Raw genomic sequence first — 111,752 nt, 5'->3', positions numbered from 1 at the left:
GCGGCTTCTTCTACCTGATGAACATGCTCGCCCAGGAGCGCCTGACCAACGCCTGCGGCGCGGTGGCCGGGGCCGAGGCGGCGTTGCAGGCGACCATCGACTACGTGAAGGAGCGCCAGGCCTTCGGCCGGCCGGTGGCGCACTTCCAGAACACCCGCTTCAAGCTCGCCGAAATGCGTACCCAGATCGACGTGGCGCAGGTCTTCACCGACCGCTGCGTGATGGACCACAACCAGAAGAAGCTGTCCCCCGAGGTCGCCGCCGAAGCCAAGCTGTTCACCACCGAGCTGCTGGGCAAGGTGGTCGACGAAGGCGTGCAACTGCATGGCGGCTGGGGCTACATGTGGGAGTATCCGATCTGCAGGATGTACGCCAACGCCCGCATCCAGCGGATCTTCGCCGGTACCTCGGAGATCATGAAAGAGATCATCAGCCGCGGCATGAAGCTCTGACGCCACGGCCATGTCGCGCCGCGCGGCGGGTGGATAGGCTGCTCGGCAGGCGATCCCGACCAATGCCCGGCGACCCAGAGGAGGGAGCATGAAAGGCCCGTTGTCATCGTTGAAAGTGCTGGATTTCTCGACCCTGTTGCCGGGGCCGTTCGCCTCGCTGCTGCTGGCCGACATGGGGGCGGACGTGCTGCGCGTGGAGTCGCCCGGGCGCATGGACCTGGTGCGGGTGCTGCCGCCGCACGTCGACGGCACCTCGGCCAGCCATGCCTACCTGAACCGCAACAAGCGTTCCATCGGCCTCGACCTGAAGCGGCAGGGCGCGCGCGAGGTGGTGCTGGAGCTGGTACGCGAATACGACATCGTCCTCGAACAGTTCCGTCCGGGGGTGATGGACAAGCTCGGCGTCGGCTACGAGGCGCTGAAGGCGGCGAACCCGCGGCTGATCTACGTGGCCATCACCGGCTACGGCCAGACCGGGCCGTACTGCGAGCGCGCCGGGCATGACATCAACTACCTGGCGCTGGCCGGCGTCGCCAGCTACACCGGGCGCCGCGAGCGTGGCCCGTTGCCGCTGGGGGTGCAACTGGCGGACCTCGCCGGCGGTTCGTTGCATGGCGTGATGGGCCTGCTGGCGGCGGTCATCCACCGGCAGCAGACCGGCGAGGGGCAGTTCGTCGACATCAGCATGACCGACTGCGCCTTCAGCCTGAACGGCATGGCCGGTGCAGGCTATCTCGCGGCCGGGGTCGAGCCGGAGATGGAGGCGCTGGCGCTGAACGGCGGCAGCTTCTACGACTACTACCGCACCCGCGATGGCCGCTGGTTCTCGGTGGGCAGCCTGGAACCGCAGTTCATGCAGCAGTTCTGCGCCGCCATCGGCCGCCCGGAACTGGCCGCCCGCGGCCTGTCGCCGAAGCCGGAAGAGCAGCGGGCGCTGAAGCGCGAGATCGAGATGGAGTTCGAGAAACGCGACTTCGCCGAATGGCAGGCGGTGTTCGCCGCCCTGGATGCCTGCGTGGAGCCGCTGCTGCCGCTCTCCGAGGCGCTGGAACACCCGCAGTTGCAGGCGCGCGGGCTGGTCGCCCGGGTGCCGCTGGCGGACGGCGGCAGCCAGGCGCAGATGGCCTGTCCGATCAAGTTTTCCGCCGGCCTGCCGGCGCCTCGCCACATCGGCGCGGCGCTCGGCGCCGACACCGTGGCGGTGCTCGAAGGCCTGGGCTACTCCGCCGAACGGATCGCCGAGCTGAAGGCGGCCGGGGCCATCGCCTGAATCACTCGCGGAGCACTTCGCCGGTGAACACCAGGGTCGCCTTGCAGCGCCGGCAGTAGTAGCGGCGCCCCTTGGCCACCAGGGTGTGGCGTTGCGGGGAGAACGGGAAGTCGTTGTGCTCCGGGCAATGGCAGCGGTACAGGTAGCGGGTGGTGGCGCGGCGCTTGACCGCGTAGGTGTGGCAGCGGTCCGGCGGCAGGCCGTAGATGCCGCGCATGATCAACTGCCACTCCTCGCCGTGGGGGCGGATGCGCGGGCCGAACAACTGGTGCGCGATCAGGTGCGCGACTTCGTGGGCCACGGTCTGTTCCAGGAAGTGCTCGCGGTTCTCGCGGTACAGCTGGGGATTGAAGCGCAGCAGGTTCTCGTCGAGATGGGCGACCCCGGCTTTCTGGCCGCGCAGGCGGAAGCTGACGGTCGGGCGGGGGAAGCTGCGTTGGAAGAAGTGTTCGGCCTGCCGATAGCAGGCCTCGACGCGGGCGTTGAGGTGTTCGGGCATTCGGGAAGACTCCAGCAGCGGGCGATTATGCCGGAGACAGGAGGGCGGGCGCAGGCGTCGGGACGACCGCTCGTCCGGGGTGCAGGATCAGGCAAGCGCGGCGGCGGGCAAGAAAAAACCGGGCGGCGGTTGCCCGCGGCCCGGTCGTACGATGCGTTCGCTGGACGTCAGCTGGTGTATTCCGGGCCGACCCCGCTGCCCCAGAGGATCACCGACAGGGCGATCATCGCCACCAGCACCACCAGGCCCACCGCCAGCACCGAGCTGGAGAACAGGAAGCCTTCGTCCTTGTGGATGTTCATGAAGGTGGGAATCCCCACGTAGAGCAAGTAGACCGTGTAGCTGATCGCCGCCACCCCGACGATCATTCCCAGCCAGAGGTGCGGATACAGCGCCGCCAGCCCGGCGATGAACAGCGGCGTGGCGTTGTAGGCGGCGAACACGATGCACTGGGTCAGGCTCGGGTTGGCGTCGTAGGTCCGCGCCATCCAGTGGATGAACGCGCCCATCACCGCCACCCCGGCGAGCATCGCCAGGTAGGTGAGGACCGTCATCTGCAACGCGCTGGCCTGGGTCAACTTGACCGGATCGCCGCCGCCGACCACCCAGCCGACCTGGGTCGTGCCGATATAGGCGGAAATCGCCGGAATGGCAGCCAGGATCAGGATGTGGGTCAGGTACATGTGGCTGATGCTTTCTTCTTCGCCACGGATTTCCTGCCATTCCTGATCGGGATGGGTGAAGAGCCCCCATACATGATGGATCATGCCGTTTCCTCCTCGTTCTTATGTGGTCGCCCCCCAGCGAAGCGCCGGGCGCGCATGGACAGCGCCACCCGGTGCTCGGCCGACCTATGCGACCTTATGTCGCAGTATAGGAACGGCCCGAGCCCGCGTCGCTCGCGGGTTTAGAGCAAATCGAAGCTTCACGGCCGGCTGTAATAGCGTTGCAGTATTTCCATCGCCTTGTTGATCGATTGCAGGCGCGCAGTGCTGCCGCCGCGGTCGGGATGGTGCTGGCTGACCAGTTGCCGGTAGCGCAGCTTGATGGCGGGATAGTCGACCGCGCCCTCCAGCTCGAACAGGGCGAGGGCGGCAGCCTTCTCCTCGCTGCCCTGCATGCGCGTCCAGAAACTCTGCAGCAGCCGCTCGACGTCGGCCTCGCTGGTCTCCCCCAGGTGACGCAGGTCGAGGTAGTAGTCGCGCAGCGGATCGCCCTGTTCCAGCGCCTGCGTGCCATCCACGTAAGGATGCAGGCGCAGGCTCAGCGGGCTGATCTCCAGGTGCGCCTCGCGCTCGGCCCAGAGGTGGTCGCGCAGGTGGTAGAGCGCGTTGAACAGGAGGAAATGGGTGCGGAACAGCACCAGCTTGTCGGCCAGTTCGCGATGGGGGATATGCGTCGAATGGCGGGCCTTCAGCAGCTGGATCAACTGGTATTCGGAAAGCCCCTCGGGATGCTCGCGCAGCAGGCAGAGGATCTGCCCGGCGAGGTCGAGGCGGTGGTCGAGGTCGGGAGTCATGGGACAAGACTAGCATCGGGCGTCGGGAGGGGCTGGGGTCGGCGTCGCTTTGTGCGTAAAATAGCCAGCTTTTCTCCTCGAACACCCGGATTCCAGAGCACCATGGGCACCCTTTCGGTCAATCAGAACAAACTGCAGAAGCGCCTGCGCCGCCTGGCCGGCGAGGCCATCACCGACTTCAACATGATCGAGGATGGCGACAAGGTCATGGTCTGCCTGTCCGGCGGCAAGGACAGCTACACCATGCTCGACATCCTGCTCTACCTGCAGAAGGTCGCGCCGATCCGCTTCGAGATCGTCGCGGTGAACATGGACCAGAAGCAGCCCGGTTTTCCCGAGCACGTCCTGCCGGAGTACCTGAAGTCGATCGGCGTGGAGTACCACATCGTCGAGAAGGACACCTACTCGGTGGTCAAGGAGAAGATCCCGGAAGGCAAGACCACCTGCTCGCTGTGCTCGCGCCTGCGCCGTGGCACGCTGTACACCTTCGCCGACGAGATCGGCGCGACCAAGATGGCCCTCGGTCACCATCGCGACGACATCCTCGAGACCTTCTTCCTCAACATGTTCTACGGCGGCACCCTGAAGGCCATGCCGCCGAAGCTGCTGGCCGACGACGGGCGCAACGTGGTGATCCGGCCGCTGGCCTATTGCAGCGAGAAGGACATCGAGGCCTATTCCCAGCTCAAGGAGTTCCCGATCATCCCCTGCAACCTCTGCGGTTCGCAGGAGAACCTGCAGCGCCAGGTGGTCAAGGAAATGCTGTTGGAATGGGAACGCAAATCGCCGGGGCGTACCGAGATCATGTTCCGCGCCCTGCAGAACGTGGTGCCGTCGCAACTGGCCGACCGCAACCTGTTCGACTTCGCCAACCTGCGCATCGACGAGAACGCCACGCCGCGCTTCCTCGACGTGATGAACCTCTGAGCCGCGCCGCGGGTCAGTTCTTCTCTCCGGTCTGCAAGGATTCCCGATGCGCGACTACGCCTGGATGTACGAATACTGCCTGAACCGCTTCGGCTCCAGGGAGGCGCTGGAAGCGCGCCTGCCGCAGCCGAAGAGCGCCGCCGAGCTGCGCGCGGTGGGTGACGACCGCTACCTGTCGCTGATCAGCCTGCGGATCTTCCGCGCCGGCCTCAAGCACAGCCTGGTGGACGCCAAGTGGCCAGCCTTCGAGGAAGTGTTCTTCGGCTTCGATCCGCAGAAGGTCGTGCTCATGAGCGCCGAGCATCTCGAGCGGCTGATGCAGGACGCCCGCCTGATCCGCCACCTGGGCAAGCTCAAGAGCGTGCCGCGCAATGCGCAGATGGTGCTCGACCTGGCCCGCGAGCATGGCAGCTTCGGCAACTTCCTCGCGGATTGGCCGGAAACCGACATCGTCGGCCTGTGGAAGCTGCTGTCCAAGCGCGGCAACCAGCTCGGCGGCTTGTCGGCGCCGCGTTTCCTGCGGATGGCCGGCAAGGACACCTTCATTCCCAGCGACGACATGGTCGCCGCGCTGAAGGCCCAGGAAATCATCGACAAGCCGCCCACCAGCCTCAAGGACCTAGCGGCCGTCCAGGGAGCCTTCAACCAGTGGCGCGAGGAGAGCGGCCGGCCGCTGTGCCAGCTGTCGGTGATGCTGGCACATACGGTCAATCATTGAGCTAGAGGCTCAGCCGACCGCTGCCGATCATCCACAGCGCCGCCAGCGCGAGGACCAGCACCAGCGCCGCGACGCTGCCTTCGGCGCGATTGCCGAACGCCGGCAGGCCGCGCTGGCGACGGGCATGCAGGAAGAAGCCCAGGCCTGGCGCGTAGAGGATCATCGACAGCAGCAGGTATTTCAGCCCGGCGGCGTAGATCAGCCAGACCCCGTAGAGCGTCCCCAACAGCGCCAGCGCCAGCATCGCGCCCGAGTGTGGGCGGCGCGCCACCAGCTTCAGGCAGAAGCCGGCGCAGAGCAGGTAGGGGATCAGCGCCATCGAGGTGGCCAACTGGATCAGCGCGTTGTAGCCCGAGGCGTTGAGGAAGGCCACCAGCAGCAGCGCAGAGATCAGCGTGCTGGTCAGCCACAGTGCCGGCGCCGGGGTTTCCACCGTATTGGTGCGGCCGAACAGTGCCGGCGCGGTGTGCGTTGGGCCACGGCTGGCCAGGTAGAGCATTTCCACCGCGAGCATGGTCCAGGCCAGCAGCGCGCCGCCGACCGAGACGATCAGCCCGACGTTGATCAGCGTGGCGCCCCAGGGGCCCACCGCCGCGGCCATCACCTGGGCCATCGAGGGGTTCTTCATCTGCGCCAGTTCGTGCTGCGGCACCACGCCCAGCGACAGCACCGAGACGCAGACCAGCAACAGCAGGGTGACCACGAAGCCGAGCAGGGTTGCGCGGCTGACATCGGCCGCGTGCCGCGCGTGGCTGGCATAGACCGTGGCGCTCTCGATGCCGAGGAATACCCAGACGGTGTAGAGCATGGTGGTTTCCACCTGGCGGGTGACGCTGCCCAGGGCCGGGCTGCCCCAGAAGTCCAGGTGAAAGGTCTCGATGCGGAAGGCCAGGGCTACGCAGAGGATGAACAGGGCGATCGGCACCACCTTGGCGAGGGTCACGATGGCGTTGGTGATCGCCGCGTTGTGCACGCCGTGGAGGACGAAGGCATGCATCAGCCAGAGCACCGTCAATTCGCCGAGCAGCGCCGGCCAGGTGGTTCCGTCGCCGAAGAAGGCCAGCGCGCCGAACGAGCCGAGGGCGCTGAACAGCACCACCAGGTAGCCGGCGTTGCCGACCCAGGCGGAAATCCAGTAGCCCCAGGCGGCATTGAACCCCAGGTATTCGCCGAAGCCTTCGCGGGCGTAGCCGTAGACGCCGTCGTCCAGTTCGGGGCGGGTGGTCGACAGCCACTGGAATATCCGCGTCAGGGTCAGCATGCCGACGAAGGTGATCGCCCAGGCGATCAGGATCGCGCCGGCGCCTGCGCCTTCGGCCATGTTCTGCGGCAGGCTGAAGATGCCGCTGCCGATGATGCCGCCCACCACCAGCGCGGTCAGCGCCGGCAGCCCCAGTTTTCCCTTGTCCGAATCGGCCATGTGGCACCTCCGAAACTGCATCCGGTATGTCGCGCCCGGCGCAGGCGGAGCCTGCGCCGGGGTGCGACGGCGGGAGGCGGCGGGTCGGTCCGCCGCGGCATGGTTCAGAAGCGCAGCGACATGCAACTGACGCCGCCGTCGATCTTGCGATATTCGGAGGTGTCCACCTCGATCACCCGGTAGCCGAGGCGGGCGATCTTCTCGCGGGTCCGGGGATAGCCGGCGGGCATGATCACCCTTTCGTTGACCCAGATGCAGTTGGCGGCGTAGGACTCCTCTTCGGGGATCTCGATGATGTTGAAGTCCTGGAACTCCGGCTTGCTGACGAACTCGCCGGCGGCCAGCAGGTTGTTGTGTTCCAGGTAGGCGAGCCCGGTCTTCAGGTGCAGGACCTTTTCCAGGCGCACCACCGAGCCGCTGAGGCCATGTTTCTCCAGGATCGCGATCATCTGCCGGGCGCCCTCGGCGTTGGTGCGGGCCGATTCGCCGATGTAGAAGTGGTCGCCGACCATCATGATGTCGCCGGCTTCCACCGTGCCGGGTGCCTCGATGCGCTCGACCTTGCCCGGATAGAAGCGCTGCACGGTTTCCTCGATGATCTCGGTCTCGCCGCGCCGCGATTCGGCGCCGGGGCGGGTGATGATGGCGCAGCGCGAGGTGCAGAGCACCGGGTCCTCGACGAACACCGAGTCGGGGAAGCGTTCGTCCGGCGGCAGCAGGGTGATGTCCACGTCGCAGGTCTGCAAGGCGCGGATGTAGGCGTTGTGCTGCTCCAGGGCCTTGGCGTAGTCCGGCTTGCCGAGGTGGCTGGAGGTCAGGCCGTCGACCAGGCTGCGGGCGGGCGTGCGAGCGATGATGTGCTTGAACATGACGATTTTCCTCGTGTGGGGACGACGAGGTCGTTGCAAGCCACGCGCCAGCCAACGCCCGGGAATTGCCTTGGAAATCCTTGATAAATCGGAGGATTTTCCTGGTTTTCCGAGGGCTTGGTTGATCCACGCCAAGGATGCTCGGTCGCGCTGCGTCGAAGATGGGACAACTGACGAGATTTCGACATCCGGGAAACCGAGGGGGAGAGCATGGCGCTTGTCGAGGAGCCGACGATTTCCACGCGAAGCGGTGAACTGGCCTGGTTGGTGGACTGCCTGGCGCCGATTTTCGACGGCCTGCGGCAACCGGTCACGGTGGTCGACCCCTCCGGTCGCTTCGTCTACTACAACCGTGCCAGCGGCCTGCTCGATGGTCTCGACCCGCAGCGGGCGTTGGGTATGCACCTGTTGCAGAGCGCTCCCTGGCTGGCGGCCGAGCAAAGCACGCTGTTGCGTTGCCTGGCCGAAGGGCGGCCGTCGATCGATACGCTGCAGGCCTACGTGGGGGCCGGCGGCGAGCTGTTGCAGTATCGCCACCGGGCGATCCCGCTGCGCGGGCGCGACGGTTGCCTGCTCGGCGCGATGGAACTCGGCGAAGTCGTCGCCGAGACCGAAGAGGCCGCAGGCCTGGCGGATTGCCCGAACATCCTGAGCGTGGCGCCGAGCCTGCTGCGGCAGTTGCAGCGCCTGGACGTTTTCGCCGCCACCGACCTGCCGCTGCTGATCCATGGCGAGACCGGCACCGGCAAGGAACTGTTCGCCCGTCGCGCCCATGCCCTGAGCCCGCGACGCAGCGGTCCGATGATCAGCCTGAACTGCGCAGCGATTCCCGAGACGCTGCTGGAAAGTACCCTGTTCGGCACCACCCGCGGCGCTTTCACCGGCGCCGAGAACCGCAAGGGCATGTTCGCCCTGGCCCAGGGCGGCAGCTTGTTCCTCGACGAGATCAATTCCATGCCGATGGCCATGCAGAGCAAGCTGCTGCGGGTCCTGCAGGACGGCAGCTACCTGCCTCTGGGCAGCCTGAGCCCGCAGCGGGCCGATGTGCGCCTGATCGCGGCGAGCAACCAGCCGCCGCGCCAGGCGATCGCCGAGGGACGCCTGCGCGAGGACCTGTACTACCGTCTGGACGTGGGCAGCCTGTGCATCCCGCCGCTGCGCGAGCGCCCCGGCGATGTGGAACTGCTGGCACGGGCGTTCGTCCGTCGCGATGCGCGCAGCCTCAACCCGCGTGTCACCGCTCTTGGCGAGCGGGCGCTGGCGCAGTTGCTGGCCTGCGACTGGCCGGGCAACGTCCGGCAACTGGAAAACGTGATCCGGCGCAGCCTGTTGCTGCACGGGGAGGGCGGCGCACTGCTGGATGAGGTGGCGTTCGCCGACGACGGCGCCGAGGCCGTGGGCGGCGAGGCCGCGCTCTCGATGAACAGCGCGGCGGTCGGAGGCCTGCGCGAGGCGCTGGCGCAACAGGAGCGCAACCTGATAGAAGACGCCTTGCGCCAGGCGCGCGGCAATCTCTCCCGGGCCGCCGCCCGGTTGCGGATTCCGCGCACGACCCTGCTCGGGCGCATGCGCCGGCTCGGCTTGCCGGCTTCCCTCGATCCGCCAGCCTGACAGGAGCCAACCATGGACAGCCACAGCCCGATCGCCACCGTCGCCCAGGCCCTGCGGCGCGCCGAACGCATCCTGGTCATCACCGGCGCCGGCCTCTCCGCGGACTCCGGTATGCCCACCTATCGCGGCCTCGGCGGTCTCTACAACGGTCGCACGGAAGAGGGCCTGCCGATCGAGGCGGCACTTTCCGGACCGATGCTGCGGCGCGATCCGGCGCTGTGCTGGAAGTACCTCGCGGAACTTGGCAAGGCTTGCCTGGCGGCCCGACCCAACGCCGGCCACGAAGCCATCGCCGAGTTGCAGAAGCACAAGCCGGAATGCTGGGTGCTGACCCAGAACATCGACGGCTTCCATCGCCAGGCCGGCTCGCCGGCCGAGCGGCTGATCGAGATCCATGGCGAACTGGCGCCGCTCTACTGCCAGTCCTGCGGTGCCGAGAGCGGCGGCCTGGAGGAGCATCTGCACGGCCAGTTGCCGCCGCGCTGCGCCGCTTGCGGTGGGGTGCTGCGGCCGCCGGTGGTGCTGTTCGAGGAAATGTTGCCGGAAGAGGCGATCGATACCCTGTACCGCGAATTGCGCAAAGGCTTCGATGCGGTGCTGGTGGTGGGAACCACCGCGAGCTTCCCCTATATCGTCGAACCGGTGCTGCGCACGCGGCAGGCGGGAGGCTTCACCGCGGAGGTGAATCCTGGCGTGACCGACCTCAGCGAGCGGGTCGATGTGAAAATGACAGGACGAGCCTTAGACATCATGCCGCAGGTGGTAAGTCACATTTATCGATAAAAAACTTGCATAGGATTGATCGAGAAGGCAAATTAGCCCGCTAGTAAAACTAATGAGACACGGTCGTGCCCATGCTTAAACGCTTAGCACCCCTCGTGCCCATGAGTTTCGTTCTGCTGCTGGCCGCTTGCGCCAGCCATTCGCCGGAGCCGCAGGTCGCCAAAGAGCCGACCGCAGCCAAGAGCAGCATCGACGTCGAACGCGACGCGATCGCTTGGCAGGATGTTGAGGACGAAGGGGCGGACAATTCATCGGCTGGTACGCCTGCGCTGGCGTCCAGCATCCTCGAGCGCGCTTTCGAACTGATCGGTACGCCGTACCGTTTCGGCGGTACGACGGCGAAAGGCTTCGATTGCAGCGGCTTCGTCGGCTACCTGTTCCGCGAGGAGGCCGGCATCAAGCTGCCGCGCTCCACCCGCGAACTCATCGATATGGACGTACCGCTGGTCTCCAAGGACGAGCTGCAGCCCGGCGACCTGCTGTTCTTCAACAACCGTGGCCGTGGTCGCGTCAGCCACGCCGGCATCTACATCGGCGATGGCCAGTTCATCCATTCCGCCAGCCGTCGCGGCGGCGGGGTGCGGGTGGACAGCCTGGACTCCAGCTACTGGAGCCTGAGCTACATGGAAGCCAAGCGGGTGCTCGAACCCGGCTACAAGGATGCCCTGACGAGCAAGCGCTAAACTTAAAGTTTTACTTTAAGTATTGCGTTTAACTCCTTGTCGTAGCAAAGTGGAAGCATTCCTCACCAGGAAGGCTTCCACTATGCATGCACTGGCCCGATTCTCGATCCTCGCCTTTGCTGCGCTGCTTACCGCCTGCGCCAGCAAAGCGCCGCCCCCCGCGCCCGCCAAACAGGTCGTATTCCGTCCGGCGACGAATTTCTCGCCCGCCGCCGACGATGTGCTGTTCCGTGCCCTCGGCCTGGTCGGCACGCCCTACCGCTGGGGCGGCAACACGCCCGATTCGGGCTTCGATTGCAGCGGCCTGATCAACTTCGTCTACCGCGACATGACCGGCATCAAGCTGCCGCGCTCGACCCGCGAGATGATTTCCATGCGCGCGCCCAGCGTGCCGGTGCAGGCCCTGCAGACCGGCGACCTGGTGTTCTTCGCCACCTCCGGTGGTCGCACCGTGAGCCATGCCGGCATCTACGTCGGCGAGGGTCGCTTCGTGCATGCGCCGCGCACCGGCGGCACGGTGCGCCTGGACAGCCTGCAGAACAGCTACTGGCAACGCGCGTACCTGGACGCCAAGCGCGTGCTGGTCGCGCCGTCGCCGTTGGCGCGGGTGCCCTGAGGCGGGGAGGTCCGGGCCGATGACCACCCGCACCCTCAACCTCGACGACAACCTCTACCGCTACCTGCTGGACGTTTCGCTGCGGGAAACCCCGCTGATGACCCGCCTGCGCGAGGAAACCGCGAAGCTGCCCAACGCACGCTGGCAGATCGCCCCCGAGCAGGGCCAGTTCATCGCCTTGCTGCTGACCCTGATCGGCGCGCGGCGGGCGCTGGAGGTCGGCACCTTCACCGGCTACAGCGCCCTGTGCATGGCTACCGCCCTTGGCGAGCAGGGGCGTCTTACCTGTTGCGACCTGCCCGGCGACTACCACCTGACTGCGCGCCGCTACTGGCGCGAAGCCGCTGTCGAGGAGCGCATCGAGCTACGCCTCGGGCCCGCCCTGGAAACCCTGCGTGCGTTGCTCGCCGAAGGCCTGGCCGGGCAATTCGACCTGGCCTTCATCGACGCCGACAAGGCCAACTACCCCGAATACCTGGAGGCCGCGCTGGCGCTGGTGCGCCAGGGTGGGCTGGTGCTTTTCGACAACGTGCTGTGGAGCGGCCGGGTGCTCGAAGCGCAGCCGAAGAGTGCGGATACCCGCGGCATCCAGCAGCTCAACCTGGCGCTGAAGAACGACGCGCGGGTGGACTACTCGCTGCTGCCGATCGGCGACGGGCTGAGCGTCTGTCGCAAGCGCTGAGCGAGGCTCAGCGTACGCCCCACGGCGGGCTGCCCAGGGCCTGCTGGAGAAACTGGACGAACAGCTTCACCTTCGGCGAGAGGGTTGCCGCTCGCGAATACATGGCGTAGATCAGGTCGTCCAGCGGCCGCTCCTGCGGCAGGGCCTCGACCAGCCGGCCGGCGGCCAGGTCCTCGGCGGCGATGAACAGCGGCAGCATCGCCAGGCCCAGGCCACGCACCGCGGCGTCGCGCATGGTCTGGCCGTTGTTGGTGTTGAAGCGTCCGCGCGGGGTGATCATCCGCGCCGGCTCGCCGGCCACCCGCGGCTCGAAGCTCCATAGCTGCGACGGGGTGTTGTGGCTGTAGCCGATGCAGGGATGGCAGAGGATGTCTTCGATGCGTTGCAGCGGGCCGTGCCGTTCCAGGTATTCCGGGCTGCAACACACTACCCGGCGGCTGGTGCCCAGTTGGCGGGCGATCAGCGAGCTGTCCTGCAGGCGGGTGATGCGGATCGCCAGGTCGTAGCCTTCCTTCTCGAAGTCGACGATCCGGTCGTCCAGTTGCAGGACCACTTCCAGGCGCGGGTTGCGCGCCATGAATTCCATCACCAGCGGCCCCAGCCAGAGCGTGCCGAAGCTCATCGGCGCCATCACCCGCAATTCCCCGCACAGGTCGTTCTCGCGCAGGGCCACGCTTTCCGCGGCGTTGTTCAGGTCCTGCAGCGAGGCCTTGGCCGACTTGTAGAAGAAGCCGCCGGCCTCGGTCGGCTCGACGTTGCGCGTCGAGCGGTAGAGCAGGCGCACGCCGAGGTGGCGCTCCAGGTCGCTGACGCGTTTGCTGATCACGGACTTGGACAGGCTCATGCGTTCGGCGGCGGCGCTGATGCTGCCCAGCTCGACCACGTTGAGGAAGGCCTGTATGTCTTCAAGGCGCAGGCTCATGGCGAATCTCGAAACAATCGGGAGGCAGACTGTCGCATGCGGGAGAACTCCTGGTAAGGGGATGCGCGCGTCGCACGTACGGGAAAGACAATGGCAGGGCAAGCGTAGCGCGCCCGGGGAATGGCATTGTTCTCGTATCGAGAACACCGTTTTCGCATTTTACCGGGCAGTAAATCGCTGTCGCTGTCACTACTCTTGATGGGCGGCGTGCGCTCCCGAGACCGCCCATGCTTGCCTCCCAGGAGGCGCTTCGTTTCACACCGCGCGGCGACGGACGCCGCCCGAGACCGGAGAAACACCATGTCCTTCACCTACAAGCGACTCGACAAGAACGATGCGGCGGTGCTGTTCGTCGACCACCAGGCAGGCCTGCTCTCCCTGGTCCGCGATTTCAGCCCGGACGAGTTCAAGAACAACGTCCTGGCATTGGCCGACATCGCCAGGTTCTTCAACCTGCCGACCATCCTCACCACCAGCTTCGAGGATGGCCCCAACGGCCCGCTGGTGCCGGAACTCAAGGAAATGTTTCCGCAGGCCCCGTACATCGCCCGCCCCGGCAACATCAACGCCTGGGACAACGAGGACTTCGTCAAGGCGGTCAAGGCCACCGGCAAGAAGCAACTGATCATCGCCGGCGTGGTGACCGATGTCTGCGTAGCCTTCCCGACCCTCTCGGCGCTGGAGGAGGGGTTTGACGTATTCGTCGTCACCGACGCCTCCGGCACCTTCAACCCGGTGGTGCGCGACGCCGCCTGGGCGCGCATGACCGCCGCCGGCGCGCAACTGATGAACTGGTTCAGCGTCGGCTGCGAACTGCACCGCGACTGGCGCAACGACATCGAAGGCTTCGGTGCCATCCTCGGCGGCCACCTGCCGGCGTACGCCAACCTGATCCAGAGCTTCGGCACGAAGAAGTAAGCCGGCTTCGCCGCTGTCCCGGACACAAGGCACTCCGACCATCGGGTGCCTTGTGTCGTTTTCCGTCCAGGTGTTTTCATCGGAACGCCGCTTCGCCGGAACCCGAGGTTCCGGCACGCCCCCCCCATGCACAGGAGAAACCCCATGGCTACCCAGGTCGTCAACGCTTCCCTCGGCACCACCCCTTATCGCGTGACCCTCGGCGACGACAGCCACCAGTGGCTGAGCGACGTGCCGGCCGCCCTCGGCGGTGCCGACAGCGGTCCCTCGCCGCACGAGATCCTGCTCTCGGCGCTGGGCGCCTGCACGGCGATCACCGTGGCGATGTACGCGCAGCGCAAGGAGTGGCCGCTGGAGGGTATCGACGTGCAACTGAACATCGTCGAGGAACGCACCAAGCCGGAGCCCTTCACCCATATCCGCCGCGACATCCGCCTGGCCGGCGATCTCGACGCCGAGCAGCGCCAGCGTCTGCTGGAGATCGCCAATGCCTGCCCGATCCATCGTGTACTCTCCGGAGAGGTCAGCGTCAGCAGCCAGCTACGCGACTGAACCCGCACGCACAACGAGGAGCACGGCATGAGCGACGACATCAAGGTATTGGGCATTTCCGGCAGCCTGCGCAGCGGCTCCTACAACAGCGCGGCGCTGCAGGAGGCGATTGGCCTGGTCCCGCCGGGCATGAGCATCGAGCTGGCGGACATCTCCGGCATCCCGCTGTACAACGAGGACGTCTACGCCCTCGGCTTCCCGCCCGCGGTGGAACGCTTCCGCGAGCAGATCCGCGCGGCGGACGCGCTGCTGTTCGCCACCCCGGAATACAACTATTCGATGGCCGGGGTGCTGAAGAATGCCATCGACTGGGCCTCGCGGCCGCCGGAGCAGCCGTTCTCCGGCAAGCCGGCGGCGATCCTCGGTGCCAGTGCCGGGCGTTTCGGCACCGCGCGGGCGCAGTATCACTTGCGCCAGACGCTGGTGTTCCTCGACGTTCATCCGCTGAACAAGCCGGAAGTGATGATCTCCAGCGCGCAGAACGCCTTCGACGCCCAGGGCCGGTTGCTCGACGACAAGGCGCGCGAGCTGATCCAGCAGCAGTTGCAGGCCCTGCAGCTATGGGTGCGCCGCCTGCGCGGTTGAATGCCTCGTCACCGGAGAGCCTGAACATGAGCAATACCGAAGAGCGTTGCGACCTGTCCTCCTCGCGGGACTGTCCGGAGCGCCGCGAACACCTGCTGCAACGGGTCACCGCGCGTGCCGCGGAAATCGGCGGCGGGATCACCGTCAGTCGGCTGATGCCGTCGCGCCAGCGGCGGATGATCGGTGCCTGGTGCTTCCTCGACCATGCCGGTCCCGCCGAATTCGAACCTGGCGGCGGACTGGCCGTGGGCCCGCACCCGCACATCGGCCTGCAGACCTTTACCTGGATGATCCAGGGCGAGGCGTTGCACCGCGACAGCCTGGGCAACGTCCAGGTGATCCGCCCCGGCCAGGTCAACCTGATGACCGCCGGTCATGGCATCGCCCACACCGAGGAGTCGCTGCCCGACGAGCGCCACGCCCACGCCGCGCAGTTGTGGATCGCGCTGCCCTACGAGCAGCGCGACATCGCCCCGGCCTTCGATCATCATCCCGACCTGCCGCGCTGGCAGGAGCAGGGGGTCACCTTCACCCTGCTGGCCGGTGCGCTGGCCGGGCGACAGGCGCCGTGCCGGCTCTACTCGCCGCTGCTCGGTGCCGACCTGGCCTGCCACGACGCCTCGACCCTGCAACTGACGCTCGACCCGCACTTCGAGTACGGCCTGCTGCCGCTGGAAGGCGGGTTGGAAGTGGGCGGCGAGCATTTCGCGGTGAACGAACTGGCCTACCTGGGCGACGGCCGCGACGGCCTGCAACTGCAACTCGACCCTGGCGCGCGGGTGCTGTTGCTGGGTGGCGCACCGTTCGGTGCGGAGATCTTCATGTGGTGGAACTTCGTCGGCCACAGCAAGGGCGAGATCGCCCGGGCGCAGAAGGCCTGGGAGGAGGGGGATGCCCGCTTCGGCCGGCTCGACGCCCTGGAAGGGCCGCGCTTGAGCGCTCCGCCGATTCCCTGGAAGATCGACGCCGAGTGAGGTCGATGTGCCGCCGGGTGCCCCGGCGGCGTCCTCGAATGCCTGTCGGCGATCGTTGTGGACCTGCGGCCTGGCGATTCGCCGGCAGCGGGAAAACTTTCTGCACCCATCGCCGGTCAGAACTCGCCTATCGCATGCACCGAACAGGAAGTGAGCCACATGCAATTCGAACACCTGGTCCAGGTCAACGACCGGACACTTGTCGACCTGCCGGTCCTCGACCGGCTGCAACTCTGGGAAGGCCTGGTCTGCCGTGCGCGCGAGCCACAGTATTTCGTCGTCGGCCTGGAGCGTTTCGAGATCCTCGTCGATGACGGCGACCGCCTGCACCGGCGCCTGTACCTGCCGGGTCTGGTGGTCGAGGACGAAGTCGTGCTGAAGGCGCCGGACAGTGCCCACTACAGTATCAAGCCGAGCGCCGAGGTGGCCGGCGGCAGCCTCGACATGACCATCGAGGAGCCGGAACCCGGCTCGCTGTTCGTGCGTTTCGCCTACTGCACCCGCTACCTGCAGCCGCTGGGCGACGAACTACCCTACGACGCCTTCGTCAAGCAGGCCTATATCGCCATGGATGTGGAGACCATCGCCACCATCCGCGACCGGTTCGGCGCCAGCGCCGCCAGCGGGAGTTGAGCGTGGAACACGGAAGCAGTTTTCTCCAGTCCGGCGTGGTCTTCCTGATCGCGGCGGTGTTCATGGTGCCGCTGGCCAAGCGCCTGCAACTGGGCGCGGTGCTCGGCTACCTGCTGGCCGGCGTGCTGATCGGTCCCAGCGTGCTGGGCCTGGTGGACAACCCGGAAAGCGTCGCGCAGATCTCCGAGATGGGCGTGGTATTGCTGCTGTTCATCATTGGCCTGGAGCTGTCGCCGCGGCGCCTGTGGGTGATGCGCAAGTCGGTGTTCGGCGTCGGCCTGCTGCAGGTGCTGCTGACCGGCCTGGTGATCGGCACTGTGGCCCTGGTCGGCTTCGACCAGCCGGTGAACAGCGCGGTGGTGCTCGGCCTGGGCCTGGCGCTGTCGTCCACCGCCTTCGGCCTGCAGATCCTCGCCGAGCGCAAGGAACTTACCCAGCCCCATGGCCGCCTGGCCTTCGCCATCCTGCTGTTCCAGGACATCGCGGCGATCCCGCTGATCGCCATGATCCCGCTGCTCAGCGGTGCGCACAGCGACGCCGGCGGCAGCGAACTGACCCAGACCCTCAAGGTGGTCGGCAGCATCGCCGCGGTGGTGGTCGGTGGCCGCTATCTACTGCGCCCGGTGTTCCGCATCGTCGCCCAGACCAAGCTGCAGGACATGTCCACCGCCACCGCGCTGCTGGTGGTGATGGGCACCGCGCTGCTGATGGAGCTGGCCGGCGTGTCCATGGCCCTCGGTGCCTTCCTCGCCGGCCTGCTGCTGGCCGACTCGGAGTACCGCCACGAACTGGAGGCGCAGATCGAGCCGTTCAAGGGCCTGTTGCTCGGCCTGTTCTTCATCAGCGTGGGGATGAGCGCGGACATCAGCCTGCTGCTCAAGTCGCCGTGGATGGTGCTCGGCCTGACCGTGCTGCTGATCGCCCTGAAGGCGCCGGTGCTGTACTTCGTCGGACGCATTTCCGGCGGCCTCGACAAGGCCTCGGCGCTGCGCCTGGGCGTGGTCCTGGCGGCCGGCGGCGAGTTCGCCTTCGTCGTGTTCAAGATGGCCCGCGACCAGGGCCTGTTCCAGAACGACCTGCACAACCTGCTGGTGCTTTCCATCACCCTGTCGATGGCCCTGACCCCGTTGCTGGTACTCGGCCTCGCGCGCCTGCTGGCGAAGGAGCCGGAGGCGACGAAGCCGCCGCCGGAAATGGAACGCATCGACAACGACGACACCCCGCGCGTGGTGATCGCCGGGGTCGGCCGCATGGGCCAGATCGTCGCTCGCGTGCTGCGCGCCCAGCGCGTGCCGTTCATCGCCCTGGACACCTCGGTGGAGACCATCGAGCTGACCCGTACCCTCGGCGCGATCCCGATCTTCTACGGCGACCCGATGCGCCCGGAGATCCTTCGCGCGGCCCAGGTAGAGAAGGCCGAGTTCTTCGTCATCGCCACCGATGACCCGGAGACCAACATCGAGACGGCCAAGCGCGTGCGCAAGCTGTATCCGCACCTGAAGATCATCGCTCGCGCGCGTAACCGCCAGCACGTCCACCTGTTGCTCGACGCCGGGGTCGAGCCGGTGCGCGAGACCTTCTTCTCCAGCCTGGAGATGAGCCGCATGGTGCTCTGCGGCCTGGGTCTGAGCGAGGAACAGGCGGACGCGCGGATCCGTCGTTTCCGCCGGCACGACGAAGAGGTCCTGGCCTCCCAGCACCTGTTCTACAACGACCGCGACGCGCTGATCAAAAGCGCTCGCGAGGCGCGGGTCGAGCTGGAGACGCTGTTCCAGACCGACCAGTTGGAAGACCGTGGCGCGGTAGCGGCGGAGACCCCGGAGAAACCTTCCCGCGCCTCCTAGCGCCCGACCCATGCCGGTACGCCGGCATGGGTGATTCCCCCGCCTGGGTCCATACTTTGCGGATATCGCAGTACGAAGGTTGGGATACCCGCGCGGCATCCCCTCTGTAGGGTGGAGGGCATCAGCCCAGCAGACGGCTGGACGCTTCCGCCGATCGAGGAACCTTATGCCTGTCGAACACCTGGACGTACTCATCGTCGGCGCCGGATTGTCCGGCGTCGGCGCCGCCTACCACCTGATGAAGCATTGCCCCGGCAAGAGCTTCGCCCTGCTCGAAGGGCGCGCGGCGATGGGCGGTACCTGGGACCTGTTCCGCTACCCCGGCATCCGTTCCGACTCGGACATGTTCACCCTCGGCTACAACTTCAAGCCATGGAGCGATCCCAAGGCCATCGCCGACGGTCCGTCGATCCGCCGCTACATCGAGGAGACCGCACGGGAGAACGGCATCGACCGGAAGATCCGCTACCGCCACCGGGTGCTCAGGGCCGACTGGGATTCCGCCAATGCGCGCTGGAACCTCGACGTGCAGCGCGGCGACGAGCCCGAGCCGCTGCGCATGACCGCGCAGTTCCTGCTGATGTGCACCGGCTACTACCGCTACGAGGCCGGCTATACCCCGGAATTCGTCGGTCGCGAGGATTTCGCCGGGCAGGTCGTCCATCCGCAGCTGTGGCCCGAGGACCTCGACTACAGCGGCAAGAAGGTGGTGGTGATCGGTAGCGGCGCGACCGCCGTAACCCTGGTGCCGTCGCTGACCGACAAGGCCGCCCACGTCACCATGCTGCAGCGCTCGCCATCCTACGTGATCACCCTGCCGCAGAAGGACGCGATCTCCAATTTCCTCCGCCGCTTCCTTCCGGAAACCTGGATCTACCGCCAGGCGCGGGCGCGCAACGTGGCCATGCAGATGGTCTTCTTCATGCTCGCCAGGACCTTCCCCGGCCTGGTCCGCAAGGCCCTGCTCAAGCTGGCCAGCCTGCAACTGGGCAAACGCTTCGACATGCGTCACTTCAGCCCGCGCTACAAGCCGTGGGACGAGCGGGTCTGCGCGGTGCCGGACGGCGACCTGTTCAAGGTGCTGCGCAAGGGCAAGGCGTCGGTGGTCACCGAGCACATCGACCGCTTCGTCGAGCGGGGCATTCGCCTGAAGACCGGCGAGGTGCTGGAGGCGGACATCATCGTCACCGCCACCGGCCTCGACCTGGTGATGTTCGGCGGCGCCGAGCTGGCGGTCGACGGCAAGCCGTTCCAGGTCAACCAGAGCATGGGCTATCGCGGCATCATGCTGCGCGACCTGCCGAACCTGGCGGCGGTGGTCGGCTATACCAACGCCAGTTGGACGCTCAAGGCGGACCTCTCCAGCGAATACTTCTGCCGCCTGATCAATCACATGGATGCCACCGGCATGCGCCAGGTGACCGCCCGCGACAGCACCGGCGACGTGCGCGAGGAGCCCTTCCTCAACCTCGACTCCGGCTACATCCAGCGCGCCGCCGAGCGCATGCCCAAGCAGGGCGACCGGATGCCCTGGAAGCTTTACCAGAACTACGTCCTCGACCTGGCGCTGCTGCGCTACGGCAAGGTCGAGGACGGCTACCTGGTGTTCTCCTCGCCGGCGCCGCAGCGGCAAGCCGGCGGCGCGGCGGTGCAGGCCCTGGGCTGAACCCGGTGGGCGTCGCTCAGGCGTTCGCCACGACCTGCCCGTAGGCCTTGCGCCAGGCGTCCAGGCCGCCGGCCAGCGCCCAGGTGCGGGTGAAGCCGGAGGCGTTGAGGCGCTGGGCGAGCATCGCGGCGGAAAGTTCGTGGGGACAGGCGCAATAGATGACGATGCTGGCGTCCCTGAGGTCGCCGGGGAGGTCCTTCAGCGACACGTTCAGCTCCACCGGGATGGCTCCCGGAATGCCGCTCGGCTCGTCTTCGTGATGGGCGCGGACATCGAGGATCACCGGCAATTGCCCCTGTTCGCGAAGGTTTTCCAGTTCCTCCACGCTGATTCGCGGAATCCGCCGGCTGCGCGACAGCAGGCGCTGGCGCTGCCAGAGCTTCCAGGCGATGAAGGCGGCGAAGGCGCCGGCGATCAGCAGCGCGCCGATGGCCGCGTAGTCGCTGAGCAGGGCCAGCAGGTGGTCTACCGCATCGCTGAAGATCACCCCCAGCAGCAGCGCGGAACCGGCCCAGAGTGCCGAGCCGGCGGCGTCGTAGGCGAGGAAGCGGCGCAGGTGGGTGCGGGTCATGCCGGCCAGGGTGGTGGACAACGCACTGGCGCCGGGCAGGAACTTCGACATCAGCAGCGCCCTCGGACCGACCCGCAGGTACATGTTCTGGCTCTGGCGGATGCAACTGTCCTGGGACAGCGAGACCTTGCAGATGCTGCGCAGGAGGAAGCCGCCGTAGCGGCGTCCGGCCAGGTACCAGGCGACGTCCGCCAGCAGGCAGGCGAGCACCACCACCAGCAGGACCACGCCCAGCGGCGCGCCGACGCCCTGCATGGCCAGCGCGCCGGCGACGATCAGCGCCGGGTAGGCGGGGATCGGCAGCCCGGCCTGCTCGCAGAGCACGTTGAGGAACAGCAGGAGCAGCCCGTGGTTCTCCAGCAGGGGTTGCAGTTCACGCATGGCGGAGCCTCTCGAATTCTTCTGCGGGTAGTGTGAGCGCGAAGCGTGAAGCTGGGAAGAACCCAGTCGGCAGGGCCGGAGGCGTTGCGGCGGATAACGCCGCTGCGTCGAGAGAGGCTGGGGCGCAACGAAAGCAGCCCCTCGCCCGTGGGGGCGAGGGGCTGTCGGGTCAGGCCACTTCCACCAGCAGCACTTCGCTGTCTTCCAGGGCGGTGACCTTCAGGGTCGGTTCGTCGCGTACCGCCAGGCCATCGCGGGCCTCGGCGCGCACGCCGTTGACCTCGATGCTGCCGGTGGCCGGCACCAGGTAGGCGCGGCGACCGTTTTCCAGGGCGTACTCGGCGCTCTGGCCGGCCTTCAGGGTCACCGCGGCGACCTCGGCGTCGGCGCGGATGTGCAGCGCTTCGCTGTCCTGCTCGTCGCCGCTGGCGAGAGTGACGAAACGACCGTCGCGCTCGGCCTTCGGGAACGGTTTGGAGCCCCAGCGCGGTTGGTCGCCGCGGCGGTCCGGGATGATCCAGATCTGGAAGATCCGGGTGGTCTCGGCTTCCAGGTTGTACTCCGAATGGACGATGCCGGTACCGGCGCTCATCACCTGCACGTCACCGGCCTCGGTGCGGCCCTTGTTGCCCAGGCTGTCCTGGTGGGTGATCGCGCCTTCGCGGACATAGGTAATGATCTCCATGTCGCGGTGCGGGTGCGGCGGGAAGCCGCTGCCGGCGGCGATCTCGTCATCGTTCCAGACCCGCAGGCGGCCCCAGTCCTCGCGCTCCGGGTCATAGTAGTCGGCGAAGGAAAAATGATGACGCGCGTTCAGCCAGCCGTGGTTGGCATGGCCCAGACGGTCGAAGGGACGACGTTCGATCATGATCGGATCTCCATTGGGCCCGTCGCCGCTCGTTTGCGCGAGGGTGCGGGCGGTTGATGGGGTCATCATCCGTCAGATCATTGCGATAAAAAAGCGCGTATTTTCGGATTTATCTATCTAATTATTAGATTCGATCAGGGCGCGAAGGAAGCGCGGGTCCGCCAGTGCGGCGAGGTGCCCGCCCGGGTATTCCCGCACTCGCGCGTCCAGGCGGTGGGCGAAGGTACGTTGCAGCGGCGGCGGGCTGAGCCGGTCGGCGGCCGCCACCACGTAGGTGACCGGGCAGGCTGGACGAACCTGCGGCGGCGGGTCGATCAGCAATTGCGCGGGTTCGCTGGCGCTGGTCGGCACCTCGGCGCCGAGCAGTTCGAGGAAGCCGGCGCGGTCTTCCAGGCGGACCCGCCCTCCGAGCGGGTCGAGGCGGCATAGCCCGAGGAGATTGTCCTGGCCGCTGTCCTGGTAGCTTTCCAGCGCGCCGCCGCCCTCGCTGACCAGCGCGCTGAACAGGTACAGGTGCGCGGCGCGCTCGCCCAGGCGGGCCGCCAGGCATTGCGCCAGGTAGCCGCCGAAGCTGTGGCCGCAGAGTATCACCCGCTCCTCGCCGGCCAGCGTGGCGGCGGCCTGGTCCAGCCAATGCGCCAGGTCGCATCCGGGCGCGTCGCGCAGATGGTCGCAGCTTCGCCAGCCGGCGCCTTCCACGGACCAGGCGGAGCGGCGCAGGAAAAATCCCGAGACCAGCAGCGCGCCGCTCATCCGCCGGCCCGCTCGGCCTGGCGCAGGCCGACCGCGCCGACCTGCAGCAGCATGATCACCCCGCACAGCGCGGCCAGGCCGAGGTACAGCGCCTGGCTGCCGGCATGGTCGAGCATGATCCCGCCGTACAGCGGTGCCAGCGCGGTGCCGAGGCTGTAGAGATTGGCCGCGCCGAAATAGCTGCCGCGCAAGTCGTCGGGGGTCAGTTGGTCGACCTCCACGCTGAAGGTCGGGAACACGATCAGTTCGCCGAGGCTGAGCACCACCGTGGCCAGCGCCAGGCCGGCGAACAGGGTCACCGGGGTCCAGGCGAAGCCTAGCTGGGCCAGGAGCATGAGCAGCATGCCGAGCATCAGGCGGCCGCCGGTGCCGGTGTTTTCCAGCAGGCGGAGGAGGGGAAACTGGGCGACCACTATGGTCAGCGCGTTGATGGTCACCAGCAGGGCGATGCTGTTGACCACGTCGGGCAGACCGCTGCGGGTGAGGTACTGCACGAGGGTCGAATCGAAGGTGGCGTAGATCAGCGCGGCCAGCATGTTGCACAGCAACAGCAGGGTGAAGGCGCGATGCCGGGCCATGCTCAGGCAGGCTTCGAGGAACCCCGTCGAGGATCGTGGGGCAAGGCTGCGCCGCTTAAGTTCGAGGTGGTGCAGCAGGCGCCAGAGCAGCAGGCCGTAGCAGAAGTAGACCAGCGCGGTGACCAGGAAGGTGCCGGCCTGGGCGGCGACGCCGAGAGTCAGGCCGATCAGCGGGCCGAGGGCGGCGCCGAGGTTGATCAGGAAGTACCGGCAGTAGAGCGCCAGTTCCCGCGAGCGGCGATCCTCGACGCGGTCGCCGATCAGCGCCTTGCAACTGGATTCGAGCAGGGCGCAGCCGATGCTCACCCCGGAGATCGCCAGTCCGTAGGACAGCGGCTGGCCGCTGAAGCCCAGCAACACGAAGGAAAGCCCGCTGAGGCTGGTGCCGAAGAAGATCAGGCGCTTGCGCCCGAAACGGTCCGACAGCCAGCCGGTGTAGATGCCGCTGAGCGCGCCGCAGACGGTCGCCAGCGCCAGCAGCAGGCCGATGGCGCTGGCGGACAGCCGGAACTCGCGCCACAGCAGCAATGCCAGGAACGGCCAGACCATGAAGTAGGCGCCGCGGGTCAGCAGCGTACCGACGAGCATCACGTGGATTTCCGTCGGCAGGGCGCGGAAGCGTTGCATGCTGAAGGTGTTGTCGCTCACGGGCGGGGCTCCTGGGCGAGGGGACGGATGCCGCCGCGCAGGCTGCCGGCGGCTACCTGGTGGAACAGCGGCAGGAAGCTTTCCGGCAGTTCGCGGGTGAACTCGCTGCTCAGCCAGCAGCGCAGCAGGCAGCGGCGCTGCCGCTCGTCGTCGCTGAACTCGGTGCGCGCGTGCAGGGTGGTGTGGTTGTTCACCAGCACCAGCATGCCCTTGCTGAAGTCCAGTTCGGCATAGCCGTCGGCGCGTTCGATCGCCTCGTCCAGGCCGTCGAGCATGCTTCGCACCTGCGGGGCGAGGCTTAGCCCGTGGCGCGTCACCGATTCGTTGAACTTGCGGATATAGCGCAAGACGAAGGTCCGCGGGGTTTCCGTGAGCAGCGGCACCAGCGCGTAGTCGGCGTCGCCTTCGTCGCGCAGGTCGTGGGGGATCGGTTGGCCGAGCAGGGGCAGCCAGGCCGGATTGGCGGCTTCCAGGGTGGCGAGGACGTCGGCCGAGGAACGGATGCGGAAGGCGCCGCCCCGGCGTGCCGGCGACCAGCAGGCGAGCACGGTGAGGTCGGCGCGATCGGAGTGGAAGGCCAGTTCCTGGCTGGTCAGGTGGCCGCGCTGCGGCGCGTCGCGGGCGTCGCGCAGGCCGAGGTCGCGCACTTCCTTGAGGTACTCGCCGTTGCGGTTGATCGCCACGGTGCGTCCCAGCCATTGGCAGAATGCGCGGAACACCCGCTGGAATTCGTCCTCGGCGAGTCCGCGCAGCAGCGCGGAATCGTGCAGCAGCACGCCGCTTCCATGCTCCAGTTCGTGATGCAGGCGCTGGCGCAGGAGAGCCTCCGCGCTATCCGCGGGACGCCGCTCCAGCAGGCGCGCGAACAGCGTTTCCAGGCCGGCGGCGAAAGCGGCCGAAGCGCAGAACACCGCGTTGCCCCGCCAGGGCGCGGGGCGACGATGGATGGTTGTCATAGCGAGGCTCCGTATTCCTGCTGCCAGAGCGACAGGGTGGTGAGGGTGAACAACTGGTCGCCGGGCAGAGCCGCGACGCTCGGTGCATCCAGGCCTTCCAGGCCTAGATCGTGGAGCGCCGGCAGGCGTTCGGCGAGGTGCCGGCGCATTTCCCCGAGGGCCTGCGGCCAACGTTCGAACGGCAGGCGGAAATGCCGTTTCGGCTGTGCCTGCCAGCGTTTCTCGCGCTGCTCCAGGAGCGCCACCAGCGGTGCCTTGGCGGTGTCGCCGACGATCCGCTGGAGGCGCCCGGCGCGCTGCGCCAGGGCGCCATGCAGGTAGGGGGTGCGCGCTTCGATGGTGCGCGACATCAGCAGATGGTCGGCGCGGCGCAGCAGCGGCTCCAGCGAGTAGTGCAGGTCGAACTGGCCGATCGCCGCCTCGAGGCCCTGGCCGAGGGCCTCGTGGGCGAGTTCCTCGATCCGCTCGGCGACCCGTCGGCCCGCCGGTTCCGCCAGCAGCGTGGCCTTGCGCCGGTACTCGCCGAACCAGGCGGCGGCGAAGCGCCGCGGTTCCGGCGCGTCGCGCCGGCGCCAGAGTTCGAGATGGCGCGGGTAGCCCCAGAACAGTTCGTCGGCGCCTTCGCCGAGAAGCACGCAGTGATAGCCCTGCTCGCCGATACCGTCGGCCAGGCGCTGGTACATCAGCAGGCTGGACATCCGTGTCGCCCCGCCGAAGTTGCCGACCGCGCGACGCAGCAGCGGCATGAAGGCTTCCTGGCGCAGCTCGAAGCGTTGCAGCCGAGGGTGTGGCAGCAGGCTTTCCTCGTCGCCTTCCAGGCACAGGTGAAAGCGTTGCAACTGCGGGTCCAGGTAGCTGCCGAGCAGGTTGGAATCGACCCCGCCGCTGACCAGCAGGGCGCAGGGGCGGAAGGTCTGGCGGCAGCGTTCGAGGGTTTCGCCGAGCTGCTCGTCGAGGCTGTCCACCTCGCTGGCCGGGGCGGTGGCCAGCCGCTGGCGCTGGCAGAGGCGCGGACGCTCCTGGGAGAGATCGAAGCGCAACACCTCGCCGGGCAGCAGCAGACGGACCTGCTGGAACAGGGTCTGGCCTTCCAGCGGCACGCCGGCGGCGACCACCTGGGCGATCGCCTCGGCGTCGGCGCGGGCGCCGCCGAGCAGGTGCAGCAGCGCCCGCGGCTCGGAGGCGAAGGCCAGCAGGCCGCGCTCGGGCTGGTAGCTGTAGTACAGCGGCTTGATGCCGAACTCGTCGCGCAGCAGGGTCAATTGCCGGGTCTGCGGGTCCCAGCTGGCGAGGGCGTACATGCCGTCCGGCAGTACCCCGCGCTGCAAGCCGTCGAGCAGCAGGCGGATCTCGCCATGGATTTCGCAGCCGGCCTGGTAGACCTCGCCGTTGTAGGCGACCCGCCGCTGGCCCTCCTGCGGCGGCAGCGGTACCGCCGCGGCGCCGGACATCGGCAGGCGGGTCATGCCGATGGCGCCGTTCGGCAGGGCCGCGATGCCCTCGCCGAACGGGCCGCGATGGGCCAGCAGGCGTAGCGCTCCGGCGAAGCGCGAGACACTGAAACCGGTGCCGACGTAACCGAGGATGCCGCACATCACGAGGCTTCCCGTTGCAGCAGGGCGGCGAGCGCACGGCGGTCGTGCTTGCCGGCGCCGTTCAGCGGCAGGGCCTGGTGCGACAGCACCACGCGCTGTGGCGCGCGGAGGGTGCCGAGCTGCTGCTGGAGCCAGGGCAGGAAGGCGAACTCGACCTGCGGCGCGGTGTGGATCACGGCGACATAGTCTTCGCCATAGAGCGGGCAGTCGACCTTCAGGCAGCAGACGTCGATCACCTCGTCCAGGCCGTTGAGCGCCCTTTCGCATTCATTCAGGTGGAACAGGTTGCCGCCCTTGTTGATGGTGCCGTCGCAACGGCCGAGGACGTGCACGCAGCGGTCCTCGTCGAAGTAGGCGAGGTCCTGGGTATTCAGCCAGCCGTCCTCGAGCACCTGGGCGGTCAGGTCGGGGCGGTTGACGTAGCCGGAGAACAGGCTCGGCGTGCGCACCCACAGGCGCCCGCGTTCGCCGCTGCCCTCCAGCGGGCGGCCGTCGGGGTCGGTCAGCTTGAGTTCCAGGCCGACGGCAGGTCCCACCGAGTTGTCGAACGCATCGCCGCGACGCTTGCCGAAGAGGAAGGCGAAGCCGCACTCGCTGAGGCCGTAGATGTTCGCCAGCGCCGCGTAGTCGCGCTGGAAGGCCGCCTGCAGGTCGGCGTCCAGGCGCGCCGAGCCGGCGACGCAGAGCAGGCGCTGCAACGGCAAGCGGCGCGGCGGCGGGGAGCCTTCCTTGACCATGTGGTTGACCACCGGCGGCACCAGGTAGAGGAAACTGATGCTGAAGCGTTCCACGCATTTCCAGAAGCCTTCGCTGTCGGCCCAGCAGTGCAGCGGCAGGAGCACCGCGCTGCCGCCGTACAGCAGCGGGAAGAGGAAATTGATGCCGAGGATGCCCAGGCCGCTGATCCGGTAGAAGCAACCGGAGCGCGTGTGCTCGCCGATGCCCAGGCAGTCGCGGCCGATGCGGTAGGCATGGAGCATGGCCTGCTGGCTGAGTTCGATGCCTTTCGGCTGACCGGTGGTGCCCGAGGTGAACAGGATCATGTGGCTGTGCGCGGCGCGGTCGAGCCGGCGCGTCGCGCTGCGCTCGAAGTCCAGCGCCAGGCGCAGCCCGGCCAGCGCGCCCTCGAGCGGATGTTCGCTGGCCAGCGCTTCCAGGCGCATCTCGTCGACGATGGCCTGCTTCGCGGCCTCCCCCCACTCGGGATCGATCAGCACCAGATGCTTGCCCGCGCGCATGACCGCATAGATCAGGCAGAGGTTGCGGTAGCTGTTGTCGAGCAGCACGCCGACACTGCGGCAGGCATGCGCGGCGATCTGCTCGGCGAGGGCATCGACCTGGCGGTCGGCGTCGCCCCAGGTGTATTCCAGCGGTCGCTCCGGCTCGCGGGCGTCGATCAGGAACGGCCGCCGCGGGTCGGCGCTGCCGAGATGGCGGAGGGTGCTGTCGAGCGATACGGGTACGGGGAGGCTGCTCATGCCGGCTCCTCAGCGATTCAGCGCGGTGAAGGCGTGGATGTCGAAGTTCACCGCCACCTGCGGCGCGCTCTCGATCTCGCGCACCGCGGCGATGAAGCGGTCGGCGTAGTCTTCGCCGCCTTCCTGCTCGATGTAGCGGGTCACGTAGCTGGTGGAGAGGAAGAACAGCGCGACCTCCTCCGGGCTGAGGAAGATGATGTTGGCGAACACTTCGCGGCGGCAGTCGCGCAGGTGCGGGCAACTGCCCATGATCTCCAGGGTGTCGTCATAGCGGGTCAGGCGCGGATCACGGTGTTTGGCCCACTTGTTCACCAGTTCGTGCTCGATGAAGTCGCGCAGCGGCCCGTAGGCGATCGGGAAGTCGTACTTGTAGGCGCAGAACAGCCCGCCGGGGGTCAGCCAGTCGGCCATGCGCGTCAGCACCTGCTTGCGGTCCATCCAGTAGAAGGAGGTGGCGCTGGTGACCAGGTCGAAGCGGCGTTGCGGCGCGAAGGTTTCCGCCGGCGACACGCTGAAGCGGATCTCCGGGTAGTTCTCGCGGGCCTTGGCGATCAGCGCCTCGCCCAGGTCGCTGCCTTCCACGTAGCGGAACCAGGGTTGCAGGCGGACGGTCGAGACGCCGTTGCCGCAGCCGATGTCCAGCGCCGCTTCGCGTGCCGGGGCGCGTTCGGCGAGGTTGCGGTAGAGCGAATCCGGATAGGCGATCTTGCCGCGGACCACGTTGTAGGCGTCTGCGTGCTTGTCGAACTGCTTCATTGGGTAATCTCCAGTAGGCTCTCGTGGTAATCGCCCTTGTGGACGAAATTGATGTAGGTGCCGCTGCCGCCGAGGTAGCGGTAGCTGTGCTCGACGCCGGCGGGGATGAACACGCTGGCCGGGCTCTGCAAACGGCGCAGTTGGCCGCCGAGCAGGACTTCCACCTCCAGGCCGCGGTAGTCCTCGTCGCTGCCGAGGAACAGGAACACCGAGTCGCAGTTGTGCACGTGGCTGTCGACGTGGCCCGGCCCGCCGTCGCCGACGTCGTGGAACTGGCGGGCGATGAAGTAGAACGGCGAGCCGTCGAGCAGGCGCCGGTCGAGCATGACGAAGCGCTTGCCGGGGCCGTGGCGGTGGTACTTCAGTTCGCTGGCGGATTTCTCGAAAGGCGTGAGGAACAGGGATTGGCGGTGCATCGGCATGTAGCGTTGCAGCGAGACGCGGCCGTTGATCAGTTCCGGATCGAAGGCGCTGTAGGCGTCCTGGTTTTCCTGCATGGCCAACTGGTGCAGGCGGGCGACATGGACGAAGGCGTTCTCGCCGACCACCGGGTGCATCGGTGAACGCTTGATCCGGCTGTGCGCCTCGACCAGCTCGGAGACCGCGAGGACGTTCTTAAGGTTGAAGCGGTCGGCGGCGAACTTGGTGTGCAGCAGGGTCAGCAACTGGAAGGTGTCGGTGATCCCGGCGCGTTCGCCGATCCCGTTGCAGCTCGCCGAGTGCCACTGGACCCCGGCCTGGATCGCCGCCAGGGTATTGCCCAGGGCCAGGCCGCGGTCGTTGTGCACGTGGTACTCGAAGACCACGTCGGGGAACTCGTGGCGCAGCAGCGAGAGCACGTCGAAGGTCTCGTCCGGCAGCAGGATGCCGACGCTGTCGGCGAAGCAGATGCGATCGGCGCCGGCGTCGCGCGCGGTGGCGATCATGCTGACCAGGTCGCTGACCGAGGTGCGCGCGGCGTCTTCCACCGTGGCCCGGACCCGCAGGCCGCGTTCGCGGGCGTAGCGGATCGCGTCGTGGAACAGTTCGAGCACCTCCTCGCGGCTCATGCCCTTGAACTTGGTTTCCAGCGAGATCGCGTTGATCGAGGCGAACAGCCCGACCCACTGCGCACCGGTTTCCAGCACCGCGTCGATATCCTCCCGGCGCGCCCGGGCGTGGGCCAGCACCGGCGTGGAAACGGCCGCCACCACGGCGCGTACCCGCTCGCGTTCGTCCGCGGAAATCCGCGGGTGGCCGCACTCGATCATATCCACCCCCAGCGCCGCGATTTCCCTCGCCAGCTGGACCGACTGCGCGCTGTCGAAGCTGCACTGGCGGGCCTGGCACCCCTCGCGCAGGGTGCAGTCGATGACCCGGATCATCGTCTCGCTCCCGCGTCCGAGGCCGACAGCGTCGCCAGCCGCGGCTCCCTGATGAAGTCGTGGATCTTCGGCGCATGGCCGAACTGGCGGGAGAAACGGGCGAGGAAGGTGACCATCTTCAGCGAGTAGTCGCACAGCTGCGGAAGATAGTGGTCGAGGTTGTCCTCGGTGATTGCCTCGTCCGGGAACACGCTTTTCAGGTTGGAAGCGATCCAGGTTTTCATGCTGTCCTCTCGATTCAGTTGGTGGAATTCGTCGTCGTCGACGAAGACGATCGGCATGCCGATGCGCAGCTGGCCGCTGCGGTTGTTGTGGCTGCCATGTGCGGTGCGGGCGGGCCAGACCAGGACGTCGCCGGCGTCCAGCTCGGCATCCACCAGTTGCTCGCGGGAAATGCCGTTGGCCTGGAGGTCGATGCACTTGAACATCGGGTAGGCGAGGTCGAACTCGTGGGGGAAGATCGTGCGGTCGTCGGGGTAATAGAACATCCCACCGTTGTCGTTCCGCGACGGGGTCAGGGCGACCCAGAAGGTCTGCGCGCTTTCGTAGCGCTTCTCCCATAGCGCGATGTCCTGGTGCAGCGGGATGTAGGACTCGTCGGCGTGGCGCTTGATGAACGCCGCGTGGCGCAGCAGGCGCGGCTTGCGCAGATGGTCGCGGACCAGCGCGTCGAGCCCGGAGCGGGCGAACCAGTCGTCCCAGAAGAGCGGGTCGTGGCGGTGCAGGTTGCGCACCTTCTTCGCCTCGCGGCGCTCGTCGTCGGCGATGTCGAATTCCGGTTCCAGCGCCGGGTCCGGCCGCTGCGCCGCGGCGAGGATCCAGTCCAGCGCCTGTTGGCGCAATTGCGGGGATACCACCTGCCGATAGTGTTTCATTGGACGGACTCCTTGCTGACGGTGTGGACGATGAAATCGATCACCGCCGGGTCCTGCAGGGCCAGGTGGTGCGGACGCTCGCAGGGGAAGGTGTCGAGCCGCTCGATCAGGTCGCACCAGCGTTCGGCGGCCGGGTCGCGGCCGGCGTCGTCCCGGCAGCGCACCCAGCTGGCGCGGGCGAGGCGATGGCGGGGCTGCCAGCGGCCGAACAGCTCGACATTGCGCAGCAGGACCTCTTCGCGCAGTTCGCCAAGCTCGCTCATCAGGGCGATCCATTCGCGCATCTCGGCGCTCAGCCAGCGCTGGTATTGCTCGCTCGGCGGCATTCGCCGCAGGGCCGGCCAGGGCAGGTGGCTGTCGATCATCAGCAGGCGGCTGGCCGGCAACTGGCGGGCCATCTCGTAGCCGACCAGGCCGCCGAAGGAATAGCCGATCAGCCAGTCCGGTTCTTCCGCCAGGCCGTCGAGTACCTGGCTGGCGAGGGCTTCGATGCTGGCGTAGGCATCCAGCCGGTGGTAGTCGACCAGCCGGCAGTCCGTTGCGCCGAGGCGTGCCAGCAGCCCGCGGAAGCAGCTCGGGTGGCCGATGAAGTCAGGCAGCAGGATCAGCATGGGCGTAGCGCCTCGGCCATGGCCGCCGCCAGCGCCAGGGTCCGTTCGCGGCCGAAGCGGCTGGCCAGGCTGGCGTCCCAGCCGCCGTCGTCGCGCCGGACCAGGGTCAGGGTCAGCGGCAGGCGGCTCTTCAGTGTCGGCCGGTGGATGAACCCGGCGCTGCGGAATGGCTGGTCGATGACATTGATCATCACCTGGGCGTCGGCATAGCGCAGCCCGGCCCGTTCGGCGATGGCCTCCGCCGGCAGCAGGCTGTGCTCGAAGGCCTCGAGCCTGTGTCGTTCGAAGGTGTCCTCGGCGGTCGCGGCGTCCAGCAACAGCGGCACCAGGTTCAGCCAGCAACCGGAAACCGCCGTGCCTCGGCGACTGCGCAGGCTGACCGGGGTCAGCGCCAGGACCTTGCCGGTGGCGCCCTGGCTGGCCAGGGCGAGAGCCAGGGCGCAGGCGAGCCGGGTCAGCAGGGCGGCTTCGCCGCCTCCTGGCGTGGCGGCCAAGCGGAAATCCTCGCAATGGCTGGCGCGCTCCGCCCAGGGCAGGCTCGCCAGTTCGCGGAACGCCTCGCCGCGCTCGCTCCAGTAGTCTTCCAGCCTGGTCCTGCGCTCGCGCAGCTGGCGCTCCAGGCGCCATTGCTGCTGGAGGAAGCCGAACTCGGGGGCCGCCGCTTCGGTCGTGGGGGCGGCGTTGAGCACGGCCAGGCGGGCCAGCAGCACGCTGGCGAAGTCGGCGTCGGCGACCAGGTGATGCAGCCAGACGCCCCAGCGCGCACGTCCTCCGCAGCGCCCGTGGAACAGTCGCAGCAGGCCGCGCTCGAACAGGGAATGCGGGCGTTGCAGCAGCGCTGCGATGAGCGTGTTTTCGTCGGCGAAGGGGCCGACTTCCAGCGCCGGGCTCTCCTCGGGCTGCCCGTGGACGACCAGTTCGAAACCTTCCGCGCCGCTGTCCACCTGGCTGTCGAGCAACGGGAACTCTTCGCGCAGGCGCCGTCCCAGGCGCGTCAGGTCGGATGCCGGCACCTCGGCCGGAGCCAGGTAGCAGAGGCCGAAGCGGGTCAGGTCGGCGCCGAGCAGCTCGCTGAAGACCATCCCGCAGGACCAGGGCGCCAGGTCGACGCGCAAGGACTGCGCGACCTCATCCGGCATCGGTTGGTGCCGCAGGCGGTCGCGCTCGGAGGGGGACAGGCGGTGCCAATCGCCGACCACCACCAGGTGCTCGCGGAACCAGTGGTAGCGCACCTCCGCGGAGAGACCGACGTTCATGCCGCGCTCCTCGACAGCACCAGCGGCTGCTCCGGCGTCGCCGCCCGTTCCAGCAGACGCTCCGGCGCCAGGCCGTGGCTGCGCAGGAGACGGCTGAACTGGTCGAGGCGCGAGTTTGCCTGCAAGTCGGCGAGTCCCAGGTTTGCTCCCGCACCCGCCGATTGACAGAGGGCGACCAGTTGCAGGGCGAGCAACGAGTTGCCGCCGCAGAGGAAGAAATCCTGGTCGGCGGCGCCGACCTCGCAACCCAGCAATTCGCTCCACAGCTGCGCGCAGCCGCGTTGGTCGGGATCGAGCGCGCTGGCGCAGCGCTCCAGCGGTTCTTCCAGGCGGCGCAGCAGGGCGGCGCGGTCCAGCTTGCCGTGCGCCGTCAAGGGCAAGGCCTCGACCCGGACGCAGGCATGCGGGCGCTGCCAGGTGGGCAGTTGGCGGAGCAGGGCCTGCGGGCTGGCGTCGGCTTTTCCCGTCCAGGCGCAGAGCAGTTGCTTGACGCCGTTGCGCTCGCGGACCAGCAGGGCGCAGTCGAGGATGCCTGGCTGGCGGCGGAAGCGCTGTTCCAGGGCGGGGAGGTCGAGGCGATAGCCGTTCAGCTTGACCTGGCCATCGCCGCGGCCGATGAAGCGCAGCCGGCCCTGCTCGTCGTAGCGAGCGCGGTCGCCGGTACGGTAGGCACGCAGGAGGCGGCCGCGATAGGGCAACTCGACGAAGCTGGCGCGGGTGCGCGCCGCATCGTTCCGATAACCCTGCGCCAGGCCGGCGCCGAAGGCGACGATCTCCCCGGCCCGGTCGGGCTCGGCGATCTCCTGTCCGTGCTCGTCGAGCAGGAGCACCGCGGTGCCGGCGATGGCCTTGCCGATGGGGATGTCGTCTTCCTCGAGGTCGTCGTCGGTGACGACATGGCAGCAGGTGAAGGTGGTGTTCTCCGTCGGTCCGTAGCCATTCACCAGGTGCAGTCGCGGATGCCGCAGCAGCGCCCGGCGCACGTGCGGCACCGAGAGGATGTCGCCGCCGGTGAGCAACTGGCGAAGGCCGCCGAGACAGTCCGGGTCGAGGTCCACCAGGGTGTTGAACAGCGAGGCGGTGAGCCAGGCGCTGTCGGCTCCGCGCTCGCCGATCAACTGGCGCAGCACGCCCGGGTCGAGGGGGCCGAGGTCGTTCAGCACGCAGCAGCCGCCGTTGAGCAGCGCACCCCAGATCTCCAGGGTCGCCGCATCGAAGGACAGCGGCGAGTTCACCAGGAAGCGCATCTGCGGAGCGAACGCGAGGAACGACTGGCCCAGGCACAGGCGGGTAATGCCGGCGTGGGTGCAGGCGATGGCTTTCGGGCGGCCGGTGGTGCCCGAGGAGAAGTTGATGTAGGCGATCTGGTCCGCCGCGAAGCATGGCCGGGCGACCGAGGCCGGAGCGGCAGGCAGGTGCCTGACCGGGACGCAGGGAAGACCGTTGGCCGGCGTCGGCGTGGTCGAGCAGTCGAGGATCAGGCGGCAGTCGACCTGCCGGCACAACTCTGCATTCCAGGCCGCCGGTTGTTTCAGGTCTATATATAAGTAGTGATGGCCGGATAACAGTATGGCGAGCAGGCAGGTAATGCTTTCCCGAGAATATTCGCCGTACACTCCAAGACAAACTCCCGGCTGCGGATAATGCTCGAGAAGATAGTCTGAAAGTTGTTCGGCGCTATGCAGGAGTTGCCGATAGTCGACACTTCCGAAACGGTCCCTGATGGCTTCGCGATGGGGATGAAGCGCTGCCATTTCGCTGAAGCGGGCCACCACCGTCGGGTGCGCGTACAGGTCGAGCAGGGAGTTCTGGGACATTCTGGCAATCGCCTTTTTTCGAAAAAATGAGTCCATCTGCCGGCTTCTTCGGCTAAATGAAGGATTTTTGGTTTTTCGCGAAGACGGCCACCGAGTCTTCCCGGGCTCTGCCAGTCGTCCGCCGCCCACCGGCTCGCTCACGCGAGCGGCAAGCGTCGAGGCGCCTTGCCCGGAAAAACCGTTATGGAAATACGGAGTGCCGTCGACTCAAGGGCAGTCAACTGCTGCCATGCAGTCTTATCGTCAGGAAAGAGAGAAAAGCGATGAGAATGGATTCACGGTCACGCATTGCACTTCCACCTTGCGTTGGTTTTCCGAAGTGTTTCGCTGTGTGTGTGTTTTTATATGTTTCGTGGGTATTTAAAATAAGATACAAATTTCCCCTCACAACTATGAGAATTGGTAGTTGGCGAAAGGGCGCTATGAGGGGCCTCGAAGCGTGCCGGCTGATGGCTTTTTGCCGAGGCAGGCGGCCGCGGCTACGCCTGCCGGGGGTAGCACGGACAAGTGGTTTCGGGGGGGCTGGCCGCTGCGGCGAGGCGCGGAGGTCCGGCTGGCGCGGCGATCATCACAGAAGATTCTGCGGCGTCATTCATCGTTTGAATGGTTGCTGCCGCAAGCGCGCCCGGCGCCGTCGATGCTGGTCGGCGGTGTCGGGCGCTCGCTGGCGTTGCGTTGGCCAGCCGTCCCGGCCGGGTGCGTCGGCACCGGCCGGAGGTTTTCAGGAGGCGGGCAGCGGCGCACCCTTGGGCCATAGCAGCCAGAGCCGGCCCGGCTGCTTCATGTGTCCGGCGAGTTCGCCGGCGGCGTCGCCGGTGCCCCAGAACAGATCGGCGCGGACCTCGCCGACGATGGCCCCGCCGGTATCCTGGGCCGCCACCGGACGGACCACCGCGCTGCCGTCGTCAGGGCGGGTGGTGGACAGCCACATCAGGCTGCCCAGCGGAATCACCTTGCGGTCGATGGCCACGCTGTAGCCGTCGGTCAGCGGTACGTTCAGCGAGCCGCGCGGACCTTCGTCGCTGTCCGGGCGCAGGCTGAAGAACACGAAGCTGGGATTGCTCGCCAGCAGTTCGGAGACCCGCTGCGGATTGGCCTCGGCCCAGTCGCGGATGCGCTTCATGCTGATCTCTTCCTTCGGCACCAGGCCCTGCTCGACCAGCCAGCGGCCGACCGGCTTGTACGGGTGGCCATTCTGGTCGCCGTAGCCGATCCGCAGTTGCCGGCCGTCTTCCAGCTGGATGCGCCCGGAACCCTGGATCTGCAGGAACTGCAGGTCCATCGGGTCGCCCAGCCAGGCGAGCACCGGCGCGCTGGAGCCGTTGTCGCGGATCGTCGCGGCGTCGTCGTAGGGTTTCAGCACCCGGCCTTCCAGGCGTCCGCGCAGGCGCTTGCCCTTGAGTTCCGGGTAGACGCTTTCCAGCGCGACCACCACCAGGTCGTCCGGTACGCCGTAGACCGGCACCGGGGTTTTTTCGCCCTGGCTCAGGCTGCCGTGGTAGACCGGTTCGTAGTAGCCGGTGATCAGGCCCTGGTCGCCGGTGCTGGAGGAACGCAGGCTATAGACCTGCATCCGCTCCTGGAGGAACGCGCGCACCGCCGTCGGATCGGCGGCGACCGTCGTGGCGCTCGCACAGGGCTCGCCCCATACCGGGTCCTTGGCCAGCCGCGCGCAGGCCGAGCGCCAGGCATTGAAGCCGGCGAGCAGGTCGGCGTCGCTGGTGGCCGGCAGGGCGTCCCAGGGCACGCTGTTGTAGGTGGTGACTTCGGCGGGTTTGGGCGGGGGCTCTTTCTTGCCGTCGTCGCATGCGGTCAGCAGGGCGGCGAAAGGGAGCGCGCAGAGCAGCAGGCGGCGCCAGGGATGGAACGGAAACTTCACGCCAAGGACTTCCTGGTGGTGGATCGAAGCCCGCTAGCTTGGGCAAAGCGCGACGGTGCGTCAAACCGCGGCGACGACCGAAGCGTATCGCCGCGTTACACCGAGGCGGCGATGAGTTCGCGCAGCCAGCGATGGGCCGGATCGCGGTGCGAGCGCTCGTGCCAGAGCATGGCCAGGTCGTAGCCGGGCACCTCCAGGGGCGCCTCGACCACCCGCAACCTGTCGCGCTCGCGTACCAGTCGCGACGGCAGCAGCGCCACCAGGTCGGTGCTTTCCAGCACCGCGCGGAGGAACAGGAAGTGCGGCACCGACAACGCCACCCGGCGTTCCGCGCCGAGTTCGGCGAGCGCCTGGTCGGTGGGACCTAGGAAGCCGCCGCCGTCGGGCGAGACGATCGCCTGCTCGAGGCGGCAGAACTGCTTCAGCGTCGGTCGCCGACGCAGCCCCGGATGCCCGGCGCGCCCGGCCAGCACATAGCGCTCGCTGAACAGCCGGCGACAGCGCAGTCCCGGCGGCGCTTCTTCGAGGGTGTGGAAGGCCAGGTCGATCTCGCCGCGTTCCGCCTGCCTGACGATTCGCGTCGGCGCCAGCTCCAGCACCGCCAGGCGGCTGCCCGGCGCCTGGCGGCGAAGACTGGCGAGGATCGGCAGGAGGATCGCCGACTCGGCGTAGTCGGTGGCGGCGACGCGCCAGGTATGCCGTGACTGCGTCGGATCGAACGGCGCGGCCGGCGCCACCGCCTGCTCCAGGGCTTCCAGGGCCAGGCGTAACGGCTCGCGCAGCTCCTCCGCCCGCGCCGTCGGGCGCATCCCGCGCGGGCCGGGAAGCAGCAAGGGATCGTCGAAGATCGCCCGCAGCTTGGCCAGGTGCACGCTCACCGAGGGTTGGGAAAAATTCAGGCGTTCCGCCGCGCGCGTCACATTGTGTTCGGTGAGCAGCACGTCGAGGGTCACCAGCAGGTTCAGGTCCAGTCGCCGGAGATTAATCATCAATATACCTGGAATTTCGGATATTCATTTCAACTATAATCCGGCGATGGCCGATCCTGCGCCCACCTTTTGCCGGAGATCCGCCATGAACGTACTCATCGTCTATGCCCATCCCGAGCCGCGCTCCCTCAACGGTGCGCTCAAGGACTTCGCGGTCGCCCGCCTCGAGGCGGCCGGCCATGCGGTGCAGGTTTCGGACCTCTACGCGATGGGCTGGAAGGCCGTGCTCGATGCCGGCGACAGCCTCGAGCGCGAGGCCAGCGAACGCTTCGATCCTTCCGCAACTTCCCTGCGCGCCTTCGAGAACGGTTGGCAGAGCGTCGACATCGCCGGTGAGCAGGACAAGCTGTGCTGGGCCGATACGCTGATCATGCAATTCCCGCTCTGGTGGTTCAGCATGCCGGCGATCCTCAAGGGTTGGATCGATCGCGTCTATGCCTGCGGCTTCGCCTACGGGGTCGGCGAACATTCCGACAGCCACTGGGGCGACCGCTACGGCGAGGGCCGGATGCAGGGCAAGCGGGCGATGCTGGTAGTCACCGCCGGCGGCTGGGAGTCGCACTACGCCGCGCGCGGTATCAACGGACCGATGGACGACCTGCTGTTCCCCATCCACCACGGCATCCTGCATTACCCCGGCTTCGAGGTATTGCCGCCGTTCGTCGTCTATCGCAGCGGCCGGATCGACGCGGAGCGTTTCGCCGCGCTGAGCGAGCAGTTGGGCCGGCGCCTCGATGACCTGCAGCGCGCTGCGCCGATCCCCTTCCGCCGGCAGAACGGCGGCGACTACCTGATCCCGGCGCTGACCCTGCGCGACGAACTTGCCCCGCAGCGGGCCGGTTTCGCCATGCACCTGGCCGAATGACCTGGGGTCAGGCCTCCAGCGGCTGCGCCTGGGCGGCCCCCTGCGCGCCGCGTGCGGCGAAGAGCTGGCTGCCGATGTGCAGGGCCTGGTCCAGATGCCGGATCGGATCGGCGGTCTCCGACTCCAGCAACAGTTCGGAACGGACCACCCGTGCGCCGCAGTAATCGAAGATGCCATGGTCGATCTGGGTGCGCATCGCCCCGGCGTAGCCGTGCCGCTCGAAGGTGCCGGCATCGGCGCCGCCGACACCGACCAGCACCACGCGCAGGCGCTGCAGCTTTTTCCGCAGGTCGCCGCCGATGCTGTAGTCGAAGGCCCAGCCATTGGAGAACACGCGATCGATCCAGCCCTTGAGCAGGGCCGGCATCGACCACCAGTAGATCGGGTAGACCAGCACCAGGGTATCGGCGCGATCGATGCGCGCCTGCTCGGCGAGGACGTCGGCGGGAGGCGACGCCTGGCCGCGATGCACGGCGTGGTCGGCCAGGCCGAAGCGCGGCTCGAAGCCTTCCGCCGCCAGGTCGGCGGTTTCCGCGGAATGACCGGCGCGGACCACGCCTTCGGCGATGCGCGCGGCGAGGGCGTGGGTGAGAGAGCGGGGATGATGATGAGCGACGACGATCAGGGCATGCATGGGCGAATTCCTCCGGGAATTGCGGGAAGGGGGGCAAGTCGATAGTCTGGGTAAAACCTACCTTCTGTAGGTTACCTTTAGTAAGTTACTTTTAGTAGGTTATCTATGTCAATGCACTCCCCAGACGACCCGTCGCCACGCCGCCGCCTGTCCCGCGACGAGCGCCAGCGCCAGTTGCTCGAGGTGGCCTGGCGGCTGGTCCGCGAAGAAGGTACCGAGGCGCTGACCCTCGGACGCCTGGCCGAGCAGGCCGGGGTGACCAAGCCGGTGGTCTATGACCACTTCGGCACCCGCGCCGGCCTGCTGGCGGCGCTCTACCAGGATTACGACCTGCGCCAGACGGCGCTGATGGAGGCTGCCCTGGAAGCGAGCGAGGCGACCCTGGAGGGGCGCGCCGACGTCATCGCCCGCGCCTATGTCGACTGCGTGATGCAACAAGGCCGGGAGATTCCCGGGGTGGTCGCGGCCCTCGCCAGCTCGCCGGAGCTGGAGCGGATCAAGCGCGACTACGAGGTTCTCTTCATGGACAAGTGCCGCGCCGTGCTGGAGCCCTTCGCCGGCGGCGGACGGCTGACCGTCGCCGCTCTGCGCGCAATGATCGGCGCCGCCGAAGCGCTGTCGCACGCGGCCGCCACCGAAGAGATCGCCCCGGAAGAGGCGCGGCGGGAACTGTACGAGGCGATCGTGGCGATGGTCGCGCGGAGTCGTCGGTGAAGGAACCGCGTGCCCTGGAGGAATATCGCCGGGCGATAGTGGCGGCCTGTCCGGAGCTGGCGGACGCCACTTTCGCCATCCTGGCCTCGGGCTGGCATTCCACGGCGGTGGAGGTCGGAGGGCGCTGGGTGTTCAAGTTTCCGCGCGGCGCGGAGGCCGAGGCGGCGCTGCTGCGCGAGGCCGCCGTGCTACGCCTGGTGCGTCCGGCGGTGAGCCTGCCGGTGCCGGCGCCGCAGGTGTTTGCGGGACCGCCGCTGTTTTCCCGCCACGAGAAACTGCCTGGCGGTTACCTCCTGGGCGAGGACTACCGGCGCCTGGACGAACCCGCACGGCAGGCGGTCGGCGATGCGTTGGGGCGCTTCTACGCCGAGCTGCATCGACTGCCACCGGCGCGCATGCGGGCGGTTGGAGCCTTGCCGGTGCGTCCCTGGGAGTCGCCTGCGGCGATGCGCAGGCGCGCCTTGCCGCTGCTGCCTGCGGCCTGGCGCGAACGCGCGGAACGCTTGGTGCGGGAATATGCCAAGCTGCCTGCCGATCCGCTGGGTTCGATCTTCGGCTTCTTCGACGGCCATGGCTGGAACATGGCATTCGATAGCGAGGCCGGGCGGCTGAACGGTGTGTACGACTTCGCCGACGCGGGCATCGGTCCGCTGCACCAGGAATTCATCTATTCCGCGTTCATCGATGCCGACCTCACCGAGCGCATCGTCGCCGCCTACGAGCGCTTCAGCGGTCGGCGCCTGGAGCGTCGGCGGATCGCCTTGCTGACGGCGGCGCATCGGCTGTCGGAGCTGGCCGAGCTGGCCGACGAGCCGCGCCATCTGCCGGAGATGCTCGCCGGCGCCCTCGACGGCCTGGCCCTGGCGGAGGCGCAGGGCCTGGCCTGATGAGGGGACGCGCGGTTGTGCTGGGCAGGACGGATATGACCGCGTGCGGACATCCGCCGCGAAGTACCGCTACCGCTCAGAGATAGGCTTGCGCGCGGCGCCGCGAGCGCGGCATGCGGTTCTTCCCGGACAATTCGTTGAGACGCGCCTGCCAGGCCTTCCGGGCGGCATCGCGGTCCTGGCGCTGCGCGGCGGCGGGCCTGGCCTCGGCTTTCGGCCGCGGCGCGGCCTTGTCGGTCACTGGCGCAGCGGCGGTGGGGGTGACAGGGGCACTGGCCGGAGCGGCGTTTTCCTGGGCCTGGGCGAAGGCGTTGGTGCGCCGGCAGGTCTTGCAACTGACCTGGCCGACGTCGCTCGAGCCGTTCACGTTGCTGTCGCCGCGCCCGCAGGCTGCCTGGCCGGATTCGCTCAAGAAGTGCGTAACCATCTGATCCTCCTGGAGAAAAAAGGGCGGCATTATTCCCAGAAGTGTCTTCGAGTGCCAGCCTCGGGGGAGAACAGCTGACGAACTGCAAGACCTTTCCGTCGACCTCCGTTCAGTCGGCTGGCCGCCGCATGCTGTCGCGCACGTAGCGGGCCGGGGGGCTGCCGAGCGCCTTGCGGAACATGCCGATGAACGAGCTGACCGACTCGTAGCCGAGGATCTCGGCGGTGCGTTGCACCGAAACGCCGGCGGACAGTTGCTGCAGGGCGATGATGATCTGCAATTGCTGGCGCCACTGGCCGAAGGTCATGCCGGTCTCCCGGCGCACCATCCGCGCCAGGGACCGCTCGCTCATCGCCACTCGCCTGGCCCATTCGGCCATGCTGGCGCGGTCGCCGGGGGCGCGGGTCAGTTCGTCGGCGATGCGGCGCAGGCCGCGGTTGTCCGGCAGCGGCAGGTAGAGCTGTTCGGTCGGCGCCTGTTCCAGGAGTTCCAGCAGCACCCCGGCGAGACGTGCGAGCGGGCCGTCGTGCGGATAGTCCTGCGGTTGCGCGCTCAGGTGCAGGATCAGTTCGAGGACCAGCGGCGACAGGGCCAGGGTGCAGCAGTCGCTCGGCAGGCGTGCCGCCCCCGGCTCGACGAAGAGGAAGCAGACCTTGCCGTTGGCGGTGACCCGGTTGCTATGGGCGATGCCGCCGGGAATCCACACACCGAACCCGGCCGGCACCATCCACAGGCCATCGGGCACCGTGCAGGTGATGCCGCCGCGGCAGGCCACCACCAGCTGGCCCTTGCGATGCCGGTGCACCGGCACTTCGGTGTCGTTGTGCCGGGCCTCCAGCTGCAGGGCCAGGGCCGGCTGGCCGAGCGCGTCGGGATCGAAGCGTTGGGCGAGGTAGGTCTGCGGTTCACGGCTCACGGCAGGTCCTGTGGTTGTCCGAATTCGATTATTTTCTGGCTGAGTAGTCGATATTTGCAAATCGCCACGACCCGTAGCCTGTGCTCCTCAACCCGACAGGAGCGGCCGACCGCTCCGCGCCCTCGATACCCTGGTGCCCTGCATGCTGAGCGAAGTCTCCGTTTCCGGCCTCTACGTGCCGCCATTGTTCCTCTACCTGTGCCTGGCGATGCCGCTCTACCTGCTGCTGGAGCGCCTCGCCTGGCGCTGGCTGGAATGCGCCTGGCATCCCGGCCTGCTGCGTTTCTTCCTGTCGTTCATCGTGCTGTCCGTGCTGGTGCTGAAGTTCTGAGCCGAGGTCCCCATGTCCATCGTTCGTCTTTCCAAGGTGGCTGCGACCTTCGCCTGCGGCCTGCTCGCCCTGTGCCTGGCGTTGCAGTTGTGGCAAGCCTACGTGCTGGCGCCCTGGACCCGCGACGGGCGGGTCAGCGCGCAGGTGATCCGCATCGCGCCGGAAGTCCCCGGCAGCGTCGAGGCGGTGTTCGTCGCAGATAACCAGCGGGTGGCCCGCGGCGATCCGCTGTACCGCATCGATCCGCGCAGCTATCGCCTGGCCGTGCGCCAGCGCGAGGCGGAGCTGGAGCAGGCGCGGGAAACCCTGCGCCAACGTGACGAGCAATGGCGCCGACGCATGCAGTTGGCCGGCGCGGTTTCGCGCGAGGAGGTCGCCAACGCCGGTCGCGCCCTGCGTATCGCCCGCGCCCGCGCCGAGGCCGCCGGGGCGGCGCTCGACCAGGCGCGGCTGGACCTGCGGCGCAGCGAGTTGCGCTCGCCGGTGGACGGCTATGTGACGCAGTTGCGCGTGCAGCCCGGCGATTACGCGGCGGCGGGCCGGACCAACATCTTCATCGTCGATCGGCGAAGCTTCTGGGTCACCGGCTATTTCGAGGAAACCAAGCTGCGCAATGTACAGGTCGGCGCGCCGGCGACGATCAAGCTGATGGGGTTCGATCCGCTGCTCGACGGCCATGTCGCGAGCATCGGTCGCGGTGTCGCCGACCTCAACGAAAGCCGTGCCGACAGCGGCCTGCCGCAGGTCAGCCCGAACTTCAGCTGGATACGCCTGGCGCAGCGCGTGCCGGTGCGCATCGAACTCGACCGGGTACCGGCGGGCGTGGTGCTTGCCGCTGGCATGACCGGCAGTGTCGAGGTGCTGCAGGCGGGGACCGCGCGGCACTGGCGGCTGACCCGCTGGTTGCAGGAGTACCTTTGATGGCGGCGTCGGCGTCCGGCGGGCGCGATTGGTACGCGGCGTTGCCGTTGCCCTGGCGGACCGACAGCCTGGACTACGTGCTGCGCAGCATCGGCGCTGCCGCTCTGGCGCTCGGCCTGGGGCTCTACCTGCAACTGGATTCGCCGTTTTCCGCGGCGTCCACTGTGCTGTTGCTGATCAATCCGGTGCAGGGAGCGGTGGTCGGCAAGGGCTGGTGGCGCGCCGTGGGTACCCTGGTCGGCACGCTCGCTGCCTTCGTCCTGACCGCGCTGTTCGCCCAGAAGATGCTGCTGTTCGTCGTCGCCCTGGGTTTCTGGCTGGGTCTCTGCGTCGGCGTCATGAGCCTGGTCCGGCACTTCTACGCCACCGCCGCGGTGGTCGCCGGCTACACCGTGTGCCTGGCGCTGGGATCGGCCATGGTCGAGCCCGAGGCGGCCTTCGAGCACATCGTCACCCGCGCCTCGGCGGTAATCGTCGGGGTCTGCTGCCTGAGCCTGGTGACCGTGCTCTTCAGCCGCAGGACCGTGTCCGGGCGGGTGCGCCAGCGTCTCGTCTCGCTCTGCGCGGCGACGCTGGCGCTGGTCGCTGCGCGGCATGCCGGTGCGGCTGACGGGGAACTGGAGCGCCGTCGCCGGACGCTGGCCGGCGAGGTCTACGCCGTAGACGACCTGCTGGGCGTCGGTCGCGCCGAGTCGCGGGCGCTGAGCGTTGCGCTCCCGGCGATCCGCGGTGGCCTGGCGGCGCTGTTTTCCACGCTGATGGAGTTCCGCTTCGCCGGCGAGACGCATTGGGCCCGGCGCTTGGCGGAGCGTGGACTGGCGCTGCCGATGGCCGACGACCTGTGCCTGCTGGGCGGCCAACTGGAGCGCGGCGAGCTCGACTTCGCCGGCGCCGCGCGACGGCTCGCGAGCTTGCGCGGTCGCCTGGCGGCGATTCGGCGCGGACTTCCGACAGACCAAGCGGATGCCTGTCGCGAAGGGCTGTTCATGGAGCGTCTCGACGAGCAACTGGATGACCTGCAGGCCGCCCTGCGGGGGTTCGCCCGGCTCGACGGCCGGGCCCGCGCCGACGTCCGCCCAGCGGCCTTCCATCGACATTACCGCGAGGCCTTGCGCAACGGCGCGCGAGCCTGGCTGGCGATGCTGGTCGGCGGCGCCCTGTGGTTCCTCAGCGGGTGGGACCAGGGGCCGACCCTGCTGGCGGTGCTCGGCCCCTACTGCACGCTGCTGGCAGCCTCGCCCTTTCCCGCCGAGGGCACGCGCAATTTCATTCGCGGCACGCTCTACGCGATACCTGCCGCATTGCTCTGCAAATTCCTTCTGCTACCGCTGATCAACGGTTTTCCATTGCTGCTGCTGTGCCTCGCCTTCTTCTGGTCGTTCGGTATCCAGGCCACCACAGTGCCCAGGCGGGCGTTGCAGGGAATCGCCTACCTGATCGCCTTCAACACCCTGGTCGCCACCGGCAATCTCGCCCGCTTCGATTTCGGCGACTTCGCCAACCAGTCCTGCGCCTGGGTGCTGGCGCTCTGCATCAGCCTGCTGGTCTACCGCCTGCTGCCGAAGGACCTGGAACGGCATTCGGCGTCGCTGCTCGACCATCTGCGCCGCGAGACCCTCGCCTTGCTGCGTCGTCGCGCCGGTTTCGACGCGCATGCCTGGCAGGCCCGCCAGCAGCATCGCATCGCCCAGTTGGGCGCGCTGCATGGCATGGAACATCCGCGCAGCGCGCTGGCCCTGCGCCTCGGCTTCGTATCCCTGCAACTCGGCCGCGAGTCGCGGCGCCTGTGGCGCGCCCTGGCCGGGCTCGACCCGGCCGCCGCGGAGGCGCGGTGGATCGAGCGCGCACTGCGAGCCATCGCCGTCCGCCATCGCGATCCGCCGCTCGCCGCGCGGCACGCACGCCGTGCCGGCGCCCGCCTGGCGGCCGCCGGCGAGTGGCGCCTGGCCGCGATCCTCACCGACCTCGCCTGGTTGCTCCGGGCCTATTCGCAAAGCGTCTCGTCCGACGGGGCGCAGCATGGAGAAAAGACCTCATGAAAACCTCGTTCTTGCTGGCCTTGCTGCTGTCCTGCTGGTCCCAGGTCCAGGCGGCGGACGACGACGGGAAAGAGTTGCCGCCGATCGAGCGCTACGACTACGGCATGCCGCTGGACATCGAGCGGGTGCTTTCCGTCACGCCGGTGCCGGCCACCTGTGGCGTGGTGCCGCTGGTGATGCTCTACCGCGACAGCGCCGGACGCCTACATCGCTTGCAGTACCGAGGCCTTGGCGCGGGCTGTTCGCGGCACTGAGAAGCGGGCGCAGGCGCTGTCTCAGCGCGCCGCGCCTTCGATGATCGCCAGGACGTCGCCGATGGCGTGCTCCAGGTAGTCGCCCGCCTTGTACGCCGCAAGCGCCTGCGGACCGCCGTCGAGCACCGCCTGCGGCCGTTCGACGAAGCGTCCGAGCAGGTTGAACTCCTCGTCCAGCACCAGTACTAGCGGAATCGCGATTCGCTCCAGCGCCAGGCGCTGGCGCAGGTCGTCCTCGGCGCGGCCCTTGGAAATGATCGCCAGCTCGATGTTCGGTTGCAGGCGCTGCGCGAAGTCCAGCGCGGCCAGGTTGATCTGGCAGTCCGGGCACCACATTTCCCCGGCGACCAGCAGGCGATAGCGCCGTTCGATGCGTTGCAGGCGTTCCGTCAGCGCGCTCGGGAGCCCGTTGCTTTCCAGCTTCTGCCGGAACCGCGCGACCGCGCCCTGTTCCGTGGCCAGGCCATGGCCGACGAAGGCGGCGAAGTCTTCTCCGATATCGAACAGTTCCGCGTAAGAGGCCATGCTGGTTTCGCTCCTGTGCTTGGGGAGGGATGGCGCGGCGGATACGCCAGGTAGTCGCGCCACGCCGGGGCGGCCAGGGTAGCGCGCTCGCCGCGTCGCGGCGAGCGCCGGCGTGCTTCGCCGGGACTGGTCGTTAGCATGGCGCGGCTGGTAAAAAGACAGCGCCCCCACTGCCCGCCAAGGCCCGCCCGATGCTGATCGACCTGCCTTCCACCCGTCCGGTCTTCGCCTATGCCCAGGATTATCTCCACGGCGAGCGCGTCGAGCTGCACCGGCATTCGCGCGCGCAATTGATCCATGCGCTCAGCGGGGTGGTCACGGTCGGCACTGCCGAGGGCACCTGGGTGGTGCCGCCGGGACGCGGTGTCTGGTTGCCGGCCGGTATCGAGCATGCCCTGCGTTTCGCCGGCCAGGTGCGCATGCGCACCTTGTTCATCGCCCCGCAGGCGCGCCACGACCTACCGCGGGACTGCCGGGTGGTGGACGTGCCGCCGTTGCTGCGGCAATTGATCGTCGCGGCGATGCGGATCGCCCCGGACTACCCGCCGGGCGGCCGCGACGAGCGGGTGATGGAGCTGATCCTCGATGAACTGCGGGTGCTGCCGATCCTCGCCCTGCACGTGCCACAGCCGGTCGATCCGCGACTGGCGGCGCTGTGCCGCAGCCTGCGCGCCGAGCCGGCCGCCGACTGGAGCCTGGGCGATGCCGCGCGTCGCCTGGGCGTCAGCCCGCGGACCCTGACCCGCGCCTTCCAGCGCGAAACCGGTCTCAGCTTCGTCCAGTGGCTGCGGCGCATGCGCCTGCTCGCCAGCCTCGATGCGCTGGCGGCAGGGCACTCGATCCTCGAGGTCGCACTGGACCTCGGCTACGACAGCCAGAGCGCCTTCAGCGCCATGTTTCGCCGGACCCTGGGCGTTTCGCCGAGCCTCTATTTCGGCCGCGGCGCCGCCTACGGGGTGGCCGAGGGCGACTGAGTTCAGTCCTTCTGGCGCAGCATCAGCGAGGCCAGGGCGCAGGCCAGGAGCGCCACGCAGGAAAGGTAGAAGGCGTCGGAGTAGGCCATCAGGTAGGCCTGCTGGCGCACCCCGTGGTCGAGCAGGGCCAGCGCCTGCTGCTGCTCCGGCAGTTGTATCCGCACCTGGCCACCGCCCAGGCGCTGCTGCAGGGCGCCGTCGAAGATCGTCAGGGTCTCGCCGATCCGCTCGGAGTGGAAGCGCTCGCGCAGCGAGACCAGTTGCGTCAGCAGCGCGGTGCCGATCGCGCCGCCGAGGTTGCGCAGCATCGAGATCAGCGCCGAGGCCGAGCCGGCCTGGGCCTTGTCCAGGCCCTTCACCGCCAGTACCGAGAGCGCGACCATGATCAGCGGCTGGCCGATGCCGCGCACGACGATGGAGGGGATGATCACGTTGCGTCCCGCGTCGGCGTTCAGGTGCGCGCCCATCCAGCAGCCCAGGGCCATGATCGCGAAGCCGCCGGCCACCAGCAGCTTGGGGTTCAGCCAGCGCATCAGGCGCGGCAGCAGCGGCGCCAGGAGCAGTTGCACGAGGCCGTAGAGGATCAGGCTGTCGCCGATCTGCCGGGCGTTGAAACCCTGCAACTGGGACAGGTAGTTGGGCACCAGGAACACCAGGCCGAAGGTCGCCGCGCCGAACACCGCCATCGCCAGGCTGGACACGCCGAAGTTGTAGCTGCCCAGCAGGCGCAGGTTGATGAACGGCCGCGCGCCCCACAGTTGGCGCTGTACGAAGAGCAGCAAGGCGAGCACGGCGAGGACGGCGAAGGCGCGGATGAAGCCGGACTCGAACCAGTCGCGGCGGCCACCTTCCTCCAGCACGATCTGCAGCGCGCCGAGGCCGGCGACCATCGCGCCGATGCCGAGCCAGTCGGCCTGGCGCAGGCGTTCGCGGTCGCCGTCGCGGGGGCGGATCGACCAGGCCACCGCGGCCAGCAGGGCGATCCCCGGCAACAGTTGCAGGAGAAAGATCCAGCGCCAGGAATAGGCATCCGCCAGCCAGCCGCCGATCGACGGGCCGGCGGCCTGGGCCACGCTGTTGGAAAGGCTGAACAGCGCCATGCCGAGGGGTATCCGGCTGGACGGCAGCTCGGTGAGGATCAGTTGCATCGACAGCGGGATCAGCACCGCCCCCGAAGCCCCCTGGATCACCCGGATCAGGATCAGCGTCGACAGGTTCGGCGCCAGCGCGCAGCTCAGCGAACTGAGCAGGAACACCAGCGAGCCTAGGAGCATCACCCGGCGCAAGGAGAACACTTCCACCAGCCAGGCGGTAAGCGGGATCATACTGATTTCCGCGACCAGATAGGCGGTGGAGATCCACGAGCCCTCCTCGAAGGTGGCTCCCAGCGCGCCTTCTATCTCCGGCAGCGCCGCGCTGGTGACGTGCACGTTCATGCCGGCCATGAAGCAGCCGAACAGGCCGCCGGTGACGGCGACCCAGGCACGCAGCGATACCTTGTCGTCAGCGCTCATCGGCGGAGGCTCCGTCCGGTTCGCGAGTGTCCACGGTGGCGATCACCGACATCCCCGGAAGCAGCCGGCCCCGCTCGGCGGCGTCGGCGTCCAGGCGGATACGCACCGGGAAGCGCTGGACGATCTTGGTGAAGTTGCCGGTGGCGTTGTCCGGCGGCAGCAGCGCGAATACCGCGCCGGAGGCCGGCGCCACGCTGTCGACGCGGCCGCGCCAGCGGCGGCCGAACGTGTCCACCTCCAGCTCTACCGGTTGCCCGGGGCGGATGCGTTCGAGCTGGGTCTCCTTGTAGTTGGCCACCACGTAGGCCTGCTCCAGCGGCACCACCGCCAGCAGCGGCAGCCCCGGCGTGACGTACTGGCGTAGGCGCACCTTGCGCTGGCCGACGCGGCCGGCGAATGGGGCGCGGATTTCGGTATCGTCCAGGGCGTGGCGCGCCAGTTCGCGCGCCGCCGCGGCTTCCTGCAGCTCCGCCTGGCGCTGGGCGAGCGCCGCCTCCGCCTCGCGTCGCCGGCTCTTCAGTACGTCCCTGGCGGCGCGCTGGCGGCCTTCCTCGGCGTTTGCCCGCCGCGCCGCCGCCCGCGCTCGCTGGTGCGCCGCGTCGGCGTTCTCCAGGCGCTGGCGACTGGTGGCATGCTCGTCGGCCAATTGCCGGTAGCGTCGCCAGTCGGTCTCGGCGCGGCGCCATTCGGCTCGCGCCGCTTCGCCATCGGCGCGGGCGCGGCTGATCGTCTGCGCCTGCTCCAGCAGTTGCCGATCGAGGGTCTCCAGCTTCGCGCGCTGGGCTTCCAGCGCCGCCTGCGCCGCCGCTTCGCGGGCCTCGGCGGCGCGCAGGCGCTGGCGGAAGTCGCGCGGGTCCAGGCGCAGCAGCAGGTCGCCGGCCTGGACGTCGGCGTCGTCGGCCACCAGCACCTCGGCGACGTAGCCGGAGACCTGCGCGCTGACCGCCACCCAGTCGGCGCGTACATAGGCATCGTCGGTGCCCTCCAGGAAGCGTCCGCTGCTCCACCACCAGGCCAGCAGGGCGGCGAGCGCGATGGCGCCGGCGAGGCCGCCCAGCAGCCAGGTTCGGCGCCGGCGCGTGGCTGCTGGCATGGTTTCGCCAGTGGTGTGTTCGATGGGTTCCCTGATTGCCTGGTTCATTGTCCGTTTTCCTGATGGGAGGGGCTGGGAGCGGCTTGCCAGCCGCCGCCGAGAGCCCGGAACAGTTCGACCTGGCGCTCGGCGACGCGCATCTCGGCGTCGACCAGGCGCGCCCGGTCGGCGACCAGGCTGCGTTGGCTGTCGAGCAGCTCGAGGGCATCGAGGGCGCCGGCGCGATAGTTGCTGCGCGCCAACCGGTAGGCGTGGCGCTGCTCGTCGAGGGCACGCTGGAGGTCGGCACGCCGCTGGCGCTCGCCGGCATACAGCGCCAGGGCACGCTCGACCTCGCGCAGGGCGCCGAGCACCGCTCCGTCGAAGCGCGCCAGGGCGGCGTCGCGCTCTGCCGCTGCGCTGTCCAGGCGGCCTCGCGCGCTTTCCCGGTTGGGGAAGCGCCAGCTCAGCAGCGGGCCGGCCGCGTAGGCCAGCGCGCCGCTGCCGCCGAGGCCGGCGAGGGTCACTGCGGAGGTCTCGGCGCCGACGGCGAAGCTGATGCGCGGGTACAGCTCGGCTTCGGCCAGCGCGCGCCGGGCGTCGGCGGCGGCGAGCCGGCGCTCGGCCGCGCGGACGTCCGGGCGGCGCGCCAGCAGGCTCCAGCCGTCGCCGGTGGGCAGGGCACGGCGCAGTTGCGGTATGCCGGCGCAGGTCGCGGCAGGAGCGTCCAACTGGCGCGGCGAGCGCCCGCTGAGCAGCGCCAGTTCGTAGAGTGCCGCGCGCCGCCGCGCCTCGAGCATCGGCAGCGCGGCGCGGGTCCGCTCGCGCAAGGCCAGCAGCCGGCGTCGCTGCAGCTCGCTGGAAAGGCCGGCGGCGAGCTGGCGTTCGCTCAGCGCCAGGCTCGCGTCGAGCAGGCCGACCGATCGGCGTTGTACCTCTGCCCGTCGCGCCAGGGCGCAGGCGCGGACGTAGGCGAGGGTGGTCTGGCTGGCCACGCTGACCCTGAGCAGGTCGCGCGCCGCTTGCGCCGCTTCGGCATCCGCCTTCGCCGCGGCGATGCGGGCGCGGACTTCGCCCCACAGGTCCAACTGGTAGGACAGGTCGAGGCGGGCGGTGTGTTTCCACTGGCTGTGCAGGTCCTCGTCGGTGGCTTCGGCGAGGGTCTGGTCGTCGCCGTCGCGCCCATACTGGTAGCCATAGCCGACCTCGGTCCGTGGCCAGCGTTCGCCCTGTGCGCCGCGCAGATGGCCGAGGAGCGCGCGGGCATGGGCATCGGCTGCGGCCAGGTCGCGGTTGTGGCGCAGCGCGGCGGCCACCAGGTGGTTCAGCCCAGGGTCCTGGTAGAGCGTCCACCACTGGGCGGGCAGCGCGTCGCCGCGGGTTCCCGCCACCCTCGACAGGCCAGGGTCGAGGCTTTCCGCGCGTGGCGCGGGTTGGTTGCGGTTCGCGCAGCCCAGCGCGGTGGAGATCCCCAGCGCCAGCGCCACGCAACGCAGATGACTGGCAAGCGGCATTGCCCTGCTCCCGTGTCTGAAAGAGCGGGGAACGGTAAGGCAGGCGCAGGCGGCCTGCGCCGGCAAAAGCGCCAGTCATCGTCGCGAAATGGACAGTCGGCGGATTTTTCAGCGTTGCCGCATCAGGTACGGGCCGCAGCCCGGCCGGGATGGCCAGCAGGGAGATGCGGTGGATCTGCCGGGAGCAGCGGTTCACCCCGCCTTCGACGAGGCGCAGGCGCTGGAACAACTGGTGGGCTAGCCTGCGCCTTGGCGTGGCCGGGGGCCCGCCTTCAACCTGAACGAAGCGTTTCGCCAGGTGGTCGGAACAACAGGTCCCCGTTCCGGAAGCCGAGTCCATGCCGCTGCGCCGTGCCGTTTTCGCCATCCTTTTCGCGTCCCTGGGCAGTCCTTTGGTCGCCGCCGAAACACCCCTGCGCCTGGAGCGCCTGGAGCGCTGCGGCGATCTCCTGGCCAGCGAGCGGCAGGAGTGGTGCCTGCGCGTGCGCGGCCTGGGCTCCGGCCTGCCGCGCCTGTTGCTGGACGGCCGCGAACTGCCGGCCACCGCCCTGCGGCGCGAGGGCGACGGCCTGCGGCTCCGCCTGGACCGCCGTGGCCACGCCAGCGGTCCGCTTTGGCTGGAGCAGGGCGGGCGCAGCAGCAATCCGGTATGGCTGACCCTGAACGGCAGCCATGTGCTCGCCGCCGGTCCCGACGAGGTGGCGAAGAACATGGATGGCCTGACCACCTACGTCGACCTGGTCAGCCTGTTGATCGAGGAGAACCACGACGGTCGCCGGGAGGCCGAACGCCTGGCCGATAAATATGGCGCGCGGGTGGTCGGCGCGATCCCGCCGTTGAACCTCTACCAGTTGCGCCTGCCGGCGCGCGACCTCGTCCAGCGCGACGCGCTGGTCCTCCGCATCGGCAGCGAGACCAGCGTGGACGCCGTGGTGGTGGAGGAGTCCGCGCCGGAGAAGGGCGAGGAAACCGAGGCGGCGCGCCGGCCCGTGGACAAGCCGGACAGCGACTCCGACGAGTGGGCGGCCAATCGTTTCATGGACGCGGTGAACTATTACCAGCGTCGGGTCCGCGCCCGCCAGGCGCCGCTGGAGACCCGCCCGGTGCGCATCGGGGTGATCGAGCGCGACGTCGACTTCGACGCTCCCGACTTCGCCGACTACCTCGGCCCCTGCAAGGCGCCCGCACCGCGTACCTGCCTTTACGCGCGCGATGCCGAACGTCCCGACAACCACGGTTCGACGGTCGCCGGCATCCTCGCCGCGCGCTGGGACCAGGGCGGCAACAGTGGTTTCCTGCGTGGGCTGGACCGCGCCAGCCAGGGTTTCGAAGTGATCGTCGAGCGCAATTCGGATGCTGGCATCACGGCCAACGTCGCCGCCTCGGTGAACCTGGTGGAGGATGGCGTGCGGGTGCTCAACTGGAGCTGGGGCATCCACCGCGTCGGCGCTCGCGACGTCGATGGCGACGAGGTGGATTCGCTGGTGCGCTCGGGGATCGCCATGAGCGGCTACGAGGAGTTGCTCGAGGAGTTCTTCCTCTGGCTGCGCAAGGAGCATCCGGACGTGCTGGTGGTCAACTCCGCCGGCAACGGCTCGTCCTACTCCGGTACCGACGAATACCGCCTGCCGTCCTCCTTCGTTACCGAGCAGTTGCTGGTGGTGGGCGGCCACCAGCGCAGCGAGCGCCAAGGCCTGGCGGTGGACGACCCGGCCTACGCGGTCAAGCGCAGCACCTCGAACGTCGACATGCGGGTGGATGTCACCGCCGCCGCCTGTACCCATGCCTCGACCCTGGAGCGGGACGCGCGGGGCGAGGTGCACTGCGGCACCTCCTATGCCACGCCGATGGTCGCCGGCACGGTCGCCGCCATGCTTTCCCTCAACCCGCGGCTGCGACCCGAGGAGATCCGCATGCTGCTCCGGCGCAGCGCCATGACCATCGGCGGCGACTACGATTTCGAGCCGGCCGATGCCGAGGACCTCACCGCACCGATCCTGCCCTCGGAGCGCGGCTACCGCCTGGACCACCGCGACGTCGGCCGCTCGGCGCGGCTGGACATGCAGAAAGCCCTGGACCTGGCGGTGAAGAGCCGCGAGCGCGTGCGCTGAGGCGTTCCGCCGGCCCGGGGCCTCACGGCGAGGCTTCCAGCAGCCGGGCGAGGCGTTCGGCGAGTTCGTTGTGGCGGAACGGCTTGGTCAACACCTCGAAGCCGTTGAGTTGCTCGGGCCTCAGGTTGGCGTAGCCGGTGATGACCAGCACCGGCAATTGCGGGAAGTGCTGGCGCAGTTCCTCGGCAAGCTGCACGCCGGTCTTGTCGGCCATGAGATGGTCGGTGACCAGCAGGTCGGGCGCCAGGCCGCGCTCGACCTCGCCCAGGGCTTCCTCCGCCGACGCCGCCTCGCTGACCTGGTAGCCGAGATCGCCGAGCAGCAGCGCGGTGGTGTAGCGCACCATCCTGTCGTCGTCGACCAGCAGCACGTGGGTCGGCCGCGACGCCTCCGGTGCGTCCGGGCAGCTTTCTGCGGTGGATTGCGTCTGCTCCGCGGTGATCGGCAGCCAGATGCTCACCCGGGTCCCCTTGCCGATCTCCGAGTGGATGCCCAGGCCGCCGCCGGACTGGGCGACCAGGCCCTGGACCATCGACAGGCCGAGGCCGGTGCCCTTGCCCACGCCCTTGGTGGAAAAGAACGGCTCCATGCAGCGGGCCAGCACCTCGGCGGGCATGCCTCCGCCGTTGTCGGCGACTTCCAGGCACACGTAGCGGCCGGCGCCGAGACCGTCCACCGCGCCGTCGATCACCAGGTCGGTCCGCGCGCCTATTTCCAGGCGGCCGCCTTCGCCCATGGCGTCGCGGGCGTTCACCGCGAGGTTGAGGATGGCCAGTTCGAACTGGTGCGGATCCACCACCACCGCAGGCAGGCGTTCCGGGATCTCGATGCGGACCTCGATGGTCGGGCCGAGCGAGCGCTCGATCAGGTCGTGCATGCCTTCGACCAGCTCGCGCAGGGCCACCGCCTGCGGCTTGAGGGTTTGCCGGCGGGCGAAGGTGAGCAGGCGACCGACGAGGTTCCGCGCCCGTTCGGCGGACTGTAGCGCGCCGTCGATGAGGTCGGTGGAGCGGGCGTCGTCGAGCCGCCGGCGGATCAGTTCCAGCGAGGCCATGATCGGCGTCAGCAGGTTGTTGAAGTCATGGGCGATGCCGCCGGTCAACTGGCCGACCATCTCCATCTTGCGTGCCTCGTGAAGCTGCGCCAGGGCGCTTTCGCGCTGGGCGAGCATGGTCGCGACACGTTCTTCCAGGCTTTCGTTGAGTTCGCGCAGCTCGTTCTCGGCGCGTACCCGCGCGCTGATGTCCATGCACACGCAGAGCAGGCCGCTGGCGGCATGCTGCTCGTCCACCAGCGGCGTGACCTGGTTCTGCACCCACACCGTATCGCCGTCGGGGCGAACGTAGCGGCCGCTCATCTCGAACGCCGCGCCGGTCGCTCCGCCTGGCGCCGCGGGGAGGGCGAAGTCGGCGGGGTCGAGGATGTCCTGCATGCGCAGGCCGAGCAGGGTCTCGCGCGAACGGCCGGCGATCTCGCAGTAGCGATCGTTGACCCGGGTGAAGCGCCAGTTCCGGTCGCATACCGCGATGCCCGCGCTGGCCTGGTCGAACATCGCCGCCAGTTGCGCGGAACTGGTGCGCAGCGCCAGCTCCGCGCGGGCATGGGTGAGCGAGGTCCAGGCCAGCTTGGCGGCTTCCTCCGCCAGGCGGCGCGAATCTTCGCCGAGCGCCTGCGGATGGGCGAAGTGGATCGCCAGCAGCGCCTCCAGCCGGCCGTGGCGCAGCACCGGGACGTGCAGCGTGGCGCCCAGCCCCAGGCGCGCGCGGCTCGCCGCCTCGTCGAGACTCATGCCGCGCTCCCCGGCGAGGTCTTCCCGCGCCACGCTGCGTCCGGCATGCAGTTCGCCGGACAGGGTGGCGCCGAACGCCAGGTAGCGATGCCGACCGACCGCCGAGCGGCCGTCGTGGAGATAGTCGCGATGGACCTGGAAGGTCATGCCGTCGCCGTTGTCCTCGCCGAAGAATATCCGCGACGCGCCCAGCTCCTCGCCGAGCCGGCGCAGGGCGGTGGCTTCGATCTCCAGGGGATCGGCCAGGGACGGCAGGGTCTGGCCCAGTTCCAGGAGGAACGCCTGGCGGCGTTCGAAACGCACCCGCTCGGTGGTCTCGGTGACGATGCACAGCACGCCGCCGACGGAACCGTCGGTTTCCCGCACCGCCGAATAGGACACGTCGAAATAGACCGTCTCGCCGCGTCCATGGCGTTCGATGTAGAAGGGCCGATCCTTTGCCGCGAAGGTTTCACCGGTCTCGTACACCCCGCGCAGCAGCGGTTCGAGGTCATCCCACAGCTCCCGCCAGTTCTCTATCGCCGGCCGGCCGAGGGCGCGCGGATGCTTGTCGCCGATGCTCGGCGCGTAGGCATCGTTGTACAGGGCGACGAATTCCGCGCCCCAGAACAGCACGATCTGCGCCTTGGCCGGCAGCAGCGTGGCCATCGTCGTCTTCAGGCTCGCCGACCAGGCGTCCGGCGGGCCGAGGGGCGAACTGGCCGCGTCGAGGCTGAGCAACAGTTTCCCGACCGCTCCTCCGTTGGCCAGGAAGGTCGGTGGATGGTCGAGGGGGTTCGGGTCCGGTTCGATGGTGAAAGGCTGTGCCATGTCTGCGGAGTCTTGCTCGGTTCCGGTTGAGGTGGTGGGTCGTATGGAATATAGGAGGGCGGTGGGTGCGCTTGCGTTCAATCAGCTTGGGGGACCGCGGGATCCCGATGCGGGTAGGTTTCGAATGGTCCCGAGGGAGCTGCCGGATTAGGCTGTGGGATGAGTACGGCCCTCATTTCCAGGAGCGGCGCGAGGGCCGCTTGGCCCGGTAGAATTTTGCTGTTGTTTTTCTTTTTTTAAAACAATGGGATACGGTAAGGGTGTTCCCCACGGGTGTGGGGATGAACCGCGCGTCATCCCGCGGTTCAGCGCACCAACAAAAACGCCGGCTCGAGGGCCGGCGTTCGGGAGGACATGCAGCAACTGCTGCTCAGTGATGGGCATGTTTTCTCCGGACAAAAAAAGCCGCGCATAGCGCGGCTTATTGGTAGCCTTTTCCCTAATTATTTGTTGATACTGACCTGGGCTTAGTTACCAGGCGCAGGAACAGGTCCTTATTCGCATAAATCACGTACTCTGAGCCAGCCTTTGAAAGGTGGTGACTATCACTATATAGAATTCTCTCTTTATTAACGGATTTACAGAACCCCCCATCACAAAGTGAACGCTGAGGATCAACAAAATAAACCCCACTCTCTTCAGATAGCAGAGAAAGCGACCTATTCAGCTTAGCTGAAGGAACGTCAGAGTATGGAATTCCAATACGTTTCAAACAATCTCCTCGTCCGATGGACGGCCTGCTATAGCAACCAGCAATATCTGGCGAGCCAGCGCCAGGAACATTCCCTATTACAACCAGTTCGTGGCTCCCAATAAGAGACTTTAACTCCAGAATTTTTCCATTCAAAAACTGATAGGCTGAGTCCTGATCAATTGGCTTCTTCTCACCCAATCGCGCGGCATATTTTATCTGCTCATGCCAGAACTCAGAAATAACCAGAACAGAATTCGGATTCTTTTTAAGAACTGAAATCGCCTGATCTAAAGCGGCAGGGCAAGTTGAGTCCCAATCTGTTCCGGGAGTAAGTCGCGTGACGCCGGGAAGCATTATACAACTAACCGTACTAATATAAATGCTGAGTTTATTTGGCTTTCCAATAGCATGATCGAATCCATAGGCATACTGTCGTGCGTGACTATCTCCCATAACGACGATATCTGCCAGTCCATCAGCACCGCCAACTATCCATCCATAACGCTCGGGATATCCATTTCCACCGTATTGGTCTACATGAAATTGCTTCGAGTCTGCCAACTGACGCTTTATCCCTTCAGGCGGTTCTGCTACGCGCCATACCCAACCAGAACTTCCCCATGCCGTCGAGGCAGGAACTACGAGAAGGCAGGCAAGCATCAAGCATGTCAGATTGAAGCCATTACTAGTAAGTGACTTCTCGTTAGGTCGACGAAGTGGAGTTTCAACCGTTTTATACAGTGCATATCCAAGAACAAGCGAGAGAAATACTATTACGAATTTTTCATAAACAGACGCTTCCCCGGAGAAATAATACTTATAGAAAACAATTATCGGCCAATGAACAAGATAGACCGAATAGCTTATCATGCCCAAGAAAACAAACGGCTTCGTAGAAAGCGTATATCTCGAAACGGGCGAACTTGAGGAAAACACTATAAGAGCCGCACCAATGCATGGAAGTAGTGCGTTATAGGTTGGAAACGGAGTTAAAGAATCAAACTTAAAGATCGAATAGACAACCAATGCCAGTCCAGCAGCAAAGGCAACATTATGAAATGCATTCGACTTAATCTGAGGAATAAAAACAAGGATCGCGCCTATCGCGAATTCAAACACTCGAAATGGTGTCAGATAGAAAACTGTAGAGGCGCCATCTGCAAACCACTTGGCAACTGTTGGCCCAGCCCAAGCTACGGCCGAGCTATAACCATCTATGAAGGAAAAATTTGCGAGAAGGCTCAACACACCGCCGACAACAAGAAACGATACTATTCCTTTCGCACCAAATCTCTTTCCAAAAAAAACAAGGACAACAGGCCAAAACATGTAAAACTGCTCTTCTACACTAAGAGACCACGTATGTAAAAGCGGCTTAAAGCCTGAGGATGTATTGAAGTAACCGCTTTCACTCCAAAAATAGAAGTTTGAAAGGGAAAATAGCGAGTAAACAACCTCCCCCCCAAATCGCTTAAGATGTTCAGAACTGAATAAAAACAGAGATACAAAGAAACTACAGAAAACTACCACAAAAAGAGCGGGAAAGAGCCTGCGCACCCGACGGGAGTAGAATCTATGATAGTCGAAACACCCACTTGACGACACTTCTGAATAGATGAGTCTCGTAATCAGAAATCCACTGATGACGAAAAACACATCTACTCCGACATAGCCTCCCGCCAGAGAGCTAAATCCCGCATGAAAGAGCAGAACGCTCATCACCGCGACAGCCCTCAGGCCGTCGACACCAGGCATGTACTTCATTGCTGACATTGAAGCGTCTCCGCCGCCATCCAAGGACAAACGGCGGATTATGCCTTAACCGGCCAGAACTGTCAGGCCGAGGCAGAAGCCCCGGCCCGATCTCACTTGAGCAGCCAACTGGAACCGTTGCTCTTCAATTCCGCATACTGCCCAGGCGTGAGCGTCAGCGTCGTGCCGTTGTTCGTGTACGTGCCGTAGGTACTCGCTGTGATCGCGCCAGCTGCCGGCGTGACGGCCACATTTCCGCTAGAGGCGTTGCGGATCATGTACGTCGTGCCGATAGTGAGGGCGGCCTCGGGCAGGGGAAACGCACCGGCAACAGCTGCTTCAATATGTTGTCCGGCATATTCGAAAGCGTCTGTACCTGGGGCCGTCGATAGCGTGACAACTGGCGGAGTGTCCCATGTGATACCGCCAACAACTTTCACGCGCATCCGCTCGACAGATGGATAACCATGGCGATTCACGCGCACGTTTCGGATATTCGCAATGACTGGAGCATTTGTAGCCCCTAGACACCACACAGGGCGCACCATCTGCAAATTATCGTTAAATACAGTGAACCCGTTTATATCGAAATTCCCCTTGGATTCGACAACCTCCAGACTGTCAGTGGAATCCAGCCAAACACCGCACCGATTTATATTGCCAGTAGCTCCAGCAAAATTAAGATTTCTGGCCGAAGCGTTATTAACAATAACAGCGGCATTCTTTGCGCTCCAATTTCCGAATCGAATGGCCGACCCAAATGGCTGCTCAATATGTGGATTATGAATAACAATTTCCCCATACATATTTAACGATGGAGTCTTGCCCCCACCATATACGAACCCGATTCCACCCCCTTTTGCACCATACTGTGTGGCTGAACCATTACGATAGGACTGGAACCCGTAGACTCGAACCGAGATTGCAGAGTCCGTGTTTGGTATTGTGAACTGCAAGCCAAAACCCGCATTGCCCTGAGCCGAGCACCCGTACATATTGATATCTTCAAAATAGTAACCGGAACCTTCGTTAGGCTCTATATCAAATCCAGCCCACGGGCCGTTTGCAGAGGCTCCCATTCCATTTGTATTCGTATTTGTCGACCGGCACTTAGTCAGAGTTGCACGCTTGGCGTTAACAATTGAAACGCCATTCCGGCCGTTATAGTTGCAGAGAACACGCTCTAAATTTATATCTTCACAGGGAAGCCCTACATTACCAGTTAATGCAGCGCCATCACCAGAAAATGCGTTTATCGATAAATCCTGAACAAGTACATTTTTTGAACCATAGAGAAACAGACCATAGCGTCCCTCTCCGCTAGTTGCCTCGTTCTTCTGACCATTGATCTGCATTCCGTTTCCGCGGATATAGACGTTTGTCTGGCTGGCAATAGCGATGAACGGGGCGTTGTCACCGATTACTGTTCCTGGCTCTTGAAGAACTACCGTCCGACTGGTCGCCCCTATAATCTGGTTCGAACCGATCACGAATGGCGCTGTGCGAATCGTCCCCGGCGGCAGCACGGCGACTGCACCAATGTTGGCGCCATCGCCCTCGTTTGACCGAGTTTCGCGGAGCAGCATCGCGAGCGGTGCCGTACCAAGCTCACCTTCGACCCAGCCGAAGTACTCCAGCCGCACAGCGTTGTTCTCGATCCGGCGAACGAATGCACCGCTCGCCGACGGCTCCGTCTCGCCGACGCCGGCGAGATAGTCTGCTAGGCCAGGCTGGGCGGTGTATGCAGGGACCGTCGGACTGATTACCGTTCCGCCATTGTGCATTGATCGAGGCATCAACGGGTCCCAGACGAATACGCCGCCACCGGTTGTAATGCCTGGGCGATGCTCACGAACATGGTACGTATGAGTCGTTTTCCGAGGCGATCCGACGAGATCGGCAAGTGACTCAACTACAACTGCGGACCGGCCGACAACCGCCGCGCCAAGCGCCAGGTCGGTCTCATTGACCAGCTCAGCGCGTAGCGCGCGATCAACCTGGTTCACAAGTAGCGGCTCGTCGGTAGCCCAGTTCCCGCTCAGGCTGACCGGGAAATCTGCTGGCAGTTGAACGCTATACAGGTTCCCGTCACGCTGAATCAGTTGAGTCGGGCGATCAACAATCAGCGGAGAGCCGTCGACATATTCAAGGAAAGCCTGGTTCGAATCCTTGAGCATCCAGCCAGTCTTAGAACTGTTCCGCATATCCTTTCATCGTTGGGCGCATAACGCCGAAACGATCACTCCACGTGGTGTTTACTCGGTCGTTCATCGCCGCGTCGAAGTTCTCGGCGTTATCGTACAGATCAGGCGGGTCTTTGGAGCCAAGCGGGTTACCGGTGGCGTATGTAGTCATGCAAGTTCTCCGGGCATGAGAAAGCCCACTCTATGGCGGGTTATGGTTTTCGTGTGGTGTTCCCCACATGCGTGGGGATGAACCGTAGAAGTACGCTCGCGCAGCGGCATGGATAGAGCAGTCCCATAGGGCGAACGACGCCACCGGCGTCATTCGCCATGGTCGGGTCAACCGGAACGTCGAGCGGCTACCAGGCGCTGCTGCAGGCGCGTCAGGAAGGCCACTTCGAAGGCGGTCTTCTGCATCGGTGTGGGCAGGCTGTCGCGGCCGAAGGCGAAGGCGGTCCAGAGCTGGCCTTCGATCTGGTCGGCAAGCCAGTTCTCGGCCTGGCGGACGCCCTTGTCGATGGCGGGCTGGGCGGGAACCGGCCAGAGCAGGGAGAGACCGGGTTGCCGGTCGGCGGGGGGAATCTCGACCATCAGGTCCTTGTAGCGTTCGATGATTGCGTCGACGTGGGTCTTTTCCTTTTCATCCTTCGTCATGCTGGGTACTCCGTTTCTGAGAGTCACATGACCTGCCGCCTTCGCTGTCAATCGATGGAGGCAGGATCGCGCAGGGTTGACAGACCGGGAAACGGAACCGGCAGACCACGAGGGTCTCCCCACGCGATCCGCCATGAAGGCCCGCAGTTGGAAAACTGCGGTCGAGCCGATGCCTGCAAAAGCATTCGCTGCTTTCGCATGCACCGCTCGGCGCATCGCGCCGTCTCTTCGGGCTGTCAAACCCGGTCACGGATTTGGCCGTGACGGGCGCAGGATAGGGGCAGGCAAGGCGGGGAGCAAGGGCGGGAATGGGTGACGGCAGAGGCTATCGGCAGGCAAGGCGTTGGCTGAAGCGATTCATGGAAATAACCCGGCGTTGGGAGCGCGCCGTTAATCATCGTTTACCAGGAGAAAACAATCCGCCTGGACTGTTCGATTCAATATTTTGTGATGCGCTTCACGCAATAAGAGTATTCCTTATGAGCCACGCAAAAGTGTCATTCGCTTCTTCGAAGAGGGCGCTGCCGAAGTTGCACGCTAGTTGGGCACGCCGCGAGGGCGGCTTGGCACTTTGGTGCATAAGGATATAACCCTTTCTTCATTTCTGATTTTCGTCAGAGTTCGTGCCGGGGCGACCGTCCGTCATTCGATATTAATTAAAAGCGTCAATAATCCGTTTAGGAATCAGGGGCTTGGAAATCCACCTGGCAGAACTGACAGGTCGGTATGCCCAACCAAAGTATTGAACTGATTTAAGTGGTGGTACAAATTTGCCTTTCCCATGTTAGTCCTACTTAACAGGCGAAGCGGTGGAGAGCGCTCTGTTGCGGGCTGCTCGGGATTAAATGGGTTTCGCCCTCGGGGGCTCCTGTCTTCCAATAAAAACAAGTTGTCGCCAGGCCTGATGAACTTTCAGGTACCCGCGTTCCGTTTTCTCGCGGAACTCACTGACTGCGCTTAACCGCGTGACCGGTTCGGTCGGTAAACAGCGACCTGCGCCGGAAACGCGATAACCGAGACAACTCAATCGAGGAACAGAAGATGGGATTATTCAATGCAGCCGCGAACCTGTTCGGCCAGGTCTACGAGCGTGCGACGCAGGTGGCCGCCACCGCCGTCACGGCGGTGGCGGACGTGGCCAGGACATTGGTGGGCTCCACCGTCGACGCCGTGGAGCAGCAGGTGCACGAAGCGCTGACATCGGTGCATGACGCCGTTGCCAGCGTGGAGCAGGCGCTGGAGGGTACGGTCGGCGCGGTGGCCGGCACGCTCGGCGAGATCGCCGGCGACGCCCTCGACACCGTAGGCTCCGCGGTCGGCACGCTGGGCGGGCTGGCCGGCAACTCGCTGGCGATCGCCGACGACTTGTTGCACGGGCGCGTCGAGCCGGAGGATTACCTGAAGCTGGTCGGTGACCTGGGGCAGGGCGTCGGTGCCACCGTCGGCCATGCCTGGGAATTCGGCAGCGACAGCCTGAAGGCCGCCAACGATCTCTACCACGCCGCCTACCAGGGTGGCTCGCTAAGCCTCGGCAATAGCGACGGCCTGCTCGGGGTCAATGTGATCGGCTCGCTGCTCGGCGGCAATCACGACCAGGGCGTGATTCCCGATAGCCGCGGCATCCTCGGCCCGCTGCCGATCAACGTCTCCCTCACCGAGCAAGGCCTGACCTTCGGCGGCGAGACGCCGCTGACTCCGCTGGTCACCGCAGCCCTGGCGCTGAATCCGATCACCGCGCCGCTGGTGCCGGTGCTGGCGCCGCTCAACCTCGGCGGCCTGGGAGTGGTCGGCTCGGTCGACAAGGAAGGCTTCAGCGCCAAGTTCTACGGTATCGCCGGACCCAGCTACAACCTCGGCGTGGCCAATCTCGGCGGCACCCTGGAGCTGGGTAGCTACAACGAGGTCAAGCTGCTGAGCTGGAACGAGGTGACCCTCAAGGACCTGCCCATCGTCGGCGGCATCCTCGGCTACGTGCCGGTGGTCAAGGACATCGGTGTCTCGCTGCCGACGCTGGACCTGCACTTCGACAGCAAGCTGTATGCGCAAACGATTGCCGGTGTCGATGTCGCCGGGGTCGGGCCGAAGGGCCAGATCGAGCTGGTGCATGACCTCGACAATGACCTGTCGATCGTCGCCGGTATCGCCGGGGATACCGCGCACAGCGCACTGGACGGGGCCGGCAAGGTGCTTGCGGCGCTGCTCGGCCACGGCGGCGAAGCGGCGCCGCCGACAATCCAGCTGATCGGCGCCGACCCGGCGCCGGAGCATCAGGCCCTGGCCGCCTGACGGCGAGGGAACGCCCGGCACAGGGAGGTGCCATCCGGGCTCATTCGGGATTCCAGCGGCAGTCGTGGCAGAAGTGAGCGCGCTCGATGGCAAGGCTCGGTTCCAGCGTTACCAACGAAATCAAACAGGCCCTGGCGGCCAGCCGCGGCGCATTGCGCAGCGTGGCGGCGTTCTCCGGGGTGATCAACCTGCTGATGCTGGTGCCCTCGCTGTACATGCTGCAGGTGTACGACCGCGTGCTGTCCTCGGCCAACGAAGTCACCCTGTTGATGCTGACCCTGATGGCGCTTGGCGTGTTCGTCTTCATGGGCGCGCTGGAGGCGCTGCGCAGCTTCGTCCTGGTGCGGGTCAGCGAACGCTTCGACGGCCAGTTGCACGGGCGGATCTACGCCGCCGCCTTCGAACGCAACCTGCGCGCCGGCGGCCAGGAGGCCAGCCAGGCGCTGCACGACCTGACCACCCTGCGCCAGTTCATCACCGGCCAGGCGCTGTTCGCCTTCTTCGACGCACCCTGGTTCCCGGTCTACCTGCTGGTGATCTTCCTCTTCGACCCCTGGCTCGGCCTGCTCTCGCTGGTCGGCGCGCTGGCCCTGATGGCCCTCGCCTGGTTCAACGAACGCGCCACCCGTGCGCCGCTGGCCAAGGCCGGCGAGTTGTCGATCAAGTCCGGCCAACTGGCCAGCAACAACCTGCGCAACGCCGAGGTGATCGAGGCGATGGGCATGCTCGGCAGCATGCGCGGGCGCTGGGAACGGCTGCACCAGGCGTTCCTCGACCAGCAGAGCCTGGCCAGCGAGCGCGCGGCGCGGATCAACGCGCTGAGCAAATACCTGCGCATCGCCCTGCAATCCCTGGTGCTCGGCCTCGGCGCCTGGCTGGCGGTGGAGGGACGCATCACCCCGGGGATGATGATCGCCGGCTCGATCCTGATGGGCCGTGCGCTGGGGCCCATCGACCAACTGATCGGCGTGTGGAAGCAGTGGGGCGCAGCGCGCGATGCCTATCGCCGGCTGAGCGGCCTGCTCGACGAATTCCCCGCCCGCGAGCGGCGCATGGAATTGCCCGAGCCGCGTGGCCACCTGCTGCTGGAATCGCTGGACGCGGCGCCGCCCGGCAGCGAGGCGCGCACCCTGCGTGGTCTGACCCTGGCGATCCCGGCCGGCTCGGTGGTCGGCGTGATCGGTCCGTCCGGCTCCGGCAAGTCGAGCCTGGCGCGGGTTGTGCTGGGCATCTGGCCGACCCTGCACGGCAGCGTGCGCCTGGACGGCGCCGAGATCCGCCAGTACGAGCGCGAGACCCTCGGCCCGCGCATCGGCTACCTGCCGCAGGACATCGAACTGTTCGCCGGCACGGTGGCGGAAAACATCGCCCGCTTCGGCGAGGTGCAGGCCGACAAGGTGGTGGAGGCGGCGCGCCTGGCCGGGGTCCATGAACTGGTCCTGCGCCTGCCGCAGGGCTACGACACCGTGCTCGGCGTCGGCGGCGCCGGGCTTTCCGGCGGCCAGCGCCAGCGCATCGCCCTGGCCCGGGCGCTGTACGGTGCGCCGACCCTGGTGGTGCTCGACGAACCCAACTCGAACCTCGACGACAGCGGCGAGCAGGCGCTGCTGGCGGCGATCCAGGCGCTCAAGGCGCGTGGCTGCACGGTGCTGCTGATCACCCACCGGGCCGGCGTGCTGGGTTGCGCCGACCGCCTGCTGGCGCTGAACGCCGGCCAGTTGCACTTGTACGGCGAGCGCGACCAGGTGCTCGCCGCCTTGAACAACCAGCGCGCCGCGTCGGCGTCGCAGCAGCGCGCGGACTACCGGGTGGCCGGCTACGGCGCGCCGCAGGTGGTGGCCGCGCCGCGCCAGGGAGGTGTGGAATGACCCGCACGGTGAAACGCGACGAGAACGCCTATGCGCGACTGGGCTGGCTGCTGGTCCTGTTCGGCTTCGGCGGCGCGCTGCTCTGGGCCGCCTTCGCGCCGCTCGACCAGGGCGTGGCGGTGCCGGCCACGGTGATCATCTCCGGCCAGCGCAAGTCGGTGCAGCATCCGCTGGGCGGGGTGGTCAAGCACATCCTGGTGCGCGACGGCCAGCATGTGGAGGCGGGCGAGCCGCTGGTCCGCATGGAACCGACCCAGGCCCGGGCCAACGTCGATTCGCTGCTCAACCGGTACGCCAACGCGCGGCTCAACCAGGCGCGCCTGCAGGCCGAATACGACGGCCGGCGGACCCTGGAGATGCCCGCGGGGCTGGCCGAGCAGGCCCCGCTGCCGACCCTCGGCGAGCGCCTGGAGTTGCAGCGGCAGTTGCTGCACAGCCGCCAGACCGCGCTGGCCAACGAACTCTCCGCATTGCGGGCGAACATCGAGGGGCTGCGCGCCCAGCTCGAAGGGTTGCGCCAGACCGAGGGCAACCAGCGCCTGCAACAACGCCTGTTGAACAGCCAGTTGAGCGGTGCGCGCGACCTCGCCGAGGAAGGCTACATGCCGCGCAACCAGTTGCTCGAACAGGAGCGCCAACTGGCCGAGGTGAACGCCCGGCTATCGGAGAGCAGCGGTCGCTTCGGGCAGATCCGCCAGAGCATCGCCGAGGCGCAGATGCGCATCGCCCAACGCGAGGAGGAGTACCGCAAGGAAGTCAACGGGCAACTGGCGGAAACCCAGGTCAATGCGCGGACGCTCTGGGAGGAGCTGTCCTCGGCGCGCTACGAACTGCGCCACGCCGAGATCCGCGCGCCGGTCAGCGGCTACGTGGCCGGCTTGAAGGTGTTCACCGATGGCGGGGTGATCGGCCCCGGCGAATTGCTGATGTACATCGTGCCCAACAGCGACAGCCTGGAAGTGGAGGGCCAGCTTGCGGTGAACCTGGTCGACCGGATCCACAGCGGGCTGCCGGTGGAGATGCTGTTCACCGCCTTCAACCAGAGCAAGACCCCGCGGGTCACCGGCGAGGTGACCATGGTCAGCGCCGACCGCCTGCTCGACGAGCAGAACAAGCAGCCCTACTACGCGCTGCGCGCCCAGGTCGACGCGGCCGCGATGGGCAAGCTGAAGGGCCTGCAGATCCGCCCGGGGATGGCGGTGCAGGTGTTCGTCCGCACCGGCGAGCGCTCGCTGCTCAATTACCTGTTCAAGCCCCTGTTCGACCGCGCCCACGTGGCGCTGGCGGAGAACTGACCGATGACCATGCGCCGCCTGATGACCTGGCTGTTCGGCGCCTTCCTGTTGCTGCTGCGCGAGGACGCCTTCGCCCTCGGCCTGCTGGACGGCTATCACCTGGCCCTGGAGAACGACCCGCAGTTCCAGGCCGCGATCCAGGAGCACGAGGCCGGCAGGCAATACCGTGCGCTCGGCCGCGCGGCGCTGCTGCCGCGCCTGGTGTACAGCTACAACCGTGGGCGCAGTTGGTCCGATGTGACCCAGGCCACCACCCGCGGCGATTTCAAGGAAGACCGCGACTACGACAGCTACGTCTCCACCCTCAGCCTGCAACAGCCGTTGTTCGACTACGAGGCCTTCAGCCGCTACCGCAAGGGCGTGGCCCAGGCGCTGCTGTCCGACGAGCGCTTCCGCAGCCAGAGCCAGGAACTGCTGGTCCGGGTCCTGGAAGCCTATACCGGCGCGCTGCTGGCCCAGGACCAGATCGAACTGGCGCGGGCGCAGAAACGCTCCTACCGCGAGCAGTTCCAGCTCAACCAGCGCCAGTTCGAGCGCGGCAACGGCACCCGCACCGACACCCTGGAGACCCAGGCGCGCTTCAACCTGGCCCAGGCCCAGGAAATCGAGGCGCGGGACAGCCAGGATGCCGCCCTGCGCGAGCTGGAGCGGCTGGTCGGGGCGCCGCTGGAGATCGCCGACCTGGCGCCGCTCGGCGAACGCTTCCAGGTGCGCCCGCTGAGCCCCGCCAGCTACACCGCCTGGCGCGACCTGGCGCTGGCCGAGAATCCCGAGCTGGCCTCGCTGCGCCACGCGGTGGACGTGGCCCGCTACGAGGTCGAGCAGAACCGCGCCGACTTCCTGCCGCGCCTGGGCCTGTACGCCAGCACCGGCAAGTCCAAGTCCGGTTCGGAGAACACCTACAACCAGCGCTACGAGACCGACAGCGTCGGCATCCAGTTGAGCGTTCCGCTGTTCTCCGGCGGCGAGACCCTGGCGGCGACGCGCCAGGCCACGCATCGCATGGAGAAGAGCCATTACGACCTGGACGACAAGGTCCGCGAGACCCTCAACCAGGTGCGCAAGATGTACAACCAGAGCAGCAGCAGCGCGGCGAAGATCCGCGCCTACGAGATGACCGTGGATTCGGCGCGGACGCTGGTGATGGCCACGCGCAAGAGCATCGCCGCCGGGGTGCGGGTCAACCTCGACCTGCTGAACGCCGAGCAGGCGCTGTACAGCGCGATGAACGAGCTGTCCAAGGCCAAGTACGACTACCTCACGGCCTGGGCACGCCTGCGTTTCTACGCCGGGGTGCTGGACGAAGCCGACCTGGAACTGGTGGCGGCGAACTTCGTTTCCGGCGAGACGCCGGCGCGCCGCCGCGACTGCGCGACGACGGATTGCCCGGCGCCGCTGCACACCCTGTCGAAGACCGATACGGAGGAAAACCGGAGCGCGCTCCATTGAGACCGCGAAGGACGTGCGGGCAATTGTTCGCCTGGCGTGAAGTCGATGTCCCGGGCGGGTCGACAGAGGTCGAACAATACGCATGGAATTGTTTTTTCAATAAGGCGCTATTTATATGAAACGGTTTTTATAATATTCCAGTGTCTTCGGTAGTTTATCTTTCCTGCATGATTTCATATATGCGGAATTCGTTCGTGCATATGCTTTAAGTGCAGCTTAATTTTTTTCATGAAACCTGTGGACATTGGAAAATGAGCTGTGTCAGTTTGGACTTCGGCCTGATCTGGCCGATAACTGCAATTATCCATCCGATAATTGTATCCGAGTTATTTCCTTTACAACTTAAAGGGATATGACAATGTCCAGCAATTCTCTTGCATTGAAAGGTCGTAGCGATGCGTATACCCAGGTAGACAACTTCCTGCATGCCTATGCGCGGGGCGGGGACGAATTGGTCAATGGCCATCCGTCCTATACCGTCGACCAGGCGGCGGAGCAGATCCTCCGCGAACAGGCGTCTTGGCAGAAAGCGCCGGGCGACTCGGTGCTGACCCTGTCCTATTCGTTCCTGACCAAACCGAACGACTTCTTCAATACGCCGTGGAAGTATGTCAGCGATATCTACTCGCTGGGCAAGTTCAGCGCCTTTTCCGCGCAGCAGCAGGCCCAGGCCAAGTTGTCGCTGCAATCCTGGTCGGACGTCACCAATATCCACTTCGTCGACGCCGGCCAGGGCGATCAGGGCGACCTGACCTTCGGCAACTTCAGCAGTAGTGTCGGCGGTGCGGCGTTCGCCTTCCTGCCGGATGTACCGGATGCGCTCAAGGGGCAATCCTGGTACCTGATCAACAGCAGCTACAGCGCCAACGTCAATCCGGCCAACGGCAACTACGGACGCCAGACCCTGACCCACGAGATCGGCCATACCCTGGGCCTGAGCCACCCCGGCGACTACAACGCCGGCGAGGGCGATCCCACCTACGCCGACGCTACCTACGCCGAGGACACCCGCGCCTATTCGGTGATGAGCTACTGGGAAGAGCAGAACACCGGCCAGGACTTCAAGGGCGCCTATTCCTCGGCACCGCTGCTGGACGACATCGCGGCGATCCAGAAGCTCTACGGGGCCAACCTGACCACCCGCACCGGCGACACGGTGTACGGCTTCAACTCCAACACCGAGCGCGACTTCTACAGCGCCACCTCGTCCAGTTCCAAGCTGGTGTTCTCGGTGTGGGACGCCGGCGGCAACGACACCCTGGACTTCTCCGGCTTCAGCCAGAACCAGAAGATCAACCTCAACGAGAAGGCGCTGTCCGATGTCGGCGGGTTGAAGGGCAATGTGTCGATCGCTGCCGGGGTCACCGTGGAAAACGCCATCGGCGGCTCGGGTAGCGACCTGTTGATCGGCAACGACGTGGCCAACGTGCTCAAGGGCGGCGCCGGCAACGACATCCTCTACGGCGGCCTCGGCGCGGACCAGTTGTGGGGCGGCGCGGGGGCCGACACCTTCGTCTACGGCGATATCGCCGAGTCCTCCGCGGCGGCGCCGGATACCCTGCGCGACTTCGTCAGCGGCCAGGACAAGATCGACCTGTCCGGGCTGGATGCCTTCGTCAACGGCGGGCTGGTGCTGCAATACGTCGACGCCTTCGCCGGCAAGGCCGGCCAGGCGATCCTGTCCTACGACGCGGCGAGCAAGGCCGGCAGCCTGGCGATCGACTTCAGCGGGGACGCCCATGCCGATTTCGCGATCAATCTGATCGGCCAGGCGACCCAGGCCGACATCGTCGTCTGACGCGCTGAAGCGGGCGCGGTTCGGTGCGGCGGTACGAACCGCGGCCCTTCGGCCGGCCGGGCACTGTTCGAATTGATAGGTGTCTTCCACAGGAGCGAAGTTGTGAACTGTGGCGCGCCCGTGGGCCGGCGGCCTGGCGGACGAACGGAGGCCCGCGGCGCCTGGCGCGCGCTGGCGTTCGAAGCGAGGATGGCGGGCGGCGTTCGCCGTGTTATCCGATGTTCCAGGCTTGAAGGAGATCTCTCGATGTCGGCAAGCGCGAAGCTCTCCAGGATGGTTTGCTTGCTCTGCGGTTTTTTCAGCACAGGTATCAGTATGGCCAGCAGTCTGATTCTTCTCAGCGCTTCCGATCTCGCCGGGCAATGGACCCTGCAGCAGGACGAGGCGCCCGCGATCTGCCACCTGGAGCTGCGCGACAGCGAAGTGGCGGAAGCCAGTGGCTACGACCTGGGCGGCGATACCGCCTGCCTCACGCGCTGGCTGCCCAGCGAGCCGCGCGCCTGGAGGCCTACCCCGGCCGGGATCGCGCTGCTCGAACGCGGCGGCCTGACCCTGATGCTCCTCGGTCGCCAGGGCGAGGGCGACTACCGGGTGCAGAAGGGCGACGGCGGGCAGTTGGTGCTGCGCCGCGCGACGCCCTAGCTCGCTTGCGGGTCAGACCACGAAGCGACCGATCATGCCCTTGAGGTCGTTGGCCAGGCGCGACAGCTCGTGGCTGGCGCCGCGGGTCTGCTCGGCGCCCTGGGTGGTCTGCACGGCAACGTCGCGGATGTTCACCAGGTTGCGATCGACCTCGCGGGCGACGTGGGCCTGCTCCTCCGCAGCGCTGGCGATCACCAGGGTGCGCTCGTTGATCCGCGTGGCGTGCTCGGCGATCTCGCCCAGGGCGTGGTCGGCGGCCTCGGCCTCGTCGAGCATCTGCCGGGCGCGCTGGTCGTTCTCGCGCATCGCGGACACCGCGGTGTCGGTGCCCTCGCGGACGCTGGCGATCATGCCTTCGATCTCATGGGTCGATTGCTGGGTGCGGTGGGCGAGGGCGCGCACCTCGTCGGCGACCACCGCGAATCCGCGGCCCTGCTCGCCGGCGCGGGCGGCCTCGATGGCGGCATTGAGGGCGAGGAGGTTGGTCTGCTCGGCGATGGCGCGGATCACGTCGAGCACCTTGCCGATATCCTGCGCCTGGCTGGCCAGGCCTTCCACCAGGCGCGCGGTCTGGCCGATCTCGGCGTTCATCTGGCGGATCGAGCGGACGGTCTGTCCGACCCGTGCGCGGCCGTTGCCGGCGGCCCGTTCCGAGAGACTGGAGGCCTCGGCGGTGGAGCTGGCGTTGCGCGCGACCTCCTCGACCGCCGCGCTCATTTCGTTGACCGCGGTGGCGGCCATCTCGATCTCATCGTTCTGCCGGGCCAGCGACCGGTTGCCTTCCTCGGTCACCGCGTTCAGTTGCTCGGCAGCGGCGGCCAGCAGCGCGGCGGAATCGCCGATCTGCTCGATGGTGTCGTGCAGGCTGGCCTGCATGCTGCGCATGGCCTTCATCAGTTGCGCCGGCTCGTCGTCGCCGTCGCTGGCGATCTCGCCGGTCAGGTCGCGGGCCGCGATGCGGTCGGCGCAGGACACCGCCTGGCGGATCGGCACGACGATGCTGCGGGTCAGCAGCCAGGCGATCGTCACGCTGGCCGCCAGGGCCACCAGCAGCACCGCGAGGATCGCGGTGGAGGCCCGGGAGTAGACATCGGCGGCTTCGGCGGTGGAGGCGCGGGCGGCCTCGCGGTCGAGGGCGATGAGTTGCTTCAGGGTCCGCTGCACCTGCTCGTAGCGCTGCAACTGGGCCCCGCCCATCAGCACGCTGGCTTCGTCGGTACGGTTGTCACGGGACAGCGCGAGCAGGGCGGCGTGTCCTTCGAGGTATTCCTGCTGGCGCTGGACGAACTGGTCGAGCAACGCGCGCTCCTCGTCCAGGACCAGCAAGGGGCGGTATTCCCTTTCCACCCTGGCGAGGGTAGCGATGACCTCGTCCATCCGTTGTTCCTGCTGGCGCATGCGCGTGGCGTCGTGCAGCAGCACGTGGTTCATCTCGCCGAGGCGCAGTTCGCTCATCAGGCCGCTGAGCTGGGCCGAGGCTTCGACGCTGGGCAGCCAGACCTCGCCGATATCCTTGGCGGCGCGGTTCAGCGAACCCATGCGGTTGTGCGCGAAGAGGCCGAGCGCCACCAGCAGCGAGGCGAGGATGGCGAAGCCGATGACGGCGCGTGGGGTGATGGCGATACGACGAAGAAGCATGGGGTGGTCTCCGACCGGGCTGTGGGAAGGTGCTTGGTCCTGTAGCGGGGCGCGGAAGGGTTTCTTGAGGGGCTGCGGGGCTATTTGGAATTGCCTTACATGATTGCTAGGAATTTTCTGTAAGTTTTCGCCGGTTGTGCCGTTTTCGGCATGCTCCGGGTCGATTGAGGTCAAGAGAAGGCTGTCGCGGCAGGCCACCCTAGGGATTGGTCGAACAAGGAGAAGCCCGTGATCCGAATGACGCTGGACGAGGTCCGCGAGCTGGCCGTGCGCATCCTGCGCCGGCACGCTTTCAGCGAAGCCCATGTACAGGCGGTGGCCGATACCCTGGTGGCGGGGGAGCGTGACGAATGCGCGTCCCACGGTATCTGGCGGTTGCTCGGCTGCATCGCCACCCTGAAGGCCGGCAAGGTATCCGCCGACGCCGAGCCGGAACTGCACGACATCGCTCCCGGCCTGCTGCGGGTCGACGCCCATGGCGGGTTCTCCCAGTGCGCATTCCGGCTGGGGCTGCCGCATCTGCTGGAGAAGGCCCGCAGCCAGGGTATCGCGGCGATGGCGGTAAACCGCTGTGTGCATTTCTCCGCGCTATGGGTTGAGGTCGAGGCACTCACCGAGGCGGGCCTGGTGGCCCTGGCGACCACGCCGAGTCATGCCTGGGTGGCGCCGGCGGGCGGACGCAAGCCGATCTTCGGCACCAACCCGATCGCCTTTGGCTGGCCGCGTCCGGACGGCCCGCCGTTCGTCTTCGACTTCGCCACCAGCGCCGTGGCGCGTGGCGAGATCCAGTTGCACGAACGCGCCGGCAAGCCAATCCCGCTGGGCTGGGGGGTGGACGAGCAGGGCGAGCCGACCACCGATGCCAGCGCCGCGTTGCGAGGCGCCATGCTCACTTTCGGCGGGCACAAGGGCTCGGCCCTGGCGGCGATGGTCGAACTGCTCGCCGGTCCGCTGATCGGCGACCTGACCAGTGCCGAGTCGCTGGCCTACGACGAGGGCAGCCGTTCTTCTCCCTACGGTGGCGAACTGCTGATCGCCATCGATCCGCGGCGCATGCTCGGCGCCTCGGCGGAGGAGCACCTGGCGCGCGCCGAGACGCTGTTCGAAGGCATCGTCGAACAGGGCGCGCGCTTGCCCTCGCAGCGACGCTTCGAAGCGCGCGAACGCAGCGCCAGGGACGGTGTGACGATTCCCGAGGCGTTGCACCGGGAGCTGCTGGCGTTGCTGGAGTGAGCGCAAGGCGAGGGGCCGACCGGACAGCGTGGCGCAACGAGGACGACTGCGTAGGGCGGATAGCGCCAACGGCGCTATCCGCCATCCAGGCTCCCAGGCGTGCTCAATCCAGCGCCTCGCGCGTGCTCCGGCCATCGACCAGGCGCAGCAGGCCCAGCGGGTTGGCGTTCTTCAGGGCGTCCGGGAGCAGGCTGTCGGGGTAGTCCTGGTAGCACAGCGGGCGCAGGAAACGCTCGATGGCCAGGGTTCCCACCGAGGTGCCGCGAGCGTCGGAGGTGGCCGGGTAGGGGCCGCCGTGGACCATGGCGTCGCACACCTCGACGCCGGTCGGATAGCCGTTGAATAGCAGGCGCCCGGCCTTGCGTTCGAGCAGCGGGACCAGCCCGGCGAACGCCGCGAGGTCGTCCGCTTCGCCGATCACGGTAGCCGACAACTGGCCGTGCAGGTTGTCCAGCGCGCGGGCAAGCTGTTCCTCGTCGGCCGCCTCGACGACCACGGTGGCCGGGCCGAACACCTCTTCCTGGAGCAGTTCGTCGCCTTCCAGCAACAGGCCCACGTCGGCCTTGAACAACTGCGGATGGGCCTGCCGTCCTTCCTGTGGCGCGCCGGCCAGGCGCCGGATGCCGGGATGGCGCTCCAGGCGTTGCAGTCCTTCGACATAGCTGCGCAAGGTACCGGCGTTGAGCATGCTCTGTGCCGGCCTGGCGGCCAGTGCCTCGCCCAGGGCCGCGACGAAGGCGTCGAAGCCGGGGGAGCGCAGGCCAAGCACCAGGCCCGGCTTGGTGCAGAACTGGCCGCAGCCGAGCGTCACCGAGGCGGCCAGCTCCTCCGCCACCTGCCGGCCGCGCCGGCGCAGGGCTTCGGGGAGCACCACCAGCGGATTGATGCTGCTCATCTCGGCGAACACCGGGATCGGCTGCGGCCGCGCCGCTGCCAGGTCGCACAGTGCGCGCCCGCCCTTGAGCGAACCGGTGAAGCCGACCGCGCGGATGGCCGGATGGCGCACCAGCGCCTCGCCGACGCCGCTGCCGTAGACCATGTTGAATACCCCGGCCGGCATGCCGCTGTCGGCCGCCGCCTGGAGGATCGCGTCGGCCACGCATTCGGCTGTGGCCATGTGTCCGCCGTGGGCCTTGACCACCACCGGGCAGCCGGCGGCCAGGGCGGCGGCGCTGTCGCCGCCGGCGGTGGAAAAGGCCAGCGGGAAGTTGCTGGCACCGAACACTGCCACCGGGCCGAGACCGATTCGCCACTGGCGCAGGTCGGGGCGCGGCGGGGTACGCCCGGGTTGTCCACGGTCGATGCGCGCGCCGTGGAAGTCGCCACGCCGCAGGACTTCGGCGAACAGCCGCAACTGGTTGGCGGTACGTGTCCGTTCGCCCTCGATACGTGCGGCGGGCAGCGCGGTCTCGCGACGGACCAGGGCGACGAAGTCGTCGCCCAGGGCGTCGAGGCGCGAGGCGATCGCCTCGAGGAATCCGGCGCGGCGCGTGGCGGACAGTTGCCGGTAGTGTGGATAGGCGCGTTCGGCGGCGCGGGCGGCGGCGTCGACCTCCGCCTCGGTGGCCTGGACGAAGGCGTAGGGCAGCGCTTCGCCGCTGTCGGCGTCGAGGCTGCGCAGGATGAGGTTGCCGGCGGCGCTGCGAGCGCCGCCAACGTAGTTGTGACCGAGGATGCTGGGCATGGGGCCTCCCTGGGGACGGTGGACGGAATGCTCTGCCGCTGGCCCTCGCCGGCCGCTCCCCGGGGAGCGAGGCGGCGAGGGCGGGGCGTCGGCTACAAGCCGACGTCCGGCAGCGCCGGCCGGCTGGCCAGGGCCTTGGCCATGATCCGCTCGACGTGCTCGCGATCGGCGCCGCGCAGGGCCAGGCGCGGTGGACGGGTGAGGGCGCTGCCGCGACCGGCGAGTTGCTCGCAGAGCTTGATGCACTGCACCAGGTCGGGACGGGCGTCGAGATGGAGGATCGGCATCAGCCACTCGTAGATCGGCATCGCCTCGGCGAAGCGCCCGGCCCTGGCCAGGCGGAAGATGGTCTCGCCTTCCTTCGGGAACACGTTGGACATTCCCGAGATCCAGCCCTGGGCACCCACCGCCACGCTTTCCAGGACCACGTCGTCGAGCCCGGCGAAGAGGATGAAGCGCTCGCCCACCTGGTTGCGTACGTCGATGAAGCGGCGGGTGTCGCCGGAGCTGTCCTTGAAGCAGACGATGTTCTCGCAGTCGGCCAGGGAAACCAGGATGTCCGGGGTGACGTCGTTCCGGTAGATCGGCGGGTTGTTGTAGACCATCACCGGCAGGTCGGTGCCGCTGGCCACGCTGCGGAAATGCTCGGCGGTCTCGTGCGGCTTGGAGGAATAGACCAGCGCCGGCATCACCATGATGCCGTCGACGCCGACCCGCTCCACCGCCTTGGCCACCTTCGCCGCGCCGGCGCTGGTGAACTCGGCGATCCCGCAGATCACCGGCACGCGGCCGCCGGAGGCATCCTTGGCGACCTCGGTGACGGCCATCTTCTCCTCGATGGTCAGCGAGGTGTTCTCGCCGACGCTGCCGCATACCACCAGCCCGGACACGCCGTCGCGCACCAGGTTGGAGATGACCGTGTGGGTTTCCTCCAGGTTCACCGAGAAATCGGCGTTGAATTGGGTGGTGACCGCGGGGAATACGCCGCTCCAGTTGACGTGCTTGCTCATGGTTTCTCCTTTTTTCGTATTTCGTATACGAATTCAATCGGACCGCTGCGGTCCGAGTCACAGGGCGACGGCAGCGTTCGCCGTCGTGGGCGATCCGGTACGCGCCGGATCGGTTTCCGCCCGGCCGCTGCCTGCGGTCGGGCGGGGTGGTCAGCAGTGGCCGCCGGGCCAGGTGTCGGACAGCCGATAGCCTTGCGGCCAGGGATCGTCCGGGTCGAGCAGGTACTGGTGGATGCCGGTGATCCAGGCCCGCCCGGACAGGCACGGGAGGATCGCCGAACGGCCGCCGAGTTCGGTCAGCGACTCGATGTGGCAGTGGAATTCCGAACCGATGATGGAGCGCCCGACGAAGCGTTCGCCGACCCGCAGCTGGCCTTTCGCCTGGAGCACCGCCATCCGCGCCGAGCAGCCGGTGCCGCAGGGCGAGCGGTCGATCTTGCCGGGGCGGATGACCACCGCGTTGCTCGCGCCGAGGACACCGTCGCGGCGCTCCGGCGGCGCGGCCAGCTGGCAGAAGGACAGATGGTCCCAGTCCGGGTTGGTCGGGTGGCGGAAGCCCAGTTGTTCGTTGGCCGCGTGGGTGATCTTCAAGCCGGTGGCGACCAGCTCGGCGGCCTCGTCGGCGCGCAGGGCGAAGCCCAGGCGCCGGGCGTCGGCGATGACGAAGCTGTCGCCGCCGTAGGCGGTGTCGACCTGCAGCGAGCCGAGGCCCTCGACTTCGATCCAGGCGTCGAGGCGGTCGGCGAACGACGGCACGTTGCGGATTTCCACCCGCTCGGCCTTGCCGTCGCGGCATTCCGCGCGGGCCTCGATCAGCCCGCCCGGCGCTTCCAGCAGCAGCCGGGTCAGCGGTTCGCGCATCGGCAGGATGCCGCTGTCGAGCAGTACGGTGGCCACGCACAGCGAATTGGAACCAGACATCGGCGGGGTGTCGGCCGGCTCCATGATGATCCAGCCCATCTGCGCGCGCGGGTCCTTGGCCGGCACCAGCAGATTGGCGTGGCGGAACACTCCGCCGCGCGGTTCGTTGAGGACGAAGTTGCGCAGGTCCTGGTCTCTGGCGATCCAGCGCGACTGTTCCCAGAGGGTGGCGCCGGGCGGCGCGGCGACGCCGCCGACGATCACGTCGCCGACCTCGCCTTCGGCATGGCAACTGACGATGTGGACGATCCGCTGCGAACGCATGGCTATCTCCTGTGCGGGGGCGGGCTCAGAGCACCGAGCGGAGGAATTCCACCGTCTCCGGCCGCTGCGGGTTGCCGATCACCTGGTCGGGGGTGCCGATCTCGTGGACCAGGCCATTGCGGAAGAACGCCACCCGGTCGGACACGTCGCGGGCGAAGCGGATCTCGTGGGTGACCAGGACCATGGTCATGCCTTCCTCGGCGAGCAGGCGCATGGTGTCCAGCACCTCGCCGACCAACTGCGGGTCGAGCGCCGAGGTGGCTTCGTCGAACAGCATGTAGTCCGGCGACATCGCCAGCGCCCGGGCGATCGCCATGCGCTGTTGCTGGCCGCCGGAAAGGCGCTGGGGGAAGACCTTGAGCTTGTCGCCGAGACCGACGTGGGTGAGTTGCTTCAGCGCCATCGCCTCGGCTTCGGCGCGGCTCTTGCCGAGCACCTTGCGCGGCGCGAGCATGACGTTTTCCAGCACGGTCAGGTGGGGGAAGGCGTTCCACTGCTGGAAGACGATGCCGATCTTCCGCCGCAGGCGGTTGAGGTCGGTACCGCGGGCATGCACGTCGATGCCGTCGACGCGGATGCTGCCGCGCTGGATCGGCTCCAGGCCGTTGATGCACATCAGCAGGGTCGACTTGCCGGAACCGGAGCCGCCGATGATCGACAGCACCTCGCCCTTGTCCACCCTCAGGTCGACACCCTTGACCACCTCGAACTGGCCGTAGGCCTTGTGCACGTCGCTGATCTCGATCATTGCTGCCATCTCCGTTCCAGCCGGGCGCCGAGTCGCGCGACCACCCAGCTCATGAGGTAATAGACGAGCCCCGCGATGCAGAGCACGAAGAGCGGTTCCTGGATGCGCGTGACGATGGTCTGCGAGGCGCGCAGCAGTTCGACGATGCCGATCCAGAGCACCAGCGAGGTGTCCTTCATCACCGACAGGGTCAGGTTGACCCAACCGGGGAAGGCCACCCGGGCGGCCATCGGCAGGACGATGTGGAACAGGTCCTGGCGATAGCTCAGGCCCAGCGAACGCGCCGCCCGGCGCACGCTCGGCGGTACCGAGAGGACGCCGCCGCGGACCACCTCGGTGCAGTAGGCGGCGGCGTACACGCCGAGCACCAGGCAGGCCACGGCGAAGGCGCTCCAGTCGAGGCCGAGGATGCTCTTGAAGGAATTGAGCAGGACGAACTGGATCAGCAGCGGCACGCTGCGGAATACGTCGAGCAGCGCCGCCAGCGGCAGGCTGGCGCGTGGCAGCAGGGCGCGGAGCAGGCCGAAGACGACACCCAGCAGGGTGCCGATCAGCATCGCCATGGCGGTGATGGCGAGGGTGGTCCAGGCGCCTTGCAGGAGGAACAGCAGGTCGTTGGCGGTGAGGCTGGTGGTGAACACGGCATTCCCCTCAGTAACGGAACAGGCGCCAGCCCAGCAGGCGGGCGGCCAGCACCAGCAGCTTGGCCATGGCGAAGTAGAGGACGGCGGCCAGGGCGAAGTATTCGAAGGTGCGGAAGGTCTTGACGTTGAGTGCCTGGGTGACGCCGGTGAGGTCGTCGGTCAGGCCCACCACCACGCCGAGGGAGGTCATCAGCATGGCCCAGACCAACTGGTTGGTCAGCGGGTAGAACACCACCCGCAGCAGCTGCGGGATCACCACCAGGCGATAGGCCTGCGGAGCGCTCATGCCCAGCGAGCGGGCCGCCCGCAACTGGGTCTCGGGCACCGCCTGGAGGCCGCCGCGGAAGGTCTCGGCGAGGTAGCCGGCGTTGTTGAAGGTGACCCCGGCGAGCAGGGCGAACCAGGAACTGACGTGCAGGCCGAAGGAGCCCAGGCCGAAGTAGAGGATGTAGATCTGGAACAGCGCCGGGGTATTCCGCGCGATGGAGATCCAGGCTCCGGCGGCGGCGCGCAGCGGGCGGTTGCCGCCGAGCCGGGCGAAGGCCAGGAGCAGGGCGATGAGGATGCCGAAGAGCATCGACAGCGCGGTGACCTGGAGCGTCACCAGGCTGCCGGCGAGCATCTCCGGCAGGGCGTTGAACGCCGAGCGCCAGTGGAAGGTGTAGTCGAACATCAGCAGTCCTCGCTCAGCCAGGCGGGCAGCCCGGCGGGGGCCCGTCCGCCGACGGCGGCCTCGACGCAGCCGGCGAGGCCGGCGAAGCGCACCTGGCGGCTGACCAGTCCGGGGGCGTAGTGGGCATACTTGGCGGAGTTGGTCATCAGGGTGCGCGCGCCCGGCGGCACCAGCGGTTCGTCGAGCATGCACCAGCAGGTGTCGGTGACCAGCCGCGCGCCGAACGCCTGCAGCGTCGCCAGGTGCCCGGCCGCTTCGGCCTGGGCGACGACCTGCCGGCTGCTGGTGATCACCAGCGCTACCTCCGGGTGTCTGCGGCGGCCGTGGCAGAGCGCGGCGAGCTGGGCGAATTCGCTGGCGGAGAAGTGCGGGTTGCCCAGCGCCACCAGGTCGATCCGCGTCTCGTCGGCGCTGTCCAGCTCGCGCCAGGCGTCGCGCAGGCGCTCGCGACCGACCCGCAGGGTCCGCCGCGGCGCGCGGCCGCCGAAGGCGCTGGCCAGGTCAGGGGCTTCCGGGGTGACGCCGATGACGTGGAACATCGGCACCGAGGAACTGGTGCCCAGCGCCGCGCCGAAGGCCTTGAGCGCGTCGTGGTCCGGCTGCCGCTGCCGCAGGCCGTCGATCGCCGGGATCTGTCCGTCGCAGAGCAGGCCGCAGAGGTAGCCGAGGGTCGGGTAGAAGGCATCGTCGACGCTGCCGAGGTCTTCCACTTCGATCAGTACCCGCGCCTGGCGCTGCTCGTCGAGGTGGCAGCCGGCCAGCGGCGCGCGACCGGTGAGGGCGCAGCAGATATCCATGAAGTCGGCGTACTTGTTGGTGCGTGCGCCGAGCACGCTGTTGGCGAAGAGCACCGCGTTGGACTCGGCCCAGACGATCTGTTCGCCGGCCCGCGCGCTGTCGTCGAGCAGGTAGGGCGCGCAGGTGAAGCTGGGCTGCGCGCCCATGTCGAGATAAGCCTGGGCCAGGGCCGCGGCCGGCTCGCCGAGGGTGGCGGGTACGCCCTGTTCGCGCCAGCGGCGCTGGTCCACGGAGATGGCGTTGAGGGTGGTCGGTACCCGCACCCGGGCACCGAGGTCGCGCAGGGTCTCGGCGAAGCGCAGGCCGGCCGGGCCGGTGTAGATGCAAGCGTCGATGTGCGCGCGCTGGATCTCGACCAGCCGTTGCGCGCCCTGCAACGCCGCCATGCGCAGGACGATGCGCATCGCCAGGCGCGCGGCTTCGCCGTGTTCGCCGGCGAGCAGGGCCTGGTCGAAGGCGTCCAGTCGCGGGCCGGCATCGGTCGCCAGCGCTTCGGCGGGCCGGGCCTCCAGCGGCGGCGGGGCATCGCGGTGGAGTTCCAGGCGACCGTCGGCCAGGCGCGCCCAGGGATAGGCGGCGAGTTCGTCGAAGCGCTCGCCGAGACAGGCGATGGGTAGCGAGCGGCCGAACAGTTCCTCGGCGACTATCGCGCCGAGGGCGAGGATTTCGTCCGGTTCGCGCAGGAGGATCGCCGCCGGCGCACGTCCGCCGAGGATCAGTTCCAGCAGTACGCTGCTGCCGGTGCAGGAGCCGCGCCCACCGGGAATCGCCAGCAGCCTGCCGTGCAGATGGCGGCCGCTGAGCGGGTGGTGACGGTCGATCACTTCCGCGCTGCGCGGGTCGACGCCGCCCCAGAAGCTCAGGCCGGTCGGTGCGTACAGCAGTTCGCCGGACGCGCTGCCGGCGACCAGGGTACGGGGAACGATGAGGTGTGCGTGCTTCATCGGCGCATCCAGGACGGGGGGAAACGGCGCGGCCCGGCGGCGGACCGCGCCCTCGGCTTCAGCGGTAGACCGCGCTGGTGGTCAGCTCCGGCGCCGTGCCGCCGACCCATTTCTGCGCCAGCTCGGCGTAGCGGCCGGTGCGCACCTGCTGGTTGATGAACAGGTTCAGGTAGTTGAGCAGGCCGTATTCGTTGCGCTTGGCGCCGAGGGCCACGTAGTCGATGTCATAGGGCGCGTCGCCGGCGATCTTCAGGCCCTTGTACTTGCCCGACTTGATCCACGAGGCGGCGACGGTGGAAGAGACGACCGTGGCGTCGATATGCCCCTGGCTGATCGCCAGGGCGGTGTCGGCCTCGGACTGGTAGGCGCGGAAGCTGCCCTTGGCGTCGCCCCAGGCCTTGCTGTCCTTCTCCAGGGCCAGCGCCTCGAAGGTGCCGGCGGTGCCGCCGACCGGGCGGCCCTTGAGGTCCTCGTAGCTGGCGATGCCGGTGTCCTCGCGGGTCAGTACCACCTTGACGAAGGCGAAGTAGGGGATGCTCATGCCGATGGTCTTGGCCCGCTCCAGGGTGTCCGAGGTGGACGCGACGATCACGTCGGCGCGACCCGATACCAGCGCCGGGATGCGGTCGGGAAAGGGCGTCTCGACGATCTCCGCCTTGACGTCCAGGGCCTTCGCCAGGTCGTTGCAGTAATCGACGTCGAAGCCCACCGGGTTGTTCTGCGCATCGCGCGAGCCCATCGGCGGAAAGTCCAGGGTGACGGCGCAGCGCAGCTTGCCGGACTCGATGATGTCGTCGAGCTTGTCGGCCTGGGCGAGACCGGCGAGGGAACAGCCCAGGGCAGCGGTGAGGGCTAGGGCAAGGGTCTTCTTGGTATTCATGGGGGCCTCTGGCGATGCGGTTGAGTGGGAGGGCGGCAAATCCCGTATTTGTGATTTCGTATACGATATTTTAAGTGAGCAATGGCTGTGCCAGAACCTCGTCCGACGCCGATAAAAAACCTTTCGCTGGAGCGCGACCGCTTTGGCTGGCGCGTCGCTGTGCCATGCCGCGCCGGACTGCGCCCCGCTCGGGCGCGGCCGGCGGTGTTACAAAAGGGAGCAGGATTGCTACCGCCGCCCCGTGGCGGGGCGAGGCGTTACGCTTTTCGGGGCTGGCGATGGGTCTCGCGGTACTGGCTCGGCGAGAGTCCGGTGAGCGCCTTGAACTGGCGGCTGAAGGCGCTGTGGTCGGTGTAGCCGCAGCGCAGGGCGATCTCGGTGATCGGCGCGTCGCCGGCGAGCAGTTGCGAGGCGGCGCCGAGCCGCGCCTTGTGGATCATCTGCCGTGGGGTGAGCTGGAAGATGCGCTTGCAGTGACGCTCCAGTTGCGCCACCGAGAGCCCGGCGATGGCGGTGAGATCGGCGAGGCTGAGCGGCTGGTCGTAGTGCTCGCGGATATGCGCGTCCACCGCCGCCAGTCGGCCGTAGGCCGGGTGCGCCGACTGCGCCGCCGGCAGGTCGTGGGAGATGCCGGCCATGCCGATGATCGCCCCGTCGGCATCGCGCAGCGACTGCTTGTGGGTCAGGCACCAGCCCGGCTGACGACCGGGATAGAGGTGCAGCTCCAACTGGTTCTCCAGCGTCGCGCCGCCGCGCAGCACGCGCCGATCCTGCTCGGCATAGAGCGGACCGAGGCTGGAAGGGAAGACCTCGTCGGCGCTGCGGCCGAGCAGTTCGGCCTTGTCTTTCACGCCGCAGCGGCGTGCCAGGGTGCGGTTGACCAGGACGTAGCGGGCGCGCTCGTCCTTGACGAAGAACACCACGCCGGGCATGGCGTCGAGCAGCGCCTCGACCTGGCGCAGGCTGGCCAGCAGGCTGGCGAGGTCGGCGGGGGGCGGGGCGGCGAGCAGGTCGTGCATCGGGGCGAAGGCCTGGCTGGGGGACCGCGCCAGCATACGGGGCGCCGGCGGCCGGGAACAGGGCCCGGCCGCGCGCCTCAGTTGCCCGGCGAGTCGCAGCGCAATGGCACCGTGCGCACGCGGCGCAGGTAGAAGAGGCAGGTGGCGCCGAGCAGCAGCGTCATCAGGACGAACTCCACGGCCAGGGTCGTCTGCGTCGCTTCCAGGTAGTCGCCATGGCGCTCCAGCCTGTGCGCGAACACCGCGCCGAGCAGCGCCGAGCCGAGGCCGAGGGAGGCCTGCTGGACGGTGGCGAGCATGGCGCTGCCGGCGCCGGCCTGGGCGGTCGGCACCTCCGAGAGGCCGATGCGGAAGAAGCTGCTGACGATGAACGCCTGGCCGAAGCCGATCACCAGGGTCGCCGGCGCCAGGTTGAGGATGCCCGGCTGCGGCCAGACCCGTTGCAGGGTCAGCATCAGGCCGAGCAGGCCGCACATCTGGATGACGCAGCCGAGCAGCAGCAGGCGTACCGGGCCGATCCGCGCCGCCACCCGGGTGGTGAGCAGCGCCGAGACGAAGTAGGAGGCGCCGAGGGCGATGAAGGCATTGCCGGCCTGCACCGGCGAGAGACCGGCGCCGGCCTGCAGGGCCAGGGCAAGGGCGAACATGAAGCCGCTCCAGCAGGCGAAGAACAGGATCGCCAGCAACAGGCCGAAGCGGATGCTCGGCAGGCGCAGCAGCGACGGCGGCAGCAACGGCCAGGCCTGGCGGCGTTCCTGGCGCAGCTCGGTGCGCCACAGCCAGGCCAGCAGCGGCACCGCCGCCGCCAGCAGCAGGGCGCAGGGCCAGGACCAGTGCAGCGATGGGCCGAGAGCCAGCGGCAGCAGCAGGCAGAGGATCAGCGCGGCGAGCAGCAGGGTGCCCGGCGCGTCGACGCGGGCGGCATGCTCGGCGCGGGTCTCCGGTACCCAGCGGCGGCTGCAAAGGAGAATGCCGAGGCAGATCGGCAGGTTGATCAGGAACACGCTGCGCCAGCCGAGGCCGCCGATGTCGGCGGAGACCAGGAAGCCGCCGAGCACCTGGCCGACGACGAAGGCCAGGCCGCCGATGGCGCCGTAGGCGGCCAGCGCGCGGGAATGCGCGTGGCCGCTGAGGCTGACATGCAGGGTGGCGAGGATCTGCGGCACGATCAGCGCCGCGCCGACGCCCTGCAGGGCGCGCGCCACCAGCAGCAGCCAGACCGAACCGGCCAGCCCGCAAAGCAACGAGGCGACGGCGAACAGGGCGACGCCGAGATCGAACAGGCGGCGACGGCCGTAGTTGTCGCCAAGCCGGCCGCCCATCGCCAGGCACACGGCGAAGGCCACGCCGTAGACGGCGACGATCAGTTCCAGTTCGGTTTCGCTGGCGCCGAGGGAATGGGCGAGGGCGTCGAGGGCGACGTTGACGATGGAGAAATCGATCATCGGCAACAGTTGCCCCGCCAGCAGGATGCAGAGCCCGGCGAGGCCGAGCCGCGACGACGAGACGGTGCTGGGCATGGGCGGAGTCCTTGTGCGGAAGGGAGTGGGCTGGCAGCATGCGCTTCTGGCTAACCCGGTACCAGTTCTTGCTTATCCTGGTATTGGCGCTACCCGTCTGCCCTCCGGAGGACTTCGCCATGCCCCTCGACGCCCCTGCCAGCCACGCTGCGGAAAGCCCCGCGCAGCCGTCCCGCGCCGAACAGCTGGGGGCCTTCCTGCGCCGCCGGCGGGAAAGCATCGAGCCGCAGCGGGTCGGCATTTCCCGCCTCGGCCGCCGACGCACGCCGGGCCTGCGTCGCGAGGAGGTGGCGCAGCTCGCCGGGGTCGGCGTGACCTGGTACACCTGGCTGGAGCAGGGCCGCGCGGTACGCGCCTCGGAGCAGGTGATCGGAGCCATCGCCCGGGCCCTGCTGTGCAACGAGACGGAAACCCACCACCTGTTCAACCTCGCCGGGCTGGCCGCGCCGACCTCGGCGCGGCGGGTGGTCTGCGAGAAGCCTTCGGCCGCCACCCAGGCCATCCTCGATGCCCTCGACCCGTTGCCGGCCATGGTGCAGAACGCCCGTTTCGACATCCGCGGCTACAACCGCGCCTATTGCCGGCTGGTGGGCATCGACCTGGCGGAGATCCCCGAGGAAGACCGCAACTGCATCTACCTGGCGCTGACCCACGAGCGCTGGCGCTACTGCATGGCCAACCGCGAGGAGGCGTTGCCGCGGATGGTCGGCTTCTTCCGCGCGGCAATGGTCGAGCGCATGGGCGATCCGCTGTGGGAGCGGCAGTTGCAGCGCTGCCTGGAGGTTTCGGCGGAGTTCCGCGAGATCTGGCGGCGCAATGAGGTGATGGGTATCGAAAACCAGCTCAAGCGCTTCCGTCATGCGCGCTGTGGCGAATTCGAACTGCAGCAGACCAACTGGTGGTCGGCGCCGAAGAACGGCGATCGCCTGCTGGTCTTCGTCCCCCTCGACGACCACGCCCGCGACTGCCTGGAGCAACTGTGAGTCGGCGCCCTGTCCCGTAGCCAGCGCCTGCTCGACCTGCTGCAGATTCTGCGGCGGCATCGTTACCCGGTGGCCGGGCATGTGCTCGCCGGCGAACTGGGGATCAGCCTGCGCACGCTCTACCGCGATATCGCCACCCTGCGACAGCAGGGCGCGCACATCGAGGGCGGCGCCGGCGCCAGGCGTTGCTGCGCGAGTGGCGTGAACGGGAAAGCATCGCCGCGCAGTGAGCGACTGCTGCCGGAGACTGACAGACGGCCACCGCCTGCGGGTCTAGCGCCCGGCGCTGTAGCGGCTCAGAGCCGGAACTCCTCGGCGATCAGTTCGCCGAGGCGCTCCAGCGCCGGCGGCCGCTCTCCCGGGGCGAAGGCCAGGCGAATGCGGTGGGCGGGCAGTTCGGCGAAGCCCTCCGCCGGCCCCAGCACGCGCATCGTCGGGCCGACCCGCGCACGGTCGATCACGCCGATCGCCAGGCCGCCTTCGATGGCCGCTTCCAGCGCCGCCGCGCCTGGACTGCTGACCACCGTGCGCCAGCGCCGGCCCGTCGCGCCGAGGGCTTCCAGCAGCGCCTGCCGATAGGGACAACCCTGGCCGTGCAGGGCCAGCGGCAGCGGGCGTTGCGGATCGATCCGCAGGCCGTGGCCGGCAACCCACACCGGCTGGGTGCCGCCGATCTCGCGGGAGTGCCCGTCGTACGGGGGGTCGTCTTGCGCTTGCACCAGCAGGGCGAGGTCCAGCTGGCCGCGCCGCAGGCGTCCGGCCAGCCTGCCGCTGGCGTCGGTGAGCACCTCCAGCTCCAGCGCCGGCAGTTCCGCGCTGAGGCGCGGCAGGAGACGGCCGAGCAGCTTGCCGGCGTATTCCTCGGAAATGCCGAAGCGCACCCGCAGCGGCTCTTCCCGTCTGCGCAACCCGGCGAGCACGCGGTCGTGGGTCTCCAGCAGCTCTGCAGTCTGGCGCTGGAACCGCTGCCCCAGCGGGGTCAGCCGCACCGACTGGTTGTCGCGCTCGAACAGCCGGCCGCCGGCCAGTTCCTCCAGGCGCCGGACGTGGGTGCTCACCGCCGAGGGGCTGCGGTTGAGGTGGCTGGCCGCGGCGAGAAAGCGGCCGAAGCGCAGGATGGCATGGAAGGTACGCAGCAGCTCGATATCCAGGTTGGCGCTCATGGTTCCGATTTCCTGCATGACTGGTGCAGATAGTTTCGTTTGATAGTAGCGGCGGAGGCCGCCTAGCCTCGACTCGAACCTGACCGACGGAGGCGAGCGATGCGCGCGACCACCTGCACCCCGCGAGCGATGCCCGGGGCGACCCGCCTGCTGGCCGTGCAACTGGGCATGGTACTGGCCTGGAGTTCCGGCTTCGTCGGCTACCGCTATGCCATGGAACAGGCGCCGGTGTTCCTCACCAGCTTCTGGCGCTTCGCCGTTTGCCTGGCGCTGCTGCTGCCCTTCGCCTGGGCCGGGCTGCGCCGGTTGTCGGCGCGCCAGTGGCGGCGCCAGGCGCTGATCGGGGCGTTGGCCTACGCGGGCTACATCGCGCCGATCGCCAAGGCCATCGAACTCGGCGTCTCGCCGGGCGTGGCGGCGCTGATGGCCGACCTGTTGCCGCTGCTGGTGGCCTTGCTGGCGCTGGTCCTGCCGGGGCAGCGAACGCGGCCGGGGCAGTGGCCGGGGATCGCCCTGGGCGTCGCCGGGGTGCTCTGGGCCGGGCATGCGGCGCTGGCGCTGGGGCGGGCGCCGGGCTGGGCCTACGGCCTGCCGCTGCTGGGCATGCTGGCGCTGGCCCTGGCCACCCTGTTGCAGAAGCGCTGGGACGATGCGCCGGGATCGCTGGCCGTGGTGCTGTTCGTGCAGATCGGCGCCGCGCTGCCGGCGTTCGCCGGCCTGGCGCTGGCGGAGGGTAGCCTGCGGCCGCCGCTGTCCGGCGGATTCCTGTTCGGGCTCGCCTGGCTGGTGCTGCTGCCCACCTTCGGCGGCTACGGCCTGTACTGGCTGGGCCTGCGCCATCTTTCCGCACAGGGTGGCAGCGCGGCGCTGTACCTGAGCCCGGCGCTGACCCTGCTATGGGCGCACTGGATGTTCGCCGAGCCGCTGACACCCATGCTGCTGGGTGGCCTGCTGCTGTCGCTGGCCGGCCTCGGCTGGCTGTATCGCGCCGAGCGTCGCTAGCCGGCGTCGCCCTGCCAGCAGGCCAGGGTCTCCAGGCGCGCCGGGCTGAACGGCGGACGCGGCGCCGGAGGCGTCCAGCCGAACAGGAATTGCGCGGCGCTGCCGCATATCCGCCCCTGGCAGGCGCCCATGCCGCAACGGCTGTGCAGCTTGGCCTCGGTCCAGCCGGCATGCCCGGCCAGCGCGGCCAAGGGGACGTCTTCGCAACGGCAGACCAGGGTATCCGCCTCCGCCAGTTGACGCAGTTCGGCACGCAGGGCGAAGTGTCGCGCCAGGGTGTCGGCGAAGCCCTGCCAGCGTCGCCGTCGTGGCCACAGGCGGCGAGCCGCGTCGCGCTCGTCGACGGCGGCATGGCCGGCGATGGTGCCTTCCACCAGGGCCAGTTCGCTGCCGCCGAAGCCGGTGCATTCGCCGGCGGCGTAGTGGTCGGGCAGGCTGCCGGCCTGCCATTCGTCGACGGCGAGCGCCGGGCCGTCGAGGCGATAGCCGAGGGCCTGGCCGAGTTGCACGTTGGGCACCAGGCCGAAGCCGCAGGCCAGGCGTTCGCAGGCGATCTCGCGGACCCGACCGCCTTCGCGCAGGCGCACGGCTTCCAGGCGCTCCTCGCCGAGGGCGGCGAGCACGTAGCTGTCGGCGCGGTAGCTACGGGCGAACAGGCCGGCGGCCTGCCACAGCTTGCCGGGCCAGCGCGGGAGGCGTACGGCGAAGGCGGCCAGGGTTCTCGCCGGCGCCTGTTCGGCGACGCGCAGCAGGCGCGCCCCGCACTGGCTGGCGCTGGCGGCGCTAGCCAGCAGCAGCGGGCCGGAGCCGGCCACCACCAGGCGCTGGCCGGCCAGTGGCAGGCCGCCCTTGGCCAACGCCTGCAGGCCGCCGGCGCCGGTGACGCCGGGGAGGGTCCAGCCGGGAAAAGGCAGCAGCAGTTCGCGGGCGCCGGTGCAGAGGACCAGGCGTCGGTAGCCGACCTGCCAGCCACGTTGCGGGTCTTCCAGCAACAGGCGCCTGCCGGGACCGCAGGCGACCACCCGGGTCGCCGGGAAGTGCTCGACATTGGCCTGCCCGGCCAGGCGTTGACGCATCTGATGGGCACGCGGCGGCAGGCTGGCACGCGGGCCGTCGCGCCAGATCTGTCCGCCGGCGGCCGGGTTGTCGTCGACCAGGGCGATGCGCGCGCCGCTCGGCGCGGCGGCCAGCGCTGCGGCCAGGCCGGCGGGGCCGGCACCGACGATCAGCAGGTCGTAGTCGGCGCTCATGCCTGGGTCTCCACGCGCATGCCGGATTGGCAGACGGTCTGGCAGGCCAGGCGTCGCCGACCGTCGATCAATACCCGGCATTCCTGGCACGCGCCCATGCCGCAGAACGGCGCGCGCCGCCCGCCGCCGACCGCGCTGCGGGAGCAGCCGTCGCCGCCGAGGGCGAGGGCGGCCGCCACGCTGGTGCCGACGGCGACCCGCAGCGGACGCCGGTCGATGAACAGTTCGATCATGGCCGGGCACTCCCGGAGCTGGAGAGGAAGCGTTGCGGCAGATAAGGCGTGGCATCCAGCGGCGGCGTTTCGCCGAGCAACTGGGCGGCGAGCAGGCGCGCGCTGCCCGGCGCGGTGGTCACGCCCAGGCCCTCGTGGCCGACCGCCAGCCACAGGCCCGGCTGCGCCGGGTGCTCGCCAAGCAGCGGCAGGCCGTCCGGAGTGGCGGCGCGGAAGCCGGTCCAGGCGCGGATCGCATTGAGGCCGGCGAGCCCCGGCAGGTAGTCCAGGGCACGCCGCAGCATGCGCGCCAGCACCGGGCCTTCCACCTGCGGGTCGAGCGTGTCGAACTGCCGCGAGGAGCCGAGGAAGACCTGCCCGGTGGGGCGCGGCTGGGCGTTGAAGGCTACCGAGGTACCGCTGCTGGCGTGGGCGCTGCTGACATAGCCGAGTTCCACCAGTTGATGGCGGAGGGTGCCGGGATAGCGGTCGGTGATCAGCAGGTGGCCTTTCTTCGGGCGGATCGGCAGCTCCGCGCACAGCTCGCCGGCATGGATGCCGTTGGCCAGCACCAGCGCCTCGGCGCTCAGCCAGCGGCCGTCGGCCAGGCGCAGGCGGCTGCCGTCCACTTCGCTGACTTCGGCGTACAGCCGTCGCAGGCGCGGCCCGGCCTGGTCGAGCAGCCAGCGCGCGGCGTTGGGCGCGTAGAGGATGCCGTCGCCGGACACCTCCAGGGCGCCGGCCAGGCCCGGCCGCAGGGCCGGTTCGAGGGCGTACAGGCGCGCGGCGCCAAGCATCCGGCAGGCAACGCCGGCGGCTTGCAGCGCCTGGCGCTTGCGTTCGGCCTCGGCGAGTTCGCTGGCGTCGGCGGCCAGCCAGAGGGTGCCGCAATTGCGGTACGCGCAGTCTTCCGGCAGATCCGCCGCCCAGGCGCGCCAGGCCTGGATCGAGTAGTCGCTGAGGGCCAGTTCGGCCGGGTTGTCGTCCATCGCCACCAGATGGCCCATGCCCACCGCGGTGGCACCGCCGCGGCGGCTGTCCAGCACCAGTACGTCGAGGCCGCGACGCGCCAGTTCATGGGCGCAGGCGCTGCCGACGATGCCGGCGCCGACCACGATGACCTCGGCGTTCACCGGCGGATGCCCCAGGCGAACGGATCGTCGTCCGCCAGCAGCAGGGCGGCTTCCGCGCTGACGTGGGCGCGGCCGCGGATGGTCGGCACGATGCGCCCGCCGGGCTGGCCGTCGAGCCATTCGTAACGCCCCTCGAACTGGCTGCCGATCACGCTCGCCTGGCGCCAGGGCTGGCCGGGCAGCAGCTTGCCGTCGGCGGCCAGGCAGGCCAGCTTGGCGCTGGTGCCGGTGCCGCAGGGCGAGCGGTCGTAGGCCTTGCCGGGACAGAGCACGAAGTTGCGGCTGTCGGCGTGGGGATCGTCGGCGAACAGTTCGATGTGATCGATGGCGCCGCCGTCCTCGCCGCGGATGCCCTGGTCTTCCAGCGCCTGCTGGACGGCGACGGTGTAGGCGGTGAGGGCGTCGAGGTTGTCGCCGGCGATGCGCTGGCCGTGTCCGGCGACCAGGAAGAACCAGTTGCCGCCCCAGGCGATGTCGCCGCTGACCCGGCCGATGCCGGGCACTTCGACGCTGACCTGGCGACGGTAGCGGTAGGCCGGCACGTTGCGCACGCTGACCGAGCCGTCCTCGTGGAGGGTCGCCTCGACCTCGCCGACCGGCGTCTCGATGCGGTGCACGCCGGGACCGATCCGCCCGAGGTGTGCCAGCGAGGCGACCAGGCCGATGGTGCCGTGGCCGCACATGCCGAGGTAGCCACTGTTGTTGAAGAAGATCACTCCGGCACAGGCTTCGGGATCGACCGGTGCGCACAGCAGGGCGCCGACCAGTACGTCGCTGCCGCGCGGTTCGAGGATGCAGGCGGCGCGCCAGGCGTCGTGGCGCTCGCCGAGCAGGCGCCGGCGCTCGGCCATGTCGCCCTGGCCGAGATCGGGAAAGCCGCCGATGACCAGGCGGGTGGGCTCGCCGCCGGTATGCGAATCGATGATGCGGATGCGTTGCATGGTGGCCCTCGCCTGTGCTGGGGTATGCGCCACAGGGTGGCGTTTCGGCGGGACGGGGCGCTTGAGGGTTTTCGCTCAGGCGGATGACGAAAGCGGCATAGCCTGGATGGCCCGGCTCAGGTGCTGGCCGGGCGGTTCGGCAGGTGTTCGTAGAGGGTCCGGCAGACCCCGACGATATGTGCCTCGATCAGTGCCGCGGCCCGTTCGGCATCGCCGGCGCGACAGGCGGCGACGATCTCGCGGTGTTCCTGGTCGGCGCGCTGCTTGCCTTCGGACAGGCTCATCTGCATGCGCAGGTAGCGTTCCAGCTTGTCGTGGATGGAGCGGATCAGGTTGACCAGGAACGGCCGCTGCGCCGGTTCGTAGAGGCAGGCGTGCAGTTGCCAGTTGAGTTCGGCCCAGCGGCCGACGTTGTCTTCGCCGACGAAGTCGGCGCAGATCGCCTCGGCACGGGCGAAGGTGGTCTCGTCCATGTTCGGCACCGCCAGGCGGATCGCCTGCGCCTCGAGCAGCACCCGCACTTCGAACATCTGCGCCAGTTCCGGTTCGGAAATACGCGTCACCACCGCGCCCTTGTTGCGCTGGAACAGCACCAGGCCTTCCGCCTCCAGGCGCTTGAGGGCCTCGCGGACGGGAATCTTGCTGACATTGAAGAGTTGCGCGATGTCGTCCTGGCGGATCGGTTCGTCCTCGGCGAAATGCCCGGCGATGATCGCTTCGCGCAGGTGCTTGGCGATGATCTCGGAGGCCGAAGGGGCGATGCCCAGGTTAGGGGCGTTGAGCATGGAGAGAGGCAAGCGGGACAACCTGCATGGCGTTGGGAACGTGCGGGATATTGTATACGAACGCTTGGCGCGTGCCGCTGCCGGTTGGCGCCTTCTGCGCAGGCGTGTTGGTCGGCTCCAGTGGGCCTCCGTGGCGCATGTTTCGCAGGGCGAAACGCTCTTCCGGAAAGTTCGCGGGGAGGCTGGACAATAGAAAATTAGCTTGCTAATAATTCGCTCGCTCATGTATTTCGGGGCGTCCGCGATGGCCAAGCCTTCCTTCTTTTCCTCCGACCTGGTGCAGGTGCTGCTGTGCCCGCGTCTGCACGAACTGCAGTTCGCCGTGAAGGCCCTGCTGGCCGGCGGGTTGGCCCTGTACCTGGCCTTCGGCCTGGAGCTGGAGCAGCCGCAATGGGCATTGATGACCGTGTTCGTGGTCAGCCAGCCCTATAGCGGCATGGTCCTGGCCAAGGGCATGTTCCGCCTGATCGGCACCTGCGCCGGTGCGCTGGTGTCCATCGGCATGGTCGCGCTCTATGGCCAGGCATCGCTGCCCTTCCTCCTGCTGATGGCCCTCTGGCTGGCGTTCTGCACCGCCGGCGCGTCGCTGCTGCACAATCATGCGTCCTACGGTTTCGTCCTGGCCGGCTACACCGCGGCCATCGTCGCCCTGCCGGCCAGCGCCGATCCGGCGACGGTGTTCGACCAGGCGGTGGCCCGCTGCTCGGAGATCGGCCTGGGCATCCTCTGCGCGGCGCTGGTGAATGTGCTGCTCTGGCCGCGGCGCCTGGAACGCCAGTTGGCGAACCAGGGCAAGGCGGCCTGGGAGGCCGGCTTGCAGGCGGCCGCGGCGGAGCTGCGCGGCGCCGACGAACGCGGCGAGCTGCTCGCGGCGCTGGGGCGGATCGCCGCGGCGGACGCCCAGCGCGACCACGCCTGGTTCGAGGGCGCGCTCGGCCGCGCCCGTTCCCAGGCCTTGCGCGTGCTAGGCCTCGACCTGCTCGGCCTGCTGCGCGCGGCGCGCAAGGTGGCTCGCGAGCGGAGGCTGCTCGATCCGGCCAGCGCGCACGCCTTGCAGCCCTGGCTGGAAGAACTCGAGGCACTGTTGCGCGAGGGCCGCCAGGCCGAGTTCGAGGCCTGCCGGCAGCGCTTGCGCCTGGCGCTGGACGCGGCGCATGGACAGTTGCACCTGTGCCTGGTCTGCCTCGAACGCCTGCTCGGCGAGGCGAGGGCGGCCGGGCGCAGCGTCGAGGCGCTGGTCTATGGCGCGCCCACCCGCCAGGCGCCGGGCGCCATCGCCTGGCACCGGGATATCGAGCGCGGCGTGCTGTTCGGCCTGCGCAGCGCCCTGGCGTTCCTCTGCGTGGCCGCGTTCTGGCTGGCCAGCGCCTGGCCGAGCGGGTTGGGCGCGGTGTCGATCACCGGGGTGGTGCTGAGTCTCTTCGCCAGCCGCGACAACCCGGCCCAGGCCGGCCTGAACTTCCTTCGCGGGATCCTCCTGTCGATCCCGCTGGCCGGCTTCGTCGCACTGTTCTACCTGCCCGGCGTGGACGGCTTCCCGCTGCTCTGCCTGGGCCTGGGCGTACCGCTGTTCTTCGCCGCGCTGTGCGTGAACCGGGCGAGCCTGGCCGGGATCGCCTCGCCGTTCTGCATCTTCTTCGTGAAGAACGTCGCGCCGAGCAACAGCATGAGCTACGACCTCGCGCACTTCCTCAACAACGCCCTGTCGACGGTGCTCGGGGTGGCCTTCGCCGTGCTGGTGTTCAACCTGGTCAGCCTGCGGCCGGGCGAACGCCATTACCGGCGCATGCTGCAGGCCACCCTCGGCGACCTGGCGCGGCTCACCCTGCGCTCGCCGGCGCAGGCCGAGGCCTGGTTCGGCGGGCGCACCGCGGATCGCCTGATCCGCCTGGCGCAGCGCTACGACCGTTTGCCGGAGGGGCGCCGCCAGCCCTGGTCGGACGGCCTGATGGGACTCGACTTCGGCGACGAGCTGCTCTACCTGCGGCAGTGCCTGGAGGAGGTCCCGGCGTCCCTGGCGCAGGCCCGCGACCGCTACCTGCGGCGCCTGCGCCTGGCGCTGCTGGGCGATGGCCCGCGGGCTGAGCGTGAACACGCCCTCGACCCGCCGACCGCGCGCCTGCTCAAGGCCCTGGCCGCCAGCCCGCTGGCCGGCAGCGAACGCGGCGAGCTGGCCGGCGCCGCGCTGGTGCAGTTGCAGGCCACCTGGCGGCAGTGGTGCCGCAGCCATGCTCCGGCCGGGACGGCGCTGCGCGCGGACCCGCTCCCCGGAGCCGGGCGCTAGTTCTGCGGTGGCCGCCCACATTGACCGCGCAAGCCCCGAACCACTAAGCTGCGCGCCTTGCGACAGGTGCCCCGCAAGGGGTGAAACAGGGAAGCTGGTGCGTTCCGTCGGAACCAGGCCAGCGCTGCCCCCGCAACGGTAGGCGAATCAGACAGCCGCTCGATGACCACTGTGCTCCGGCATGGGAAGGCGCGGCTGGAAGCGTCCAGCGCTTCGCTCGCGAGCCCGGAGACCGGCCTGACGCACCCACGGCATCGCGGAGGGCGCTGTCGGACGTCTCCTGCCGTCGCTTCGTCCTCCGTCTGCCTCAACCCAGGTCGCGCGGGTGAGAGCGACGGAGCAGCGTAGAGCATGAACAGAGTTTTCCTGACCCCGGCAGCCGTGGCGCTGTGCGGCGCGTCTTCCCTGAGCCTGGCCGAACCGGTCAGCCTTGCCGACCAGGTGGTGACCGCCACCCGTACCGCCCAGACCGCTTCCCAGAGCCTGGCGGCGGTGAGCGTCATCGACCGCGAGGATATCGAGCGCAGCCAGGCGCGCAGCGTGCCGGAGCTGTTGCGCCAGGTACCCGGCGTGTCGCTGGCGAACAACGGCGGTTTCGGCAAGAACACCACGCTGTTCCTGCGCGGCACCGAGTCCGACCATGTGCTGGTGCTGATCGACGGCATCAAGGTCGGCTCGGCCAGCGCTGGCCTCACCGCGTTCCAGGACTTGCCGGTGGAGCTGATCGAGCGCATCGAGGTGGTCCGCGGGCCGCGTTCCAGCCTGTACGGCTCGGAGGCCATCGGCGGGGTGATCCAGATCTTCACCCGGCGCGGCGACGGCCAGGGCGCCAAGCCGTTCTTCTCCGCCGGTTACGGCACCCATCAGACCCTGGAGGGTAGCGCCGGGGTCAGCGGCGGCGCCGGCAACGGCTGGTACAGCCTCGGGGTGAGCAGCTTCGATACGGCGGGGATCAACACCAAGCGCGCCGGTACTGCGGGCTATGAGCCAGACCGAGACGGCTACCGCAACCTGTCCGGCAACCTGCGCGGCGGCTATCGCTTCGACAATGGCCTGGAACTCGACGGTACCCTGCTGAGGGCCAAGTCGCACAACAACTATGACCAGGTCTTCGGCAACTCCGGTTTCAATGCCAACGCCGACGGCGAGCAGAACCTGGTCGGCGGCCGTGCCCGCTTCACTCCGTTCGATCCCTGGCTGGTGACCCTCCAGGCCGGGCGCAGCGAGGACAAGGCCGATGCCTATCAGGATGGCCGTTTCTACTCGCGCTTCGATACCCGTCGCGACAGCCTGTCCTGGCAGAACGACCTGACCCTGGCCGAAGGCCATGTGCTGACCCTCGGCTACGACTGGCAGAAGGACGAGATCAGCAGCAGCGAAGCCTTCAGCGTCGACTCGCGGCTGAACAAAGGCTGGTTCGCCCAGTACCTCGGCCAGTACGGTCGCCAGGATTGGCAACTGAGCCTGCGCCGCGACGACAACCAGCAGTTCGGCGTGCACGACACCGGCAGCGCCGCCTGGGGCTACGCGCTGAGCGACGCGCTGCGCTTCACCGTCAGCTACGGCACGGCGTTCAAGGCGCCGACCTTCAACGAACTCTACTACCCCGACTACGGCAATCCCGACCTGGACGCCGAGACTTCGCGCAGCCTGGAAGTCGGGCTGAGCGGTACGCATGGCTGGGGGCACTGGGCGGTGAATGCCTTCCGTACCAACGTCGACGACCTGATCGGCAACGATCCGCGTCCGGCGCCGGGGCGCCCCTGGGGGCAGCCGAACAACATCGACGAAGCGCGCATCCGTGGCGTCGAACTGGTCCTCGGCAGCCAGTGGCTGGGCTGGGACTGGAACGCCAACGCAACCTTCCTCGACCCGCAAAACCGTTCCGGCGGCGTCAACGACGGCAACGAGCTGCCGCGCCGGGCGCGGCGGATGTTCAACCTGGAACTGGACCGGCGCTTCGAGCGTCTTTCGCTGGGCGCCAGCGTGCACGCCGAAGGCCGACGCTATGATGACCCGGCCAACAAGGTGCGCCTGGGCGGCTACGCCACCCTCGACCTGCGCAGCGAGTACCGGCTGAACGACGAATGGCGCCTGCAGGGCCGGATCGCCAACCTGTTCGGTGCCGACTACGAAACCGCGTATGGCTACAACCAGCCTGGCCAGGCGGTCTACCTCAGCGTGCGCTACCAGGCTCTGTGAGGCCGGGTATTTCGAATGAACGAGGCGACGGCGCGGCCGCGTCGCCGCAAGGAGTGATCGACGATGAACGAATCCCCCGAGAAGGACCAGCGCCACCGCGAGCGGATGGAGCGCAAGAAGGCCGTGGTCGACGAGAAGATCGCCCAGGCCCGCGACGAACGCGGCGTGCTCCTGGTGCATAGCGGCAACGGCAAGGGCAAGAGCAGCTCGGCCTTCGGCATGGTCGCGCGGGCCCTGGGCCATGGCATGAAGGTCGGTGTCGTGCAGTTCATCAAGGGCGCCGCCAGCACCGGCGAGGAAGCCTTCTTCCGGCGCTTCCCCGAGGAAGTCAGCTATCACGTGATGGGCGAGGGCTTCACCTGGGAGACCCAGGACCGCCAGCGCGACATCGCCAAGGCCGAGGCGGCCTGGAAGGTCGCCGCGCAATTGCTGGCCGACCCGGACGTTGGCCTGGTGGTGCTGGACGAACTGAACATCGCCCTCAAGCACGGCTACCTGGAACTGGACAGGGTCCTCGCCGACATCCAGGCGCGCCCGGCCATGCAGCATGTGGTGGTGACCGGTCGCGGCGCGCAGCCGGGGATGATCGAGGCCGCCGACACGGTGACCGAGATGAGCCTGGTCAAGCACGCGTTCAAGGCCGGGATCAAGGCGCAGAAAGGAGTGGAGTTCTGATGCCCGCGCCATGCGCGGAGACGCTTCGCCCATGACCCAGGCACGCTGTCCGGCCCTGCTGATCGCCGCCCCGGCCTCCGGCCAGGGCAAGACCACCGTCACCGCCGCTCTGGCCCGCCTGCATGCGCGCCAGGGGCGACGGGTGCGGGTGTTCAAGTGCGGACCGGACTTCCTCGACCCGATGATTCTCGCTCGCGCCTCCGGCGCGCCGGTCTACCAGCTCGACCTGTGGATGGTCGGCGAGGCCGAAGCGCGACGCCTGCTGGCGCGGGCCGCCGGCGAGGCCGACCTGATCCTCATCGAAGGGGTGATGGGCCTGTTCGATGGCAACCCCTCGGCGGCAGACCTGGCGCGGCGTTTCGGCGTGCCGGTGCTGGGGGTGATCAACGGCGCGGCGATGGCCCAGACCTTCGGCGCCCTGGCCTACGGCCTGGCGCATTTCCAGCCGGACCTGCCGTTTTCCGGAGTGCTCGGCAACCGCGTCGGTAGCCAGCGCCACAGCGACATCCTGCGCGATTGCCTGCCGACTGGCATGCGCTGGTTCGGCGGCCTGCCGCGCTCGGCCGAGTTCGAACTGCCGAGCCGCCACCTGGGCCTGGTCCAGGCCGAGGAACTGGCCGATCTCGATGTGCGCCTGGACGCCGCCGCCGACGCCTTGCGGGCCAGCGCCGAGACCGACCTGCCGGAGCCGGTGACCTTCGAGGTGCCCGCTCCGGCGCCGCTGCAACGCAGCCTGGAAGGCGTGCGCATCGGCGTGGCCCGCGACGCCTCGTTCGCCTTCCTCTACCAGGCCAATCTCGACCTGCTGCGCGAACTCGGCGCCGAGCTGGCGTTCTTCTCGCCGCTGCAGGACCAGGCGTTGCCCGCCGTGGACAGCCTGTACCTGCCGGGCGGCTATCCCGAACTGCACCTGGGGCGCCTGCAGGGCAATCGCGCCATGGCCGAGGCGATCCGAGCCCACCATGCCGCCGGCAAGCCGCTGCTGGCCGAGTGCGGCGGCATGCTCTACCTGCTCGACTGCCTGGAAGACGCCGACGGCGAGCGCGGCGAACTGCTCGGCCTGCTGCCGGGCCGGGCGCGCCTGCAGAAGCGCCTGACCGCCCTGGCCTTGCAGGAGGTCGAGCTGCCGGAAGGGCGGCTGCGCGGGCATACCTTCCATCACTCGACCCTCGACTGCGCCGTCGAGCCTCTGGCCCGTGGCGTCTGCCCGAACGGCCGGAACACGGCGGAGGCGGTGTTCCGTCTTGGCCGGCTGACGGCTTCCTATATCCATTTCTACCTGCCTTCCAACCCGCAGGCCGCCGCCGCGTTGCTGGCGCCCGCGCGAGACGCCGACTGACATGTCCGATTCTTCTCACGCCTTCAGCGCCACGGAACGCGCCGCCGTCTACCGGGCCATCGCCGAGCGCCGCGACATGCGCCACTTCAGCGGCGGCAGCGTGGCGCCGGAGCTGCTCGCGCGGCTGCTGGAGGCCGCGCACCAGGCGCCCAGCGTCGGCCTGATGCAACCCTGGCGCTTCATCCGTATCACCGAGCCGGCGTTGCGCCGGGCCATCCACGGGCTGGTCGAGGAGGAACGCGGACGTACCGCCGAAGCCCTCGGCGAGCGCTCCGACGAGTTCATGCGGCTCAAGGTCGAGGGCGTGCTGGATTGCGCCGAACTGCTGGTCGCCGCCCTGATGGACGACCGCGAACGCCATGTGTTCGGTCGCCGGACCCTGCCGCAGATGGACCTGGCGTCGCTCGCCTGCGCGATCCAGAACCTCTGGCTGGCCAGTCGCGCCGAGGGCCTGGGGATGGGCTGGGTATCGTTGTTCGATCCGGCCGCGCTGGGCGAGTTGCTCGGCCTGCCGCCCGGCAGCGAGGCGGTGGCGGTGCTCTGCCTGGGCCCGGTGGCGGAGTTCTACCCGGCGCCGATGCTGGCGCTGGAGGGTTGGAGCGAACCGCGTCCGCTGGCCGAGCTGGTCTACCAGAACCGTTGGGGCGAGCGAGCATGAGCGCACTGCTGGGTATCCTCGGCGTGGCGCTGGATGCGCGCTTCGGCGAGCCGCAGGGCTGGCACCCGCTGGTCGCCTTCGGCCGCCTGGCCGAGCGCCTGGAGCGCCGTTTCAACCGCTCGCGCCTGGCCGGCGAGGGTGATCCCGGGGTCGGCTGGCGCAGCCACGGGGTGACCGCCTGGGTCCTCGCGGTACTGCCGCTGACCCTGCTGGCCTGGGCGCTCGCTGAACTTCCCTACCTCGGCTGGCTGGTCCAGGCCCTGGCGCTGTACGCCGCGCTCGGCCTGCGCAGCCTCGGCGAGCACGCCGAACCGGTGGCGCTGGCCTTGCGCGCCGGCGACCTGGACGAGGCGCGGCGACGTGTCGGCTACCTGGTCAGCCGCGATACCCGCGAACTGGACCAGGCCGGGGTCGCCCGCGCGGCCACCGAATCGGTACTGGAGAACGGCAGCGACGCGGTTTACGCCGCCCTGTTCTGGTTCGCCGTGGCCGGCGCGCCGGGGGTGGTGCTGTATCGCCTGAGCAATACCCTGGACGCGATGTGGGGCTACCGCAACGCGCGCTTCGAGCGCTTCGGCTGGGCCGCGGCGAAGATCGACGACATCCTCAACTACCTGCCGGCGCGGCTGGTGGCGCTGACCTACGCGCTGCTCGGCGACACCCGCCAGGCCCTGCGCTGCTGGCGCGAGCAGGCGCCGCAATGGGACAGCCCCAACGCCGGCCCGGTGATGGCCGCCGGCGCCGGTGCGCTGGGGGTTTCCCTGGGCGGCGCGGCGATCTACCACGGCGAGCTGCACCAGCGGCCGCTCCTCGGCAGCGGCCCGCAGCCGCAGGGCCGCGACATCTATCGGGCCCTGGCGCTGGTGCGCCAGGGCGTGCTGCTCTGGCTGCTGGTGCTGGCCGGACTCTGGGCCATGGGGTGGCTGCATGCTTGAACACGGAGGGCGGTTGCGCGAGGCGGCGCGCCGCTACGACATTCCGCTGGCGGACTGGCTGGACCTGTCCACCGGCATCGCGCCCTGGCCGTTTCCGCTGCCGGCGATCCCCGAGCAGGCCTGGACCCGCCTGCCGGAGAGCGACGACGGCCTGGAAGCCGCCGCCTGCCTCTACTACGGCGCCGAACGGGTATTGCCGCTGGCCGGCAGCCAGGCGGCGATCCAGGCCCTGCCAAGGTTGCGGCGGGGCGGGCGGGTCGGCGTCCTGTCGCCGTGCTATGCCGAGCACGCCCACGCCTGGCGCCAGGCCGGGCACCTGGTGCGGGAGATCGGCGAGGCCGAGGTCGAGCCCTATCTCGACAGCCTCGACGTGCTGCTGGTGGTCAACCCGAACAACCCCACCGGGCGGGTCTTCGAGCCCGCCGAGCTGCTGGCCTGGCATGCCCGCCTGCAACGTCGCGGCGGCTGGCTGCTGGTAGACGAGGCGTTCATGGACTGCACCCCGCAGTCGAGCTTGGCGGCCTGTAGCAACCGGCCCGGATTGATCGTGCTGCGCTCGTTCGGCAAGTTCTTCGGCCTGGCCGGTGCGCGGCTCGGCTTCGCCCTCGGCGAACGGCCGCTGTTGCAGGCGCTGGCCGAGCAGCTCGGTCCGTGGACGGTCAATGGCCCGGTGCGCCATGTGGCCCAGAGTGCCTTGCGCGACCGCCAGCAACAGCGCCAGCAGCGCGAGCGCCTGCTGGCCGCCAGCCAGCGCCTGGAGGAACTGCTGCGCCGCCACGGCTGGCCGCCGGCGGGCGGCAGCGCGCTGTTCCAGCGCCTGGTCGATCCACGCTGCGCGGCGTTGCACGACTACCTGGCGCGGCGCGGCATCCTCACCCGCCAATTCGAGCAGCCGGCCAGCCTGCGCCTCGGCCTGCCCGCCGACGAGGCCGCCTGGGCCCGGCTCGATGCCGCGCTGCTCGGCTTCAAGGAGCCTGCTCATGAGTGATCGCGGGCGGACCCTGATGGTCCAGGGCACCACCTCGGACGCCGGCAAGAGCACCCTGGTGACCGCGCTGTGCCGCTGGCTGGCCCGGCGCGGCGTCGCGGTGGTGCCGTTCAAGCCGCAGAACATGGCGCTGAACAGCGCGGTCACCGCCGACGGCGGCGAGATCGGCCGCGCCCAGGCGGTCCAGGCCCAGGCCTGCCGGCTGGCGCCGCACACCGACATGAACCCGGTGCTGCTCAAGCCGAACACCGACATCGGCGCCCAGGTGATCATCCATGGCCGCGCGGTGACCAGCATGGACGCCGCCGCCTACCACGACTACAAGCGCGTGGCGATGGAAGCGGTGCTGGCTTCCCATGGGCGGCTCGCCGCCGCCTACCGGGTGGTGATGGTGGAGGGCGCCGGCTCGCCGGCGGAGATCAACCTGCGCGCCAACGACATCGCCAACATGGGCTTCGCCGAAGCGGTGGATTGCCCGGTGATCCTGGTCGCCGATATCGACCGCGGCGGGGTCTTCGCCCACCTGGTCGGCACCCTGGAACTGCTCTCCGACTCGGAGCGGGAGCGGGTCAAGGGCTTCGTCATCAATCGCTTCCGCGGCGACATCGCCCTGCTGCAACCCGGCCTCGACTGGCTGGAGGCGCGCACCGGCAAGCCGGTGCTCGGCGTGCTGCCCTATGTCAGCGACCTGCACCTGGAGGCGGAGGACGCCATCGACACGCGCCAGGCGGCCAAGGTCGGGCCGCGCCTGAAGGTGGTGGTGCCGGTGCTGCCGAGGATCAGCAACCACACCGATTTTGATCCGCTGCGCCTGCATCCCCAGGTCGAGTTGAGCTTCGTCGGCCCCGGCCAGGCGCTGCCGCCGGCGGACCTGATCGTCCTGCCCGGCTCGAAGAGCGTGCGCGCCGACCTCGCGGCGCTGCGCGAGCGCGGCTGGGACGAGGCGATCCTTCGCCACCTGCGCTACGGCGGCCGCCTGCTGGGGATCTGCGGCGGCCTGCAGATGCTCGGCGAGCGCCTGCACGATCCGCTCGGCCTGGAAGGCGCGGCCGGCAGCAGCGCTGGCCTCGGCCTGCTGGCGTTCGAAACGACCCTGGAGGCGGACAAGCAATTGCGCAACGTACAGGGCCGCCTGAGCCTGGAGGACGCGCCGCTGTCGGGCTACGAGATCCATGCAGGGGTCACTCGTGGCGAGGCCCTGGCGCGGCCGGCGGTGGTGCTCGACGATGGCCGCGCGGATGGTGCCCGCAGCGTCGACGGGAACGTCATGGGCACCTACCTGCACGGCCTGTTCGAATCCACCGCGGCCTGTTCGGCGCTGCTGCGCTGGGCCGGCCTGCGCGAGGTCCAGGCGGTGGACTACCAGGCCTTGCGCGAACGCGACATCGAGCGGCTCGCCGACCTGGTCGAGCGCCACCTGGATACCGGGCGATTGCTCGCCCTCTGCGGAGAACCCCATGCGTGACCTGATCCTTGGCGGCGCCCGTTCCGGCAAGAGCCGCCTGGCCGAGCGCCTGGCCGCCGAGAGCGGGCTGGCGGTGAGCTACATCGCCACCGCCCAGGCCGGCGACGGCGAAATGGGCCGGCGCATCGCCGAGCACCGCGCGCGCCGCCCGGCCCACTGGCGAACCCTGGAGGAGCCTCTGGCGCTGGCGGCGACGCTGCGCAGCGAGGCCGAGCCCGGACGCTGCCTGCTGGTCGACTGCCTGACCCTGTGGCTGACCAACCTGCTGCTCTGCGACGATCCCCTGCGTCTCGACGGCGAGCGCGAGGCACTGCTGGAATGTCTCGGCGCGCTGCCGGGACGGATCATCCTGGTCAGCAACGAAACCGGGCTCGGCGTGGTGCCGCTGGGCGAACTCAGCCGGCGCTACGTCGACGAGGCCGGCTGGCTGCACCAGGCCATCGCCGAACGCTGCGAGCGGGTGACCTTCACCGTCGCCGGCCTGCCCATGCCGTTGAAAGGAGAACCGCTATGAGTCTGCAATGGTGGCGCGACACCTGCCGCGAGGCGGACCCGCAGATGCGCCGGCGCGCGGCCGAACGCCAGGACCGGTTGACCAAGCCGCGCGGCTCGCTGGGCCGCCTGGAGCAAGTGGCGATCGACCTGGCGGCGTTGCAGGGGCGCGAACGACCGAGCCTGGAGAGGCTCTGGGTGACGGTCTTCGCCGGCGACCACGGGGTAGTCGCCGAGGGCGTCTCGGCCTATCCGCAGGCGGTCACCGGCGAGATGCTGCGCAACTTCGTCCACGGCGGCGCGGCGATCAGCGTGCTGGCGCGCGAACTCGGTGCCGGCCTGGAGGTGGTCGACCTGGGCACCGCCGTCCCCCTGGAAGCCTTGCCCGGCGTGCGCCACCTGCGCCTGGCGGCGGGTACCGCGAACTTCGTCGAGGCCCCGGCGATGGGCGCCGAACAGTGCCTGCTGGCGCTCGAGGCCGGGCGCGAAAGCGTGCGCCGCGCCGAGCAGGCCGGCAGCCAGCTGTTCATCGGCGGCGAGATGGGCATCGGCAATACCACCGCGGCGGCGGCCATGGCCTGCGCGCTGCTGGATGCGCCGGCGAGCGCGCTGGTCGGGCCGGGAACCGGGCTGGACGCCAGCGGCGTGGCACACAAGACCGCGGTGATCGAGCGCGCCCTGGCCCTGCACGGCGCCCATCGCGCCGACCCCTTCGAAACCCTCCGCCGTCTCGGTGGGCTGGAGATCGCCGCGCTGGCCGGCGCCTACCTGGCCTGCGCGCAGAAAGGCATGGTCGCCCTGATCGACGGCTACATCTGCAGCGTCGCGGCGCTCTGCGCGGTGCGCCTGAACCCGGCCTGCCGCGACTGGCTGCTGTTCGCCCACAGTGGTGCCGAGCCGGGCCATCGGCATGTGCTCGAAGCCCTGGCGGCGCAACCGCTGCTCGACCTCGGCCTGCGCCTGGGCGAGGGCAGCGGCGCGGCGCTGGCGGTGCCGCTGCTGCGCCAGGCCTGCGCGCTGCACGCGGGGATGGCGACCTTCGCCGAAGCGGCGGTCTCGGACCGCCCGGCATGAGCCTGCGCCTGGACCTCCTGCGGCATGGCGAAACCGAGTCCGTCGGCGGTTTCCGCGGCAGCCTCGACGACGCCTTGACCGCGCGTGGCTGGGCGCAGATGCGCACGGCGGTGGAAGGCGGACGCTGGGACCTGCTGGTCAGCTCGCCATTGCAACGTTGCCGCGCCTTCGCCGAGGAACTGGCGCAGCGCCAGGGGATCGAGCTGGAACTGGAAAATGATCTGCGCGAATTGCATTTCGGCGATTGGGAGGGGCGCTCGGCGGCCAGCCTGATGGACGGCCACAGCGAGGCGCTCGGCCGCTTCTGGGCCGATCCCTACGCCTTTACCCCGCCGGGCGGCGAGCCGCTGTCCGAGTTCGAGGCGCGGGTGCTGGCCGCCCAGCGACGCCTGCGCCAGCGTCATGCCGGCCGTCGTGTGCTGCTGGTGACCCATGGCGGCGTCATCCGTCTGTTGCTCGCTCGCGCCCGTGGCCTGCCGCGCGAGCACTTGCTGCAGGTGGACGTCGGTCATGGCGCACTGTTCGGCCTGCGCGCCGGAGAGGGCGACGATCGCTGGCACGAATGCCGGGAAGGGGAATAGCCATGCGCGAAGCCTTGCGCTCACTGCTGGTCGCCTTGCAGTTCCTCACCCGCCTGCCGGTGCGCCTGTCGGCGATGCCGACGCCGGAACAGTTCGGCCGCGCGGTGCTCTGCTATCCACTGGTCGGGGTGCTGATCGGCGTCGTGCTGTACGCCGCGGCGCGGTCGCTCGACGGTACGCCGCCGCTGTTGCAGGCAGCCTTGCTGCTGAGCCTGTGGGTAGCGCTGAGCGGCGCGCTGCACCTGGACGGCCTGGCCGACATGGCGGACGCCTGGATCGGCGGGCTGGGCGACCGCGAGCGGACCTTGGCGATCATGAAGGACCCGCGCAGCGGCCCGGTGGCGGTGGTGGTCCTGGTACTGGTCCTGTTGTTGAAGTTCTCCGCCCTGGCGGCGCTGCTCGGCCAGGGCGAGGCCGGGTTGTTGCCGCTGGCTCCGTGGCTGGCGCGCAGCAGCCTGCCTCTGCTGTTCCTGACCACGCCCTACGCGCGCCCCGGCGGCCTCGGCCAGGCCATCGCCGAGCACCTGCCGGCGCGCAGCCTGCCGTGGGTGCTGGGGGTGAGTTTCGGCCTGGCCCTGGCGTTCGGCCTGGCCGGCCTGCTGGCGTTGCTGGTGACGCTGATGCTCTTCGCCTGGCTGCGCAGCCGTTTCCTCGCGCGCCTCGGCGGCACCACCGGGGACACCGCCGGCGCGCTGGTCGAACTTACCGAGTGTGCGGTGCTGGTGGCGCTGGCTCTGTAGCCGGACGCGGCTGGCGCAGGACCGCCATGGCGCTGAGGAAGAGCAGCGCGGCGGCGGCCAGCAGCACGGCGACGAAGGCCTGGTCGAAAGCCTGCCGGGCAAGCTCGACGAGCCGCGACGCGACCTCCGGCGCCAGGCCCTCGGCGACCAACAGGGCGTCGTCGAGGCTGTCGCGGACCCGCGCCGGCAGCTCGGCCGAGGGCAGCCTCAGCGACATCCCGTAGACGAAACTCATCAGGCTGCCGAGCAGGGTCACGCCGATCACCCCGCCCAATTCGTAGGACACGTCTTCGATGGCGGCCGCCATTCCGGAACTCTGTTCGTCCACGTTGAGCATCACCGCGGTGGAGGCGGCGGTCATCGCGCCGCCGAAGCCGACGCCGAGCAGCACCAGGCTGGCCAGTTGCGCTCCGGTGACGGACTGGTAGGACAGGGCCAGGCCGAGCAATCCGGCGCTGCCGAGCAGCAGGGAGGCGCACATCACCCGGTTCTCGCCCCAGCGCGGCACCAGCCAGCCGGCCAGCGGCCCGACCACCAGCGAGGCCAGCGGGATCGGCAGGACGAACAGGCCGGCCTTCAGCGGCGTCAGGCCCTGCACCAGTTGCAGGTGCTGGCTGAACACCAGTTCCATGCCGACCAGCGCCATGGTCGCCACCAGGGCCACCGCGACGCCGCGGGCGAAGCGCCGGTTGCGGAACAGCGCGAAGTCGATCATCGGTTCGCGGGCGCGGCGCTGGCGGCGGACGAACAGGTACAGGCAGAGCATGCCGCCGAGCGCGGCCAGGACGGCCAGCCCGAAGTCCGGGGCGCGTGTGCTGAGTTCCTTGATCGCATACACCACCCCGACCAGGCCGAACATCACCTGCAGCGAGCCGAGGGCGTCCCATGGGCGCCGCGACTGGCCGCCGCAGGCCGGGATGGCCGGCAGCGCCAGCAACAAAGCGACGACCACCACCGGGACGTTGATGAGGAACACCGAGCCCCACCAGAAGAACTCCAGCAGCACGCCGCCGACCACCGGCCCCAGCGCCGCGCCGGCAGAGGCGACGGAGGCCCAGATGCCGATGGCCAGGGCGCGTTCGCGTTCGTCCTGGAAGACATGGCGGACGATCGACAGGGTCGCCGGCATCATCAGTGCCGCGCCCACCGCCAACCCGGCGCGGGCGGCGATCAGCGCCGCGGCGCTGGGGGCGAAGGCGGCGCACAGCGAGGCCAGGCCGAACAGCGGCAGGCCGGCGAGGAACAGCCGCTTGTGGCCAAGGCGGTCGCTGAGCAAGCCGGCGCCGGGCAGCAGGCCGGCGACCACCAGCGGATAGGCGTTGACGATCCAGAGTTTCTCCGCGGCCGTCGCGCCGAGGTCGTGGGTCAGGCGCGGCAGGGCCGTGTAGAGCACGGTCATGTCGATGATGATGAGGAACAGGGCGCTGGAGACGATGGCCAGGACCAGCCAGCGGTTCTGCCGGAACATGGGATAACCTCTGTGGCGAACGGTTCATCGCTCGCCGTGGATAACGGGAATTGCGCGCCACGGGCGGGCGCGTGAAAATATAAATACATACGTATGGATTTAAACTCAAGAGGTAGCCATGGGACGCCGACGAACGATCGACCGTGACCAGTTGCTCGATGCCGCCGAGGCGGTGATCGCCCGCGAAGGCGCGGCCGGCCTGACCATCGATGCGGTGGCGAAGGAAATGGGCATTACCAAGGGCGGCGTGCAGTACTGCTTCGGTACCAAGGATGCGCTGATCGACGCGATCTTCGAGCGCTGGGGCAAGGCCTACGACAGCCTGTTCGAAGCGGTGGCAGGGAAGCAGCCGACGCCACTGACGCGGGTTCGCGCACATGCCGAGGCGACCCAGCGTTCGGACGAGCTGTCCAGCAGCAAGGCGGCGGCGCTGATGGCGGCGCTGATCCAGACGCCCGAGCACCTGGAGGGGAGCAACCAGTGGTATCGCAGCCGGTTGGAAGGCCTGGACCTGTCCGCACCTGAGGGACGCCGTGCGCGCCTGGCGTTCCTGGCGGTGGAGGGCGCTTTCATGTTGCGCTACTTCCGCCTGATGGACATTGGCCAGGAGGAGTGGGACTCGATGCTCGACGACGTTCGTGCGTTGTTGCTGACCCCGGCTGGCGCCAGCGGAGACTGAGGCTCCGCTGGCGCGCGCTGCGGGTGGTCGCCTCAGTCGAAGGCGAAGTGCTCGCTCTTCAGGTCCATGATCGAACCCGTCGGCTTCGCCATTGCCGCCGCGTGGCCCTTGGCGCGCGGAAGCAGGCGGGCGAAGTAGAACTCGCTGGTGGCGATCTTGGCCTTGTAGAAGTCCGCCGACTCGCTGCCGCCCTGGCGCAGTCGCCGGCGCGCAGCGGCTTCCTGGAGGGCCCAGGAATAGGCCAGCGTGGCGTAGCCGGAGAACATCAGATAGTCGTGGCTGGCGGTGCTCACCAGATCGCGTTGCTTGCGCGCGGTGAGGGCAATGCGCAGGGTCAGCAGGTTCCATTGGGCGCAGAGCTTGAGCAGCACCAGGGCGCGGCCGCGCATGCGCGGCTCGTTCTTCAGCAGGTCGACGGCGAACCGGGCCACGCCCCTGGTGAAGTCGCGCACGGCCTTGCCCTGGGTCATCAGCAGGACCTTGCGGCCGAGCAGGTCGAGGGCCTGGATGCCGGTGGTGCCTTCGTAGAGGGTGGCGATCCGCGCGTCGCGGACGATCTGCTCCATGCCGTGTTCGCGGATATAGCCGTGGCCGCCGAACACCTGCATGCCGAGGTTGGCGCTTTCCAGGCCGAGTTCGGTCAGGCAGCCCTTGAGGATCGGCGTGAGGAAGCCGAGCTTGTCGTCCCAGCGTTCGTACTCGGCGTCGTCGTTGCTGAGGATGCCCTGGATCATCCGGTCGGCGTACTGGGTGGCCAGGTAGACCAGCGCCCGGCCGCCTTCGGCGATGGCTTTCTGGGTCAGCAGCATGCGCCGCACGTCACCGTGGTGCATCAGGCTGTCGGCGACCTGGTCGGGTTCCTTGGTCCCGGAGAGCGCGCGCATGGAGCGGCGTTCGCGGGCGTAGGCGAGGGCGCCCTGGTAGGCCAGCTCGGCGGTGGCCACGCCCTGGATGGCGGTGCCGATGCGGGCGCTGTTCATGAAGGTGAACATGCATTCCAGGCCCTTGTTCGGCGGTCCGATGAGGAAGCCGGTGGCGCCGTCGAAGTTCATCACGCAGGTGGCCGAGGCCTTGATCCCCATCTTCTTCTCCAGCGCGCCGCAACTCACGCCGTTGCGCGGGCCGAGCGCGCCGCCTTCGCCGGGAAGGAACTTGGGCACGATGAACAGGGAAATGCCGCGGGTGCCCTTCGGTGCGTCCGGCAGGCGGGCGAGGACGATGTGGACGATGTTCTCGGTCAGGTCGTGTTCGCCGGAAGAGATGAATATCTTCGTCCCGCTGATGGCGTAGCTACCGTCGGGGTTGGCCTCGGCGCGGGTCTTCACCTGGCCGAGATCGGTGCCGCACTGCGGCTCGGTGAGGCACATGGTGCCGCCCCAGCGGCCCTCGGTGAGCGGAACCAGGTAGGTCTGCTTCTGTTCCTCGGTGCCGTGCTGCATCAGGGTGTTCATCGCGCCGAGGGAGAGGCCGGGATACATGGAGAACGGCCAGTTGGCGGTGCCCATCATCTCCTGTTTGAGCGCGCCGAGGCTCATCGGCAGGCCCTGGCCACCGTACTCCACCGGGTGCGAGAGGCCCTGCCAGCCGCCGGCGACATAGGCCTCGTAGGCTTCCTTGTAGCCCTTCGGCGTCCGTACTTCGCCGTTCTCCAGGTGGCAGCCTTCCTCGTCGCCGCTGTGGTAGAGCGGGGCGATCACTTCCTCGCAGAGCTTCGCGCATTCGCCGAGGATCGCATCGACCATGTCCGGCGTGGCTTCGGCTCCGTTGACCAGGTTGCGGTAATGCTCGGGGAAATCGAAGACTTCGTTGAGCAGGAAGCGCGTGTCGCGCAGCGGGGCTTTGTAAACGGGCATGGCTACCTCGGCGATGGATGGAGGGCGCCGGGTGCTCCCGGTCGCCGCTGACAGCGCGAGTTATAGGCCAGCGCCCGGCGTCCGGCCTTGGCAGGGGCAACAGACGGCGTTGGCAGTTCGGACAATCCGCTTGACCGACGAGAGGTACGGGTATATACACGCATTCATGCTACCGACCCAATGCCTCTGTACCAAACTGCGTCGCGCCGCCCGCAGCGTTTCCCGCTTCTACGACGAGGCGCTGGCCGATACCGGCCTCAAGGTGGCGCAGTTTTCCCTGCTGCGGCACCTGCGGCGCCTGGACCGGCCGAGCATTTCCGAACTCGCCGAAGCCATGGGACTCGACCGCAGCACCCTCGGTCGCAACCTGCGGGTGCTGGAAGGCGACGGCCTGCTGCGCCTGACCGGTGGCGAGGACCAGCGCAACCGCCTGGTCGAGCTGACGCCTGCCGGGCTGGATGCCCTGGAGCGCGGAACGCCGGCCTGGGAAGACGCGCAGCGGCGTCTCGCCGGGCGCCTTGGCGAGGAGCGCAGCGGCGCCTTGGCGGCGTTGCTGGTGGAACTGGAGCGACTGGACTGACAACCGACGAAGCCTCTCGCCGAGGCGCTTCGTTCACGATAAAGCGGGTATATACCCGTAGATGGAGCGACCCATGCCGCGTGCCGCCTTCTGGATCCTGCTGTCCGGAGCCCTGATCCTCGCCCTGTCCCTCGGCGTGCGACATGGCTTCGGCCTGTTCCTCGCGCCGATGAGCGCCGACTTCGGCTGGGGCCGCGAAGTCTTCGCCTTCGCCATCGCCTTGCAGAACCTGGTCTGGGGCCTGGCCCAGCCGTTCATCGGGGCGCTCGCCGACCGCTACGGCGCGGCGCGGGCGGTGCTGGTGGGGGGCCTGCTGTACGCCCTCGGCCTGGTCCTGATGGGACTCTCGCAGTCGGCCACCGGGCTGTCGCTGAGCGCCGGCCTGCTGATCGGCCTGGGCCTTTCCGGCACCTCGTTCTCGGTGATCCTCGGCGCCGTCGGCCGCGCAGTGCCGGCGGAGCAGCGCAGCATGGCGATGGGTATCTCCAGCGCGGCCGGCTCCTTCGGCCAGTTCGCCATGCTGCCCGGTACCCTCGCCCTGATCGGCTGGCTGGGCTGGTCCTCGGCCCTGCTCGCCCTGGGCCTGCTGGTGGCGCTGATCGTGCCGCTGGCCGGGCTGATGAAGGATCGCCCGTTGCCGCCGCAGGGCCATGAACAGAGCCTCGGCGAAGCGCTGCGCGAGGCCTGCGCGCATTCCGGGTTCTGGCTGCTGGCGCTGGGCTTCTTCGTCTGTGGCTTCCAGGTGGTGTTCATCGGCGTACACCTGCCGGCCTACCTGGTCGACCAGCACCTGCCGGCGCAGGTCGGCACCACGGTGCTGGCGCTGGTCGGGCTGTTCAACGTGTTCGGCACCTACATCGCCGGCTGGCTCGGCGGGCGCTGGTCGAAGCCGCGCCTGCTGACCGCGCTGTACCTGGTGCGCGGGGTAGTGATCGTGCTGTTCCTCTGGCTGCCGCTGAGCGTCTACAGCGCCTACGCCTTCGGCGTGGCCATGGGGCTGCTGTGGCTGTCCACGGTGCCCCTGACCAACGGCACCGTGGCGACCCTGTTCGGCGTGCGCAACCTGTCGATGCTCGGCGGCATCGTGTTCCTCTTCCACCAGTTGGGCGCCTTCCTCGGCGGCTGGCTGGGCGGGGTGGTCTACGACCGCACCGGCAGCTACGACCTTGTCTGGCAGTTGTCGATCCTGCTAAGCCTGCTCGCGGCGCTGCTCAACTGGCCGGTGCGCGAGCGTCCGGTGGCGCGCCTGCAGGTGGCCGGAGGCGCGGCGTGAAGCTGGCCTGGCTGCTCGCCGCCGGGGCGCTGCTGGGACTCGCCTGGTGGGGCTGGCAGCGTGGCGGACTGGCGCTGCTGGAACTGGGCATGGGCGCATGCTGATAGGTGGCGATAGGCGCGGGGAAGGGTAAGCTGGGACATTCGTCGCCAAGGAGCCATTCCATGAAACCTCGCGTGCTGTTGTCCGTCCTGGCGCTCGCCGGGCTGCCGCTGAGCGGCTGGGCCGCCGATTGCCCGGAACTGTTGCAGGGCCAGTTGACCAAGCTGCGTTCCAAGGAAAGCATCGATCTTTGCCAGCGTTACGCCGGCAAGCCGCTGGTGGTGGTCAACACTGCCAGCCACTGTGGCTTCACCCCGCAGTTCAAGGGGCTCGAGGCGCTCTACCAGCGTTACAAGGGGCAGGGCCTGGAAGTGCTCGGGGTACCTTCCGACGACTTCAAGCAGGAAGCCGCGGATACCGCCGAGACCGCGAAGATCTGCTATGGCAACTACGGCGTGACCTTCGCCATGACCCAGCCGCAGCACGTGCGCGGCGACGAGGCGATCCCGTTGTTCCGCCAGTTGGCCGAGCAGAGCGGCCAGG

The 111,752-nt window shown here is 68.1% G+C and carries 102 protein-coding genes, 1 pseudogene and 1 riboswitch (2 of these 104 running past the window's edge); of the genes and pseudogenes, 50 read left to right on the top strand and 53 right to left on the bottom strand.

What is annotated here, in order from left to right:
• Together ACI766_RS19820 and ACI766_RS19815 are read left to right on the top strand one after the other, a co-directional pair.
• Positions 1–452: the final stretch of an acyl-CoA dehydrogenase family protein gene (locus ACI766_RS19820; RefSeq protein WP_003082447.1), read on the top strand. The gene continues 688 nt to the left of window position 1, outside the view; 452 of the gene's 1,140 nt are visible here — the last part of the coding sequence; its start codon lies off the left edge, out of view; the stop codon is at positions 450–452.
• An 88-nt stretch (positions 453–540) separates the two neighbouring features.
• A complete protein-coding gene (locus tag ACI766_RS19815) occupies positions 541–1,722 on the top strand; it encodes a CaiB/BaiF CoA transferase family protein (protein WP_058148897.1) in 1,182 nt (393 codons plus the stop codon).
• 1 nt (position 1,723) lies between these two features.
• Here the strand turns inward: ACI766_RS19815 and ACI766_RS19810 are convergent, their stop codons facing one another.
• The 3 genes from ACI766_RS19810 to ACI766_RS19800 form a co-directional block, all read right to left on the bottom strand.
• Positions 1,724–2,221 carry a SprT family zinc-dependent metalloprotease gene (locus ACI766_RS19810; protein ID WP_003082453.1) on the bottom strand — a complete coding sequence of 166 codons (498 nt, stop codon included), beginning with the start codon at positions 2,219–2,221 and terminating at the stop codon, positions 1,724–1,726.
• Between the two features lie 167 nt (positions 2,222–2,388).
• Positions 2,389–2,988 (bottom strand): Yip1 family protein, encoded by a 600-nt coding sequence (locus ACI766_RS19805; protein WP_003082455.1) that lies wholly within the window; start codon positions 2,986–2,988, stop codon positions 2,389–2,391.
• Positions 2,989–3,146: 158 nt separating this feature from the next.
• Positions 3,147–3,740, bottom strand: a complete 594-nt coding sequence (locus tag ACI766_RS19800) for a DNA-J related domain-containing protein (RefSeq protein WP_003082458.1) — start codon at positions 3,738–3,740, stop codon at positions 3,147–3,149.
• 102 nt (positions 3,741–3,842) lie between these two features.
• On the opposite strand from ACI766_RS19800, the gene ttcA reads away from it, so the two are divergent.
• A complete protein-coding gene (gene ttcA / locus ACI766_RS19795; protein WP_003082462.1) occupies positions 3,843–4,667 on the top strand; it encodes a tRNA 2-thiocytidine(32) synthetase TtcA in 825 nt (274 codons plus the stop codon).
• Positions 4,668–4,713: 46 nt separating this feature from the next.
• Positions 4,714–5,385 carry a DNA-3-methyladenine glycosylase I gene (locus ACI766_RS19790; protein ID WP_003086605.1) on the top strand — a complete coding sequence of 224 codons (672 nt, stop codon included), beginning with the start codon at positions 4,714–4,716 and terminating at the stop codon, positions 5,383–5,385.
• A 1-nt stretch (position 5,386) separates the two neighbouring features.
• Here the strand turns inward: ACI766_RS19790 and ACI766_RS19785 are convergent, their stop codons facing one another.
• Both ACI766_RS19785 and ddaH read right to left on the bottom strand, forming a co-directional pair.
• Positions 5,387–6,805 carry a basic amino acid/polyamine antiporter gene (locus tag ACI766_RS19785; RefSeq protein ID WP_003449150.1) on the bottom strand — a complete coding sequence of 473 codons (1,419 nt, stop codon included), beginning with the start codon at positions 6,803–6,805 and terminating at the stop codon, positions 5,387–5,389.
• A 104-nt stretch (positions 6,806–6,909) separates the two neighbouring features.
• Positions 6,910–7,674 carry a dimethylargininase gene (gene ddaH, locus ACI766_RS19780; RefSeq protein ID WP_003086612.1) on the bottom strand — a complete coding sequence of 255 codons (765 nt, stop codon included), beginning with the start codon at positions 7,672–7,674 and terminating at the stop codon, positions 6,910–6,912.
• A 210-nt stretch (positions 7,675–7,884) separates the two neighbouring features.
• Between ddaH and ddaR the strand changes: the two genes are divergently transcribed.
• The 5 genes from ddaR to ACI766_RS19755 all read left to right on the top strand — a co-directional run bounded on the left by ddaR (position 7,885) and on the right by ACI766_RS19755 (position 12,049).
• Entirely contained in the window at positions 7,885–9,285 is a 1,401-nt protein-coding gene (gene ddaR / locus ACI766_RS19775; RefSeq protein WP_003112458.1) for a transcriptional regulator DdaR, read from the top strand.
• 12 nt (positions 9,286–9,297) lie between these two features.
• The gene (locus tag ACI766_RS19770) at positions 9,298–10,068 is read left to right on the top strand and encodes an NAD-dependent deacylase (RefSeq protein WP_003112457.1); all 771 of its coding nucleotides are present in this window, start codon (positions 9,298–9,300) and stop codon (positions 10,066–10,068) included.
• Between the two features lie 65 nt (positions 10,069–10,133).
• A complete protein-coding gene (locus tag ACI766_RS19765; RefSeq protein ID WP_003082470.1) occupies positions 10,134–10,751 on the top strand; it encodes a C40 family peptidase in 618 nt (205 codons plus the stop codon).
• 82 nt (positions 10,752–10,833) lie between these two features.
• Positions 10,834–11,367, top strand: a complete 534-nt coding sequence (locus ACI766_RS19760; RefSeq protein WP_003082473.1) for a C40 family peptidase — start codon at positions 10,834–10,836, stop codon at positions 11,365–11,367.
• 19 nt (positions 11,368–11,386) lie between these two features.
• Complete coding sequence (locus tag ACI766_RS19755) at positions 11,387–12,049, top strand: O-methyltransferase (protein ID WP_003449153.1); 663 nt, start codon at positions 11,387–11,389, stop codon at positions 12,047–12,049.
• A 7-nt stretch (positions 12,050–12,056) separates the two neighbouring features.
• On the opposite strand, the gene ACI766_RS19750 is transcribed toward ACI766_RS19755, so the two are convergent.
• On the bottom strand, positions 12,057–12,971 hold the full coding sequence (locus tag ACI766_RS19750) for a LysR family transcriptional regulator (protein WP_003082475.1): 915 nt from the start codon (positions 12,969–12,971) through the stop codon (positions 12,057–12,059).
• A 300-nt stretch (positions 12,972–13,271) separates the two neighbouring features.
• On the opposite strand from ACI766_RS19750, the gene ycaC reads away from it, so the two are divergent.
• The 7 genes from ycaC (at position 13,272) to ACI766_RS19715 (ending at position 20,143) form a co-directional block, all read left to right on the top strand.
• Positions 13,272–13,889, top strand: a complete 618-nt coding sequence (gene ycaC, locus ACI766_RS19745; RefSeq protein WP_003082476.1) for an isochorismate family cysteine hydrolase YcaC — start codon at positions 13,272–13,274, stop codon at positions 13,887–13,889.
• Between the two features lie 144 nt (positions 13,890–14,033).
• Positions 14,034–14,441 (top strand): OsmC family protein, encoded by a 408-nt coding sequence (locus tag ACI766_RS19740; protein WP_003082478.1) that lies wholly within the window; start codon positions 14,034–14,036, stop codon positions 14,439–14,441.
• 27 nt (positions 14,442–14,468) lie between these two features.
• The gene (locus ACI766_RS19735) at positions 14,469–15,026 is read left to right on the top strand and encodes an NAD(P)H-dependent FMN reductase (protein ID WP_003082483.1); all 558 of its coding nucleotides are present in this window, start codon (positions 14,469–14,471) and stop codon (positions 15,024–15,026) included.
• 26 nt (positions 15,027–15,052) lie between these two features.
• Positions 15,053–16,000 carry a pirin family protein gene (locus ACI766_RS19730; protein ID WP_003145400.1) on the top strand — a complete coding sequence of 316 codons (948 nt, stop codon included), beginning with the start codon at positions 15,053–15,055 and terminating at the stop codon, positions 15,998–16,000.
• Between the two features lie 159 nt (positions 16,001–16,159).
• Positions 16,160–16,633 carry an SRPBCC family protein gene (locus tag ACI766_RS19725; RefSeq protein ID WP_003082488.1) on the top strand — a complete coding sequence of 158 codons (474 nt, stop codon included), beginning with the start codon at positions 16,160–16,162 and terminating at the stop codon, positions 16,631–16,633.
• 2 nt (positions 16,634–16,635) lie between these two features.
• Entirely contained in the window at positions 16,636–18,477 is a 1,842-nt protein-coding gene (gene kefB / locus ACI766_RS19720; protein ID WP_003112454.1) for a glutathione-regulated potassium-efflux system protein KefB, read from the top strand.
• A 166-nt stretch (positions 18,478–18,643) separates the two neighbouring features.
• A complete protein-coding gene (locus tag ACI766_RS19715; RefSeq protein ID WP_003082495.1) occupies positions 18,644–20,143 on the top strand; it encodes a flavin-containing monooxygenase in 1,500 nt (499 codons plus the stop codon).
• A gap of 16 nt (positions 20,144–20,159) precedes the next feature.
• Here ACI766_RS19715 and ACI766_RS19710 read toward each other — a convergent pair whose 3' ends face one another.
• The 15 genes from ACI766_RS19710 to ACI766_RS19640 all read right to left on the bottom strand — a co-directional run bounded on the left by ACI766_RS19710 (position 20,160) and on the right by ACI766_RS19640 (position 37,518).
• A complete protein-coding gene (locus ACI766_RS19710) occupies positions 20,160–21,095 on the bottom strand; it encodes a DedA family protein/thiosulfate sulfurtransferase GlpE (RefSeq protein WP_003112452.1) in 936 nt (311 codons plus the stop codon).
• A gap of 169 nt (positions 21,096–21,264) precedes the next feature.
• Positions 21,265–21,963: a pirin family protein gene (locus ACI766_RS19705; protein WP_003086661.1), complete on the bottom strand. Its 699-nt coding sequence runs from the start codon at positions 21,961–21,963 to the stop codon at positions 21,265–21,267.
• Positions 21,964–22,080: 117 nt separating this feature from the next.
• Positions 22,081–22,716, bottom strand: coding sequence for an alpha/beta fold hydrolase (locus tag ACI766_RS19700; protein ID WP_003120549.1), 636 nt, complete (start codon positions 22,714–22,716; stop codon positions 22,081–22,083).
• Positions 22,713–23,942, bottom strand: coding sequence for an MDR family MFS transporter (locus ACI766_RS19695; protein ID WP_016253707.1), 1,230 nt, complete (start codon positions 23,940–23,942; stop codon positions 22,713–22,715). Before ACI766_RS19695 ends, ACI766_RS19700 begins: the two co-directional genes overlap by 4 nt.
• A complete protein-coding gene (locus ACI766_RS19690) occupies positions 23,939–24,898 on the bottom strand; it encodes a clavaminate synthase family protein (protein WP_003082503.1) in 960 nt (319 codons plus the stop codon). Before ACI766_RS19690 ends, ACI766_RS19695 begins: the two co-directional genes overlap by 4 nt.
• Entirely contained in the window at positions 24,895–26,493 is a 1,599-nt protein-coding gene (locus ACI766_RS19685) for an asparagine synthetase B family protein (RefSeq protein ID WP_058148895.1), read from the bottom strand. The genes ACI766_RS19690 and ACI766_RS19685 overlap by 4 nt, the downstream gene beginning before the upstream one ends.
• Positions 26,493–27,971, bottom strand: a complete 1,479-nt coding sequence (locus ACI766_RS19680) for a long-chain fatty acid--CoA ligase (protein ID WP_058148893.1) — start codon at positions 27,969–27,971, stop codon at positions 26,493–26,495. The genes ACI766_RS19685 and ACI766_RS19680 overlap by 1 nt, the downstream gene beginning before the upstream one ends.
• Before the next feature lie 9 nt (positions 27,972–27,980).
• Positions 27,981–28,727 (bottom strand): class I SAM-dependent methyltransferase, encoded by a 747-nt coding sequence (locus tag ACI766_RS19675; RefSeq protein ID WP_003112447.1) that lies wholly within the window; start codon positions 28,725–28,727, stop codon positions 27,981–27,983.
• Positions 28,724–30,091, bottom strand: coding sequence for a LeuA family protein (locus ACI766_RS19670; RefSeq protein WP_017148843.1), 1,368 nt, complete (start codon positions 30,089–30,091; stop codon positions 28,724–28,726). The genes ACI766_RS19675 and ACI766_RS19670 overlap by 4 nt, the downstream gene beginning before the upstream one ends.
• Entirely contained in the window at positions 30,088–30,966 is an 879-nt protein-coding gene (locus ACI766_RS19665; RefSeq protein WP_003116358.1) for a phytanoyl-CoA dioxygenase family protein, read from the bottom strand. The genes ACI766_RS19670 and ACI766_RS19665 overlap by 4 nt, the downstream gene beginning before the upstream one ends.
• Positions 30,963–31,577 carry an alpha/beta fold hydrolase gene (locus tag ACI766_RS19660; RefSeq protein ID WP_003109228.1) on the bottom strand — a complete coding sequence of 205 codons (615 nt, stop codon included), beginning with the start codon at positions 31,575–31,577 and terminating at the stop codon, positions 30,963–30,965. The genes ACI766_RS19665 and ACI766_RS19660 overlap by 4 nt, the downstream gene beginning before the upstream one ends.
• Positions 31,571–32,833, bottom strand: a complete 1,263-nt coding sequence (locus ACI766_RS19655; RefSeq protein WP_058148892.1) for a hypothetical protein — start codon at positions 32,831–32,833, stop codon at positions 31,571–31,573. The genes ACI766_RS19660 and ACI766_RS19655 overlap by 7 nt, the downstream gene beginning before the upstream one ends.
• Positions 32,830–34,650, bottom strand: coding sequence for a non-ribosomal peptide synthetase (locus tag ACI766_RS19650; RefSeq protein WP_023110811.1), 1,821 nt, complete (start codon positions 34,648–34,650; stop codon positions 32,830–32,832). Before ACI766_RS19650 ends, ACI766_RS19655 begins: the two co-directional genes overlap by 4 nt.
• A gap of 721 nt (positions 34,651–35,371) precedes the next feature.
• Positions 35,372–36,529, bottom strand: coding sequence for a murein transglycosylase A (locus tag ACI766_RS19645; RefSeq protein WP_087823839.1), 1,158 nt, complete (start codon positions 36,527–36,529; stop codon positions 35,372–35,374).
• A 95-nt stretch (positions 36,530–36,624) separates the two neighbouring features.
• The gene (locus ACI766_RS19640) at positions 36,625–37,518 is read right to left on the bottom strand and encodes a LysR family transcriptional regulator (protein ID WP_003116363.1); all 894 of its coding nucleotides are present in this window, start codon (positions 37,516–37,518) and stop codon (positions 36,625–36,627) included.
• An 85-nt stretch (positions 37,519–37,603) separates the two neighbouring features.
• Here ACI766_RS19640 and ACI766_RS19635 point away from each other — a divergent pair, with 85 nt between their 5' ends.
• On the top strand, positions 37,604–38,383 hold the full coding sequence (locus ACI766_RS19635; RefSeq protein ID WP_412828463.1) for an NAD(P)H-dependent oxidoreductase: 780 nt from the start codon (positions 37,604–37,606) through the stop codon (positions 38,381–38,383).
• 7 nt (positions 38,384–38,390) lie between these two features.
• Here the strand turns inward: ACI766_RS19635 and ACI766_RS19630 are convergent, their stop codons facing one another.
• Positions 38,391–39,017, bottom strand: a complete 627-nt coding sequence (locus ACI766_RS19630; RefSeq protein ID WP_003116364.1) for an NAD(P)H-dependent oxidoreductase — start codon at positions 39,015–39,017, stop codon at positions 38,391–38,393.
• A gap of 105 nt (positions 39,018–39,122) precedes the next feature.
• On the opposite strand from ACI766_RS19630, the gene ACI766_RS19625 reads away from it, so the two are divergent.
• On the top strand, positions 39,123–39,731 hold the full coding sequence (locus ACI766_RS19625) for a TetR/AcrR family transcriptional regulator (protein WP_003133652.1): 609 nt from the start codon (positions 39,123–39,125) through the stop codon (positions 39,729–39,731).
• A 38-nt stretch (positions 39,732–39,769) separates the two neighbouring features.
• Positions 39,770–40,618, top strand: a complete 849-nt coding sequence (locus tag ACI766_RS19620; RefSeq protein ID WP_003120541.1) for an aminoglycoside phosphotransferase family protein — start codon at positions 39,770–39,772, stop codon at positions 40,616–40,618.
• A gap of 76 nt (positions 40,619–40,694) precedes the next feature.
• Here the strand turns inward: ACI766_RS19620 and ACI766_RS19615 are convergent, their stop codons facing one another.
• Positions 40,695–41,045, bottom strand: a complete 351-nt coding sequence (locus tag ACI766_RS19615) for a hypothetical protein (RefSeq protein WP_003086702.1) — start codon at positions 41,043–41,045, stop codon at positions 40,695–40,697.
• Positions 41,046–41,154: 109 nt separating this feature from the next.
• Positions 41,155–41,961 carry an AraC family transcriptional regulator gene (locus ACI766_RS19610; RefSeq protein ID WP_003082516.1) on the bottom strand — a complete coding sequence of 269 codons (807 nt, stop codon included), beginning with the start codon at positions 41,959–41,961 and terminating at the stop codon, positions 41,155–41,157.
• Positions 41,962–42,094: 133 nt separating this feature from the next.
• On the opposite strand from ACI766_RS19610, the gene ACI766_RS19605 reads away from it, so the two are divergent.
• Genes ACI766_RS19605 through ACI766_RS19590 form a run of 4 tightly spaced genes read left to right on the top strand, consistent with a single transcriptional unit; the run spans position 42,095 to position 45,506 of the window.
• Positions 42,095–42,292, top strand: a complete 198-nt coding sequence (locus ACI766_RS19605) for a DUF1656 domain-containing protein (protein ID WP_003082517.1) — start codon at positions 42,095–42,097, stop codon at positions 42,290–42,292.
• Positions 42,293–42,304: 12 nt separating this feature from the next.
• On the top strand, positions 42,305–43,213 hold the full coding sequence (locus ACI766_RS19600; protein ID WP_003449167.1) for an HlyD family secretion protein: 909 nt from the start codon (positions 42,305–42,307) through the stop codon (positions 43,211–43,213).
• Positions 43,213–45,252, top strand: coding sequence for an FUSC family protein (locus ACI766_RS19595; protein ID WP_019372009.1), 2,040 nt, complete (start codon positions 43,213–43,215; stop codon positions 45,250–45,252). The genes ACI766_RS19600 and ACI766_RS19595 overlap by 1 nt, the downstream gene beginning before the upstream one ends.
• Complete coding sequence (locus tag ACI766_RS19590) at positions 45,249–45,506, top strand: DUF2790 domain-containing protein (RefSeq protein ID WP_003107483.1); 258 nt, start codon at positions 45,249–45,251, stop codon at positions 45,504–45,506. Before ACI766_RS19595 ends, ACI766_RS19590 begins: the two co-directional genes overlap by 4 nt.
• 21 nt (positions 45,507–45,527) lie before the next feature.
• Here the strand turns inward: ACI766_RS19590 and ACI766_RS19585 are convergent, their stop codons facing one another.
• On the bottom strand, positions 45,528–46,031 hold the full coding sequence (locus tag ACI766_RS19585) for a thioredoxin family protein (RefSeq protein ID WP_003107482.1): 504 nt from the start codon (positions 46,029–46,031) through the stop codon (positions 45,528–45,530).
• 191 nt (positions 46,032–46,222) lie between these two features.
• Between ACI766_RS19585 and ACI766_RS19580 the strand changes: the two genes are divergently transcribed.
• Positions 46,223–47,005 carry an AraC family transcriptional regulator gene (locus tag ACI766_RS19580; protein WP_003082522.1) on the top strand — a complete coding sequence of 261 codons (783 nt, stop codon included), beginning with the start codon at positions 46,223–46,225 and terminating at the stop codon, positions 47,003–47,005.
• Between the two features lie 2 nt (positions 47,006–47,007).
• On the opposite strand, the gene ACI766_RS19575 is transcribed toward ACI766_RS19580, so the two are convergent.
• Genes ACI766_RS19575 through ACI766_RS19565 form a run of 3 tightly spaced genes read right to left on the bottom strand, consistent with a single transcriptional unit; the run spans position 47,008 to position 51,105 of the window.
• Positions 47,008–48,519, bottom strand: a complete 1,512-nt coding sequence (locus ACI766_RS19575) for an MDR family MFS transporter (protein ID WP_023106952.1) — start codon at positions 48,517–48,519, stop codon at positions 47,008–47,010.
• The gene (locus ACI766_RS19570) at positions 48,509–49,660 is read right to left on the bottom strand and encodes an HlyD family secretion protein (protein ID WP_003449298.1); all 1,152 of its coding nucleotides are present in this window, start codon (positions 49,658–49,660) and stop codon (positions 48,509–48,511) included. Before ACI766_RS19570 ends, ACI766_RS19575 begins: the two co-directional genes overlap by 11 nt.
• A complete protein-coding gene (locus ACI766_RS19565) occupies positions 49,657–51,105 on the bottom strand; it encodes an efflux transporter outer membrane subunit (RefSeq protein ID WP_012614365.1) in 1,449 nt (482 codons plus the stop codon). The genes ACI766_RS19570 and ACI766_RS19565 overlap by 4 nt, the downstream gene beginning before the upstream one ends.
• Positions 51,106–51,443: 338 nt before the next feature.
• Between ACI766_RS19565 and ACI766_RS19560 the strand changes: the two genes are divergently transcribed.
• A complete protein-coding gene (locus ACI766_RS19560; RefSeq protein ID WP_003082530.1) occupies positions 51,444–53,216 on the top strand; it encodes a S8/S53 family peptidase in 1,773 nt (590 codons plus the stop codon).
• A gap of 22 nt (positions 53,217–53,238) precedes the next feature.
• On the opposite strand, the gene ACI766_RS19555 is transcribed toward ACI766_RS19560, so the two are convergent.
• The 6 genes and pseudogenes from ACI766_RS19555 to ACI766_RS19530 form a co-directional block, all read right to left on the bottom strand.
• Positions 53,239–55,815, bottom strand: a complete 2,577-nt coding sequence (locus ACI766_RS19555) for a PAS domain-containing protein (RefSeq protein WP_003449345.1) — start codon at positions 55,813–55,815, stop codon at positions 53,239–53,241.
• 288 nt (positions 55,816–56,103) lie between these two features.
• A pseudogene (locus ACI766_RS19550) lies at positions 56,104–56,199 on the bottom strand (glycoside hydrolase family 19 protein); the annotation flags it as partial.
• Between the two features lie 55 nt (positions 56,200–56,254).
• Complete coding sequence (locus tag ACI766_RS19545) at positions 56,255–58,282, bottom strand: acyltransferase family protein (RefSeq protein WP_014603156.1); 2,028 nt, start codon at positions 58,280–58,282, stop codon at positions 56,255–56,257.
• A 92-nt stretch (positions 58,283–58,374) separates the two neighbouring features.
• Positions 58,375–60,438, bottom strand: a complete 2,064-nt coding sequence (locus tag ACI766_RS19540) for a right-handed parallel beta-helix repeat-containing protein (protein ID WP_023086479.1) — start codon at positions 60,436–60,438, stop codon at positions 58,375–58,377.
• Positions 60,439–60,448: 10 nt separating this feature from the next.
• Positions 60,449–60,616, bottom strand: a complete 168-nt coding sequence (locus ACI766_RS19535; RefSeq protein WP_003449350.1) for a hypothetical protein — start codon at positions 60,614–60,616, stop codon at positions 60,449–60,451.
• A gap of 167 nt (positions 60,617–60,783) precedes the next feature.
• The gene (locus tag ACI766_RS19530) at positions 60,784–61,098 is read right to left on the bottom strand and encodes a LasR-specific antiactivator QslA (protein ID WP_003086723.1); all 315 of its coding nucleotides are present in this window, start codon (positions 61,096–61,098) and stop codon (positions 60,784–60,786) included.
• Between the two features lie 1,041 nt (positions 61,099–62,139).
• On the opposite strand from ACI766_RS19530, the gene aprX reads away from it, so the two are divergent.
• The 6 genes from aprX (at position 62,140) to aprI (ending at position 70,436) form a co-directional block, all read left to right on the top strand.
• Positions 62,140–63,384, top strand: a complete 1,245-nt coding sequence (gene aprX / locus ACI766_RS19525) for a type I secretion system-dependent protein AprX (RefSeq protein ID WP_003122213.1) — start codon at positions 62,140–62,142, stop codon at positions 63,382–63,384.
• A gap of 86 nt (positions 63,385–63,470) precedes the next feature.
• On the top strand, positions 63,471–65,252 hold the full coding sequence (aprD, locus tag ACI766_RS19520) for an alkaline protease secretion ATP-binding protein AprD (protein ID WP_003082539.1): 1,782 nt from the start codon (positions 63,471–63,473) through the stop codon (positions 65,250–65,252).
• Positions 65,249–66,547, top strand: a complete 1,299-nt coding sequence (gene aprE, locus ACI766_RS19515; RefSeq protein WP_115282316.1) for an alkaline protease secretion protein AprE — start codon at positions 65,249–65,251, stop codon at positions 66,545–66,547. Before aprD ends, aprE begins: the two co-directional genes overlap by 4 nt.
• A gap of 3 nt (positions 66,548–66,550) precedes the next feature.
• Positions 66,551–67,996 (top strand): alkaline protease secretion protein AprF, encoded by a 1,446-nt coding sequence (gene aprF / locus ACI766_RS19510; RefSeq protein WP_058133092.1) that lies wholly within the window; start codon positions 66,551–66,553, stop codon positions 67,994–67,996.
• Positions 67,997–68,354: 358 nt separating this feature from the next.
• Positions 68,355–69,794 (top strand): serralysin family metalloprotease AprA, encoded by a 1,440-nt coding sequence (aprA, locus tag ACI766_RS19505; RefSeq protein WP_003082542.1) that lies wholly within the window; start codon positions 68,355–68,357, stop codon positions 69,792–69,794.
• Positions 69,795–70,040: 246 nt separating this feature from the next.
• Positions 70,041–70,436 (top strand): alkaline proteinase inhibitor AprI, encoded by a 396-nt coding sequence (aprI, locus tag ACI766_RS19500; RefSeq protein ID WP_003082543.1) that lies wholly within the window; start codon positions 70,041–70,043, stop codon positions 70,434–70,436.
• Between the two features lie 12 nt (positions 70,437–70,448).
• Here the strand turns inward: aprI and ACI766_RS19495 are convergent, their stop codons facing one another.
• Positions 70,449–72,074, bottom strand: coding sequence for a methyl-accepting chemotaxis protein (locus tag ACI766_RS19495; protein WP_003082544.1), 1,626 nt, complete (start codon positions 72,072–72,074; stop codon positions 70,449–70,451).
• 228 nt (positions 72,075–72,302) lie between these two features.
• Here ACI766_RS19495 and lhpD point away from each other — a divergent pair, with 228 nt between their 5' ends.
• On the top strand, positions 72,303–73,307 hold the full coding sequence (gene lhpD / locus ACI766_RS19490) for a bifunctional delta(1)-pyrroline-2-carboxylate/delta(1)-piperideine-2-carboxylate reductase (protein WP_003082545.1): 1,005 nt from the start codon (positions 72,303–72,305) through the stop codon (positions 73,305–73,307).
• Positions 73,308–73,410: 103 nt separating this feature from the next.
• Here the strand turns inward: lhpD and ACI766_RS19485 are convergent, their stop codons facing one another.
• The 10 genes from ACI766_RS19485 to ACI766_RS19440 form a co-directional block, all read right to left on the bottom strand.
• Positions 73,411–74,991 (bottom strand): aldehyde dehydrogenase (NADP(+)), encoded by a 1,581-nt coding sequence (locus ACI766_RS19485; protein WP_087823841.1) that lies wholly within the window; start codon positions 74,989–74,991, stop codon positions 73,411–73,413.
• 92 nt (positions 74,992–75,083) lie between these two features.
• A complete protein-coding gene (locus tag ACI766_RS19480; protein WP_003105052.1) occupies positions 75,084–76,001 on the bottom strand; it encodes a dihydrodipicolinate synthase family protein in 918 nt (305 codons plus the stop codon).
• A gap of 150 nt (positions 76,002–76,151) precedes the next feature.
• Positions 76,152–77,186 carry a trans-3-hydroxy-L-proline dehydratase gene (locus ACI766_RS19475; RefSeq protein WP_014603149.1) on the bottom strand — a complete coding sequence of 345 codons (1,035 nt, stop codon included), beginning with the start codon at positions 77,184–77,186 and terminating at the stop codon, positions 76,152–76,154.
• Between the two features lie 25 nt (positions 77,187–77,211).
• Positions 77,212–77,934, bottom strand: coding sequence for an amino acid ABC transporter ATP-binding protein (locus tag ACI766_RS19470; RefSeq protein ID WP_003082555.1), 723 nt, complete (start codon positions 77,932–77,934; stop codon positions 77,212–77,214).
• Positions 77,931–78,575 (bottom strand): amino acid ABC transporter permease, encoded by a 645-nt coding sequence (locus ACI766_RS19465; RefSeq protein WP_003082557.1) that lies wholly within the window; start codon positions 78,573–78,575, stop codon positions 77,931–77,933. Before ACI766_RS19465 ends, ACI766_RS19470 begins: the two co-directional genes overlap by 4 nt.
• A 10-nt stretch (positions 78,576–78,585) precedes the next feature.
• Complete coding sequence (locus ACI766_RS19460) at positions 78,586–79,251, bottom strand: amino acid ABC transporter permease (protein WP_003082559.1); 666 nt, start codon at positions 79,249–79,251, stop codon at positions 78,586–78,588.
• A complete protein-coding gene (locus ACI766_RS19455; RefSeq protein ID WP_023087644.1) occupies positions 79,251–80,993 on the bottom strand; it encodes an aconitase family protein in 1,743 nt (580 codons plus the stop codon). Before ACI766_RS19455 ends, ACI766_RS19460 begins: the two co-directional genes overlap by 1 nt.
• A 58-nt stretch (positions 80,994–81,051) precedes the next feature.
• The gene (locus ACI766_RS19450; RefSeq protein WP_003082561.1) at positions 81,052–81,873 is read right to left on the bottom strand and encodes a transporter substrate-binding domain-containing protein; all 822 of its coding nucleotides are present in this window, start codon (positions 81,871–81,873) and stop codon (positions 81,052–81,054) included.
• 257 nt (positions 81,874–82,130) lie between these two features.
• Positions 82,131–82,928: an AraC family transcriptional regulator gene (locus ACI766_RS19445; protein ID WP_023084471.1), complete on the bottom strand. Its 798-nt coding sequence runs from the start codon at positions 82,926–82,928 to the stop codon at positions 82,131–82,133.
• 41 nt (positions 82,929–82,969) lie between these two features.
• A complete protein-coding gene (locus ACI766_RS19440; RefSeq protein ID WP_023084470.1) occupies positions 82,970–84,412 on the bottom strand; it encodes an MFS transporter in 1,443 nt (480 codons plus the stop codon).
• A 38-nt stretch (positions 84,413–84,450) separates the two neighbouring features.
• Between ACI766_RS19440 and ACI766_RS19435 the strand changes: the two genes are divergently transcribed.
• A complete protein-coding gene (locus ACI766_RS19435; RefSeq protein ID WP_003133531.1) occupies positions 84,451–85,395 on the top strand; it encodes a helix-turn-helix transcriptional regulator in 945 nt (314 codons plus the stop codon).
• A 296-nt stretch (positions 85,396–85,691) separates the two neighbouring features.
• On the opposite strand, the gene ACI766_RS19430 is transcribed toward ACI766_RS19435, so the two are convergent.
• A complete protein-coding gene (locus tag ACI766_RS19430) occupies positions 85,692–86,558 on the bottom strand; it encodes a LysR family transcriptional regulator (RefSeq protein WP_003159852.1) in 867 nt (288 codons plus the stop codon).
• Positions 86,559–86,657: 99 nt separating this feature from the next.
• Here ACI766_RS19430 and ACI766_RS19425 point away from each other — a divergent pair, with 99 nt between their 5' ends.
• Positions 86,658–87,560, top strand: coding sequence for a DMT family transporter (locus tag ACI766_RS19425; protein ID WP_003114958.1), 903 nt, complete (start codon positions 86,658–86,660; stop codon positions 87,558–87,560).
• On the opposite strand, the gene ACI766_RS19420 is transcribed toward ACI766_RS19425, so the two are convergent.
• The 5 genes from ACI766_RS19420 to ACI766_RS19400 form a co-directional block, all read right to left on the bottom strand.
• Complete coding sequence (locus tag ACI766_RS19420; RefSeq protein WP_009876112.1) at positions 87,557–88,810, bottom strand: FAD/NAD(P)-binding oxidoreductase; 1,254 nt, start codon at positions 88,808–88,810, stop codon at positions 87,557–87,559. The two genes, ACI766_RS19425 and ACI766_RS19420, sit on opposite strands and share 4 nt — an antisense overlap.
• Positions 88,807–89,043 (bottom strand): (2Fe-2S)-binding protein, encoded by a 237-nt coding sequence (locus ACI766_RS19415; protein ID WP_003114956.1) that lies wholly within the window; start codon positions 89,041–89,043, stop codon positions 88,807–88,809. Before ACI766_RS19415 ends, ACI766_RS19420 begins: the two co-directional genes overlap by 4 nt.
• Positions 89,040–90,155: a D-hydroxyproline dehydrogenase subunit beta LhpB gene (gene lhpB / locus ACI766_RS19410; RefSeq protein ID WP_009876113.1), complete on the bottom strand. Its 1,116-nt coding sequence runs from the start codon at positions 90,153–90,155 to the stop codon at positions 89,040–89,042. Before lhpB ends, ACI766_RS19415 begins: the two co-directional genes overlap by 4 nt.
• Positions 90,152–91,096 carry a 4-hydroxyproline epimerase gene (locus tag ACI766_RS19405; RefSeq protein ID WP_017148854.1) on the bottom strand — a complete coding sequence of 315 codons (945 nt, stop codon included), beginning with the start codon at positions 91,094–91,096 and terminating at the stop codon, positions 90,152–90,154. Before ACI766_RS19405 ends, lhpB begins: the two co-directional genes overlap by 4 nt.
• 116 nt (positions 91,097–91,212) lie before the next feature.
• Positions 91,213–91,881, bottom strand: coding sequence for a GntR family transcriptional regulator (locus tag ACI766_RS19400; RefSeq protein ID WP_003086767.1), 669 nt, complete (start codon positions 91,879–91,881; stop codon positions 91,213–91,215).
• A gap of 244 nt (positions 91,882–92,125) precedes the next feature.
• Between ACI766_RS19400 and ACI766_RS19395 the strand changes: the two genes are divergently transcribed.
• From ACI766_RS19395 to ACI766_RS19340, 12 genes are all read left to right on the top strand, one after another.
• Positions 92,126–94,165, top strand: a complete 2,040-nt coding sequence (locus ACI766_RS19395) for an FUSC family protein (protein WP_004348771.1) — start codon at positions 92,126–92,128, stop codon at positions 94,163–94,165.
• Positions 94,166–94,212: 47 nt separating this feature from the next.
• A riboswitch (cobalamin riboswitch) is annotated at positions 94,213–94,421 on the top strand.
• A gap of 95 nt (positions 94,422–94,516) precedes the next feature.
• Positions 94,517–96,367: a TonB-dependent vitamin B12 receptor gene (gene btuB / locus ACI766_RS19390; RefSeq protein WP_023114111.1), complete on the top strand. Its 1,851-nt coding sequence runs from the start codon at positions 94,517–94,519 to the stop codon at positions 96,365–96,367.
• A 63-nt stretch (positions 96,368–96,430) separates the two neighbouring features.
• Positions 96,431–97,042: a cob(I)yrinic acid a,c-diamide adenosyltransferase gene (gene cobO, locus ACI766_RS19385; protein WP_003086769.1), complete on the top strand. Its 612-nt coding sequence runs from the start codon at positions 96,431–96,433 to the stop codon at positions 97,040–97,042.
• Positions 97,043–97,073: 31 nt separating this feature from the next.
• Positions 97,074–98,381 (top strand): cobyrinate a,c-diamide synthase, encoded by a 1,308-nt coding sequence (locus tag ACI766_RS19380; protein WP_023104215.1) that lies wholly within the window; start codon positions 97,074–97,076, stop codon positions 98,379–98,381.
• A gap of 1 nt (position 98,382) precedes the next feature.
• Positions 98,383–99,039, top strand: a complete 657-nt coding sequence (gene bluB, locus ACI766_RS19375) for a 5,6-dimethylbenzimidazole synthase (RefSeq protein WP_003082592.1) — start codon at positions 98,383–98,385, stop codon at positions 99,037–99,039.
• The gene (gene cbiB, locus ACI766_RS19370) at positions 99,036–99,974 is read left to right on the top strand and encodes an adenosylcobinamide-phosphate synthase CbiB (protein ID WP_003449457.1); all 939 of its coding nucleotides are present in this window, start codon (positions 99,036–99,038) and stop codon (positions 99,972–99,974) included. Before bluB ends, cbiB begins: the two co-directional genes overlap by 4 nt.
• Entirely contained in the window at positions 99,967–100,962 is a 996-nt protein-coding gene (cobD, locus tag ACI766_RS19365) for a threonine-phosphate decarboxylase CobD (protein WP_003133501.1), read from the top strand. Before cbiB ends, cobD begins: the two co-directional genes overlap by 8 nt.
• Positions 100,955–102,427: a cobyric acid synthase gene (locus ACI766_RS19360; protein WP_023114114.1), complete on the top strand. Its 1,473-nt coding sequence runs from the start codon at positions 100,955–100,957 to the stop codon at positions 102,425–102,427. The genes cobD and ACI766_RS19360 overlap by 8 nt, the downstream gene beginning before the upstream one ends.
• On the top strand, positions 102,420–102,941 hold the full coding sequence (gene cobU / locus ACI766_RS19355) for a bifunctional adenosylcobinamide kinase/adenosylcobinamide-phosphate guanylyltransferase (RefSeq protein ID WP_023114115.1): 522 nt from the start codon (positions 102,420–102,422) through the stop codon (positions 102,939–102,941). The genes ACI766_RS19360 and cobU overlap by 8 nt, the downstream gene beginning before the upstream one ends.
• A complete protein-coding gene (gene cobT, locus ACI766_RS19350; RefSeq protein ID WP_087823843.1) occupies positions 102,938–103,993 on the top strand; it encodes a nicotinate-nucleotide--dimethylbenzimidazole phosphoribosyltransferase in 1,056 nt (351 codons plus the stop codon). The genes cobU and cobT overlap by 4 nt, the downstream gene beginning before the upstream one ends.
• Positions 103,990–104,574 (top strand): alpha-ribazole phosphatase family protein, encoded by a 585-nt coding sequence (gene cobC, locus ACI766_RS19345; protein ID WP_087823844.1) that lies wholly within the window; start codon positions 103,990–103,992, stop codon positions 104,572–104,574. Before cobT ends, cobC begins: the two co-directional genes overlap by 4 nt.
• A 2-nt stretch (positions 104,575–104,576) precedes the next feature.
• A complete protein-coding gene (locus tag ACI766_RS19340) occupies positions 104,577–105,314 on the top strand; it encodes an adenosylcobinamide-GDP ribazoletransferase (protein WP_003082605.1) in 738 nt (245 codons plus the stop codon).
• Here the strand turns inward: ACI766_RS19340 and ACI766_RS19335 are convergent.
• Positions 105,277–106,782, bottom strand: a complete 1,506-nt coding sequence (locus ACI766_RS19335) for an MFS transporter (protein ID WP_003158255.1) — start codon at positions 106,780–106,782, stop codon at positions 105,277–105,279. The genes ACI766_RS19340 and ACI766_RS19335 overlap by 38 nt on opposite strands.
• Positions 106,783–106,900: 118 nt before the next feature.
• Between ACI766_RS19335 and ACI766_RS19330 the strand changes: the two genes are divergently transcribed.
• Entirely contained in the window at positions 106,901–107,461 is a 561-nt protein-coding gene (locus ACI766_RS19330; protein WP_003163469.1) for a TetR/AcrR family transcriptional regulator, read from the top strand.
• Between the two features lie 32 nt (positions 107,462–107,493).
• Here the strand turns inward: ACI766_RS19330 and ACI766_RS19325 are convergent, their stop codons facing one another.
• A complete protein-coding gene (locus tag ACI766_RS19325) occupies positions 107,494–109,314 on the bottom strand; it encodes an acyl-CoA dehydrogenase C-terminal domain-containing protein (protein WP_003109278.1) in 1,821 nt (606 codons plus the stop codon).
• A 130-nt stretch (positions 109,315–109,444) separates the two neighbouring features.
• Between ACI766_RS19325 and ACI766_RS19320 the strand changes: the two genes are divergently transcribed.
• The 3 genes from ACI766_RS19320 to ACI766_RS19310 all read left to right on the top strand — a co-directional run.
• Complete coding sequence (locus tag ACI766_RS19320) at positions 109,445–109,894, top strand: MarR family winged helix-turn-helix transcriptional regulator (protein ID WP_077143901.1); 450 nt, start codon at positions 109,445–109,447, stop codon at positions 109,892–109,894.
• A 73-nt stretch (positions 109,895–109,967) separates the two neighbouring features.
• Complete coding sequence (locus ACI766_RS19315) at positions 109,968–111,167, top strand: MFS transporter (protein WP_033937740.1); 1,200 nt, start codon at positions 109,968–109,970, stop codon at positions 111,165–111,167.
• A 164-nt stretch (positions 111,168–111,331) separates the two neighbouring features.
• Positions 111,332–111,752: the 5' portion of a glutathione peroxidase gene (locus ACI766_RS19310; RefSeq protein ID WP_003082631.1), read on the top strand. 134 nt of this gene lie beyond the right edge of the window; 421 of the gene's 555 nt are visible here — the first part of the coding sequence; the start codon lies at positions 111,332–111,334; its stop codon lies off the right edge, out of view.

Source organism: Pseudomonas sp. DL (assembly GCF_047199225.1).
GTDB lineage: Bacteria > Pseudomonadota > Gammaproteobacteria > Pseudomonadales > Pseudomonadaceae > Pseudomonas > Pseudomonas aeruginosa.
The sequence above is the reverse complement of the archived record's forward strand: the minus strand, read 5'-3'. Positions and strand labels throughout refer to the sequence as shown.

What these genes read in the sequence shown, in the direction of transcription:
- ACI766_RS19815 (WP_058148897.1), top strand. Translation starts at nt 541, where the DNA reads ATGAAAGGCCCGTTGTCATCGTTGAAAGTGCTGGATTTCTCGACCCTG.
- ACI766_RS19810 (WP_003082453.1), bottom strand. Translation starts at nt 2,221, where the DNA reads ATGCCCGAACACCTCAACGCCCGCGTCGAGGCCTGCTATCGGCAGGCC.
- ACI766_RS19805 (WP_003082455.1), bottom strand. Translation starts at nt 2,988, where the DNA reads ATGATCCATCATGTATGGGGGCTCTTCACCCATCCCGATCAGGAATGG.
- ACI766_RS19800 (WP_003082458.1), bottom strand. Translation starts at nt 3,740, where the DNA reads ATGACTCCCGACCTCGACCACCGCCTCGACCTCGCCGGGCAGATCCTC.
- ttcA (WP_003082462.1), top strand. Translation starts at nt 3,843, where the DNA reads ATGGGCACCCTTTCGGTCAATCAGAACAAACTGCAGAAGCGCCTGCGC.
- ACI766_RS19790 (WP_003086605.1), top strand. Translation starts at nt 4,714, where the DNA reads ATGCGCGACTACGCCTGGATGTACGAATACTGCCTGAACCGCTTCGGC.
- ACI766_RS19785 (WP_003449150.1), bottom strand. Translation starts at nt 6,805, where the DNA reads ATGGCCGATTCGGACAAGGGAAAACTGGGGCTGCCGGCGCTGACCGCG.
- ddaH (WP_003086612.1), bottom strand. Translation starts at nt 7,674, where the DNA reads ATGTTCAAGCACATCATCGCTCGCACGCCCGCCCGCAGCCTGGTCGAC.
- ddaR (WP_003112458.1), top strand. Translation starts at nt 7,885, where the DNA reads ATGGCGCTTGTCGAGGAGCCGACGATTTCCACGCGAAGCGGTGAACTG.
- ACI766_RS19770 (WP_003112457.1), top strand. Translation starts at nt 9,298, where the DNA reads ATGGACAGCCACAGCCCGATCGCCACCGTCGCCCAGGCCCTGCGGCGC.
- ACI766_RS19760 (WP_003082473.1), top strand. Translation starts at nt 10,834, where the DNA reads ATGCATGCACTGGCCCGATTCTCGATCCTCGCCTTTGCTGCGCTGCTT.
- ACI766_RS19755 (WP_003449153.1), top strand. Translation starts at nt 11,387, where the DNA reads ATGACCACCCGCACCCTCAACCTCGACGACAACCTCTACCGCTACCTG.
- ACI766_RS19750 (WP_003082475.1), bottom strand. Translation starts at nt 12,971, where the DNA reads ATGAGCCTGCGCCTTGAAGACATACAGGCCTTCCTCAACGTGGTCGAG.
- ycaC (WP_003082476.1), top strand. Translation starts at nt 13,272, where the DNA reads ATGTCCTTCACCTACAAGCGACTCGACAAGAACGATGCGGCGGTGCTG.
- ACI766_RS19740 (WP_003082478.1), top strand. Translation starts at nt 14,034, where the DNA reads ATGGCTACCCAGGTCGTCAACGCTTCCCTCGGCACCACCCCTTATCGC.
- ACI766_RS19735 (WP_003082483.1), top strand. Translation starts at nt 14,469, where the DNA reads ATGAGCGACGACATCAAGGTATTGGGCATTTCCGGCAGCCTGCGCAGC.
- ACI766_RS19730 (WP_003145400.1), top strand. Translation starts at nt 15,053, where the DNA reads ATGAGCAATACCGAAGAGCGTTGCGACCTGTCCTCCTCGCGGGACTGT.
- ACI766_RS19725 (WP_003082488.1), top strand. Translation starts at nt 16,160, where the DNA reads ATGCAATTCGAACACCTGGTCCAGGTCAACGACCGGACACTTGTCGAC.
- ACI766_RS19715 (WP_003082495.1), top strand. Translation starts at nt 18,644, where the DNA reads ATGCCTGTCGAACACCTGGACGTACTCATCGTCGGCGCCGGATTGTCC.
- ACI766_RS19710 (WP_003112452.1), bottom strand. Translation starts at nt 21,095, where the DNA reads ATGCGTGAACTGCAACCCCTGCTGGAGAACCACGGGCTGCTCCTGCTG.
- ACI766_RS19705 (WP_003086661.1), bottom strand. Translation starts at nt 21,963, where the DNA reads ATGATCGAACGTCGTCCCTTCGACCGTCTGGGCCATGCCAACCACGGC.
- ACI766_RS19700 (WP_003120549.1), bottom strand. Translation starts at nt 22,716, where the DNA reads ATGAGCGGCGCGCTGCTGGTCTCGGGATTTTTCCTGCGCCGCTCCGCC.
- ACI766_RS19690 (WP_003082503.1), bottom strand. Translation starts at nt 24,898, where the DNA reads ATGACAACCATCCATCGTCGCCCCGCGCCCTGGCGGGGCAACGCGGTG.
- ACI766_RS19685 (WP_058148895.1), bottom strand. Translation starts at nt 26,493, where the DNA reads ATGTGCGGCATCCTCGGTTACGTCGGCACCGGTTTCAGTGTCTCGCGC.
- ACI766_RS19680 (WP_058148893.1), bottom strand. Translation starts at nt 27,971, where the DNA reads ATGAGCAGCCTCCCCGTACCCGTATCGCTCGACAGCACCCTCCGCCAT.
- ACI766_RS19675 (WP_003112447.1), bottom strand. Translation starts at nt 28,727, where the DNA reads ATGAAGCAGTTCGACAAGCACGCAGACGCCTACAACGTGGTCCGCGGC.
- ACI766_RS19670 (WP_017148843.1), bottom strand. Translation starts at nt 30,091, where the DNA reads ATGATCCGGGTCATCGACTGCACCCTGCGCGAGGGGTGCCAGGCCCGC.
- ACI766_RS19665 (WP_003116358.1), bottom strand. Translation starts at nt 30,966, where the DNA reads ATGAAACACTATCGGCAGGTGGTATCCCCGCAATTGCGCCAACAGGCG.
- ACI766_RS19660 (WP_003109228.1), bottom strand. Translation starts at nt 31,577, where the DNA reads ATGCTGATCCTGCTGCCTGACTTCATCGGCCACCCGAGCTGCTTCCGC.
- ACI766_RS19655 (WP_058148892.1), bottom strand. Translation starts at nt 32,833, where the DNA reads ATGAACGTCGGTCTCTCCGCGGAGGTGCGCTACCACTGGTTCCGCGAG.
- ACI766_RS19650 (WP_023110811.1), bottom strand. Translation starts at nt 34,650, where the DNA reads ATGTCCCAGAACTCCCTGCTCGACCTGTACGCGCACCCGACGGTGGTG.
- ACI766_RS19640 (WP_003116363.1), bottom strand. Translation starts at nt 37,518, where the DNA reads ATGATTAATCTCCGGCGACTGGACCTGAACCTGCTGGTGACCCTCGAC.
- ACI766_RS19635 (WP_412828463.1), top strand. Translation starts at nt 37,604, where the DNA reads ATGAACGTACTCATCGTCTATGCCCATCCCGAGCCGCGCTCCCTCAAC.
- ACI766_RS19630 (WP_003116364.1), bottom strand. Translation starts at nt 39,017, where the DNA reads ATGCATGCCCTGATCGTCGTCGCTCATCATCATCCCCGCTCTCTCACC.
- ACI766_RS19625 (WP_003133652.1), top strand. Translation starts at nt 39,123, where the DNA reads ATGTCAATGCACTCCCCAGACGACCCGTCGCCACGCCGCCGCCTGTCC.
- ACI766_RS19615 (WP_003086702.1), bottom strand. Translation starts at nt 41,045, where the DNA reads ATGGTTACGCACTTCTTGAGCGAATCCGGCCAGGCAGCCTGCGGGCGC.
- ACI766_RS19600 (WP_003449167.1), top strand. Translation starts at nt 42,305, where the DNA reads ATGTCCATCGTTCGTCTTTCCAAGGTGGCTGCGACCTTCGCCTGCGGC.
- ACI766_RS19595 (WP_019372009.1), top strand. Translation starts at nt 43,213, where the DNA reads ATGGCGGCGTCGGCGTCCGGCGGGCGCGATTGGTACGCGGCGTTGCCG.
- ACI766_RS19590 (WP_003107483.1), top strand. Translation starts at nt 45,249, where the DNA reads ATGAAAACCTCGTTCTTGCTGGCCTTGCTGCTGTCCTGCTGGTCCCAG.
- ACI766_RS19585 (WP_003107482.1), bottom strand. Translation starts at nt 46,031, where the DNA reads ATGGCCTCTTACGCGGAACTGTTCGATATCGGAGAAGACTTCGCCGCC.
- ACI766_RS19580 (WP_003082522.1), top strand. Translation starts at nt 46,223, where the DNA reads ATGCTGATCGACCTGCCTTCCACCCGTCCGGTCTTCGCCTATGCCCAG.
- ACI766_RS19575 (WP_023106952.1), bottom strand. Translation starts at nt 48,519, where the DNA reads ATGAGCGCTGACGACAAGGTATCGCTGCGTGCCTGGGTCGCCGTCACC.
- ACI766_RS19570 (WP_003449298.1), bottom strand. Translation starts at nt 49,660, where the DNA reads ATGAACCAGGCAATCAGGGAACCCATCGAACACACCACTGGCGAAACC.
- ACI766_RS19565 (WP_012614365.1), bottom strand. Translation starts at nt 51,105, where the DNA reads ATGCCGCTTGCCAGTCATCTGCGTTGCGTGGCGCTGGCGCTGGGGATC.
- ACI766_RS19560 (WP_003082530.1), top strand. Translation starts at nt 51,444, where the DNA reads ATGCCGCTGCGCCGTGCCGTTTTCGCCATCCTTTTCGCGTCCCTGGGC.
- ACI766_RS19555 (WP_003449345.1), bottom strand. Translation starts at nt 55,815, where the DNA reads ATGGCACAGCCTTTCACCATCGAACCGGACCCGAACCCCCTCGACCAT.
- ACI766_RS19545 (WP_014603156.1), bottom strand. Translation starts at nt 58,282, where the DNA reads ATGTCAGCAATGAAGTACATGCCTGGTGTCGACGGCCTGAGGGCTGTC.
- ACI766_RS19540 (WP_023086479.1), bottom strand. Translation starts at nt 60,438, where the DNA reads ATGCTCAAGGATTCGAACCAGGCTTTCCTTGAATATGTCGACGGCTCT.
- ACI766_RS19535 (WP_003449350.1), bottom strand. Translation starts at nt 60,616, where the DNA reads ATGACTACATACGCCACCGGTAACCCGCTTGGCTCCAAAGACCCGCCT.
- ACI766_RS19530 (WP_003086723.1), bottom strand. Translation starts at nt 61,098, where the DNA reads ATGACGAAGGATGAAAAGGAAAAGACCCACGTCGACGCAATCATCGAA.
- aprX (WP_003122213.1), top strand. Translation starts at nt 62,140, where the DNA reads ATGGGATTATTCAATGCAGCCGCGAACCTGTTCGGCCAGGTCTACGAG.
- aprD (WP_003082539.1), top strand. Translation starts at nt 63,471, where the DNA reads ATGGCAAGGCTCGGTTCCAGCGTTACCAACGAAATCAAACAGGCCCTG.
- aprE (WP_115282316.1), top strand. Translation starts at nt 65,249, where the DNA reads ATGACCCGCACGGTGAAACGCGACGAGAACGCCTATGCGCGACTGGGC.
- aprF (WP_058133092.1), top strand. Translation starts at nt 66,551, where the DNA reads ATGACCATGCGCCGCCTGATGACCTGGCTGTTCGGCGCCTTCCTGTTG.
- aprA (WP_003082542.1), top strand. Translation starts at nt 68,355, where the DNA reads ATGTCCAGCAATTCTCTTGCATTGAAAGGTCGTAGCGATGCGTATACC.
- aprI (WP_003082543.1), top strand. Translation starts at nt 70,041, where the DNA reads ATGTCGGCAAGCGCGAAGCTCTCCAGGATGGTTTGCTTGCTCTGCGGT.
- ACI766_RS19495 (WP_003082544.1), bottom strand. Translation starts at nt 72,074, where the DNA reads ATGCTTCTTCGTCGTATCGCCATCACCCCACGCGCCGTCATCGGCTTC.
- ACI766_RS19485 (WP_087823841.1), bottom strand. Translation starts at nt 74,991, where the DNA reads ATGCCCAGCATCCTCGGTCACAACTACGTTGGCGGCGCTCGCAGCGCC.
- ACI766_RS19480 (WP_003105052.1), bottom strand. Translation starts at nt 76,001, where the DNA reads ATGAGCAAGCACGTCAACTGGAGCGGCGTATTCCCCGCGGTCACCACC.
- ACI766_RS19475 (WP_014603149.1), bottom strand. Translation starts at nt 77,186, where the DNA reads ATGCGTTCGCAGCGGATCGTCCACATCGTCAGTTGCCATGCCGAAGGC.
- ACI766_RS19470 (WP_003082555.1), bottom strand. Translation starts at nt 77,934, where the DNA reads ATGATCGAGATCAGCGACGTGCACAAGGCCTACGGCCAGTTCGAGGTG.
- ACI766_RS19460 (WP_003082559.1), bottom strand. Translation starts at nt 79,251, where the DNA reads ATGTTCGACTACACCTTCCACTGGCGCTCGGCGTTCAACGCCCTGCCG.
- ACI766_RS19455 (WP_023087644.1), bottom strand. Translation starts at nt 80,993, where the DNA reads ATGAAGCACGCACACCTCATCGTTCCCCGTACCCTGGTCGCCGGCAGC.
- ACI766_RS19450 (WP_003082561.1), bottom strand. Translation starts at nt 81,873, where the DNA reads ATGAATACCAAGAAGACCCTTGCCCTAGCCCTCACCGCTGCCCTGGGC.
- ACI766_RS19445 (WP_023084471.1), bottom strand. Translation starts at nt 82,928, where the DNA reads ATGCTGGCGCGGTCCCCCAGCCAGGCCTTCGCCCCGATGCACGACCTG.
- ACI766_RS19440 (WP_023084470.1), bottom strand. Translation starts at nt 84,412, where the DNA reads ATGCCCAGCACCGTCTCGTCGTCGCGGCTCGGCCTCGCCGGGCTCTGC.
- ACI766_RS19435 (WP_003133531.1), top strand. Translation starts at nt 84,451, where the DNA reads ATGCGCTTCTGGCTAACCCGGTACCAGTTCTTGCTTATCCTGGTATTG.
- ACI766_RS19430 (WP_003159852.1), bottom strand. Translation starts at nt 86,558, where the DNA reads ATGAGCGCCAACCTGGATATCGAGCTGCTGCGTACCTTCCATGCCATC.
- ACI766_RS19425 (WP_003114958.1), top strand. Translation starts at nt 86,658, where the DNA reads ATGCGCGCGACCACCTGCACCCCGCGAGCGATGCCCGGGGCGACCCGC.
- ACI766_RS19420 (WP_009876112.1), bottom strand. Translation starts at nt 88,810, where the DNA reads ATGAGCGCCGACTACGACCTGCTGATCGTCGGTGCCGGCCCCGCCGGC.
- ACI766_RS19415 (WP_003114956.1), bottom strand. Translation starts at nt 89,043, where the DNA reads ATGATCGAACTGTTCATCGACCGGCGTCCGCTGCGGGTCGCCGTCGGC.
- ACI766_RS19405 (WP_017148854.1), bottom strand. Translation starts at nt 91,096, where the DNA reads ATGCAACGCATCCGCATCATCGATTCGCATACCGGCGGCGAGCCCACC.
- ACI766_RS19400 (WP_003086767.1), bottom strand. Translation starts at nt 91,881, where the DNA reads ATGCTCAACGCCCCTAACCTGGGCATCGCCCCTTCGGCCTCCGAGATC.
- ACI766_RS19395 (WP_004348771.1), top strand. Translation starts at nt 92,126, where the DNA reads ATGGCCAAGCCTTCCTTCTTTTCCTCCGACCTGGTGCAGGTGCTGCTG.
- btuB (WP_023114111.1), top strand. Translation starts at nt 94,517, where the DNA reads ATGAACAGAGTTTTCCTGACCCCGGCAGCCGTGGCGCTGTGCGGCGCG.
- cobO (WP_003086769.1), top strand. Translation starts at nt 96,431, where the DNA reads ATGAACGAATCCCCCGAGAAGGACCAGCGCCACCGCGAGCGGATGGAG.
- ACI766_RS19380 (WP_023104215.1), top strand. Translation starts at nt 97,074, where the DNA reads ATGACCCAGGCACGCTGTCCGGCCCTGCTGATCGCCGCCCCGGCCTCC.
- bluB (WP_003082592.1), top strand. Translation starts at nt 98,383, where the DNA reads ATGTCCGATTCTTCTCACGCCTTCAGCGCCACGGAACGCGCCGCCGTC.
- cbiB (WP_003449457.1), top strand. Translation starts at nt 99,036, where the DNA reads ATGAGCGCACTGCTGGGTATCCTCGGCGTGGCGCTGGATGCGCGCTTC.
- cobD (WP_003133501.1), top strand. Translation starts at nt 99,967, where the DNA reads ATGCTTGAACACGGAGGGCGGTTGCGCGAGGCGGCGCGCCGCTACGAC.
- ACI766_RS19360 (WP_023114114.1), top strand. Translation starts at nt 100,955, where the DNA reads ATGAGTGATCGCGGGCGGACCCTGATGGTCCAGGGCACCACCTCGGAC.
- cobU (WP_023114115.1), top strand. Translation starts at nt 102,420, where the DNA reads ATGCGTGACCTGATCCTTGGCGGCGCCCGTTCCGGCAAGAGCCGCCTG.
- cobT (WP_087823843.1), top strand. Translation starts at nt 102,938, where the DNA reads ATGAGTCTGCAATGGTGGCGCGACACCTGCCGCGAGGCGGACCCGCAG.
- cobC (WP_087823844.1), top strand. Translation starts at nt 103,990, where the DNA reads ATGAGCCTGCGCCTGGACCTCCTGCGGCATGGCGAAACCGAGTCCGTC.
- ACI766_RS19340 (WP_003082605.1), top strand. Translation starts at nt 104,577, where the DNA reads ATGCGCGAAGCCTTGCGCTCACTGCTGGTCGCCTTGCAGTTCCTCACC.
- ACI766_RS19335 (WP_003158255.1), bottom strand. Translation starts at nt 106,782, where the DNA reads ATGTTCCGGCAGAACCGCTGGCTGGTCCTGGCCATCGTCTCCAGCGCC.
- ACI766_RS19330 (WP_003163469.1), top strand. Translation starts at nt 106,901, where the DNA reads ATGGGACGCCGACGAACGATCGACCGTGACCAGTTGCTCGATGCCGCC.
- ACI766_RS19325 (WP_003109278.1), bottom strand. Translation starts at nt 109,314, where the DNA reads ATGCCCGTTTACAAAGCCCCGCTGCGCGACACGCGCTTCCTGCTCAAC.
- ACI766_RS19315 (WP_033937740.1), top strand. Translation starts at nt 109,968, where the DNA reads ATGCCGCGTGCCGCCTTCTGGATCCTGCTGTCCGGAGCCCTGATCCTC.